Here is an 84,507-nt window from a genome sequence, read left to right as displayed (position 1 = left end):
GGTATTAGACCCCGTTTCCAGGGCTTGTCCCAGAGTGAAGGGCAGATTGCCCACGTGTTACTCACCCGTTCGCCACTAATCCACCCCGAAAGGCTTCATCGTTCGACTTGCATGTGTTAAGCACGCCGCCAGCGTTCGTCCTGAGCCAGGATCAAACTCTCCGTGAATGTTTACCCGTAATCGGGTGCACACATCACGAGAGCGGAACAACCGGTCGGAATAAGACCCGTTGTTCTCAGCGTCCTCGCTGTGTAATTGCCTGCCGCCACCCACAAGGAGCGGAACGACAGGACTTTCAAAGGAACCACCAACCTGCCGAAGCAGGCCGGGGTATCAACATATCTGGCGTTGACTTTTGGCACGCTGTTGAGTTCTCAAGGAACGGACGCTTCCTTCGGTCCCGTTTCACCGGGGCCCTCCGGGCGCTTCCCTTCGTTTACTTCTTTGTCTTGCTGTCTTGCGTTTCCGACTCTATCAGACTCTTTCGTGTCCGATTCCCGGTCGAAGCGGGTCTCGCATCTCGCTTTCCAGGTCCTTCGCTCTCGCGCTTTCCCTTTCCGGCGAGTCCGACTTTACCAGACTCTTTTTCGTTCCGTTTCCGGTCCGAATTCGATTTCTGGTGGCCTGCGGAGTGGCCTTGCCTTTCGGCGTGTTCACTACGTTAGCCGATCCTCTTGGCAACTCATAATCGAGTCGATAGAGCGAATACGGGCATGCCGAATTCGCACCCGCCAGGGTGAGTCGTAGGTAGTGGTTTGGCCGCTTCGAGTGGCTCGGTCCGGTCCGATGGACTGTGCCAAGAGCTGTACCCGTGTCAAGCGGCTCGGACTACATTAGGCGTCTTCCGAGGAGACGTCAAGTGCCTTGCTGCTCGGTCGGCGGCGCGGTGCGTGGGCGCGGTACGGGCTCACCGTGGGGTCTCCCTCGATCCAGAAGCGCCACGGCTGGTGGGCGCCGTCGCCGCCCACCCCTGTGCGGGGGCCGCTGCGTACGAGGGCGCGCGGCGGCGGGGTGCCGTGCAGTACGGACAGGGCCGGGGCGGGGCCGCCGAAGAGATCGCTGCCGTCCAGGGCTCGGTCGACATCGAGGGCGGTGGCGAGCCTGGCCGGGCCTTTGGCCAGTTCCTTGTCATTGCGGGCCGAGACACGTCGGTCGCGGGCCAGGGCGGCGCCGACGTTGATCTCGCCCGCCCGGAGGAGAACCCCGCTCGCCCGGCCTTCCGGGCCGCAGACCAGGTTGAGGCAGTGCCACATCCCGTACGTGAAGTAGACGTATGTGTGACCGGGCGGACCGAACATCACGCTGTTGCGCGCGGTGCGGCCCCGGAAGGCGTGCGATCCGGGGTCGACCTCGCCCGCGTATGCCTCCACCTCGGTCAGGCGCAGCTCGATCGTCCCCGCCGCGCTGCGGCGGACGAGCGTGCGGCCCAGCAGGTCGGGGGCCACTTCCAGTACGGAGCGGTCGAAGAACTCTCGTGTCAGTGGGGCGCGGTCCGGGGTCTTGGTCATGGCGACCGAGGGTACTGGGATCGCGCGGAAGGGAACCGGCTACCGTCGTGGCGCGTATGTAGGGGTCAGAACCTAGAAGGAGTGACTATGGGCTTCAAGCGGCTGCTCGCGAGCATGGGTGCCGGCGGTGCCTCGGTGGAGACCGAGCTCACCGAGGTGAACGTCGTCCCCGGTGGGGTCGTCCAGGGCGAGGTGCGCATCCAGGGCGGTTCGGTCGCCCAGCAGATCGAGGGGCTCTCCGTCGGCCTCCAGGCGCGGGTCGAGGTCGAGGGCGGGGACCAGGAGACCAAGCAGGACATCGAGTTCACCAAGCAGAGCCTCGGGGGCGCCTTCGAGGTGCAGGCGGGTGCGGTGCACGTGGTGCCGTTCGGCCTGGAGATCCCGTGGGAGACGCCGATCACCATGTTCGGCGGCCAGCAGCTGCGCGGGATGAACATCGGGGTGACCACCGAGCTGGAGATCGCCCGCGCGCTGGACTCCGGTGACCTGGACCCGATCAACGTTCACCCGCTGCCGGCGCAGGAGGCCATCCTGGACGCCTTCCGGCAGCTGGGCTTCGGCTTCCGCAGCGCGGACATGGAGCGCGGTCACATCCGCGGTACGCGTCAGCGGCTGCCGTTCTACCAGGAGATCGAGTTCGTCCCGCCGACGCAGTACCGCGGTCTGAACCAGGTGGAGCTGACGTTCGTCGCCGACGACCGCGAGATGGACGTCATCCTGGAGATGGACAAGAAGCCGGGGCTGTTCAGCGAGGGCAGCGACTCCTACCGCGCGTTCAAGGTGGGGCTGCAGGACTACCGGCAGACCGACTGGGCCGCCTACCTCAACCAGTGGCTCGCCCAGGTCGGCGGACAGCGCAACTGGAGCTAGAGGACGGCACCGCCCCCTAAGGTCGGGTGGGAAGGCAGACGAACCGATCAGGAGAGGTGCGAGACGTGACCGAGCCGAAGAGGGCCCCGCTGCCGCACGACTTCCATCCGGAGGTCGTGGCGTTCACCGTGGTGAGCGACGATCTGGCGCCGGGGGCCGTGTTGGGCGATGCCCAGGTGCTTGCGGGTGGGAACACTTCGCCGCAGCTGCGGTGGGAGGGTTTCCCCGAGGGGACCAAGAGTTTCGCCGTGACGTGCTTCGACCCGGACGCCCCGACGGGCAGCGGGTTCTGGCACTGGGTGCTCTTCGATGTCCCGGCCTCGGTGACGGAGCTTCCGGCCGGTGCGGGCAGCGGAAAGTTCGAGGGGCTGCCCGAAGGGGCCGTCCAGGTCCGTAACGACTACGGCAGCAAGGAGTTCGGGGGCGCCGCGCCGCCGCCCGGGGAGAACCACCGCTATGTGTTCACCGTGTACGCGGTGGACACCGAGAAGCTCGGGATCGACAGCGACGCGTCTCCCGCGGTGGCCGGATTCAATCTTCGGTTCCACACACTGGGGCGTGCTCAGCTGATCGGTGAGTACGAGGCTCCTTCCGGCGATTAGTTCGTCTGCTGTTTGCCCTGCTCTGGTCTTGGAGAGATCAGAGCAGGGCATTTTTTATTGCGTTGTCCATCGCGGCCTGCCCAGCCAGAGTTGATCCGGGCCTGCCAGGGGGCGGGCGGCACACGGGAGGTGGGCAGGATGCGTGACACGCTGGTTCTCAACGCGAGCTTCGAGCCGCTGTCGACAGTGACGCTGAACCGTGCGGTGGTCCTGATCCTGACGGACAAGGCCGTCGTCGAGCAGTCGCATCCCGAGCTCCGTATGCGTGGTGCCGCCGTGGACATTCCGGTGCCCCGGGTGATCCGGCTCTGCCGGTACGTACGGGTGCCGTTCCGAAGACAGGCCCCGTGGTCCAGAAGGGGTGTGCTGATACGGGACCAGCACCGGTGCGCGTACTGCGGGCGGCGGGCGTCCACCGTCGACCATGTGGTGCCGCGTGCCCAGGGCGGGCAGGACACCTGGCTGAACACGGTGGCCTCCTGTGCCGAGGACAATCACCGCAAGGCCGCCCGGACGCCCGACCAGGCGGGGATGCCGCTGCTGAAGCAACCGTTCGTCCCCTCCCCCGCCGAGGCGATGCTGCTGGCGATGGGGGCCGGCGACCGCTCGGCGCTGCCGGAGTGGCTGGACCGGGCAGCGGCGGCGTAGGGCGCCGGAACGATCGTCCGACGCGGCTGCGGGGAGCCGTGACGTAGTCGGCGTACGTCGGGTGGTGTATCCCCGTGGGCCCGCCCCTGTGGGCGGGCCCACGTACGTCAGCGGAGCAGCAGTTGGACGATGGCCATCGTGCCGACGGCCACGATGAGGGCGCGCAGGACGGTGGGGCTCAGGCGGCGGCCGACCTTGGCCCCTATCTGGCCGCCGATGGCCGAGCCGACCGCGATGAGGACGACGGCCGTCCAGTCGAAGTGGGCCACGAAGAGGAAGAACAGCGCGGCGATGGTGTTGACCACGGCCGCCAGGACGTTCTTGACGGCGTTGAGGCGCTGCATGGTGTCGTCGAGCAGCATGCCCATCAACGACAGGTAGATGATCCCCTGGGCGGCGGTGAAGTAGCCGCCGTAGACGCTGGCGAGCATCAGGCCGGTGAACAGGAGCGGGCCGCCGTCGGTGCGGGGCGTGGCCCCGGTGTGTTCGCGGCGGCGCTGGACGGCTTTGCTGATGCGTGGTTGCAGGATCACCAGGACGAGGGCCAGGGCGACCAGGACCGGGACGATCGTCTCGAAGGCCGTGGAGGGCAGGGCGAGGAGCAGGGTCGCCCCGCAGAGGCCGCCGATCGCCGCGCCGACGCTCAGTTTGAGGATGCGTCGGCGCTGGCCGGCGAGTTCCTTGCGGTAGCCGATGGCCCCGCTGATGGAGCCGGGGATGAGGCCCAGCGCGTTGGACACGGTCGCGGTGACCGGGGGGAGGCCCGTGGCGAGCAGGACGGGGAAGGTGATCAGGGTGCCCGAGCCGACGATCGTGTTGATCGTGCCCGCTCCGACGCCGGCCGCGAAGACGGCGAGTATTTCCCAGATGGACAAGGCCATCTCCTTCGTTGGTCAGTGACGCCTCCCCGCCATGAAGGTCGAGGGGCCTCACTGATCATGCACGAAAGGGCCTTCGGGTCAGGAGACCGGGGGTTCCTCGCGTCGTTCCACCGCCGGGGCGGGGATGGAGCCGTGGCCGTTGCCGCCGTTGCCGTTCCCGCCATTGCCGTTGCCGTTGCCGCCATTGCCGCCGGTGTTGAAGCCGGGCGTGCCACCACCGAGGTTCCCGAAGGCTCCGCTGAGTCCCTTGAGCGCGTCGCCGATCTCGCTGGGCACGATCCAGAGCTTGTTGGCGTCGCCCTCGGCGATCTTCGGGAGCATCTGGAGGTACTGGTACGAGAGGAGCTTCTGGTCCGGGTCTCCGGCGTGGATGGCCTCGAAGACCGTGCGGACGGCCTGGGCTTCGCCTTCGGCGCGCAGGGCCGCCGCCTTCGACTCGCCTTCGGCCCGCAGGATCGCGGACTGCTTCTCGCCCTCGGCGGTGAGGATCTGGGACTGCCTGATGCCCTCGGCGGTGAGGATCGCGGCGCGCTTGTCGCGGTCCGCGCGCATCTGCTTCTCCATCGAGTCCTGGATGGAGGTCGGCGGCTCGATGGCCTTGAGCTCGACGCGGTTGACGCGGATGCCCCATTTGCCGGTCGCCTCGTCGAGGACTCCGCGCAGGGCGGCGTTGATCTCCTCACGGGAGGTGAGGGTCCGCTCCAGGTCCATGCCGCCGATGATGTTGCGGAGGGTGGTGACGGTGAGCTGCTCGATCGCCTGGATGTAGCTGGCGACTTCGTAGGTCGCGGCGCGGGCGTCGGTGACCTGGTAGTAGATGACGGTGTCGATGTTGACGACCAGGTTGTCCTGGGTGATCACCGGTTGCGGCGGGAAGGGCACCACCTGTTCACGGAGGTCGATCCGGTTGCGGATCGAGTCGATGAACGGGACGACGATGTTCAGGCCCGCGTTGAGGGTGCGGGTGTAGCGGCCGAACCGCTCCACGATGGCGGCGCTGGCCTGCGGGATGACCTGAATCGTCTTGATCAGGGCGATGAAGACGAGCACCACCAGAATGATCAGAACGATGACGATCGAGTTCATGGTGTCTCTCGTGTCCTTCGGTTGGCCGGTGGATCGCGGTGGTCGGGGTCGGTGCACAGGCGGGGCCGGTGGTCCTGCGTTGCGGGCCGGTCCGAGTTCTCATGATGGTCGACATGATCGACTTCGAGTCTGGCAGACCGGGGCCCGCCACGTGCACGCTTCGGTCACATGACGACGGCCGTCGCTCCGTCGATGTCCACGACATCGACCTGGCTGCCGGGTTCGAAGACCTGGTCGGCGTCGAGCGTGCGGGCCGACCAGACCTCACCGGCGAGCTTGATGCGCCCCCCGGAGGCCGATACCCGTTTCAGCACGACCGCCTGACGCCCCTTCAGGGCGTCGATGCCGCTGGCGTGCCCGGCCTGGCCCGCCCGGTGTCTGGCGGCGATCGGGCGCACGACGGCGATCAGCGCGACCGAGACCAGGACGAAAACCAGAACCTGGGCGACGATTCCGCCGCCGAGGGCGGCGACGGCCGATGCGGCCACCGCCCCGACGGCGAACATCCCGAATTCGGGCATCGCGGTCAGGACGAGGGGGATGCCCAGCCCCACCGCGCCGATCAGCCACCACACCCATGCGTCGATGTCCACCTGGTCATCGTAGGACTGTCGGTGCGTCACCGACAGGGCGCACGGGTGGCCAACTGCGGTGCACGGCCTGCCGATCGTGGCGCGGGGGCCTGCTGACGCCCGGCGGGGAGGGCCGTAAGCGGCGGAGTCGGGGTCAGGAGAGCGGAAGGCCGTGCGCGGTGTAGCGGTCGCCGGTGTGCTCGACGATGAGCGGCAGGCCGAAGCAGAGGGAGAGATTGCGGGAGCTGAGCTCCGTCTCCATGGGGCCGGCCGCGAGGATCTTGCCCTGGCGGATCATCAGAACGTGGGTGAACCCCGGCGCGATCTCCTCGACATGGTGGGTGACCATGATCATGGAGGGGGCGAGCGGGTCGCGGGCGAGGCGGCCGAGGCGGCGTACGAGGTCCTCGCGCCCACCGAGGTCGAGCCCGGCGGCGGGCTCGTCCAGGAGCAGCAGTTCGGGGTCGGTCATCATGGCGCGGGCGATCAGGGTGCGCTTGCGCTCTCCTTCGGAGAGCGTGCCGAACCTGCGGTCCAGGTACTCGGTCATGCCGAGGCGGTCGAGGAAGGCGCGGGCGCGCTCCTCGTCGACGGCTTCGTAGTTCTCGTGCCAGGTGGCGGTCATGCCGTACGCGGCGGTGAGGACCGTCTGCAGCACCGTCTGGCGCTTGGGCAGCTTGTCGGCCATCGCCACGCCCGCCATGCCGATCCGGGGGCGGAGCTCGAAGACGTCGGTGCCGACGCCGCCGAGCTGTTCGCCGAGGATCGTGGCCGTTCCCGTGCTCGGGAAGAGGTAGCTGGAGGCGAGGTTGAGGAGGGTCGTCTTGCCGGCGCCGTTGGGGCCCAGGATGACCCAGCGCTCCCCCTCCTTGACCGACCAGGAGACATCGTCCACCAGAGCGCGTCCGTCGCGGACCACGGATACGTCCACCAGCTCCAATACATCGCTCATGGCGCGTTGTCTCCCCATGCAGTCTCGTCGATCGTCGCGTGCCGGTGGGCACGGCTCCCAGGGAAAACCTACGCCACCGCGCGAGTGCTTCAGGCGTGAGGGCCGTTCCCAGGCGTTGCCTAGGCTGTCGGCATGCTTGTCGAACCACGTTCAGGGTTGTTGGCCGCTTGGGGAAACGCGCTTCTGGCGGGACTCGTCTCGCCGGACGAGGCGGCCCTCGCGATTGTCGGGGAGGACGCGGTGCACCGCGTCGATGGACTGCCGGGCGAGGCGGGGCCGGTCGGGCTCACGCTGGCGCTCGGCCGGCTGAGGGGGTTGGGGGCGACCGGCTTCCGGGTGGCGCTGCCGGTGCCGGGGCATCCGCTGGGGCTGAGCGGTCCGCCCGATTTCAACGCGCGGGCGCTGGAGGCCCAGGAGGCGGTGGTCGCGTACGGAGTGCCGTACGGGCTGGTGCCGGAGATCACCGAGGCGGGGCCGGCCGGGGATCTGCACGTCGAGGTGGTGTGGCGGGTGCTGCCGGTACGGGAGGCGCCGCCCGCCGACGTGCCGTCGCTGGGCGAGGCGGAGCGGGAGCTGGCGGAGGCGTTGCGGGATGCGACGGCGGTGCTGTCGCGGCTGGACGTGGCCGGTTCCGGGCCGGTGGCGGAGGCCGCGGTGGACGCGTACCGGGCGCGGGCGGAGCTGGGGCGCGAGGTGCTGGCGCCCGGGTATCCGCCGCGGGCGGTGCGGGTGCTGGAGATGGCGCAGCGGGTGGGGCTGCTGGTCTCGGTGGCGTACGAGAACGGGCACGGCGGTGCGGTGAGCGCGTCGGAGATCGCGGCGCGGGGGGAGGCGTTGCGGCCGGTGGAGCGGGTGGCTCGACGGGCTCAGGTGGCGGCGTACAACGCGTATGTGGAGGGCGGGGAGGTGCGGCGGTAGGGCCGCGGGCCTTCTGTCCTCAAGCGCCGGACGGGCTGGGGTGCCCCCGGGAGCGGGGCCCTGGCCTCGGGGTCCCCGGCTCGGGGGGGTCCGTCTTCAAGCGCCGGACGCGCTGGAGAGGTGCGGGGCGGCGAAAGCCGGACGGGCCCTTGGGGGATGTAGGGGCGTCCGGCTTTCGGAGTGGCCTTCGGGGGGTGGGTCAGTGGTTGAGGCCGAGGTTGCCGAAGGCCGGGTTGAGCAGGCCCACCACGTTGACCGTGTTGCCGACCACGTTCACCGGGACGGCGACGGGAACCTGCGCGAGGTTGCCGCTGGCGACGCCCGGGGAGTGGGTGGCCACGCCGTGGGCGTCGGCGCCGCTGTGGCCGGTGGCCGAGGCGGCTCCGGCGCCGGCGGCGATGAGCCCGCCCGCGATCATGGTGACGGCGGCGGCCTTCTTCAGGTTCTTCACTTCAGGATCCTCCTAGAAAGGCTGCGACAAGCCGTCGCAGCACGCCCTGGAGAACGCCGTGCGGCCCGGAAGGATGCGCCGTACGGGTGACATACACCCGACAGTATGAATCTCAGCCCGGACGGGACCCGGCGGTGCCGGCGTCAGCCCGCCGCTCCGTTGCGTACCGCCCACAGCGCCGCCTGGGTCCGGTCGGCCACGTCGAGCTTCATCAGGATGTTCGACACATGCGTCTTGACCGTCTTCTCCGAGAGGACGAACGCACGGGCGATCTCGCGGTTCGAACGCCCGTCCGCGATGAGGCCGAGGACTTCGCGTTCCCGCTCCGTGAGCGTGCTCCCCCGGCCCGTGCCGGTGCCCGCGTCGTCCTGGGCGAGCAGCGCTCCCGCGACCTCCGGCTGGAGCAGGACGTGACCGGCGTGGACCGAGCGGATCGCCCCGGCCAGGGCGTCCGGGTCGACGTCCTTGTACACGTAACCGGAGGCTCCGGCGCGCAGGGCGGGGACCACTGTGCGCTGCTCGGTGAAGCTGGTGACGATGAGTACCTTTGCGGGGTTGTCGAGCTCCCGGAGGCGGCGCAGGGCCTCGATGCCGTCGGTGCCGGGCATCTTGATGTCCATCAGCACGATGTCGGGGCGGAGCTCCTCGGTCCGGGCCACGCCCTCCGCGCCGTCTGACGCCTCGCCGACGACCTCTATGTCCTCCTGGATCTCCAGGAACGTACGCAGTCCGCGGCGGACCACCTGATGGTCGTCGACCAGCAGCACCCTGATGGTCTTGTCAGCCACCGGGGACCTCCATCTCGATCGTGGCGCCCTTGCCGGGCTCCGAGGCAACGGTGAGTCGGCCGCCGACGCTGTTCGCCCGGTGGCGCATGGAGACGAGGCCGAGGTGGCGGCCCGCCCGCCGCACGGCGGTGGGGTCAAAGCCTGCCCCGTCGTCGGTGACACGGAGGACGGTGTCGGTGCCACGCCGGACCAGGGTGACGCTCACGCGCTCCGCACCGGAATGGCGCAGGGCGTTGTGGAGGGCTTCCTGAGCGACCCGGAGCAGCGCTTCCTCCTGGGCGGCGGGCAGCGCGCGCACTCCGCGGCTCTCGAAGGCGACCTCGGCGGCGTGCGCCCGGTCCAGGACCTGGATCTGGGTGCGGAGGGTGGCGATGAGCCCGTCCTCGTCGAGGGCGGCGGGGCGCAGTTCCACGACGGCGGCCCGTAGCTCGTCGACCGCCTCGGCGGCGAGGGCGGCGACCTGCTGGAGTTCGCCCTTGGCGCGGACCGGGTCGCGGTCGACGAGGGCGGTGGCGGCCTGGGCGGTGAGGCGGAGCGAGAACAGCTTCTGGCTGACCGCGTCGTGCAGTTCGTGGGCCAGCCGGGAGCGTTCCTCGGCGATGGTCAGTTCGCGGCTGCGCTCGTAGAGGCGGGCGTTGGTGAGCGCGATGGCGGCGTGCTGGGCGAGCATCTGGAGCAGTTCCTCGTCCTCGGCGGTGAAGCCGCAGCCGCCCTCGGGCTTGGGGCACAGCTTGTTGGCGAGGAACAGTGCTCCGATGATCTCGTCGCCGTCCGTGATGGGCAGGCCGAGGAAGTCGGACATGTCGGGGTGGGCGTCGGGCCAGCCCTCGAAGCGGGGGTCCTCGCGGACGTCGGCGAGGCGTTCGGGCTTCGCCTGGTGGAGCATCGAGGCGAGGATGCCGTGCTGGCGGGGCAGCGGGCCGATGGCCTTCCACTGTTCGTCGCTGACGCCGTCGACCACGAACTGGGCGAAGCCGCCGTGGTCGTCCGGGACGCCGAGGGCCGCGTACTGGGCGTCGAGCAGTTCACGGGCGGAGGCGACGATCGTCTTGAGGACGTCGCCCACTTCGAGGTGCCGGCTCATGGCGAGGAGCGCGGCACTCACCGCGGCGAGGCCCGACGGTGGGCGATGACTCATGGGATCACCGTACCGGCGGGGGCCGCGCGGCCGTATCGGGCCGGGGTCGGTGGTGGCTTTGCGGGTGGCCTAGGTCCGGGCGGCGGGCCTCTAGGCCGAAGGTCCTAGGACTGCTCGGGACCTACGCCGAAGTACCGGGTACGGGTGCGGCTCCGGGGCGAGGCGCGGTGCGGCCGGGGCTTCCTACGGTGGGTTCGCCGGGGCTTCCCGGCGGAAACCGAGGGTACTGAGGGGACGGTCACCATGCCGGTCGCTGTGATCACGGGTGGTTCGAAGGGGCTGGGGCGCGCGCTGGCGACGGCGCTGGCCGGGCAGGGGTGGGACCTGGTGCTGGACGCCCGGACCGCCGGGGTGCTGGAGGACACGGCGCGGGAGTTGCGCGGGCGGTCCGGGACGCGGGTGGTGGCGGTGCCGGGGGACGTCACGGACGCGGCGCACCGGGCGGATCTGGTGGCGGCCGCCCGGTCGCTGGGCGGTCTCGATCTGTTGGTGAGCAACGCGAGCGTGCTGGGCGCGGAACCGCTGGTCCGGCTGGACGCGCTGCCGCTGGAGGGGTTGCGGCGGGCGCTGGAGACCAATGTGGTGGCGGCGCTCGGCCTCGTCCAGGAGGCGTTGCCGTCGCTGCGGGCCGCGGAGGCGGGGGCGGTGGTGGTGATCAGCTCGGACGCGGCGGCGGAGCCGTACCCGACGTGGGGCGGTTACGGGGCGTCGAAGGCGGCGCTGGACCAGTTGGCGGCGGTCCTGGGCGAGGAGGAGCCGGGGCTGCGGGTGTGGGCGGTCGACCCGGGTGACATGGCGACGGACCTGTACGCCGCGGCGGTCCCCGAGGAGGCGGACGAGGTGCGGCCGACGCCGGAGAGCGTGGCGCCCGCGTTCCTGCGGCTGGTGCGGGAGCGGCCGGCCAGCGGGCGGTTCGCCGCTCCGGCCCTGCTGGAGGGGGCGGCAGGTCCGGGCGGGGGCCCGCGGTGAGCGCGCGGGAGCGGTGCCCGGACCGGAGGGGGCCGGCGGCGGCGAGCCCGGGCGGGGTGAAGCCCGACCACCCGAGCCGCCCGGACGGGGTGGACACCGCCACGCCCTGCCAGGGCCGGGCGGACACCGCCACGCCCAGCCGGGGCAGGGTGGACACCGCCACGGGCCACCCGCGCCGGGTGGACACCGACACGGGCCGCCTGGACCAGGTGAAGCCCGCCCCGAGCCGCCCGCAGGGGGTCGAGACGGCCGCGTACGGCCCGGACGGGATAGGCACCGACGGGCCCCACCCGGGTGGGGTCGAGACGGCCGCGCCCGGCCCGGGCCGATGGGGCACCGGCTCGCCCCGCCCGGGCCGGGCGGACACCGCCGCCCCCGGCCCGGGCGGGATGACGACGGACGGGTCAGGCGCCGAGGTGCCGGGCCTCGGCTCGGCGGGAGGTGACGTGGGCCTGGTCGACGGGGCCGCGCGGCTGTGGGCCGGGGGCGGTGGGCCGAAGGGCCCGGTGGCGTGGCGAGTGCCGGACGCCCTGTCGGCCCGGGTGCCGGCCGAGCAGCGGGGTTCGGGGCGTGACGACGTACGGCTCCTCGTGTCGCGGGGGTGTTCGGTCTCGCACCATGCGTTCCGGGAGCTGCCCGGGCAGTTGCGGGCCGGCGACGTGCTGGTGGTGAACACGTCCATGACGCTGCCCGCCGCCGTGAACGGGCGGGTGGGCGGGGAGCGGGTCGTCGTGCACTTCTCGACGCTGGGTGCCGACGGGCGGTGGGCGGTGGAGCTGCGGGCCCCCGGCGGGGCAGGGGTCACCGGGCCGCGCCCGGGCGGGCCCGCGGGGGCGGTGGTGCGGCTGCCGGGCGGGCGGGCCCTGGTCCTGGAGGAGCCGCAGGGCCCCCCGGCGGGGGCCCGGCTGTGGTGGGCGCGGGCGCCGGAGTCGGTGCCGGAGCTGTTGCGGCGGTACGGGCGGCCCATCCGGTACGGGTACACGGAGCGGGATCAGCCGCTGTCGGCGTACCGGACGGTGTTCGCGGTGCCGTCGCCGGACGGGAGCGGTTCGGCGGAGATGCCGAGTGCCGGGCGCCCGTTCACGGCCGCGCTGGTGGCGAGGCTGGCGCGCCGGGGGGTGCTGTTCGCTCCGCTGTCCCTGCATACGGGGGTGGCTTCGGCGGAGGCGCACGAGCCGCCGTACCCGGAGCGGTTCGCGGTGCCGGCGGCGACGGCGTGGCTGGTGAACGCGGTGCGGGCGGCGCGCGGTGAGGACCGCGCGGCGGGCGGGCGGGTGATCGCGGTGGGGACGACGGCCGTGCGGGCACTGGAGTCGGCGGCGGGGGCGGACGGGGTGGTCCGGCCGACCGAGGGGTGGACGGATCTGGTGGTGACGCCGCGGCGGGGCGTGCGGGTGGTGGACGGGCTGCTGACCGGGCTGCACGAGCCGGAGGCCTCGCACCTGCTGATGCTGGAGGCGGTGGCGGGGCGCGAGGCGCTGCGCCTCGGGTACGAGGCGGCGCTCCAGGAGCGCTATCTCTGGCACGAGTTCGGGGACGTCCACCTCATCCTGCCGGATGAGGAACGTGACGCTACGAATTGCTCAAGCAACGAATAGTGAGACCGTCGCGTCGCCGATGTGAGCCCAGGCATAGGGCCTACGTCACTTACGAACGTACCTAGTGGGCACATAAGGGCGATTTGAGCGGGCGTACGAGGGGGTCAATTCGGACGAACAGGACCCTGCTCCACTACCCACCTTCGTACGTCACACCTTTGCCACACGATTTTGCTGCCGCTAAGAATTGCTCTCGTCCCCGACGGAGGTACGCATCACCGCCTCCCGTCTCGTCCTCCGTGAGGACACCCTGAGCATTCGAAGAGGTAGCCCTACATGTCTGCGACTCGCATACCCAGCCGTGTCCGTCGTCTGAACAAGGTCCAGAAGATCTCCGTGGCCGGTGTGTCGGCCCTTGGCGTCGCCGCCCTGACCTTCTCGCTCGTCCCGTCGAACGCCGAGGCCGAGATCGCCCCGCAGGCAGCGGCTGCCGCCGCGCCCGTGGCCTTCACCAACGCCGCAGGCTCCGCCCAGGCCAAGACCGTGCAGAACAGCATGCTCGAGCAGCACGCCACCGCCGAGCAGCTGGTGAAGGCCGCCGACGCCGCCAAGGCCAAGGCCGCCGCCGAGACGAAGGCCGCCGCCGCGAAGGCGAAGGCCGCGTCGGAGGCGAAGGCCAAGGCCGCCGCGGACGCCAAGGCGAAGGCCGAGGCCAAGGCGGACGCAAAGAAGCGCGGCACCGAGGCAGCGAACCGCTCCACCCCGCGCAAGCCCGTCTACGCGAACAACCTGGACGGCTGGATCCGCGAGGCCATGTCGATCATGAAGAAGGAAGGCATCCCCGGCTCCTACGAGGGGATCCACCGCAACATCATCCGGGAGTCCAGCGGTAACCGCTGGGCCATCAACAACTGGGACATCAACGCCCGGAACGGCATCCCGTCCAAGGGCCTGCTCCAGGTGATCCAGCCGACCTTCGACCGCTACCACGTGGCGGGCACCAAGAAGGACCTGTACGACCCGGTCGCCAACATCGTCGCCGCCTGCAACTACGCGGCCGACCGCTACGGCACCATGGACAACGTCGACAGCGCGTACTGAGCCCAGCCCTACTGAGCCCAGCCACATACGGAGTCCAGCACGTACGGAGTCCAGCCGTGCACACGCCGGAGGCCGGCACCCCTCGGGGTGCCGGCCTCCGGCGTCGCTCCGTCCCGGCGGGACTCTACTTGCGCATGACCTCGGGCTCGTGGCGCCGCAGCAGGCGCGCGACCGCGATGCCGCAGATCACGCCGAGCGCGAGCAGCACGGCGATGTTGATGCCCCACTGGCTCGCGGTGTGCTCCCACAGCGGGTCGAGGTCGGTGGGGTTCTTCGGGTCCCACGGCGGCATCAGGTGCGCCAGGTCCAGCGTGGTGCCGGCCGCGGCCATCGCCCAGCGGGACGGCATCAGCCAGGCGAACTGCTCCAGGCCGGGCGACCCGTACACCTGGAAGAGCACGCCGGTGAAGACGACCTGGATGATCGCGAACATGACCAGCAGCGGCATGGTCTTCTCGGAGGTCTTCACCAGCGAGGAGATGACCAGGCCGAACATCATCGAGGTGAAGCCCAGCGCGATGATCGAGAGGCAGATCTCGACGGCCGGCGGCATGATCAGGCCTTCCGACGGCAGATCGCGGGTGGCGAAGCCGATGCCGCAGATGATCACGCCCTGGAAGGCGGTGATCACGCCGAGGACGATCACCTTGGACATCAGGTACGCGGAGCGGGACAGGCCGGTGGCCCGCTCCCGTTCGTAGATGACCCGTTCCTTGATCAGCTCTCGTACGGAGTTGGCGGCGCCGGAGAAGCACATGCCGACCGCGAGGATCAGCATGATCGTTCCGGCCTTGCCGTTGAACCGGGACGGCGGTTCGGGCTCGGCGAGACCGAACTCCGCCGGGATGACCACGCTGACCACGCCCAGCACGGCGGGCAGGATCAGCATCAGGCCCATGAAGCCCTTGTCGGACGCGATGACGGAGGAGTATCTCCGGATCAGCGTCCACAGCTGCGCCATCCAGCCCTGCGGCTTCGGCGGGCGCATCCGCTGCGGGGGCGGCATGTTGACCGGCGCGGCCGCGACCGCGTCGAGGTCGGCGGCGTACATCTGGTAGTGCTGCGAACCGCGCCAGCGGCCCGCCCAGTCGTAGTCGCGGTAGTTCTCGAAGGCGGAGAAGACGTCGGCCCAGCTGGTGTAGCCGAAGAAGTTCAGCGCTTCCTCCGGCGGACCGAAGTAGGCGACGGAACCGCCGGGGGCCATCACGAGGAGCTTGTCGCAGATCGCCAGCTCGGCGACCGAGTGCGTGACCACGAGCACCGTGCGGCCGTCGTCGGCGAGGCCGCGCAGCAGCTGCATGACATCGCGGTCCATGCCCGGGTCGAGGCCGGAGGTCGGCTCGTCCAGGAAGATCAGCGAGGGCTTGGTGAGCAGCTCCAGGGCGACCGAGACGCGCTTGCGCTGGCCGCCGGAGAGCGACGTGATCTTCTTGTCCTTGTGGATGTCGAGCTTGAGCTCGGCGAGGACCTCGGTGATCCGGGACTGGCGCTCGGCCTCGGTGGTGTCCGCGGGGAAGCGGAGCTTGGCCGCGTACTTGAGGGCCTTGGTGACGGTCAGTTCCTTGTGCAGGATGTCGTCCTGCGGGACCAGACCGATGCGCTGGCGCAGCTCGGCGAACTGCTTGTACAGGTTTCGGTTGTCGTAGAGGACGTCACCCTGGTTGGCGGGCCGGTAGCCGGTGAGCGCCTTGAGCAGGGTGGACTTTCCCGAACCGGACGGGCCGATGACCGCGATCAGCGACTTCTCGGGGACGCCGAAGGAGACGTCCTTGAGGATCTGCTTCCCGCCGTCGACCGTCACCGTGAGGTGGCGGGCGGAGAAGGAGACCTCACCGGTGTCGACGAACTCTTCCAGCCGGTCCCCGACCAGCCGGAACGTCGAGTGACCGACGCCGACGATGTCGTTCGCGCCGATGAGCGCGGAGCCCGACTTGTGGAGCGGCAGACCGTTGACGTACGTGCCGTTGTGCGAACCGAGGTCGCGGATCTCGAAGCGGCCGTCGGGCGTCGCGTGGAACTCGGCGTGGTGGCGGGAGACCTGGAGGTCGGAGACGACCAGCTCGTTCTCCAGCGCACGGCCGATGCGCATGACCCGGCCGAGGGCCAGCTGGTGGAACGTGGTCGGGCTGCGGTCGCCGTAGACCGGCGGCGCCCCCGCGGCGCCGCCCTGTCCCGGTCCGGCCGGATGCCCGGGGCTCTGCTGGTGCGGCACCTTCTGGTGCGAAGGCTGCTGCGGCGGGGCCTGCTGTGGCGCCTGCGGCTGCTGCTGCCAGGCCTGCTGCGGAGCAGGAGCCTGGTGCGGGGCAGGAGCTTGGTGGTGGGCCGGGGGCTGGTGCTGGGCAGCGGCCTGCTGTCCGTGCCAGCCCGCGCCGCCCCCCTGGGGCTGGTGGTGCGGCTGCTGCGCGGGGGCCTGCTGAGCACCGGCCGCGTGCCCGCCGCCGACACCGGCGCCGGCGGCGGGGCCGAGGCTCACCCGGGGCCCGTCGGTGGCGTTGCCCAGGTGCAGCACCGAGCCGGGGCCGAGCTCCACCTGTTGGATCCGCTGACCCTGCACATAGGTGCCGTTGGTGCTGCCGTGGTCTTCGATGAACCAACTACGGCCGCTCCAGCTGATCGTGGCATGCCGCCACGACACCCTGGCATCGTCGATCGCCAGGTCGCCCTGAGGATCGCGTCCAAGGGTGTACGACCTGGATGGATCGAGCGTCCAGGTGTTGCCATTCAATTCCAGTACGAGTTCCGGCACTCCGCGCCCCACTAGTTGTCCCCCGTGTTACCCCCGTCGCAGGGAGTCTAGGGATGCTGAACATCGTGGGGAACTATTCCAGGACCAGTCCCCTATCCGAAAGTCGGGCGGGTGAAGAGCGCGCGGAGACGTGCGCGAACGCCCTGATACCGGGGAGCGAAACAGCCACGGAACGGGTGAAGTGCGGATGAAGGTCCGGTTACCGCCCAGAGAAGATTTATCGACCGTATACCGGCGGATACAAGACGGCTGGTGTGTCCGAGCGCAAGCCCCGTACCGGCCAGATCCGCGACGTCCCATGTCCCCGGGCCGAGGCCGCGGAGACCGCCGCTCGGCGCAGCGGACAGCGCCGGGGCGAATTCCGTCCGGCACTCGGGACGGGCGGCCGGAGGAGCCGGTGGGACCGATACGGTGGGAGCACCATGAGCGCATCTCAGCCACCTCAGCCCCTCTCGTCCTCTGAGCCCTCGGAGCCCTCTGAGCCCCGCCGGGTCGACGGCCCCGGCGGCGGGATCCCTCCGGGCGGCGACGCACCCACGCTTCTCGTCAAGATCTTCGGCAAGGACCGCCCCGGCATCACCGCCGGGCTCTTCGACACCCTCGCCGCGTACGCGGTCGACGTCGTGGACATCGAACAGGTCGTCACCCGGGGCCGCATCGTGCTGTGCGCTCTGGTCACCTCGCCCACCGCGGGCGGGACCACCGAGGGCGATCTGCGGGCGACCGTGCACAGCTGGGCCGACTCCCTGACGCTGCAGGCCGAGATCATCTCCGGTATCGGCGACAACCGCCCCCGCGGTGACGGCCGTTCCCATGTGACGGTGCTGGGGCACCCCCTGACCGCGGAGTCGACCGCCGCCATAGCGGCCACCATCACCGCGACCGGCGGGAACATCGACCGTATCTTCCGGCTGGCGAAGTACCCGGTCACCGCCGTCGAGTTCGCGGTCTCGGGGACCGGGACCGCGAAGCTGCGGACCGCGCTGGCGACCGAGGCCGCGCAGATCGGCGTGGACGTCGCGGTGGTCTCGGCCGGGCTGAGCCGCCGGGCCCAGCGGCTGGTGGTCATGGACGTCGACTCCACGCTGATCCAGGACGAGGTCATCGAGCTCTTCGCGGCGCACGCGGGCTGCGAGGAGCAGGTCGCCCGGGTGACCGAGCAGGCGATGCGCGGCGAGCTGGACTTCGAGCAGTCGCTGCACGCCCGGGTCGCGCTGCTGGCCGGTCTGGACGCCTCGGTGGTGGACAAGGTCCGCGCCGAGGTACGGCTCACCCCCGGCGCCCGCACCCTGATCCGTACGCTGAAGCGGCTCGGCTACCAGGTCGGCGTCGTCTCGGGCGGCTTCACCCAGGTCACGGACGACCTGAAGGAACGGCTCGGCCTCGACTTCGCCTCCGCCAACACCCTGGAGGTGGTGGACGGCAGGTTCACCGGCCGGGTCGTCGGCGAGGTGGTGGACCGGGCGGGCAAGGCCCGTCTGCTGCGGAGCTTCGCCGAGCAGGCGGGGGTGCCGCTGGCCCAGACGGTGGCGATCGGGGACGGGGCGAACGATCTCGACATGCTGAACACCGCCGGGCTCGGCGTCGCTTTCAACGCCAAGCCGATGGTCCGTGAGGCGGCGCACACCGCGGTGAACGTGCCGTTCCTGGACACCGTGCTCTATCTGCTCGGCATCACCCGTGAAGAGGTCGAGGCGGCGGACGGCCTCGTCGACTGACGGCCCCGGGCCGCCGGTCTCGGAGCCGTACACCGTCTCACGTAGTCGTACGCGGCCTTACGCGGCAGGGCCCCGGCACGCCATATCCGTGCCAGGGCCCTGATCGTTCTCGTGGGCAGCGCTCAGTCGTTCGGCGTCCAGTACTCGGTGAGCTTGCCGGCCCCGTGTTCCACGCTCTTCCAGGAGCCGGGGAACTCGACCACGGCGTAGGCGGCGGTGGGGAAGCCGTCCCGGGTCATCCGGGCCAGGGTGTCGCCCTCGGCCGATCCCGAGAGGGCGTCGGCGGCCCCCTGCATCCCGGGGTTGTGGCCGATGACCAGGAGGTTGCGCACCTCGTCCGGGGTCTCGTTGAACAGGGCGATCAGTTCGCCGAGGGAGGCCTCGTACAGCCTCTCCTCGTAGACGGTCCGGGGTCGCTGGGAGAATTCATGGACCGCCAGCTTCCAGGTCTCCCGCGTCCTGGCGGCACTGGAGCAGAGGGCCAGATCGAAATCGATGCCGGAATCGGCGAGCCTGCGGCCGGCCACGGGCGCGTCCTTGCGGCCGCGCTCGGCCAGCGGACGCTCATGATCGGAAGCCTGTGACCATTCCGCCTTGGCATGCCGGAGAAGGACAATCCTGCGAGGTGTCTCGACGCTCATACACCTCAGCTTCGCATGAAACGCGGCCTCCGGCGCAGGGTGTTGACGTGCTCGTGCAGGGAGTTGGTGTGCTGGTCCGGGGCTGGTTCGCCTCAACGGGACAGCAGCTGGAGGGTCCGCTCGATCAGCTGTCCGAGCGCGGGGTCTCCGGTGGTGGCGGCCTGGGCCTGTCCGGGGCTGAGGATCATCAGCAGCAGAGCGGCGAACGCGATGGCGGGCAGGGCGACGGCCCACCAGGGCAGCCGGATCTCGACACCGTCCGCGGCCGGTCGGTGGGACCTGGTGTGCGTCGGTGTCGGCATGTCCGCCTCCGTCAAGTCATCGGGTCGTCACCGAAGAACTTACGGACCGGAGGCGGCCGGCCCCATCCGGTGACCTACCCACTTCACCCTGACCCTGGCCCCCTAGGGGAAGGTGGTGCTAGCCCCACCCCTCGGGGTTTCAGGGTTCTCGGGCGACCATCAGGCCGTCGGGCGTCAGGGCGAGGCGATCGTGGCGATCACACCGATGACGACGGTGATGAGGAGCATCGCCCCGAACACGAGGAGAAGCTTCTTCTGGCCGTTCTGGGGATTCGGATCGAGCACTGGCATGAGGTCAGTGTCGCATCTCAGCATTCGTCCTCGATCGTCCGGTCCCGGCCGGCGAGGATCCCGGCCACCATCTGCGGAATCAGGAGGCCCGCCATCAGCGCGATCGGCAGCCCCCAGCCGCCGCTGTGCTGGTAGAGCACGCCGACGAGCAGCGGACCGGGGATCGAGAGCAGGTAGCCGGTGGACTGGGCGAAGGCGGAGAGCCGGACGACGCCCGCGCCGGACCGGGCCCGCAGGCCGATCATGGTGAGGGCGAGGGGGAAGGCGCAGTTGGCCACGCCGAGGAGCAGGGCCCAGGCCCAGGCGCCGGCGGCGGGGGCGAGGTAGAGGCCGCCGTAGCCGATCAGGCCGCACAGGCCGAGGACGACGACGATGGGGCCCTGCTGCTTGAGCCGGGAGGCGACCCGGGGGATGACGAAGGCGAGCGGGACGCCCATGGCCATGGTGACCGCGAGCAGGAGTCCGGCCGTGCCGGCGGAGACCCCGGCGTCGCGGAAGATCTGCGGCATCCAGCCCATGGTGATGTACGCGGCGGTGGCCTGGAGCCCGAAGAAGCAGGCGAGGCCCCACGCGGTGCGGCTGCGGGTGATCCGGAGGGCCGGCGCCTCGGTGTGCGCGGCGGCCCGCCCCGGAGCGGGGGCCGGCTGTCCGGGGGCCGGGGTCCGGTCGCGTACGAGGATGATCCAGGGCAGCACCGCGACGGCGGCGAGCACGGCCCAGACGACGAGTCCCGCCTGCCAGTCGCCGCCCAGCGCCCCGGTGACGGGGACGGTGACGGCGGCTGCCAGGGCGGTGCCGAGCGCCAGGGCCATGGAGTAGAGGCCCGTCATGGTGCCGACCCGGTCGGGGAACCAGCGCTTGACGATCACCGGCATCAGGATGTTGCTGACGGCGATGCCCATCAGGGCCAGCGCGCTGGCGGCCAGGAACCCGGCGGTGGAGCCGATGTACGGGCGGATCAGCAGGCCGGCCGCGATGGCGGCCATGCCCGCGCAGACCACGGCGCCCGTGCCGAAGCGGCGGGCCAGGCGCGGCGCCATGATCCCGAAGACCGCGAAGCAGAGCGGCGGCACGGAGGTGAGGACGCCGGCCACGCTCCCGCTCATGTGCAGCCCCTCGCGGACCTCTTCGAGGAGGGCGCCGAGGCTGGTGATGGCGGGGCGGAGGTTCAGGGCGGCCAGGACGAGTCCCACGGCGATGAGGCGCAGCAGCCAGGGTGCGGGGGCCTCGCCCGCACCGGGGAGCCGCTGGGCGCGGAGCTCGCGGGAGGTGCGCGCGGCGGCGCCGCGGTTCAGGGTCGGGGTCTGCGTCTCGTCGTCCGGCATGAGGCCATCATAGAATCATGGGATGATTACTTGTCCAATCCGTCCCACCCCGTGATCTCCCGGGTTTCCTGGGAGAATCCGGCCCCGACATCTTCTTCGGCCCGGCGGCTCCGGGCCGGCCCACGAGCAAGGAGCATCATGGCGCTGACGTCTCCACGGCGTTCGGCACTCGCCGACCAGGTGATCGCCCAGCTGAGGAACCAGATCACCTCGGGCGAGTGGCCGGTCGGCTCGCGGATTCCGACCGAGCCCGAGCTGGTCGAGCAGCTGGGCGTGGCCCGTAACACCGTCCGCGAGGCCGTGCGGGCCCTCGCGCACAACGGGCTGCTGGACATCCGGCAGGGCTCCGGCACCTATGTGATCGCCACGAGCGAGCTGGCCGGGGTGATGCACCGCAGGTTCGCGGCCGCCGATCCGCGCCATATCGCGGAGCTGCGCTCGACGCTGGAATCCTCGGCGGCCCGGCTGGCGGCGGCCCGGCGCACCGAGCGGGATCTGCGGCAGCTGGACACGTTGATGGCGCGCCGCGAGGAGGCCTGGGCGTCGGGGAACGCGGAGGCGTTCGTGGCGGCGGACGCGACGCTGCACCTGGCGGTGGTCGCGGCCTCGCACAACGACGTCCTGACCGAGCTCTACGCCGACCTCGGCGATCTGCTGCGCGACTACCTGCGCGGCGACGTGGGCCCCGAGCTGCGGCCGGAGAACCATATGGACCACGGTCGGCTGGTCGAGGCAATCCGGGCGGGGGACGCGGAGACGGCGGCGGCCGAGGCGGCGAGCCACGCGCTGACCTGCCTGACGGACCGGGTGTAGCGGCGCCCCGGGCCACGTACGGCAAAGGCACCGCGTACGGCAAGGGCACCGCTCGGATCAGACGGGGGCGGGACGGTGGCTGACCCACGCCGTGGCGATCTCTTTCCAGCAGCGGTCCTCGAGGCGTACGGTCCGGCCGGGCTCCACCGCGACCGCCGCCCCGTCCGCGTCGACGTCCCACCAGCGGTCGCATTCGGTGTGCAGCCGGACCAGGTCGGTGGAGGGGTAGGGGTTGTGGCAGTAGGCGACGACGCGGGAGCCCTCGACGGACGTACGGCACTCCGAGCCGGCCGGTTCGGGCTTCGGGGGCTTCGCTTCCGTACCGGAGTCGGCTCCTCTGGCGGCGTGGATTCCCAGAGGGACGGCAAGCGCGGCGGCGACCACCGGGGCGGCCAGGAGGAGACGGGTTCGGCGGCGCTGGGGACGCACGGCGATCTCCCTCCCGCAGCCTGACAAGAAGTCCGGTTCCTCCTCATTCTGCGGTGGATCGGCCGACTTTTCGACCGGAGGGGCACCGGGAGGCCACGGACCGTGAACGGCCCCCGGCCGCGTACCGCCTCCGGAGAACCAGGAGGGGGTACGCGGCCGGGGGCCGTCAGGCGGGGTGGTTCGCGGGTCAGGCGCCCATCATGTGCACGCCGCTGTCGACGTGGATGATCTCGCCCGTGGTGCGCGGGAAGAAGTCGGAGAGCAGGGCGACGATGCCGCGGCCGGCCGGCTCCGGGTCGTTCATGTCCCAGGCCAGCGGGGCGCGGGTGTTCCAGACGTCGGCCAGCTCCTCGAAGCCCGGGATGGACTTGGCGGCCATGGAGCGCAGCGGTCCGGCGGAGACCAGGTTGCAGCGCAGCCCGTCCTTGCCCAGGTCGCGGGCGAGGTAGCGGGAGGTGGCCTCCAGCGCGGCCTTGGCCGGGCCCATCCAGTCGTACTGCGGCCAGGCGTACTGGGCGTCGAAGGTGAGGCCGACGATCGAGCCGCCCTCGCTCATCAGCGGCTTGCAGGCCATGGCCAGCGACTTCAGGGAGAACGCCGAGACGTGCATCGCGGTGGCGACGGACTCGAACGGCGTGTTGAGGAAGTTGCCGCCGAGCGCGTCCTGCGGCGCGAAGCCGATGGAGTGGACGACGCCGTCCAGGGAGCCGAGCTCCTCGCGCACCAGACCGGCGAGCCGGTCTAGGTGCTCCTGGTTGGTCACGTCCAGCTCGATGACCTTGGCCGGCTTCGGCAGCTTCCTGGCGATGCGCTCGGTCAGGGTGGGGCGGGGGAAGGCCGTCAGGATGACCTCGGCCCCCTGCTCCTGGGCCACCTTCGCGGCGTGGAACGCGATGGACGACTCCATCAGCACCCCGGTGATCAGGATGCGCTTGCCGTCGAGAATTCCGCTCATGGTGATCAGTGACCCATGCCCAATCCGCCGTCAACGGGAATGACGGCTCCAGTGATGTACGACGCGTCGTCGGAGGCGAGGAAGCGCACCGCGGCGGCGATCTCCTCGGGCCGCGCGTAGCGGCCGAGCGGCACCTGGGACACGATGCCCTTGCGCTGCTCCTCGGTGAGCGCCTGGGTCATGTCGGTGTCGACAAAACCGGGGGCGACGACGTTGAAGGTGATGTTCCGCGATCCGAGTTCACGGGCCAGCGACCGGGCGAAGCCGACGAGCCCGGCCTTGGAGGCGGCGTAGTTGGCCTGGCCGGCCGAGCCGAGGAGCCCGACGACGGAGGAGATCAGGACGACACGGCCCTTCTTGGCGCGCAGCATGCCGCGATTGGCGCGCTTGACGACCCGGAAGGTCCCCGTGAGGTTGGTGTCGAGGACGGAGGTGAAGTCCTCCTCCGACATCCGCATCAGCAACTGGTCCTTGGTGATGCCCGCGTTGGCGACCAGCACCTCCACGGGACCGTGCTTCTCCTCGATCTCCTTGTAGGCCTGCTCCACCTGCTCGGCGTCGGTGATGTCGCAGCGGACCGCGAGGACACCGGCGTCGGTGAGCGCCTGGGGCGGCTCTCCGGAACGGTAGGTGATCGCGACCTGGTCGCCGTTGTCGGCGAAGGCGCGGGCGATGGCGAGGCCGATGCCCCGGTTTCCTCCGGTGACGAGAACCGAGCGGCTCAACGGATCACCCTTTCCTTGGCGGTCTGGTACGTCGAAAACCTATCGGTACCGTGCGCCGATCGAGGAATCGGGCCCTGACAGTGGCTTGTCCGGGGTGCTGTCGGGTTCCTACAGTCCGCGCGGGTAGGTGGTCGGCCCACGCGTCCTCGATATCCCCCGGTGCGGTCACCCTCCGGCATGGTTCACTGCCGTGGTGTATCGAGAAGGGAACTCCCCGTGCCCCACGAGGTAGATCAGTCATTCCTGGCCCTGCCGTCGCGCGCGCTGGCCGACGCGGCGCTCGCCAGAGCGCGGGCGCTGGGCGCGACCCACGCCGATTTCCGGCTGGAGCGGGTACGCAGCGCCTCCTGGCGGCTGCGGGACGCCCGGCCGGCCGGCGCGTCGGACAGCACGGACCTCGGGTACGCGGTGCGGGTGGTGCACGGCGGGGCGTGGGGGTTCGCCTCGGGTGTCGACCTGACGATGGACGCCGCCGCGAAGGTGGCCTCGCAGGCCGTCGCGATGGCGAAGCTGTCGGCGAAGGTGATCGCGGCGGCGGGTTCCGACGAGCGCGTGGAGCTGGCGGACGAGCCGGTGCACGGTGAACGGACCTGGGTATCGGCGTACGACGTCGACCCCTTCTCCGTACCGGACGAGGAGAAGGCGGCGCTGCTCGCCGAGTGGAGCGGGCGGCTGCTGGGCGCGGAGGGGGTGGCGCATGTGGACGCGTCCCTGACGGCCGTGCACGAGAACAAGTTCTACGCGGACACGGCGGGCACCGTCACCACGCAGCAACGGGTGCGGATCCACCCGCAGTTCACCGCCGTCGCGGTGGACGGCACGAGCGGTGAGTTCGACTCGATGCGGACCATCGCGCCGCCGGCGGGCCGGGGCTGGGAGTACCTGACCGGGACCGGCTGGGACTGGGACGGCGAGCTGGAGCGGATCCCCGGGCTGCTCGCGGAGAAGATGCGCGCGCCGAGCGTCGAGGCGGGGAGCTACGACCTGGTGGTCGATCCGTCGAACCTGTGGCTGACGATCCACGAGTCGATCGGCCACGCCACCGAGCTGGACCGGGCGCTGGGGTACGAGGCGGCGTACGCCGGTACCTCGTTCGCCACCTTCGACCAGCTGGGCAAGCTGGCGTACGGCTCCCCCGTGATGAATGTGACCGGTGACCGCACGGCCGAGCACGGGCTCGCGACGATCGGGTACGACGACGAGGGCGTCGAGGCGCAGTCGTGGGACCTGGTGAAGGACGGCACGCTGGTCGGCTACCAGCTGGACCGCCGCATCGCGAAGCTGACGGGCCTCGGCCGCTCCAACGGCTGCGCGTACGCGGACTCGCCGGGCCACGTCCCCGTACAGCGCATGGCGAACGTGTCCCTGAAGCCGGACCCGGGCGGGTTGTCGACGGAGGACCTGATCGGCGGGGTGGAGCGCGGGATCTACGTGGTCGGCGACCGGTCCTGGTCGATCGACATGCAGCGCTACAACTTCCAGTTCACCGGGCAGCGGTTCTTCCGCATCGAGAACGGGCGGCTGGCCGGGCAGCTGCGCGATGTGGCGTACCAGGCGACGACCACGGACTTCTGGGGCTCGATGGAGAAGGTCGGCGGCCCCCAGACGTACGTGCTGGGCGGCGCGTTCAACTGCGGCAAGGCCCAGCCGGGCCAGGTCGCCGCGGTCTCGCACGGCTGCCCCTCCGCCCTCTTCCGGGGCGTCAACATCCTCAATACGACGCAGGAGGCCGGACGATGAGCCGCGTCAGCAAGCCGTACGAGATCGTCGAGCGGGCTCTGGAGCTGTCCGCCACGGACGGCCTGGTGGTCATCGCCGACGAGCAGTCCTCCGCCAATCTTCGCTGGGCGGGCAACGCGCTCACCACGAACGGGGTGACCCGGGGGCGGACCCTGACCGTCATCGCGACCGTGGACGGGGCGAAGGGGACGGCGTCCGGCGTCGTCTCCCGGTCCGCGGTGACCCGGGGCGACCTGGAGCCGCTGGTGCGGGCCGCCGAGGCCGCCGCGCGGGGCGCGGATCCGGCGGAGGACGCTCAGCCGCTGGTGAGCGGGGCGCCCTCCTCCCCCGGCTTCACGGACGCGCCCGCCGAGACCGGCTCGGAGGTCTTCGCCGACTTCGCCCCGGCGCTCGGCGACGCCTTCGCGCGCGCCCGGGCCGGGGGCCGCGAGCTGTACGGGTTCGCGAACCACGAGCTGACCTCCACCTACCTGGGGACGTCGACGGGGCTGCGGCTGCGCCACGACCAGCCGAACGGCACGCTGGAGCTGAACGCGAAGTCGCCGGACCGTACGCGCTCCGCGTGGGCGGGCCGGGCGACCCGGGACTTCCGGGACGTCGACCCGGCGGCGATGGACGCGGAGCTGGCGCAGCGGCTGCGCTGGGCGGAGCGGCGCGTCGAGCTGCCCGCCGGCCGGTACGAGACGCTGCTGCCGCCGGCCGCGGTCGCGGACCTGCTGATCTACCAGCTGTGGTCGTCGACCGCGCGGGACGCCGTGGAGGGCCGGACGGTGTTCTCCACGCCGGGCGGCGGTACGCGGCTGGGCGAGACACTCGCCCCGCTTCCGCTCACCCTGCGCAGCGACCCGCACGCGCCGGGGCTGGAGTCGGCGCCGTTCGTGATCGCCCACTCCTCCGGCGACAGCGGTTCCGTCTTCGACAACGGGCTGCCGCTGGCCCCGACGGACTGGGTCCGGGAGGGGAGGCTGGAGCGGCTGACGACGACCCGGCACACGGCGGACCTGACCGGGCTGCCGGTCGCCCCGGCCATCGACAACCTGCTGCTGGAGGGCGGCGGCGAGCGGTCGCTGGAGGAGATGGTCGCCGCGACGTCCGGGCGGGCGCTGCTGCTGACCTGCCTCTGGTACATCCGCGAGGTGGATCCGGCGACGCTGCTGCTGACGGGGCTGACCCGGGACGGCGTCTATCTGGTCGAGGACGGCGAGGTGGTCGGCGGGGTGAACAACTTCCGCTTCAACGAGTCGCCGGTGGACCTGCTGTCGCGGGCCTCGGAGGCCGGGCGTACGGAGAAGACGCTGCCGCGCGAGTGGGGCGACTGGTTCACCCGGGCCGCGATGCCCGCGCTGCGCATCCCGGACTTCAACATGAGCTCGGTCAGCCCGGGGGTGTGACCCGCCTAGACTGACACCTGGATTATTTCTACCTTCGTTAGGAGCACCGGAACCGTGACGGACATCGTCGACGAGCTGAAGTGGCGCGGGCTGTTCGCCCAGTCCACTGACGAGGACGCACTGCGCAAGGCTCTCGCGGACGGTCCCGTCACCTTCTATTGCGGCTTCGACCCGACCGCGGCCAGCCTGCATGTGGGGCACCTGGTGCAGGTGCTCACCATGCGGCGGCTCCAGCAGGCCGGGCTGAGGCCGCTCGCCCTGGTGGGCGGCGCGACGGGCCAGATCGGTGACCCGCGGCCCACCGCCGAGCGCACGCTGAACGACCCGGAGACGATCGCCGCCTGGGTGGCCCGGCTGCGTTCGCAGATCGAGCCGTTCCTGTCCTTCGAGGGCGAGAACGCGGCGACGATGGTCAACAACCTGGACTGGACCGCGGGCATGTCCGCGATCGAGTTCCTGCGGGACATCGGCAAGCACTTCCGGGTCAACAAGATGCTCACCAAGGACTCGGTCGCCCGGCGGCTGGAGTCGCAAGAGGGCATCAGCTACACGGAGTTCAGCTACCAGCTGCTCCAGGGCATGGACTTCCTGGAGTTGTACCGCCGGCACGGCTGCACCCTTCAGCAGGGCGGCAGCGACCAGTGGGGCAATCTCACCGCGGGCATCGACCTGATCCACCGGCTGGAGCCGGGCGCGGTCGTGCACGCGCTGGCGACGCCGCTGATGACGAAGGCGGACGGGACGAAGTTCGGCAAGTCCGAGAGCGGTGCCGTCTGGCTCGACCCGGAGATGACGACGCCGTACGCGTTCTACCAGTTCTGGCTGAACGTGGACGACCGGGACGTCTCGCGCTACCTGCGCATCCTCAGCTTCAAGAGCCGTGCGGAGCTGGAGGAGCTGGAGAAGCTGACCGAGGAGCGGCCGCAGGCCCGCTCCGCGCAGCGCGCGCTGGCCGAGGAGCTGACCACGCTGGTGCACGGCGGCGCGCAGTGCGCCGCGGTCATCGCGGCGTCGAAGGCGCTGTTCGGGCAGGGCGACCTGGCCGAGCTGGACGGGGCGACGCTGAGCGCGGCCCTGTCCGAGGTGCCGGGCGCCACCGTCGCCGAGCTGGGACCGCTGGTGGACCTCCTGGTGGAGGTCGGTCTGGCGCCCAGCAAGTCGGGTGCGCGCCGCACGGTCAAGGAGGGCGGCGCGTACGTGAACAACGTGAAGGTCGTCGACGGCGAAGTCGCGCCGGACGCCGGGGAGCTTCTGCACGGGCGCTGGCTGGTGCTGCGCCGGGGCAAGAAGAACCTGGCGGCCGTGGAGGTCGGCCCGGTCGGCTGACCCTCCCCCGCGTCACAGTGCCGCGGCCGGACACGCGTTCTTCGCGTGTCCGGCCGCGGCTGTGTGTGACCCCGCTGGGTCAGGTTCGCTGTTTACGGTTGCCTCGGAAGGCCTGCCAGGCCATGTCGCCGACGGCGACGACCGCCACGGCGCCCGCCAGTTGCAGCAGATGACGGATCCAGTCGATGCCCTTGGTGTTCTCGACACCGATCCAGCCGGCCACGGCGTTGCCGAGGATGCTGCCGAGGATGCCGAACACGGCCGTCAGCCAGAGCGGGATGTCCTGCTTACCCGGCAGGATCGCTCTGGCGAGGACACCGAGCACCAGTCCCACGATGATTGCCCACAACCAGCTCATTTCGCCTCCTCGTGCGGCGCGGAGTGCGCGTCTGTCCAGAGTCGGCCCGTTGTCCGGGCGGCGCATGTCCGGTTGGGCCGTCCGGGTGACCCCGGCCCGCCACCCGCCCCGCCCCCGTCCTCTCGTACAGCGTGCCCCGGTCGCCTGCCGGGCCGGTGCCGGGCGTACCGTGGAAGCGGCCCGGTCCGGGAGCGTCCGGCGACGAGATCTGGTGGTGGAGCATGCTGCGGAAGAGCGCGGGTACGGAGGTCATCCGGATCACGGGCGCCCGTCAGGGGCTGACGGACGACGTCCGCGGCCGACAGCGACGCTATGTGATCTCGATGTCGGTGCGCACGGTGTCGGTGGTACTGGCCGCGGTGCTGTGGAACGTGGAGCGGCATGTGGCGATCGTGGCGCTCGTGCTGGGCGTGCTGCTGCCGTACGTTGCGGTGGTCATCGCCAACGCGGGCCGGGAGAACGTGACTTCGCTGCCGACGACCTTCGTGCAGATGCCGCTGCGACCTGCTGTGGAGGCCGCCCCGGTGCCCGGTCCGGCGGAGCCCGGGGACGCCGAGGGGGCGTCCGGCGGGGCCCGGCCGCCGCACGAGCACACCTGAGCCCGCACGCCCCTCGAAGCTCAATAAAAGCTCAGATCAATCATGACGTTCCGGTGCACCGCACCCCGGTCCCCGTGACATACTTCGAAAGCGCTCCGCATCCCCCGTCGGAGCGATGGACCGACGCCGGGCAGCTCCCCCCGTGGCTGCCCGGCGTCGCCCTTTCTCCGACCGGGGATGCGTCAGAAAGCTCTGAGCTCTGGAGCACCTGACGTAGCTCGCGAACACCTGACTTAGGCTGGGCCTCGTGCTTTTTCCCGAGACGTCCGCCGAGAGTTCCACCGGTGCCCCGCTCTGTTCCGCCAAGGGCTGCCGGGCCGCCGCAGTGTGGGTGCTCGCCTGGAACAACCCCAAACTGCACACGCCCGAGCGGCGCAAGACCTGGCTGGCCTGCGACGAGCACCGGGAGCACCTGTCCTCGTTCCTCGGCGTACGGGGTTTCCTCAAGGACGTGGTGGCGCTGGAGGACTGGGCAGCCGGGGACGGGAAAGAGACCGAGGCCTGAGCCCTGGGGCCTTGGTTCTCAAGGCCTTGAGGAGGCCTCCAGGCTCGGCCGCTCAGGACTCAGCCGCCGATCGCCGACATCGGGCGGTCGGGCTGCAGGAAGGACGGGTCGTCCAGTCCGGAGCCCGCCTTCTTGCCCCACATGGCCGTCTTCCAGAGCTGGGCGATCTCCTCGTCCGGCGCGTCCCCGCGCAGTGCCCCACGCAGGTCCGTCTCCTCACGGGCGAAGAGGCAGGTGCGGACCTGGCCGTCGGCGGTGAGCCGGGTGCGGTCGCAGGCGCGGCAGAACGGGCGGGTGACGGAGGCGATCACTCCGACGCGGTGCGGCCCGCCGTCGACGGTCCATCGCTCGGCGGGGGCGGAGCCGCGGGACTCGTCGCTCTCCGCGGTGAGGGCGAAGCGGGTGCGCAGCGAGGCGAGGATGTCCCCGGCGGTGATCATGCCGTCACGCTTCCAGCCGTGCTGGGCGTCGAGCGGCATCTGCTCGATGAAGCGGAGCTCGTAACCGTGCGCGACGGCCCAGGCGAGCAGCTCGGGGGCCTCGTCGTCGTTGAGTCCCGGCATCAGGACGGAGTTGACCTTCACCGGGGTGAGCCCGGCCTCGTGGGCGGCCTCCAGGCCGTCCAGCACGTCCCTGTGGCGGTCGCGGCGGGTGAGGGTCTTGAAGACGTCGGGGCGCAGGGTGTCCAGCGAGACGTTGACCCGGTCGAGCCCCGCGGCCTTGAGGGCGGTGGCGGTCCGCTTGAGTCCGATGCCGTTGGTCGTGAGCGACATGCGGGGGCGCGGGGTGAGCGCGGCGCACTGCTCGACGATGGAGACGAGGCCGGGACGGAGCAGTGGCTCGCCGCCGGTGAAGCGGACCTCGGTGATGCCGAGCGAGGTGACGGCGATACGGATCAGGCGGACGATCTCGTCGTCGGAGAGCAGCTCGCTCTTGCCGAGCCACTGAAGGCCCTCTTCGGGCATGCAGTAGGTGCAGCGCAGGTTGCACTTGTCGGTGAGTGACACGCGCAGGTCGGTGGCGACCCGGTCGTAGGTGTCGATGAGCACAGTGGGTCCCTCCCCCGGGGTGTCCGCGGTGGTCGCGGTCGCTCTGGTGGCCTCTTGTCCTACCGAGCCTACGTGAGACGTGTGACATCGAGGTGGCTCGTTTGCCACGAGGTGCGGCCGGGCCGCGTCGTAGGACTCTACGACGCGGCCCGGCCGCGGGTGTGGGAGAGGAGCCGAAGGGCCCGTCGGCGATGGGCCGAGGAAGGGTCCTTCCGGTGTGCTCAGTGGGCTCCGATGCCGGTGAGGGACTTGACCTCCAGTTCGGCGTACTTGTCCGTGTTCGGCTTCTCCTTGGAAAGCAGCGAGCCGACCCAGCCGAGCAGGAAACCGAGCGGGATCGAGATCAGGCCGGGGTTCTCCAGCGGGAACCAGGCGAAGTCGACGTCCGGGAACATCGAGCTCGGCTTGGAGGAGACGACCGGCGAGAACAGCACCAGCAGGACGGAGGAGGCGAGGCCTCCGTAGATGGACCAGAGGGCCCCCTGGGTGGTGAAGCGCTTCCAGAAGAGGCTGTAGAGGATCGTCGGCAGGTTGGCGGAGGCGGCGACCGCGAAGGCCAGGGCGACGAGCCCGGCGACGTTCAGGTCGCGGGCGAGTGCGCCGAGGCCGATGGAGACGATGCCGATCGCGACGGTGGCCCAGCGTGCGGCGCGGACCTCTTCCTTCTCGGTGGCCTTCCCCCTGCGGATCACGTTGGCGTAGATGTCGTGCGCGAAGGACGAGGAGGAGGCGAGGGTGAGTCCGGCGACGACGGCGAGGATGGTGGCGAAGGCGACGGCGGAGATGACCGCGAGGAGGATGGCGCCGCCGGTGGATCCGGAGCCGCCGCCGATCTCCAGTGCGGCGAGCGGCGCCGCGGTGTTGCCCGCCTTGTTGGAGGCGATGATGTCGTCCGGCTTGAGGATCGCCGCCGCGCCGAAGCCGAGCACGATCGTCATCAGGTAGAAGGCGCCGATGATGCCGATCGCCCAGTTCACGGACTTACGGGCGGCCTTGGCGGTGGGCACGGTGTAGAAGCGGATAAGGATGTGCGGCAGCCCCGCGGTGCCGAGGACCAGGGCGATGCCGAGCGAGATGAAGTCCAGCTTCGAGATGTTGTCGACGCCGTACTTCAGGCCGGGCTCCAGGAAGGCCGCGCCCTTGCCGCTGTTGCTGGCGGCGGTGCCGAGCAGGTCGGAGATGTTGAAGTTGAACTTCAGCAGGATCAGGAAGGTGATGAGCAGGGTGCCCGCGATGAGCAGGACGGCCTTGACCATCTGCACCCAGGTGGTGCCCTTCATGCCGCCGATGGTGACGTAGAGGATCATGAGCACGCCGACCAGGGCGACGATGAGGATCTTCCCGGCGTCGCTGGTGATGCCGAGCAGCAGCGAGACGAGGACGCCCGCGCCGGCCATCTGCGCCAGCAGGTAGAAGATCGAGACGACGATCGTGGACGTGCCGGCGGCGGTACGGACGGGGCGCTGGCGCATCCGGTAGGCGAGGACGTCGCCCATGGTGTAGCGGCCCGAGTTGCGCAGCGGTTCGGCGACCAGGAGCAGGGCGACGAGCCAGGCGACGAGGAAGCCGATGGAGTACAGGAAGCCGTCGTACCCGAAGAGGGCGATGGCTCCGGCGATGCCGAGGAAGGACGCGGCGGACATGTAGTCGCCGGAGACCGCGAGTCCGTTCTGGAATCCGGTGAACTGCCGGCCGCCCGCGTAGAAGTCGGAGGCGCTCTTGGTCTGGCGGCCGGCCCACACGGTGATGAAGAGGGTCGCCACGACGAAGGCGGCGAACAACGTGATGATCAGCGGCCGGTGCTCGCTCGCCCCCTCGGTGGCGGCGAGCTGGACGGTGGGGTAAAGGGCGTGGGCGGCGCTCACAGGTCGGCCTCCATACGGGACTTGATCGCGTCGGCCTTGGGGTCGAGCTTGGTGGCGGCGTGCCGGGAGTAGAGCCAGGCGATGAGGAAGGTGGTGGCGAACTGGGCGAGTCCGAGGACGAGCGCCATGTTGATGTTGCCGACGACCTCCGTGCCCATGAAGCCGCCCGCGTAGTTGCAGAGCAGGACGTAGAGCAGGTACCAGGTCACGAAGGCGACGGTCAGGGGGAAGGCGAAGGAGCGGTGGGAGCGGCGCAGGTCGGCGAAGTCCGGGCTCGCCTGCATCGTGACGAACGCCTCGGTGGTGGGCTGGGCGGGGCCGGCGGGCGATGTGCCCTCGGGCGGCGGTGCATCGGTAGCCACGGAATCTCCTCGCGACGCGGGTGCGGTGGTCTGGGGGGCGGTGGGTGTCAAGGGAAGCCTCGTTACCGACGGGGACGGTGATGTGCCTCCTGGACAACGGCACGGAGGGCGCGACGAAGCGGTTCACCGCGTCTTTCGCCTTCCCGGAGGGGTCGCGGTGCGGCCGGTTGCCGGGAGTCACCCGTTCGCATGCGGCCGTGAAGGTCACTCTTCGAACTAAGTTGCCCGTAAGCGTTGATGCGCCGGGATGATCAGCGATAGCTTCACTCGTCATGTACGCGACCGAACACGCCAGGTGTCCGGTCGTTCGGCACGGATGATGTGGAGAACCCATGGCTCATCTGTCATCGAGACGGACCCGCGCACTCGCGGTGCCCGTCGGACTCGCGCTGACCGCCTCGCTCGGCTTCCTGCCGACGGCGACGGCCACGGCGGCGCCCACCGGCGAGCAGGCCGCCGCGAGCGTCCGGACCGACGGGCCGAAGCTGTCCTACGTGGTCAACACCCGCGGCGGACACGGCACCGTCAAGAACGTCAGGAAAGCGATCGCCAAGGCCGGCGGCACCGTCGTCATCGCCTATGAGCAGATCGGCGTCATCGTCGTCCACTCGCAGAACCCCTCCTTCGGCGAAACGATTCGCCGGGTACGCGGCGTGGAGTCGGCGGGCGCCACCCGCACGAACCCGATCGTGCCGCAGGCCACCAAGGACGTCGGCGCGATAGCGCAGCCGCTCACCGCCGAGCAGGCGGCGGCCGCCGCCGCGGACGCGAAGGCCGGCGAGGACCCGCTGGAGCCCCTCCAGTGGTCGCTGCCCGCGATCAAGGCGGACCAGGCGCACGAGAAGTCGCTGGGCTCGAAGCGGGTGACCGTCGCCGTCATCGACACGGGCGTCGACGACACCCACCCGGACCTGGCCCCGAACTTCGACAGCCGCGCCTCGGCCAACTGCGTCTCCGGCGCTCCGGACACCACCGCCGGCTCCTGGCGTCCGGCGGCGGGCGAGAGCGACCACGGCACGCATGTGGCGGGCACCATCGCCGCCGCGAAGAACGGCGCCGGTGTCACCGGCGTCGCCCCGGGCGTGAAGGTGTCGGGCATCAAGGTGTCGAACCCGGACGGGTTCTTCTACACCGAGGCCGTCGTCTGCGGGTTCCTCTGGGCCGCCGAGCACGGTGTCGAGGTGACCAACAACAGCTACTACACCGACCCGTGGCTGTTCAACTGCAAGAACGACCCGGATCAGGGCGCCCTGGTCGACGCCCTCACCCGCGCCGTGAAGTACGCGGAGCGCAAGGGCACGGTCAACGTCGCGGCGGCGGGGAACTCCCGCCACGACCTGGCGCTCGACGCGATCGAGGACAAGACCAGCCCGAACGACACCGAGCCGGTCACGCGGACCATCGACCCGAGCGCCTGCCCGGACATCCCGACCATGCTGCCGGGTGTCGTGACGGTCTCCGCGACGGGTGCGAAGGGTCTGAAGTCCTCGTACTCGAACTACGGCAAGGGCATCATCGACGTGGCCGCCCCGGGCGGGGACTCGACGATCTACCAGACCCCCGAGGCGCCGGCCGTCAACGGGCTGATCCTGTCGACGCTGCCGGGCGGCAAGTTCGGCTACAAGGCCGGTACGTCGATGGCCTCCCCGCACGTCGCGGGCGTCGTGGCGCTGATCAAGTCCAGGCACCCCTACGCCTCCCCGGCCGCGGTGAAGGCGCTGCTGACGCTCCAGGCGGACGCGAAGGCGTGCGGTGAGCCGTACGACATCAACGGTGACGGTGTCATCGACGCGGTGTGCGAGGGCGGCAAGAACTACAACGGCTTCTACGGGGCCGGAGTGGTCGACGCGCTGGACGCGGTGCGCTGGTAGGCACGTGACCGAGCAAGGGGCGAGGGCCCGGGGAGGACGTTCTCCCCGGGCCCTCGCCCCGCGTCGGGCCCTACGGCGTGATGAGCACCTTCAACGCGGTCCGCTCGTCCATCTCCTTGTAGCCGAGCGGCACTTCGTCCAGGCCGATGGACCGGTCGAAGACGGGCGACGGGTCGATCGTGCCGTCCAGCACATCGGGGAGCAGCTCCGGTATGTACCGGCGTACGGGGGCGACGCCGCCGCGCAGGGCGATGTTCCGGCCGAACATGACGCCGAGGTCCACGCCGGTGGCGCTGCCGTGCGGGACGCCCACGTAGCCGATGGAGCCGCCGTCGCGGACGATGCCGAGGGCGGTGCGCATCGACTGCTCGGTGCCGACGGCCTCGATGACGCTGTGCACGCCCTCGCCGCGGGTCAGTTCGCGGACGGCGGCGAGGGCGGCCTCGCCGCGTTCGGCGACCACGTCGGTCGCGCCGAAGCGGCGGGCGATGTCGGTGCGCGCGGGGTGGCGGCCGAGCGCGATGACGCGCTCCGCGCCGAGCCGCTCGGCGGCGAGCACCCCGCACAGACCGACCGCGCCGTCACCGACGACCGCGACGGTGCTGCCCGGCCCGACGCCCGCTCCGACGGCGGCGTGGTGGCCGGTGCCCAGGACGTCGGAGAGCGCCAGCAGGGCGGTGAGCAGGCGGTCGTCGGACGCGGCGGCGGCCGGGAGCTTGACCAGGGTGCCGTCGGCGTGGGGGACGCGGACGGCTTCGCCCTGGCCGCCGTCCGACTGCGCGCCGTCCGGGCCGACCGATCCCCAGAAGCCGCCCTCGGGGCAGGAGGTGGTGAGGCCCTCGGCACAGTAGGTGCAGGTGCCGTCGGACCAGACGAACGGGGCGACGGCCAGATCCCCCACGGCGAACCCGTTGACGCCGGACCCCGCCTCCTCGACGACGCCGAGGAATTCGTGGCCGATGCGCTGACCGGACCGCCGGGCCGACTCGCCCCGGTAGGCCCACAGATCGCTGCCGCAGATGCAGGCCCGCAGGACCCGGAGCACCACGTCGGTGGGCTGCTGGATCGCCGGGTCGGGCACCTCCCGCACCCGGATGTCGTGGGGGGCGTGGATGACGGTGGCGCGCATACGTTCGGGGTCCTTGCCGGTCTCAGACGCTGGTACCCCGTTCACGGTACGCCCCGGTTCGCCCGGTTCCGCCGGCCGGGGGAGCCGTGAGCGCCCCGAGGGTCAGCAGCGCCTGGGCGGCGATGTAGGTGATCATGACCCAGAAGTCGGGGGCGGGCGCCTGCGGCCAGGTGGCGATGCCGGTGGCGATGAGGGCGTCGGAGAGCAGGAAGAGCGCCCCGCCGGCCGCCGCGTACGGGCCGAGCACGCCGGCCCGCCAGGCCGTGGCGGTGAGCAGCAGGCTGTAGCCGGTCAGCGGGATACGCAGGTCCGCCGGGAGGTCCGGCCAGATCAGCACGAGGAAGACGACCAGGACGAGGGCGTATCCGGCCCCCGTGGCCAGCGGCGCACGGGCCCGGTCGCGGCCGAACAGCGTCAGGTAGCAGACATGGCCGACGGCGAAGGAGCCCATGCCGACGAGGAAGGCCAGGTCGTTGTCGGCGAGCAGGAAGACGTCACCGCCCCATCCGAACAGCAGGGCCGCGACGAGTGGCCGGGGTCCGCCGCGGAGTGCCGCGTATCCGGCGAGCAGCGGCATCAGCAGCGGCTTGGCGACCAGGTGGAGCGTCTCGGCCCCGGCGAGGAGCCCGGCCAGGTCCACCGCGGCGGCGAGGAGGAAGGCGAGGAGCACGGGGCGGGCGAAGCGCTCGGCTCCGCGGGTGCGCGCGGGGCGGGAGTCGGTGGCGCTCACAGGGCGCGTTCCGGGGCGGAGGTCTCCAGGGACACGGGCGCCGGCTCTCCGGTCCCGGCCACGGCCCCCGCCTTCGGCGCCGGCTGCCAGCCGGGCCCGCGGAAGACCCGTCCGGCCCGCTCGCTCCAGGTGCCGGCGGCCCGGACGTCCCGGGCGATGGCGGCGTACTCGTGGGTCGCGACGCGCAGCGGGTTGTGGGTGGAGATGTTCTTGGTGAGCCCGTAGACGGGCCGCTCGGTCTCGGCCGCGAAGGATCCGAACATCCGGTCCCAGACGATCAGGATCCCGCCGTAGTTGCGGTCCAGGTAGCCGCCTTGGGAGGCGTGGTGGACGCGGTGGTGGGAGGGCGTGTTGAGGACGTACTCGAAGGGGCGCGGGAGCTTGGCGACGCGTTCGGTGTGCACCCAGAACTGGTAGACGAGGTTGGCCGACTGGCAGAACGCGAGCGCCGCCGGGTGCACACCGCAGGCGATCAGCGGCAGGTAGAAGGGCCAGACTGTCGCGGAGGTCCAGGGCTGGCGCAGCGCGGTGGTGAGGTTGAACTTCTCGCTGGAGTGGTGGACCACGTGGCAGGCCCACAGGATCCGGATCACGTGGTGGCCGCGGTGGGACCAGTAGTAGAAGAAGTCCTGGGCGAGGAGCATCAGCAGGACGGTCCACCAGAGCACGGGCACCCGTAGCGGCGTCAGTTCGTAGACGGCCATATAGATCGCCAGGATGGGGATCTTCCACAGCAGGTCGAAGCCCAGGCTGCCGATGCCCATGGTGAGGCTCGTGGCGGTGTCCCTGGTCTCGTACCCGGCGGCGTCCTCGTCCGGGTGGAGGCGGTAGCTGACCATCTCGATCACGGTGAGCAGCACGAAGGCCGGTATCGACCACAGCACGACATCGGGCAGGTTCGGCTCCATGCGAGCACCGTAGGGCCGCGGGTCGGCGAGGGCTAGACGTTGTTACCGACAAGTATGCGAGACCTGGTGTCAGCAGTCTTTGGCACTTTCCGCCAGTCGCCCGCGCCGTAGGATTCCGCTACAGGCCTCTTGGGAGGAAACACACGTGTCCGGTACGGAAGTTGCCCTGTTACGGCTGGCCACGACGGTGGTGGGCGCGGCAGCCAAGGCGCTGCTGACCCCCAGGCCGGGCGCGGGCCTGGTCCCGGAACCGGTGCGTCCCCTCCCCCGCCCCGCGAAGCCGGACCGGCTGGCCAAGGTGCTCGCGGGCCGCCTGGCCGACGCCTTCCCCGACCTCCCCGAGCACGAGCGGCTGGCCGCGCTCACCTCCGTACAGGACACGTTCGCGGCTGCGGGCGAGCCGGACGCCAAGCGGCTGTTCGCCCTGGAACTGGACCCCGAGCGGCTGCGCGCCGAGCTGTCGGCCCCCGCCGCCGGGCTCTCCGCGCGGGCCGTCGACCTGTACGAGGACCTGCTCGGCCGCTGCTGCGCGCAGCTGGTGGAGCAGTTGACCGCGCACCCGTCGTTCGCGGCCCGGGCGGCGGTGGAGCAGGTCCGCGCGACGGGCCGGACACGGGAGCTGGTGGAGGAGGTACGGGACCGGGTCGGGCCGCGCCCGGACGCGGCGGACCTGGAGTTCGAGGGGCGGTACGCGCAGTTCGTGGCGAACGCCAACAGCCGGATGGGGCTGTTCGGGCTGACGCTCGGCAGGTCGGCGAGCGAATGGCCGCTGGAGACGGCCTACCTCAGCCTCTCGGTCAGCGGCTACGAGGTTGACGGCAGGGACGGTCTGGGACAGCCGGTCCGGACCGCGATCGGCATCGAGCAGGCCCTCGGCGAGTGGGACCGGCTGCTGCTGCGCGGCCCGGCCGGTTCCGGCAAGAGCACGCTGGTGCAGTGGCTGGCGCTGAACGCCGCGCGGCAGACGTTCGGCGGCGAGCTGGCGGACTGGAACCGGTGCGTCCCCTTCGTCCTGCGCCTGCGCGCCTTCACGGCCCTCGACGCGCTGCCCGCCCCGGCGGAATTCCTGCGCGCGGCCGGCGTTCCGCTGCACGGCGCGGCCCCGGCCGGCTGGGCGGACCGGCTGCTCCTGCAGGGCCGGGCGCTGGTCCTGGTGGACGGGGTCGACGAGATTCCGGACCGGCTGCGCAAGCGCACGGAACGCTGGCTGAAGGACCTGATCGCCGCCTACCCCCGGGCCAGGTACGTGGTGACGACCCGCCCCTCGGCGGTGCCCGAGACCTGGCTGTCCGGCTCCGGTTTCGCACCGCACACCCTGCTGGCGATGGGCCAGGAGGACGTCCGCGCCTTCATCGAGCACTGGCACCGGGCGGCCCGCTCGGAGTGCCGGTCGGATGAGGAACGCGACGAGCTGGACCCGTACGAGAAGGCCCTGCGCCGCGCGGTCGGGACACGCAGGGACCTGGGGCTGCTCGCGACGAACCCGCTGATGTGCGCCCTGCTCTGCGCGCTGAACCGGGACCGCCGGATGCAGCTGCCCCGGGCACGCAAGGAGTTGTACGACGCGGCGCTGGACATGCTGCTGGTCCGGCGCGACACCGAGCGCGAGATCATCGGGGTGGAGGGCGTCGACCTGACCCGCGAGGAGCAGACGGCTCTGCTGCAACGGCTCGCGTACTGGCTGATCCGCAACGGCCTGGTCGAGGCCCGGCAGGACGAGGCGGTCTCTCTGGTCGCCGACTGGATGCGGGCCATGTCCCAGGTCCGGGGCACACCCGGCCAGGTCTTCGCGCACCTTCTCAACCGCAGCGGCCTGCTGCGTGAACCCGCGGCGGGCGCGGTGGGGTTCGTGCACCGCACGTTCCAGGACTACCTGGGCGCGAAGGCCGCGGTGGAGGCCCGTGACTTCGGCGTCCTGGTCCACCACGCCCACGAGGACCAGTGGGACGACGTGGTCCAGATGGCGGTGGGGCACGCGCGGCCGGACGAGCGGGCGTCGCTGCTGTGGTCCCTGCTGGAGCGGGCGGACGCGGAGCCGGTCCACGGTCACCGGTTGGTCCTGCTCGCCGCGGGGAGTCTGGCCCACTCGCCGGAGCTGGACCCGGAGATCCGGATGGAGGTGGAGGCCCGGACCGGGCAGCTGCTGCCGCCGGACGGCCAGAAGAGCATCGACGAGCTGGCCAAGGTGGGCGATCTGGCGTTGGAGCTGCTGTCGTCGATGATCGACGACCTGACCGGGGCGGAAGCGGCTGCGGTGGTACGCACGGCCGCGGCGGTGGGCAGCGAGACGGCGTACGAGCTGGTGAAGCAGTTCCGGGACGACGAGCGGAGCCGGGTCGCGAACGCCCTGTCCTTGGCCTGGGAGCAGTTCGACGCGGAGACCTACGCCCGCGAGGTGATGGCCGTCCGGGACTGGACCGACGAATACGCGGCGGTCAGGACCGCCGCCCAGCTCTCCGCGCTGCGCCTCGTCCCGCGGCTGCGCAACGTGCACCTGACGGGTGATCACCAGGATCTGTCGCTCGTGACCTCCTCGCCGGAGGTGGAACGGGTCTTCGTCTACGGCAACAGCCGGATCGCGGACGTGACGGCGCTGGCCGCCATGCCGGCGCTGCGGGAGGTCGGGCTGAGCCGCTGTCCGCAGATCCGGACCATCGAGCCGCTCGTCGGACCGCGGCTGGAGTGGCTCTCGCTCGTCGAACTCCATCCGTCGCTCGACCCCCGGCCCCTGGCGGACCTGCCGGGCCTGCGCTATCTGGCTCTCGGCCATCCCTTTCTCCTCGAGAGCATCGGCGAACTCCCGGTCTGCGAACAGGTGACCGAGCTCGACCTGATGAGGGAGACCCGTTATCTGAACCTGGAGGGCCTGGAGCTCTGGACGAGCCTGCGGGTGCTGGCCCTGTACGGCACCAGCCATCTCCGCCAGCTCAGCCTCATGCCGGCCCTGCACGGTCTGCGGAGTCTGCGCCTCGTGCAGATTCCCGGGCCGGACCTGCGCCTGACGGCCCCGCTCGTCGAGCTGCGGGAGCTCATGCTCCTCCCCAGCGACCCGCCCTGTGACCTCAGCCCCCTGGCCGATCTGCCCTCCCTGGAGTCGCTGGGGCTCTACGGCGACGTGCCCTTCGATCTCGCCCCCCTCGCTCCCCGCGAGGACCTGACGATCCGACTGGGCCACAACACCCACGTCACCGGCGCCGAACTCTTCCCGCCCGAACGGATTCTCCGCCTCACCTGACCGCCCGCCCACCTCACCGGCGACAGCCGAATAGGGAACTGTCAGTCGCGGCCCGTATTCTCTGTGACCATGCTCGACGACCGCCAGACAGCCGCACCATGGCCGACCGCCTACCCCCAGGGGTACGCGGTCGTCGACGTGGAGACCACCGGACTCGCCCGCGACGACCGGATAATCTCCGCCGCCGTCTACCGGCTGGACGCCCTGGGCAATGTCGAGGACCACTGGTACACGCTGGTCAACCCGGAGCGGGACCCCGGGCCCGTCTGGATCCACGGGCTGACGAGCGACGTACTCGAAGGCGCGCCGCTCTTCCCCGACGTGGCCGCCGAGCTGTCGGAGCGGCTCAAGGACCGGGTGCTCGTCGCGCACAACGCGGCGTTCGACTGGTCGATGATCGCCCGCGAGTACGCGCGTGCGGCGGTGATCGCCCCCGTCGAGCACCGGCTGTGCACGATCGCGCTGGCCAAGGAGTTGCGGCTGCCGCTGCCCAACCACAAGCTGGCCTCCCTCGCCGCGCACTTCGGCGTCGTACAGCAGCAGGCCCACCACGCCCTGGACGACGCCCGGGTGCTGGCCGAGGCGTTCCGGCCGAGCCTGCACGCCGCCGCCCGGGGCGGGGTGCGGCTGCCGTTGCTGGAGTGCCGTCCGCTGACCGAGTGGTCCGACTCACCCGTCACCCCGCGTGTCGGCTATCAGCCCTCCCGGCAGCAGAACAGCTGGCGGCCCTCGCGTAAGCGGCCGGCCTGCCCGTATCCCAATCCGGGGCGGTACGAGAAGGAGAAGCCGCTCCAGCAGGGGATGCGGGTGGCCTTCTCCGGGGACACCTCGATCGACCGGGAGCTACTGGAGGACCGGGCGGTGGAGGCCGGCCTGCACGTGGCGACCAGTGTGTCGCGGCTGACCAGTCTGCTGGTGACCAACGACCCCGACGCCGCCACCTCCAAGACGCAGAAGGCGAAGACCTTCGGGACGCCGATCCTGGAGGAGAGCGCCTTCACCCATCTGCTGCGCGACGTCGCCCCCGCCGAACCGTCTCCGGGGGCGACCCTGCCGCACCAGGCCCCCGCACCGTCATCGGAGTGAACCGGGCGCGACTCGCCCGGCAGCCGCTCGCCCCGTGACCGCCGGGCGTCCCACCCTGTGGCGCATGGCACGTTGTGAGGTTTGCGGAAACGACTACGGCATGTCCTTCGAGGTGCACGCGCAGGGCGCGGTGCACGTCTTCGACTGCTTCTCCTGCGCCATCCACCGCATGGCGCCGATCTGCGAGCACTGCCGGGTCCAGGTGATCGGACAGGGCGTCGAGGTCGACGGGCACTGGTACTGCGGCGCCCACTGCGCCCGCGCCGAAGGAAAGGCGGGCATCGTGGACAAAGTGTGACGGCACGGACCGCCGCCGGATCGCTCCGGCTCCACCCCTGAGTGCCGCACCCCATGCCCCCGGTTGTACGGTCATGGGGTGTACCGCTTCCTGTTGACCCGGCAGTGGGTGATCCTCACCCTGCTCGGCCTCGCGCTGATTCCGACGATGATCGAGCTCGGTTTCTGGCAGTTCCACAAGCACGAACACCGGGTCGAGCAGAACGCGCTGATCTCGCGGAACCTCGACGCGGAGCCGGTCCCGGTCTCCGAGCTCACCTCTCCCGGGCACACCGTCCCGCGCTCGGACTACTGGCGTGCGGTCACCGCGACGGGGACCTTCGACACCGAGCACGAGGTGGTCGTCCGCCGCCGGACCTCGGACGACGACCGCATCGGCGTCCATGTCCTGACTCCGCTGGACCTCAAGGGCGGCGGCACCGTCCTGGTCAACCGCGGCTGGGTACCGGCCGCGCCCGACCAGACCGCCTTCCCCGACGTGCCGCCCGCGCCCCGGGGCGAAGTGACCGTCGCCGGCCGCCTCAAGGCGGACGAGACGACCGGCAGCAGCGGCATCAAGGACCTGGCGGGGCTGCCGGACCGGCAGGTGATGCTGATCAACAGCGACCAGCAGTCCCAGCTGCTGTCCCGGACGGTCCTCGGCGGATACATCGAGCAGACCGCCCCCCTGCCGACGGGTGATCTGCCCGAGCAGATCGCCTCCCCCGACGACAGCTCGATCGGCCCGCACATGGCCTACGCCGTCCAGTGGTGGCTGTTCGTCGCCGCCGTCCCGGTCGGCTGGATCGTTCTCGTACGCCGTGAGAAGCGCGACCGCGAGCAGGCCGCGGCGGAGAACGCGACGGCCGACGCCCCCGAACAGCCCGAACCGGCGAGCGCCTGAGGTCTCCTGCGAACCCTCGGGCCTGATGGCTGATTACCAAAGGGCCGGTTCGGGAAAACGCCAGGCGTGACCCCACTCATCGAGGACTACGCACTGATCGGCGATCTTCAGACCGCCGCGCTCGTCGGCAGGAACGGTTCCGTCGACTGGCTCTGCCTGCCACGCTTCGACTCCGGCGCCTGCTTCGCCGCCCTGCTCGGCACCGAGGAGAACGGCCACTGGCGCATCGCGCCCCAGGGGGCCAACACCTCGGACACCTGCACCCGGCGCGGGTACGCAGGTGACTCCCTGGTCCTGGAGACGTACTGGGAGACGCGGACCGGCACGGTGAAGGTCATCGACTTCATGCCGCAGCGCGACAAGTCGCCGGACCTGATGCGGATCGTCGAGGGCGTCAGCGGCACCGTCGACATGAGTTCGGTGCTGCGGCTGCGCTTCGACTTCGGTTCGGTGGTGCCCTGGGTGCGGCGTTCGCACGGCCACCGGGTGGCGGTCGCCGGCCCCGACTCCGTATGGCTGCGCAGCGAACCGCCGGTCAAGACGTGGGGCCAGCAGTTCAGCACCTGCTCCTCGTTCACCGTCGCCGAGGGCGAGAGCGTGGCGTTCGTGCTGACCTGGCACCCCTCGCACGCGCCGCGCCCGAAACTGATCGACCCGCGCAAGGCGCTGAAGCACACCCTCCACGACTGGGCGAAGTGGACCGACGCCTGCACCTACGAAGGCCCCTACCGCGAGGCCGTGCTGCGCTCCCTGATCACCCTGAAGGCACTGACGTACGGCCCGACGGGCGGCATCGTGGCGGCCCCGACCACCTCCCTGCCGGAGGAGATCGGCGGCGTACGGAACTGGGACTACCGCTACTGCTGGCTGCGGGACGCCACGCTGACCCTCGGGGCGCTGGTCTCGGCCGGCTATCTGGAGGAGGCGGAGGCCTGGCGGGACTGGCTGCTGCGGGCCGTCGCCGGGGACCCGGCCGACCTCCAGATCATGTACGGGCTGGCGGGCGAGCGGCGGCTGCCCGAGATGGAGCTGCCCTGGCTCGCCGGCTACGAGCACTCCCGGCCTGTGCGCATCGGTAACGCGGCCGTCCGTCAGCGTCAGCTCGATGTGTACGGCGAGGTCATCGACGCGCTCCGGCTCGCCCGCGTCGCCGGGCTCGACGACAAGCCGCACGCCTGGAACCTCCAGCTCAGCCTGCTCGGCTTCCTGGAGTCGACCTGGCGCGAGCCGGACGAGGGGCTGTGGGAGATCCGCGGCCCCCGGCGGCACTTCGTGCACTCCAAGGTGATGGCCTGGGTCGCCGCCGACCGGGCGGTGCGCTCGCTGGAGGAGAATCCCGAACTGCCCGGCGACGCCGACCGCTGGCGGGCGATGCGGGACGCCGTGCACGCCGAGGTCTGCGAGAAGGGGTACGACCCCGAGCGGAACACCTTCACCCAGTCCTACGGTTCTCGGGAGCTGGACGCCTCGACGCTGCTCATCGTGCGGACCGGGTTCCTGCCGCCGGACGACCCGCGGGTGGTCGGCACGGTGGACGCGGTCCGCGCCGAGCTGGGCAGCGACGGGCTGGTCCGTCGCTACGGCACCCAGGGCGCCTCCGTGGACGGACTGCCGGGCGACGAGGGGGCGTTCCTCGCCTGCTCGTTCTGGCTGGTGGACGCGTTGCAGCGGATCGGCAGGCCGGACGAGGCGCGGGAGCTGTTCGAGCATCTGCTGGAGCTGCGCAACGACGTGGGCCTGCTGGCCGAGGAGTACGACGTGGCGGCGGGGCGGCAGCTGGGGAACTTCCCGCAGGCCTTCAGCCATATCGGACTGGTGAACTCCGCTGTCGACCTGGCCGGGGAGGACCCGGCAGGATAGGGCCATGGATCTTGGACTGAAGGACCGCGTCTACATCGTCACCGGAGCGACCCGGGGCCTCGGCAACGCCACGGCCCGCTCCCTGGCCGCCGACGGCGCGAAACTGATCATCACCGGCCGGGACGAGAAGTCCGTCGCGGAGGCCGCCGCCGAGCTGGGCCCGGAGGCGGTGGGGCTCGCCGCCGACAACGCCGACCCGAGCGCCGCTCAGCGCCTGGTGGACACGGCGCGGGAACGCTTCGGACGGCTCGACGGCATCCTCGTCAGCGTCGGCGGGCCCGCCCCCGGCTTCCTCGCGGACAACACGGACGACCAGTGGCAGACGGCGTTCGAGACGGTGTTCCTGGGAGCGGTACGTCTCGCCCGGACGGCCGCGGCCGCGCTCGGCGAGGGCGGCGTGATCGGCTTCGTGCTCTCCGGATCGGTCCATGAGCCGATCGCGGGGCTGACCATCTCCAACGGGCTGCGTCCCGGTCTCGCCGGTTTCGCCAAGTCGCTGGCCGACGAGCTGGGCCCGCGCGGCATCCGGGTGGTGGGCGTGCTGCCGTCCCGGATCGACACCGACCGGGTCCGCGAACTGGACGCCCTGTCCGGCGACGCGGAGGCCGCCCGCGCCGCCAACGAGGCGCGGATCCCGCTGCGGCGCTACGGGACGCCCGAGGAGTTCGGGAAGACCGCGGCCTTCCTGCTCTCCCCCGCCGCCTCGTACCTGACGGGAATCATGGTCCCGGTCGACGGCGGAGCACGGCACGGCTTCTGACCCGCCCCACCGCGCTCCCCCCGTGCCGTAAGGGCCGTCAGGACACCCGCTCCGCGCGGTGCTTGCCGGCCCTGAGGCGCACCTCGGCGGGCAGTCCGTCCAGACCGGCCGAGTCGCGTGCGTGGGCCAGCGCCCCGTCGGCGAACGCGTTCAGCGTCCCCAGGGGCGCGGCGTGCGGTTCCATCAGCAGGCGGACCCGGGCCCGGGGCGCGGTGCGGCGGCCGGTCAGCATCGCCTGGGCGCGGCCCACCCCGTCCAGTGCTTCCGCCTCCCCGGCGAGGACGCCCTCCAGGGCGCGGCCCCGCAGCTGGGCCCCTTCGCCGTCGCCGCTGTCCACCAGTACGTCGGCGAGCCGGCCGCGGCGGAGCTGGGCGAGGAACCACCACAGAGCTAGGACCACGAGGACGGCGAGGACGGCGATCACCGTCGGCCACCACCAGCCGTCGTCGCGCCAGCGCTGCCGGTCGGCCGCGCTCAGCAGCACGTCGGTCTTGCCGTCCCAGGGCCACCAGGACGGCACGGAGGCGCCGAGGCCGGCGGCGAGCACCGCCCCGCCGACGACGACCAGCACCAGCCCGGCCAGGGCCAGCAGGACCCGGTTGACGGTGGAGCGCATGCGGCTCATCCCTTCTTCTCCGGTCGGTGCACCTGGACGGAGAGAGCCGGCGGACGCGCGAGGCCCAGTTCCCGGACGGCCTTCTCCAGCACGGCGTCCAGGTCGGTCCGCACGTCGTCGAGTTCCCTGAAGTGGGAGTGGGCGCGCACCTTCGCCTTCCGCCGTCCCACCCTGACCCGCACGGACTGCACTCCGGGCACCTCCACGGACCGGTCCCGCACGACCAGTGCGGCGGCGGTGCGGTCGAGTCCGGCCCGGACGTCGGCGCGGTCGCGACGCATCGGCAGCAGGTCGCGCAGTCCGGGGGTGAGGGCGAGCAGGATCAGCCAGAGTCCGATCAACGCCGCCGCCCCGGCCCCGATGAGGACCGCGACGTCGTCCAGCCGCTGTTCGGCCAGTCCGTCGGCGAGAAAGCGACGCCACCGCATGGCCGGGCGGCCGGCCCGTACGGCGGCGATGTCGTAGAGCAGCAGCCCGGCCCCGCCGAGGAGTACGAGGGCCAGCAGGGCGGCCGGGACGCGGCGGGCGGACCAGAAGCGGCCGGCGGCGCTGTCGCCCTGTTCCAGGGTGGGGACCGGTTCGCGGGCGTCGGCCGACGTGTCGGGGGCAGGCGTGCGCGCGGCGGCGTCGTCCTGTCCGATGGTGGGCATCCGCCGGGTGGAGCCGGTCGGTTCACCGGGTTCGGTCATCGGATCCTCCCCTGTGCGGCGGCGCTCGCTCCGGCGGGGTGCAGCCGTTCGACCTGCACGGCCACCTCGGGCACCTCCATGCCTGCCAGTGCCTCGACCCGCTGGGCGACCCGGCGGCGTACGGCGCCGCACTGGCGGCCGATGTCGCTGGGGTAGCCGAGCTCCAGGCTGACGCGGACCCGGGCGGCGTCGCGGTGCACGGTGACCGTGGCACGCGGCGACGCCCCGTCGGCGGGCGGTTCGTCGATCGCCTCCTTCGCCGCCTGGGCGGCGATCTTGGCGATGACGCGGTCGGCGATCCGGGTCTCGCCCCGCTCCGCGGCGGCGACCCGGCCGGTCACCGCCGTCACCGTCGCCGGTCGCCGCGCTCGCGACTCCGGAAGAAGTCGCCGGGCTCCAGGTCGCCGTCCAGGAAGCGGCCGGCGATGAAGCCGACGGCGCCCAGTGCGGCCACCAGTACGAAGGCTCCGAACCCGCCGAAATACCCGGCGAACCCGAGCGCCATGCCGGCCAACAGACCGGCGACAGCCATGCTCATCGTGTTTCTCTCCTCAACAGGCGTGCGACGGAGTTGCGGAAGGACTGCTTGCGGAAGGGCTACTGGACCCGCTGTTCGGACTCGTCCTCGTCGTCCTCGTCGTCGGGCAGCTTGACGTCGCTGACCGCGATGTTGACCTCGACGACTTCGAGCCCGGTCATGCGCTCCACGGCGGCGACGACGTTCTCGCGCACGTCGCGGGCCACATCGGAGATGGAGACGCCGTACTCGACGACGATCTCCAGGTCGAGGGCCGCCTGGGACTCGCCGACCTCCGCCTTCACCCCGCGGGTGACGGACTTGCCGCCGCCGGGGACCCGGTCGCGGACGGCGCCGAACGTCCTCGACAGGCCGCTGCCCATCGCGTGGACACCGGCCACGTCGCGTGCCGCCATTCCGGCGATCTTCTCGACGACGCCGTCGGCGATCGTGGTACGGCCCCGGGTGCCGGGGTCACCGCCGCCGCGCTTGCCGAGGTTCTTGCCGCCCGAGCCGCTGTCGGGGTTGTTGCGCTGGGAGCTCTCAGTCATCGCCGATCTTCCCTTCGGGACAGGGTTGGACTTCCTTGCCCACGTTAAGTGCGCTTTCCCCATCCCGCGCCGTGGATACGGCAGGCTGGGGCGATGACAACAGCGCGGGACCAGCAGAGGGACGACGGATGGGCCGCCGCGGTACGGCAACGGCTGGGCCTGGGCAGACTGCTGCCGCTGGGCGGCCCGGCGGACGGCGCGTGGATCGCCGAGACGGCTGCCGCCGCGGTGCTGCGCGGGGCGACGGCCCGCCCCGGGACGGTCGTGGGGAAGCTGCGGATCGGTCCGACGGAGGCCGCGGTGGAGGCGGCGGTGGCCGGGGGCGGCCGCGACGCGTCGGGGGGCCCGGCGGACCCGGCGCCGCCCCCGGCTCCGCCGAACGCGCTGCCGTCGGTACCGCTGCGGATCGAGGCGGAGTTCTCCACCACCCCGGACAGGCCGCTGCCCGACACCGCGGCGGCCCTGCGCACGGCGCTGCTCACGGCCGCCGCCGCCCGGCTGGGTCTGGAGATCGCCGAGGTGGACCTGACGGTCACGGCATTGCTGGAGGCCGGTGCGACCGATCAGGTGACGGCCGTGGGGACGGCGCCGCCGGCCCCGGGCGCGAAGCCCGAGGGACCGGTGGCGACGGCTGCCGCCGGGGTGCCGGGAGTCGTCTCGCTGACCCGGGTCCTGGGCGGTCCGGTGCACACCGCCCAGGACCATGTGCGGGTCGAGGTGGCGACCTCCGGGGACCACCGGGCGCTGGATGTCGCCCGCTCCGTGCGCACGGCGGTGGCGGCGGCCGCGGAGGAGCGGCTGCCGGTGTCGGTGCTGGTCACGGACGTGGTCAGTCGGTGATGCCCGCCAGGTCGCGGAGCCGGCGGCCCTGGGCGGCCCGCTCGGCGACGCGCTGCTCCTCGTAGTCGCGCGAGAGCGCCCCGGCCAGGAGGGCCTTCGTCTCGACGACGGCGTCGCGGGGTGCCGCGACCAGTGCCCCGGCCAGGTCGCGGGCGGCGGCGTCGAGCTGGTCGGCGGGGACCACGAGGTTGGCGAGGCCGGTGCGCTCGGCCTCCTCGGCGTGCACGAAGCGGCCGGTGGCGCAGATTTCGAGCGCGCGTGCATACCCCACGAGGTGCACCAGGGGGTGGGTGCCCGTGAGGTCGGGGACGAGACCGAGGCTGGTCTCGCGCATGGCGAACTGCACGTCCTCGGCGACGATCCGCAGATCACAGGCGAGGGCGAGCTGGAAGCCGGCGCCGATGGCGTGGCCCTGGACGGCCGCGATCGACACCAGGTCGTTGCGGCGCCACCAGGTGAACGCCTCCTGGTACTCGGCGATGATCGCGTCGAGCTCGGCCTCCGGGCCGCGTGCCATGTCGAGGAACGACGGCTCTCCGTCGAAGCCCTCGGGAGTGAAGGCCTGCCGGTCGAGGCCCGCGGAGAAGGACATGCCTTCGCCGCGGAGCACGACGACCCGGACCGTGCCGGGCAGCGCCCTTCCGGCCTCGGTCAACGCCCGCCACAGAGCGGGAGACTGAGCGTTGCGCTTGGCCGGATGGGTGAGCGTCACCGTGGCGACGGCGTCGTCGACGGTGAGCCGTACGCCGTCCTTGTCGAGCACAGTGTCGAGCGAGGTCATGGGGCGCCTCCGGGTGGGGTGCAGTCAGCACTCGAAATTAAGTGACTGAACAGTAACCACCCGGACGACCTTGCGGTCGGCCGGGTGGTCACCCCGAATTCCGTTGGGCCCGAATGACGCCGAAGACACCGGAAACGCAGAGGCCTCAGGCCGAAGCGGCCTTCTTGCCCCGTGTCGCGCCGCCGCGTCCTCGCAGCGTCACTCCGGACTCACTGAGCATCCGGTGGACGAACCCGTAGGAGCGGCCGGTTTCCTCGGCCAGCGCCCGGATGCTCGCACCGGAGTCGTACTTCTTCTTCAGGTCTGCCGCGAGCTTGTCACGCGCGGCGCCGGTTACCCGGCTGCCCTTCTTCAGAGTCTCGGCCACCCGTGCCTCCTCATGGGAAGTGCGCTCTGGACTCTCATGATCACCCCTAGCGCGCTTCCTGGCCACCCATTCGGCAAGGTCGGTGCGAGCGGTTTCCCGGATGCGGAGCGCGTCGGCACGAGCGGAATCCCCGATTCCACAAGGCGCGCGAGGGCGCCCGGCCCGGAGCGGCCGGAGAACAGCCAGGTCAGGGCCGTACGGGGAAGAGCGGCCGGAAAGGGGGCGCACGACGGGTGAGCGCCGGGCGCACCACCGGAGTACGAGACGTCCTCACGCAGATGACGGATCACGCGTAGGCCGAATGATCTATCCCCGGTGGATCAGGCGAGGGCGACGAGGTCGCGGTAGTCCGCTCCCCAGAGGTCCTCGACGCCGTCCGGGAGCAGGATGATCCGCTCCGGCTGGAGCGCCTCGACGGCGCCCTCGTCGTGGGTGACGAGAACGACCGCGCCCTTGTAGGTGCGCAGCGCGCCGAGGATCTCCTCACGGCTGGCGGGGTCGAGGTTGTTCGTCGGCTCGTCGAGCAGGAGCACGTTGGCGGAGGAGACGACCAGGGTCGCGAGGGCGAGTCGGGTCTTCTCGCCACCGGAGAGCACGCCCGCGGGCTTGTCGACGTCGTCGCCGGAGAAGAGGAAGGAGCCGAGCGTCTTGCGGACGGCCACGAGGTCGAGGTCAGGTGCGGCGGAGCGCATGTTCTCCAGGACCGTGCGCTCCGGGTCGAGGGTCTCGTGCTCCTGGGCGTAGTACCCGAGCTTGAGTCCGTGTCCCTCGATGATCTCGCCGGTGTCGGGCTTCTCGGCGCCGCCGAGCAGCCGGAGCAGCGTGGTCTTTCCGGCGCCGTTGAGGCCCAGGATGACGACGCGGGAGCCCTTGTCGATGGCGAGGTCGACGTCGGTGAAGATCTCCAGCGAGCCGTACGACTTGGAGAGGCCCTCCGCCATCAGCGGGGTCTTGCCGCAGGGGGAGGGGTCGGGGAAGCGCAGCTTGGCGACCTTGTCGGAGACCCGGACGGCCTCCAGGCCGGAGAGCAGCCGGTCGGCGCGCTTGGCCATGTTCTGGGCGGCGACCGTCTTGGTGGCCTTGGCGCGCATCTTGTCGGCCTGCGCGTTGAGGGTCGCGGCCTTCTTCTCGGCGTTCTGGCGCTCGCGCTTGCGGCGCTTCTCGTCGGCCTCGCGCTGCTGCTGGTAGAGCTTCCAGCCCATGTTGTAGACGTCGATCTGGGAGCGGTTGGCGTCGAGGTAGAACACCTTGTTGACGACCGTCTCGACCAGGTCGACATCGTGGGAGATCACGATGAAGCCGCCGCGGTAGGACTTGAGGTAGTCGCGCAGCCAGACGACGGAGTCGGCGTCGAGGTGGTTGGTCGGTTCGTCCAGGAGCAGGGTGTCCGCGTCCGAGAAGAGGATCCGGGCCAGTTCGACGCGGCGGCGCTGACCACCGGAGAGCGTGTGCAGCGGCTGGCCGAGGACCCGGTCGGGCAGGCTGAGCGCGGCGGCGATGGTGGCGGCCTCGGCCTCGGCGGCGTACCCGCCCTTGGTGAGGAACTCCGTCTCCAGCCGCTCGTACTTCTTCATCGCCTTCTCGCGGGTGGCGCCCTGCCCGTTCGCCATCCGTTCCTCGTTCTCGCGCATCTTGCGCAGGATCGTGTCGAGGCCGCGGGCGGAGAGGATGCGGTCGCGGGCGAGGATGTCGAGGTCGCCGGTGCGCGGGTCCTGCGGGAGGTAGCCCACCTCACCGGACCTGGTGATGGTGCCCCCGGCGGGGGTGCCCTCGCCCGCGAGGCACTTGGTGAGGGTGGTCTTGCCCGCTCCGTTGCGGCCGACGAGGCCGATGCGGTCGCCCTTGGCGATACGGAAGGAAGCGGATTCGATGAGGATGCGGGCGCCGGCGCGCAGCTCGATGCCGGAAGCGGTGATCACGGAAAAACTCCAGGGCAGTTTGGACGGCGGAGGGACGAGGGCGGAGGTCTCTCGACGCCGCTAATGCACAAGGAGGAAAGCCATACAGCCCATTCTACTGGCGGTGCGCAACTTCTTTTCCGCGTGCTCGCCGGGACGAACCGGCCGATATCCGGCTCGGGGCTCCACCCGCCTGGACGCGGCGAGGGCCGGACCCAGAAGGGCATTGTCAGGGCCCGGCGGAAGACTGAGACGCACATCACACCTATAGGGTCCGGCCGGGCTTCGGGACGTACGCCCCGGGGTCCGGCTGAGCGGACCGGGCGGGCCGGGCTGCCCTCCGGCGCGGCGGCGGTCGGGCTTTCCCGGGCGCCCCCGGGGCCGCCCGGGGCCCCGGGTCAGGCTCCTCCGGTGTGCACCTGGAAGGCGGCCCGGCGGACCGCCTTGGCCAGGGCCGGGTCCGGGTGGGCCGCGGCCAGGGCGACCAGGACCTGGACGGTGCGCGGATGGCCGACGGCCCTGACCTCGTCGAGCAGGGCCGGGACGGTGCCCTGGACGGCGGAGTCGAGGTGGCGCACCAGCAGCCCGGTCTCGCCGTGGTCGGCGACGGCCGCCGCGGTGTCGACCCAGAGCCAGGTGGCCTCCTCGCGGCTGAGGACGTCCTGGGCGTCGTCCGGGTCGTTGCCCTCGTACTCGGCGAGCCAGAGCAGCGCGTAGGGCCGCAGCGAGGGTTCGGCGAGCACGGCCCGGACCTCGGGTTCGGCGGGGGCGCCGACGACCCTCAGCGCCTCGAAGGCCAGTCCGCGCAGCAGCGCGTCCTCGCCCCGGGCGACGGCCAGCAGTTCGGCGACGGCGCTGCCGACGGTGCGGGCGGCGAGCCAGGCGCGGTATTCGGCGCGGGCCGGGCCGGGGGTGAGCCGGGCGCAGCCGAGGAGCATGTCGGCGGCGGACTGCTCGATGTTCCCGGCCGGGCTCTGGGCGGCGACGCAGATCTGTTCCAGCTTGACCCAGACCGCCCAGTTGCCGAGCGGGGTGAGGGTGGCGTGCCCTCTGCCGAGCGTCAGCGCCCCGACGGCGGCGAGGCCCTCCAGGGCCCAGTCGAGCAGCAGGGCGTTGAGGTCGGCGCTCCGGGCGGGTCCGGCGCCGTTCCCGGCCGCCGCTGCCCGGGCGGGGGTCTCCGCCGGGGTGGCGGGCGCGGTTCTGCGGGGTCCGAGGGGCACTTCGCAGCGCTCCTCCCGGAGTTCGGCGACGCGCTGGCCGAGGAGGTCCAGCAGGGCGGGGACGGTGACGGGACCCGCGGAGAGCTGGAGGAGGGAGAGCACCTGCGGCACGGCCTCGACGGCTTCGGCGACCGCCCCCGCCTCGATGTCCGCGGGTGCGGCGTGGACGAGCGACCAGGCGTCGAAGAGCGCCACCCAGCCGCGCAGGACGGCGGAGTCGTCCCGGTCCCAGGCGCGCAGCCGCCAGCCGGGGCGGGCGGTGTCGCCGTGCAGTTCGATCAGTCCGGCCAGCCGGGCCCGGTCCCAGCCGGCGCGGACCTGCGCCGGGGAGAGTTCCAGAGCGGTGGCCGCCCGTTCGAGGGCGTGGGCCGCGAGCGGGGCGGCGGTGCCCGGCCCCGGCGTGCCCGCCGCCCAGTGGGCGATGCGTACGGCGTCGGCGAGTACCGCCCTGGCCTGGCGCGCCAGTTCCGTCCGGGGCGGGGTGCCCTCGGGGGGCCGGGGAGCCGGCCTGGTACGCCGGGTCGTCACGGCCTTGCGGGCGGTGGCGAGGGGTCGCGGGCGGACAAGTCGCAGCCTGGAGTCGCGCGGAGTACGGGACGTCACGGGAGCAGTCTTGCCCCTGACGGCCCGAAAGCCCAAACGGAAGGCGTTTCACCGGTACGGGAAAGGTTCCCCCGGTGCGACGGCAAGCGGGAGAGTTCACTCCATCGGCTCACATCAGGGGCGTGAGGAAGCGTCGCAGGGTCTCTTCGTAGCGGGCCGGGCCGGCGTTCCACATCGACGCATGCGGAGCCTGCGGTACGGCGTGGAGGCTGACCACGTCCGGGCGCCTGGCGGCGAGCTCGCGGGAGGAGCTCCAGGGGGCGATGGTGTCGTCCGGGCCGTGCAGGATCAGGGTCGGGGTGCGCAGGGAGGCGGGCGCCGAGGTCTCCAGCAGCGGGGCGGCGTTCAGTCCGGTCCTGCCCTGGGCGGCGCGGACGGCGAGCGGCAGCAGGGCGCCCGGGACGCCGCGGGCCGCGGCCAGGGCGCGCAGGGTGACCGCCCAGTCCAGCACCGGGGAGTCGAGGACGAGGCCGCTGATCCGGTCGCGGAGCGGGGACTCGACCGCGGCGTACAGGGCCATGGTGGCGCCGGTGGACCAGCCGTGGACGATCACGTTGCGGGCCCCGTAGCGCAGGGCCCAGCGGAGGGCGGCGTCGAGGTCGCGCCACTCGGAGGCGCCGAAGTGGCCGAGGCCGTCCGCGGGGCGGGGGGCTCCGGGGTCGCCCCGGTGGGCGAGGTCGAGCACGGGGAAGCCCTGTCCGCGCAGGAACGGCATCAGGTTCATGGGGTGGGCCCGGGTGGTGCCGAGGCCGTGCACGGTGATGACCCACGTGTCGCGGGCGCCGGGGACGTACCAGGCGGGCAGGGTTCCCAGCTCGCCGGGGATCTCGACCTCCTGGTGGTCCAGGCCCAGGTCGGCGCTCGGGTCACCGTCGTACAGCGCGGGGGTGAGCCGCACTTTCACGCCCGGTTCGAGGAGCCCCCGGCCGACGCTCTCCAGCCTGCGGACGACGGTGTCGGCGGCCTGGGAGGCCCCTTCGACGACGGGCCCGACGACCGCGTGGACGCTGGGTCCGGACAGGCCGTAGGTGCCGGGCCTGAGCGCCGAGAAGGACCGGGTCAGGGTGACCTGTCCGGCCGCCGTGGCGTGCACGGTGAGTCTGCGGTCGGCGGGGAGGGGACGTCCGGGCGCCGCCTTGAGGGCGACGTCGCTGGCGTACCGGCCGGCCGCGACCGCTGTCGCACCGACGCCGAGGATCGTGGTGACGGCCGTTGCCGTCGCGGTTACCGGGCGCACCGCTCCAGTGTCGTGCGGCGGGAGGCGGGCTGCCAGTGGGCGGGGCCGTCCGGGGCGGACGCGGGCCGGACCATGGCTCCGGTGGTCCGCGAGGCGCCGGGGGCGGGCTCGGTGCGCGGATCAGCCGGGCTGGCCGTATCCCTTGAGCGCTTCCGTCACCTCGTCCAGCTGGGCCGTGTCGAGCAGGGCCGGGGTGCGGCCGGGCACGGAGCTCGCGGTGAGCCAGAGGCGGCAGAGCCACTCCAGTTGGGCGGTGCGCTCGTAGGCCTGGTCGAGCGTGTCGCCGTAGGTGACGGTGCCGTGGTTGGCCAGCAGACAGCCGGTGCGGTCCTCCAGGGCCCCGAGCATGGCCTCGGCCAGTTCCGGGGTGCCGTAGCGGGCGTAGGCGGCGGTGCGGACGGGGCCGCCGAGGACGGCCGCGGCGTAGTGGACGAGCGGCACCTCGGTGACGAGGGTGGAGACGGCGGTGGCGTGCACGGCGTGGGTGTGGACCACGGCGGCGGCGTCGGTGGAGCGGTAGACGGCCAGGTGGAGGGGGAGTTCGCTGGTCGGCCCGAGGTCGCCGAGGATCTGGCGGCCCTCCAGATCGACTCCGACCGCGTCCCGGGGGCCGAGCCGGTCGTAGGGCACCCCGCTGGGCGTGACCAGGACCAGGTCGCCGACGCGTGCCGACACATTGCCCGAGGTGCCGACGACCAGGCCGTCCGCCGCGCTGCGGCGGGCGGTCTCGACGACGTCCAGCCAGGTCCGGCCGATGGATTCCGGGTACTGCTCGCTCATGGGGCGAGCGTAGGGGTCAAGAGGCGCAACCGGAACGTCACATGACAGGTGACGGAGGTCTCTTCCGGGTGCCGAACAACCGTTCAAAATGTTCGCCAACTAGTGGCAGAGGGCAGCCCACGCCCCGCCCCTCAGACATCACGCAGCCCCCTCCACGGACAAGCGGAGGCAACACACTCCGTTTGGGGTCACCGCAATGCCCTGCTCAGTTCATCTTCCGTTCATCCAGGTTGCCTACGGTCCACGTGCCACTGACGTCGAACGATTGCCTGGGTAAATGGAACACATCACGCTGCTGCTTGCGATTGTGGTCGTGACAGCTCTCGTGTTCGATTTCACGAACGGTTTCCACGACACCGCCAACGCGATGGCGACCACCATCTCGACCGGCGCCCTGAAACCCAAGACAGCGGTGGCGATGTCCGCCGTTCTCAACCTGATCGGCGCGTTCCTGTCGGTGGAGGTCGCCAAGACGATCTCCGGCGGGATCGTCAACGAGGACGGCATCAGAACCGAGGTCATCTTCGCGGCGCTCGTCGGCGCCATCCTGTGGAATCTCCTGACCTGGCTGGTCGGCCTGCCCTCCAGCTCGTCCCACGCCCTGTTCGGCGGTCTGATCGGCGCCGCGGTCATGTCGGCCGGCTGGTCCTCGATCAACGGCGGCACCGTCGTCACCAAGGTGCTGCTCCCGGCGATCGCCGCCCCGCTGGTCGCCGGCCTCGCCGCGATGCTGGCCACGCGACTGACGTACCGGATCAACCGGAACGTCACCGACGAGGGCCAGCTGAAGTCGACGGCCAAGGGCTACCGGACCGGACAGATCGCCTCCGCCGGTCTCGTCTCGCTCGCCCACGGCACCAACGACGCACAGAAGACGATGGGCATCATCACGCTGGCCCTGGTCACCAGCGGCGTCCTCGCCCCTGGCTCCAACCCGCCGCTGTGGGTCATCGTCTCCGCCGGTGTGGCCATCGCGCTCGGCACCTACCTCGGCGGCTGGCGCATCATCCGCACGATGGGCAAGGGGCTGACCGACCTCCAGCCGCCGCAGGGCTTCGCCGCTCAGACCAGTGCTGCGACGGTCATCCTGGCCTCCTCGCACCTCGGCTTCTCCCTCTCCACCACCCAGTCCTGCTCCGGCGCCGTCATGGGCGCGGGCCTCGGCCGCAAGGGGGGCGTGGTCCGCTGGTCCACCGCCACCCGGATGTTCGTCGCCTGGGGGCTGACGCTCCCGGCGGCCGGTCTGATCGGCGCGGGCGCCGAGTTCCTGACCAAGCAGGGTCCCTGGGGCATCGCCGTCACGGCGGTCATCCTGGTGGGCGGTTCGTTCGCCATCTGGGTGGCCTCACGCCGTCAGCCGGTGGACCACACCAACGTCAACGACACGGACGGGGAGGGCGAGCCCCAGGGCGTCGTCACCACCGCCATGGCGGCGGTCCAGCCGCCGCCCATCGGCGGCCCTGCCGCCGACCTCGCAACCGCCGTCCCGGCCCCGGCCCCGTCGCCCGACGACCCGGCCCGGCCGCCGGCCAAGGTGTAAGGACAGATCCGCATGAAAATCGACTGGGCAGCTCTCGCCTCCGTGTTCGGTGTCAGCCTCGTGGTCACCGTCGCGCTGGTCGGCCTCTTCACCCTGGGCATCGTCGCCCTCTCCAAGCAGTCCGCCACGGCCGGAAGCAGCGCCTCCGGAGGGTCGGTCGCGCTGGCGCGCACCGGCGCGTACGCCTGCTTCGCGGCGTGCGTGGCGGCGGTCGCGTACGGGATCTACCTGATCGTCGCCTGACCCCGTACCCCGCACTCTCTCGGGCCGGACACACCCTCGTGTGTCCGGCCCGATGTGCGTCTGCGCACAGTGGAGCCTCGCAGGTCAACAGCGAGTTGACGGTTGTTCGCGGGGCGTGGTGGACTGCCGGAGCCATTTACGGCGACAGCAGAGGAAGCCGGTGCGAATCCGGCGCGGTCCCGCCACTGTCACCGGGGAGCGCTCCCCCACACCGGAACGTCACGGCCCGCTCACGTGGGCTGGAAGGCCGGGGGAACCGCGGATCCGGAAGCCAGGAGACTCTCGTCGCCGGTCACGTCGAACCAGGGCGCGGACCCTGAGTGAGGACAACGCCATGCCCGGCCGCCGTGCGCCGCTTCCCATGCCCCCCACGTCAGGCCCTCGCGCCGGAACATCTCTCCCCGCGACCGGCTGAGCCGTGCGTGCCGACCGCGTTTTCGCGTACGGCGCCACGGCCGGGATGATCGCCGACGCCTTGCTCGGCGACCCCCGCCGGGGCCACCCCGTCGCCGGATTCGGCCGCGCCGCCGCGCGGGTGGAGTCCCTGCTGTGGCGAGACGACCGGGGCCGGGGCACGCTGCACACCCTCGTCTGCGCCGGAGGCGCCGTGGGGGCCGCCGCGCTGACCGCGCGCGCCGTGCGGGGGCGCCCCGCGCTCGCCGTCGCGCTCACCGCCGCCACCGCCTGGTCCGTCGTCGGGGGAACGTCGCTGGGGCGGGAGGCCCGCGCGATCGGCGGCGCCCTGGCCGCCGGTGACCTGGAGGTGGCGCGGGAGCGGCTGCCGCACCTGTGCGGCCGCGATCCGCACTCCCTGGACGGTCCGGGCATCGCCCGCGCGGTCGTCGAGTCGGTCGCCGAGAACACCTCGGACGCCGTCGTCGGCGCGCTGGTGTGGGGGGCGATCGGCGGGGTGCCGGGGCTCGTCGGCTTCCGGGCGGTGAACACGCTCGACGCGATGGTCGGCCACAAGTCGCCCCGCTACCGCCGTTACGGCTGGGCCTCGGCCCGCCTGGACGACCTCGCGGGATGGCCCGGCGCCCGGCTGACGGCCGCCCTGGCCGTGGCGGGCGGCGGGCGGCCCCGGGAGGCCGTACGCGCCTGGAGGGCGGACGCGGGGCGTCACCCGAGCCCGAACGCGGGGCCGGTGGAGGCCGCGTTCGCGGGGGCGCTCGGCGTACGGCTGGGCGGGACCTTGGCGTACGCGGGGCGCGTCGAGCACCGGCCGGTGCTGAACGGGGCGTCCGGGCGGGACGTGCGGGGCGCGGACATCGAACGCGCGGTACGGCTGTCGCGCCGGGTGAGCACGCTGGCCCTCGGCGTGTGCGTGGCGGGGCGGATGGTCGTGGGACGCGTGGTCGCGGGGCGGTCGTCGACAGGACGGAAGCGGTGACGGTCATGAACGGTCCGGCACGGAACGCGGTACGGGAACGGGAGCGGGCATGAGCGGCGGGCTGCTGGTCGCGGGGACCACATCGGACGCGGGCAAGAGCGTCGTCACGGCGGGCATCTGCCGGTGGCTGGTGCGCCGGGGCGTGAAGGTCGCGCCCTTCAAGGCCCAGAACATGTCCCTGAACTCCTTCGTGACCCGCCAGGGCGCGGAGATCGGGCGGGCCCAGGCGATGCAGGCGCAGGCCGCCCGGGTGGAGCCGACGGCGCTGATGAACCCGGTGCTGCTGAAACCCGGCAGCGACCGGTCCAGCCAGGTCGTGCTGATGGGCAAGCCGGTGGGAGAGATGAGCGCCCGGGGCTACCACGGAGGGCGGCAGGAAACGCTGCTCGGGACGGTGACGGGCTGTCTGGAGGAGCTGAGGTCGGCCTACGACGCCGTGATCTGTGAAGGCGCCGGGTCCCCGGCCGAGATCAATCTGCGGCGCACGGACATCGTGAACATGGGAATCGCACGGGCCGCGCAGTTCCCCGTCCTGGTGGTGGGGGACATCGACCGGGGCGGCGTCTTCGCGTCGTTCTTCGGGACGACGGCGCTGCTGGGACCCGAGGACCAGGCGCTGGTCGCGGGGTATCTGGTGAACAAGTTCCGGGGCGACGTCTCACTCCTGGAGCCGGGCCTGGACATGCTGTACGGGCTGACCGGGCGGCGGACGTACGGGGTGCTGCCCTACGCCCACGGGCTCGGTATCGACGAGGAGGACGGCCTGCGGGTGTCCCTGCGGGGTGCGGTCCGGGAGTCGGTCGTGGCTCCCCCGCACGGCGAGGACGTGCTGCGGGTGGCGGTCTGCGCCGTGCCGCTGATGTCGAACTTCACGGACGTGGACGCGCTGGCCGCCGAACCGGGCGTCGTCGTGCGGTTCGTGGACCGGGCGGAGGAGCTGGCCGACGCGGACCTGGTGATCGTGCCCGGGACGCGCGGCACGGTGAAGGCGCTGGCCTGGCTGCGCGAGCGGGGCCTCGCGGACGCGCTGGTGCGGAGGGCCGCGGAGGGCCGGCCGGTGCTGGGGATCTGCGGCGGGTTCCAGGTGCTCGGCGAGCGGATCGAGGACGAGGTGGAGTCGCGGGCCGGCGTCGTGGACGGGCTCGGGCTGCTGCCGGTGCGCGTCCGCTTCGACCGGGACAAGACGCTGGCCCGGCCGGTCGGTACGGCGCTGGGCGAGCCGGTGGAGGGGTACGAGATCCACCACGGGGTGGCCGACGTGCGGGGCGGGGAGCCGTTCCTCGACGGGTGCCGGGTGGGGGCGGTGTGGGGGACGCACTGGCACGGGTCGCTGGAGAGCGACGCGTTCCGGCGGCGGTTCCTGGTGGAGGTGGCCAGGGCCGCCGGGCGGCGGTTCGTGCCGGCGCCGGACACGAGTTTCGGGGTGTTGCGGGAGGAGCAGCTGGATCGGCTGGGGGATCTGGTGGAGGAGCACGCGGACACGGACGCGTTGTGGCGGTTGATCGAGAAGGGTGCGCCTGCGGGGTTGCCGTTCGTGCCGCCGGGGGCGCCGGCCCTGCCGGGGGCCGACGCGGGTGCGGGTGCGGGTGGTTCGGCGAGCCGGGGCGCTGCCCCGGACCCCGCTCCTCAATCGCCGGAGGGGCTTGAGATGGCCGGGTCCGCTGAAGCAAGGCCCGCCCAGGGTCTTGAAATTGCCCGGTCCGCTGACGCAAAGCCCCAAGGGCTCGGGGAAGCAGCTGTTGTCCATGTCGACCAGGAGGCCAAGTGAGTACGCCGTATCCCTTCACCGCGATCGTCGGGCAGGACGACCTGCGGCTCGGGCTGTTGCTGAACGCGGTCAGTCCGGCTGTCGGCGGGGTGCTCGTGCGGGGCGAGAAGGGGACCGCCAAGTCCACCGCCGTGCGCGCGCTCGCCGCCCTCATGCCGGAGGTCTCCGTCGTACCGGGGTGCCGGTTCTCCTGTGACCCCGGCTCCCCCGATCCGGCGTGTCCCGACGGGCCGCACGCGGAGGCCGCCGGTGTGTCGCGGGCCGCGCGGACCGTGGAGCTGCCCGTCGGCGCGTCCGAGGACCGGCTCGTGGGGGCGCTGGACATCGAGCGGGCGCTGTCGGAGGGCGTGAAGGCGTTCGAGCCGGGGCTGCTGGCCGACGCGCACCGCGGGATCCTGTACGTCGACGAGGTCAACCTGCTCCACGACCACCTGGTGGACCTGCTGCTGGACGCGGCGGCCATGGGTGCCTCGTACGTCGAGCGCGAGGGCGTCTCCGTACGGCATGCGGCACGGTTCCTGCTGGTCGGCACGATGAACCCGGAAGAGGGCGAGCTGCGGCCGCAGTTGCTGGACCGGTTCGGACTGACCGTCGAGGTGGCCGCGTCGCGGGACACCGACGAACGGGTCGAGGTCGTGCGGCGCAGGCTCGCGTACGACGACGACCCCGAGGGGTTCGCCGCGCGCTGGGCCGGGGAGGAGAGCGCCCTGCGGGAGCGCATCGCCGCCGCGCGCGCCCTGCTGCCCCGCGTCGTGCTCGGTGACGGCGTGTTGCGGCAGACCGCCGCGACCTGTGCCGCGTTCGAGGTCGACGGGATGCGGGCCGACATCGTGATGGCCCGTACCGCGACCGCGCTGGCCGCCTGGGCGGGCCGGGAGGAGGTCACCGCCGACGATGTGCGGCAGGCCGCTCTCCTCGCGCTCCCCCACCGGCGTCGCCGCAACCCGTTCGACGCACCCGGGCTGGACGAGGACAAGCTCGACCAGACCCTGGACGAGGCCGCTCCGCAGGAGAGCGACGACGGTGGCGACCAGCCCGATCCCGATCCCGATCCCGACGGCGGCGGGGACGATGACGGCGGTGGTGGCGGTGGTGTGCCGCCGCAGGCCGACGGAGACCGTACGCCGCCGCAGGGCGAGGGCGGCAGCGACAGCGGCACGCCGCCCGGGGCTCCCGAAGGCGGCCCCGACGCGCCCGGCCGCTCCACCGGGGCCGAGCAGCAGCCGGTGGCGTCCGCCGAGCCCTTCCGGACGAAGATGCTCAGCGTGCCGGGGCTCGGCGAGGGCGCTGCGGGACGGCGCTCCCGGGCCCGTACCGAGCACGGGCGTACGACCGGCGCCCGCCGCCCGCAGGGGTCGCTGACCAAGCTGCATCTGGCCGCGACCGTGCAGGCCGCCGCCCCGCACCAGCGGGCGCGCGGGCGCTCGGGGCGGGGGCTCGTGGTGCGCCGGGACGATCTGCGGCAGGCGACCCGGGAGGGGCGTGAGGGCAACCTCGTGCTGTTCGTCGTGGACGCGTCGGGCTCGATGGCGGCGCGGCAGCGGATGAGCGCGGTCAAGGGGGCCGTGCTGTCGCTGCTGCTGGACGCCTACCAGCGGCGGGACAAGGTCGGTCTGGTCACCTTCCGCGGCAAGGAGGCGGAGGTGGCACTGCCGCCGACCTCGTCCGTGGACGCGGCCGCCTCTCGTCTGGAGTCGCTGCCGACCGGGGGGCGTACACCGCTGGCCGCGGGGCTGCTCAAGGCTCATCACGTGCTGCGGGTGGAGCGGCTGCGCGATCCGTCGCGGCGGCCGTTGCTCGTCGTGGTGACGGACGGCCGGGCGACCGGCGGGCCGGAGCCGGTGGCGCTCGCGGGGCGGGCCGGGCGGCTGCACCGCTCGGAGGGGACGGCATCCGTCGTCGTGGACTGCGAGTCGGGGTACGTACGCCTCGGTCTCGCCGGGGAACTCGCCCGGGAACTGGGAGGCACCGCCGTCACGCTCGACGAGCTGCGGGCCGACTCGATCGCCGGGCTCGTCAAGGACGTCACCGCAGCCGGGAGGGCCGCTTAATGCCACAGGGACAGCCGACATCGGTGCCGGACGACGGACTCACCACCCGTCAGCGGCGCAACCGCCCGCTCCTGTTCGTCCACACGGGCATCGGCAAGGGCAAGTCGACGGCCGCCTTCGGGCTCGCGTTGCGGGCCTGGAACCAGGGCTGGCCGATCGGGGTGTTCCAGTTCGTGAAGTCCGCGAAGTGGAAGGTCGGCGAGGAGAACGCGCTGAAGGTCCTCGGAGCGAGCGGCGAGGGCGGCACCGTCGACTGGCACAAGATGGGCGAGGGCTGGTCCTGGGTCCAGCGCGACGGTCAGCTGGACAACGAGGAGAAGGCCCGCGAGGGCTGGGAGCAGGTGAAGCGCGACCTGGCGGCCGAGACGTACAAGCTCTACGTGCTCGACGAGTTCGCCTACCCGATGCACTGGGGCTGGATCGACACCGACGAGGTCGTCGAGGTGATGCGGAACCGGCCCGGCACCCAGCATGTGGTGATCACCGGCCGCAACGCGCCGGACAAGCTGATCGACGCCGCCGACCTGGTGACCGACATGTCGAAGGTCAAGCACCCGATGGACGCGGGGCAGAAGGGCCAGAGGGGCATCGAGTGGTAAATGTGCCCCGTCTGGTCATCGCCGCCCCGGCCTCCGGCAGCGGCAAGACCACCGTCGCCACCGGTCTGATGGCCGCCTTCGCCGCGCGCGGGCTCGCCGTCTCCCCGCACAAGGTGGGGCCGGACTACATCGATCCGGGTTATCACTCGCTGGCGACGGGACGCCCCGGCCGCAATCTCGACGCGTACATGTGCGGGACGGATCTGATCGCCCCGCTGTTCGCGCACGGGTCGGCGGGGTGCGACCTCGCCGTGGTCGAGGGCGTGATGGGGCTGTACGACGGCGCATCGGGGCAGGGGGAGCTGGCGTCCACCGCGCAGGTGGCGAAGCTGCTGCGCGCGCCCGTGGTGCTGGTGGTGGACGCCTCCTCGCAGTCCCGTTCGGTGGCGGCCCTGGTGCACGGGTTCGCCTCCTGGGACCCCGAGGTCCGGATCGGCGGGGTGATCCTGAACAAGGTGGCATCGGACCGGCACGAGGCGCTGCTGCGGGACGCGTTGGACGAGTCGGGGCTGCCGGTCCTGGGCGTGCTGCGGCGGGCGCCTCAGGTCGCCACGCCCTCGCGCCATCTGGGGCTGGTCCCGGTGGCCGAGCGGGGCTCCGAAGCGGTGGACGCCGTGGCGGCGATGGGCGAGCGGGTGCGCGCCGGGTGCGACCTGGACGCGCTGATGGCGCTGGCGCGGACCGCGCCGGCGCTGCCGGACGAGACGTGGGAGCCGGAGTACGCCCGGAGGGCCGGCGCTGAGAGGCCCGTCGTGGCCGTGGCCGGCGGTGCGGCGTTCACCTTCGCGTACGCGGAGCACGCCGAGCTGCTGACGGCGGCCGGCGCGGAGGTCGTGGTCTTCGACCCGCTGCGGGACGAGAAGCTGCCGGGGGGCACGGCGGGGCTCGTCATCGGCGGCGGGTTCCCGGAGATGTACGCCCCCGAGCTGTCGGCCAACGAGCCGTTGCGGCGGGCGGTCACGGAACTGGCCCTGAGCGGCGCCCCGGTGGCGGCCGAGTGCGCGGGGCTGCTGTATCTGGCGCGGGAGCTGGACGGGAAGCCCATGTGCGGGGTGCTGGACGCCGAGGCCCGGATGTCCGAGCGGCTCACGCTCGGGTACCGGCAGGCGGTGGCCGTGTCGGACAGTGCGCTGGCGGTGGCGGGGACCCGGATGCGCGGCCATGAGTTCCACCGCACGGTGCTGGAGCCGGGGGCGGGGACCACGCCCGCCTGGGGCATGCACCAGCCGGAGCGGCGGGTCGAGGGGTACGTCCAGCGGGGCGTTCACGCGAGCTATCTGCACACCCACTGGGCCGCGTCGCCCGGGGTGGCCCGGCGGTTCGTCGAGCACTGCCGGGCGCGGTGAACCCACCGTCCGGGGGGCGCGCCCGTCGTGACGGGGCGCTCGGGCGTACGCGTGGCTCACTCCGCGATGCCGACGACCAGCCAGATGAAGCCCACGCCCCCGATGGTGCAGAGAAGGGTGGAGCGGGCGGGATGGGTGTGGTGCGCCTCGGGAAGGATCTCCGCAGCGGCCAGGTAGAGCAGCGCTCCGCCGAAGAAGCCGAGATAGCCGCCGAGCAGTTCCTCCGGAAGGGTGAACAGCAGCGTCGTCGCGGCGCCCACGACCGGTGCCGCGGCGGCCGCGAACAGCATCAGGAGCGCCTTGCGACGGGCGTTCCCGTAAAGACTGGTGAGGGTGTACGTGTTGAATCCGTCGGCGAAGTCATGACTGATCACCGCCAGCGCGACGGCCACGCCCATGGAGCCGCTGACCTGGAAGGCGGCGCCCAGCGCGATGCCGTCCATCAGACTGTGGACGACCATCGCGGCGGCCGCCGTCAGCCCCACCTGCGGCACGCGGTCGCCGTGGTGGCCGCTCGCCCCGTGTGCCACCTGGCGTCCGGCGAGCAGCCGCTCCACCAGATGGGCCGCCAGGAAGCCGCCGACGAACAGCAGCAGGGCGGCGGGGACCCCGAACACCGGTGTGCCCGCCGCCTCGATCGCCTCCGGCAGGAGGTCGAGTCCGACCACGCCGAGCATCAGCCCGCCCGCGAGGCCGAGCACCAGGTGACGGCGGTCGGTGACGCGTTGCGCGACCCAGCCGCCGGCCAGAGTCATCAGGAACGCGCCGAGCGCGACGAACACCGCCATGGGGCCTTGCTAGCCGATCGGGGCCTCTCTCCGCATCTCAGGGTGTCCTTACCGGCGGCGTCCGCCGTACCCCTCCCACCGCCTGTTTCCGTATACGGAACGGCTCCGCCGCCTCCTCCCCCGCACCACCGGGACGTATGACCTGAAAGGCAGGACTCCGCCGATGACCGGAGCATCCGTCGGCACCGGACCGGAGTCCGGGGCCCGCAGTCTGGTGGTGGGGGTCGGCGCACGCCGGGGCGCCCCCGGCGATGTGGTGTTCGCCCTGATCGAGGCGGTGTTGAGCGGGGCGGGGCTGGACGCGGCGGACGTGCTGGAGGTGGCGACGGTTGACGCCAGGGCGGACGAGCCGGGGATCGTGGGGGCGGCGGCCCGGCTGGGGGTGCCGCTGCGGACCCATCCGGCCGGGGCGCTGGCCGCCGTCCGGGTGCCGCACCCCTCGGGCACGGTGGACGCCGCGGTGGGGACCCCGTCGGTCGCGGAGGCGGCGGCGCTGATCGACGCGGACGAACTGGTGGTGCCGAAGACCCGCGCCCCGGGCGGGAAGGCCACCGGCAGGGGAATGGCGACCTGCGCGGTGGCCCGCCGGTTTCCGGCGGTCGCCGGGACTTTCGAGGTTTCCGGGAGGAAAACTTCCACCTCACCGGTGACGTCGGGCTCCCACCCGTTCACCATGGCTGCCATGAATCCCCCCACGCGGAACATCGAGAGCGCAGGGCCTGACCTGCGCCACCACGGCGACGCGGAGGTGCGCGGCTTGAATCTGACCGATCTCGCCGTGAACGTCCGCACCCACACCCCCCCGGAGTGGCTGCGCGAGCGGATAGCCGCATCGCTCACCTCGCTGGCCTCCTACCCGGACGGGTCATCCGCCCGTGCCGCGGTCGCCGGCCGGCACGGGGTGCCGGTGGAACGGGTGCTGCTGACGGCGGGCGCGGCCGAGGCGTTCGTCCTGATCGCCCGTGCCCTTCCGGCCCGTTCTCCGGTCGTGGTGCATCCTCAGTTCACCGAGCCGGAGGCGGCTCTGCGGGCGGCCGGGCACGGGGTGGGCCGGGTGCTGCTGCGCGCCGAGGACGGATTCCTGCTCGACCCGGAGGCGGTGCCCGCGGAGGCCGACCTCGTGGTGATCGGCAACCCGACGAACCCGACGTCCGTGCTGCACCCGGCGGCGCTGCTGGAGCGGTTGGCGCGGCCGGGGCGGACGTTGGTGGTCGACGAGGCGTTCATGGACGTCGTGCCGGGCGAGGCAGAGGCGCTGTGCGACCGGACGGACATCCCGGGGCTCGTGGTGCTGCGCAGCCTCACCAAGACGTGGGGGCTCGCCGGGCTGCGGATCGGTTATGTCCTGGCCGCTCCGGAGACCGTGGCGCTGCTCGCCGAGGCGCAGCCGCTGTGGCCGGTGTCGTCCCCGGCGCTGGCGGCGGCGGAGGCCTGCATGGAGCCGAGGGCGCTGGTGGAGGCGGCCGAGGCGGCGGACCGGATCGAGGTGGACCGGGCCCATCTGCTCGCCGGGCTGGCCGAATTCAGCGAGGTGGAGGTGGTGGACGCGGCCCGGGGGCCGTTCGTCCTGGTGCGTCTCGAGCGGGCGGCGGAGGTCCGGGAGCGGTTGCGGCTGCTGGGCTTCGCGGCGCGGCGCGGGGACACGTTCCCGGGGCTGGGGCCGCAGTGGCTGCGGCTCGCGGTCCGCGACCGGGCCACGACCAATCGTTTCCTCCAGGCTCTGGACCAGGCCGTGCAGGCGCTGCCCGCGAGATCGGGGCGCTGAGGGGCGCGGCGGGGCGGGGGCGGCGTCCGCCGTGCGAACGCCGCCCCCTTACCCGTATCAGCTCTGGCTGCTGCCACGCCTGCGGGCCAGCACCGTCGCGCCCGCGCCGACGGCCAGGAGCAGGGCCGCTCCGCCCGCGATGTACGGGGTGGTGGAGCTGCCGCCGGTCTCGGCGAGGTTGGCCTCGGTGGGGGCGGTGCCGGTGTCGGAGCCGGTCTGCGTCTTCACGTCGCCGCCGCTCGTGCCACCGTCGCCGCCGGTGGAACCGCCGTCCGTGGAGCCGGGCTCCTCAGGGGTCTTGGGCTCCTCGGGGGTCTTCGGCGCCTTCGGGGTCTCGCAGGTCGCCTCGGCGAGGGTGACCTCGCCCTCCACCTCGGCGACGTTGAGATTCAGCGGGTTGACCGAGACCTTGAGCTGGAGCGCCGTCGCGGCCGCCGTGCGCTCGGTGGTGACCGTCTTGGAGAGGTCGAGGGAGACCTCGCCGACGCCCGGCACCGTCACCCGGGTCGGTCCGCCCGCGGAGAGCGTGACCTTCTTGCCGAGCACCGCGACGTGGCCGAGCACGTTCGACTCGGCGACGGGCTTCTCGCCGGTCTCGCAGACCGCCTTGGAGGTGACCTTCTCGACCTCGATGAGCGAGAGCACCGGCAGTCCGGGCACATGGATTTTGGCCTTCGCCAGGTTGGTGTAGCCCTCGGCCCTGTGCTCGTCGACGGTGGCGTTCGCGGTGGCCACGTCGGCGCGCAGGACGCTGACCGGGGCTCCGCCTTCCACCCCGTCCACGTTCACGCTGAGCGCGGTCTTCCGGGCGCTGGCCGGGGCCGTCACCTCGTTGAGCGTGACCTTGAGGGGCACCTGGACGGACTTGTTGAGGAGCGAGACGTCGAGCCCGGTACGGAGCACGACCGCGCTCGCCCTGCCCTCGCCGCCGGTGGTGGGCGTCGCCGGGGCTGCGTGCGCGGGGACGACGGCAAGCAGGGCGACGGGGCCGGCGGCGACCGCCAGGGCGGCGAGACGGAAGGTGTTGCTGTTCAAGATGGTGGAACCCCCACAAGAGACATGGAGCCACCGGCACAGTCCAATGGGGGACATCGCCTGCGCCGGTGGCCTCGACTCCGTGAATCTTTACGCACTGAGGGTGAACTGGCGGACACCTGGCGTGAGTTCACCCCAAAGGGGGGTTTCCGCGTGCATATTCGAATCTTTCGGCACGTGCGTTCGCCGGTGTCACCCGTTCCACCCGTTTCACCCGGCGCGAGCCGTACGGAGTGCGCTCGCGCCGGAGCCTGCGCAGAGGTGCATCAACGAGTCCGGGACCGCGTCCGTCACTGCTCGTCAACGCAGCACGTCACTGCTCGTCAACGCAGCACGTCACTGCTCGTCAACACAGCACCGCGCCGCTCTCAGCCGATCACCCGCCCGTTCAGCACGATGTGCCGGGGGGCCGCCAGCACCCGGACGTCCGCGCGCGGGTCCTCGTCGTACACGACCAGGTCCGCCGGAGCGCCCTCCTCCAGCGCCGGGCGCCCCAGCCAGCGCCTGGCCCCCCACGTCGTGGCGGAGAGGGCCTCCAGGGGCGGGATGCCCGCCTTGACCAGCTCGGCGACCTCGCCCGCGACCAGGCCGTGTGCCAGGGAGCCGCCCGCGTCGGTGCCGACGTAGACGGGGATCCCCGCGTCGTACGCGGCGCGCACGGTGTCGTAGCGGCGGTCGTACAGCTGCCGCATATGGGCCGACCAGCGGGGGAATTTGGCCTCGCCGCCCGCCGCGAGGTCGGGGAAGGTGGCGATGTTCACCAGCGTCGGGACGATCGCGACCCCCCGCTCGGCGAAGAGCGGGATGGTGTCCTCGGTGAGGCCGGTGGCGTGCTCGACGCAGTCGATGCCCGCCTCCACCAGGTCGGTGAGCGACTCCTCGGCGAAGCAGTGCGCGGTGACGCGGGCGCCCAGCCGGTGCGCCTCGGCGATGGCCGCCTCGACCTCGCCGCGCGGCCAGCAGGCGGTCAGATCGCCGGCGTCGCGGTCGATCCAGTCCCCCACCAGCTTGACCCAGCCGTCCCCCCGCCGGGCCTCCCGGGCCACGTACGCGACGAGGTCGCCGGGCTCGATCTCATGGGCGTAGTCGCGGATGTAGCGGCGGGTCCTGGCGATGTGACGGCCGGCCCTGATGATCTTCGGCAGGTCCTCGCGGTCGTCGATCCACCGGGTGTCGGAGGGCGATCCGGCGTCCCGGATCAGCAGGGTTCCGGCCTCCCGGTCGGTGAGCGCCTGCTTCTCGGCGGTCGCCGCGTCGACCGGGCCGTGCCGGTCCAGGCCCACGTGGCAGTGCGCGTCGACCAGGCCGGGCAGCGCCCACCCCCTGACCGTCACCGCGCCGTCGGCGCCGGGCGGCCGCTCGTAGGTGATCCGCCCGTCCACGGCCCACAGCTCGTCCCGCACCTCGTCCGGGCCGACGAGCACCCGGCCCTTCACCCGCAGCACCCGCTGCTCCTCCTGATCACTCATACGCGGCACTGTACGAGGCCGTCGGTAGGCTGCCTGTGCGATTCCGACCGTCGAACGATCCCGAAGAGAGCCCCACCGTGACGCACCCCTTCCTCGACCTTCCCCCGCTCACCGCCGACCGCTTCGCGGCGATCGAGCGACGCGTGGCCCGGCTCCTCGCAACGGAGCAGGACGTCGTCATCACCCAGGGCGAGGCGCTGCTGCCGCTGGAGGGCTGCATCCGCGGCGGCGCGCGGCCCGGCTCGACCGCGCTCAACGTCGTCACCGGACCGTACGGGCAGACCTTCGGCAACTGGCTTCGGGACTGCGGCGCGGAGGTCGTCGACCTCACGGTGCCCTTCCACGCCGCGGTCACCGCCGACCAGGTCGCCGAGGCGTTCGCCGAGCACCCGGGGATCGACTTCGTCTCGCTGGTGCACGCGGAGGCGGCGACCGGCAACACCAATCCGGTCGCGGAGATCGGCGAGGTGGTCCGGGCGCACGGCGCGCTGTTCATGCTGGACGCGGTCGCCTCGGTGGGCGCCGAGCCGCTGCTGCCGGACGCCTGGGGCGTCGACCTGTGCGTCATCGGCGCGCAGAAGGCCATGGGCGGGCCCGCCGGGGTGTCGGCGGTGTCGGTGAGCGAGCGGGCGTGGGAGCGGATCGCCGCCAACCCGGCCGCCCCGCGCCGCTCCTACCTCTCGCTCCTGGACTGGAAGGAGCGCTGGATCGACGGTGGCCGGACGGCGCTGCCGCACGCCCCGGCGCAGCTGGAGATGCTGGGCCTGGAGGCCTGCGTGGCGCGGATCGAGGACGAGGGCCTGGACACGGTGACGGCCCGCCACGCCTCGGCCGCCGCGGCGACCCGGGCCGGGGCGGTGGCCCTGGGCGGCGGGCTGGAGCCGTACGTCCACGAGGCCCGGGACGCGGCCCCGGTGGCGACGACGCTGCGCGCGCCGGCGGGGACGGACGCGGCCGTGCTGGTCGCGGAGGCGCTGGCGGCGGACCCCGCGCTGCCGCTCGTCGCGGGTGGCGGGGCGCTGTCCAAGGAGATGATCCGGGTCAACCATTACGGGGCGGAGGCGACGCGGGGCGCGGTGCTGTCCTCGCTCGCGGCTCTGGGTGCGGTGCTGGCCGACGCGGGCCTGCCGGTCGATATCGAGGCTGCCCGGCGGGCTGTTTCGGAAACCTGGCCGAGCCTCTGATATTCATCATGCGGAAAGCTGCTTTATTAAAAGCAGCTTCCCACATTCTTCTGCCCGCTTTTCCGTCACCTAAACGGGCCAGTTTTTTCCGGCCTCGAACTTCATAATTCGGACACATCTCACGAGAGTTACAACCCTGTGACCGACCGCACAAGAGCGGCGTTATGCCCGATTAATTCGGGACAAAGTGTAGAAATTTGTACCCAGATCGAGGGCGCCCTCACGCACGCCTGATAACACATGAGGGCTCTTCACCCAACCCTCTACGTCGATGCAATTTCGAAATTTGCTGGGTAAATTCAATGCGCATGACCGCCGCACCAGCAGATTTTGCCCGTGCCCGAAGCGAATTCCTCAGTATCGATGCGCCACGAGTGGAGGACGGAGCCGCGATCTGGCGCATAGCCCGCGACTCCGAGGTCCTGGACCTGAACTCCTCGTACAGCTACCTGCTGTGGTGCCGTGACTTCGCCGCGACCTCAGCCGTCGCCCGTGGCGAGAACGGCGAGCCCATCGCCTTCGTGACGGGCTACATCAGGCCCGACCGCCCCCAGACCCTCGTCGTCTGGCAGGTGGCCGTCGACCAGGCCCACCGCGGCAAGGGACTGGCCGCCGCTCTGCTGGACGCACTGACCGCCCGGGTCGCCGCCGACCAGGGCCTGGCGTCCGTGGAGACGACGGTCACGCCGGACAACACCGCCTCCGACCGGCTGTTCACGTCCTACGCCCAGCGCCACGACGTCGCGCTGGAGAAGGAAGTGCTCTTCGACGGCGCGCTGTTCCCCGAAGAGACGCACCTGCCCGAGGTGCTCTACCGGATAGGCCCGTTCGCCACCTGAGCCGCCCCGGCCACCGCACTCCGGCGTACTCGACCCGTACGCCCGGACCCACCGACTTTTCGCGCCGTCCGACCACTCGGCGCGGTCCCGGCCGCATCCGTGCGGCGGGGAGCACTCGACCACTGTCCGTCACACCCCCCTCACGCAGGAGATCAGCTGTGACCATCACCCCGCCCGCCCTGAGCGTCTTCGAGACTCTGGAGTCCGAGGTACGGAGCTACTGCCGCGGCTGGCCCGCCGTGTTCGACCGCGCGCAGGGCGCCCGGCTGACCGACGAGGACGGCCACTCCTACCTGGACTTCTTCGCCGGGGCCGGCTCCCTCAACTACGGCCACAACAACCCGGTGCTGAAACGAGCACTGATCGACTACATCGAGCGCGACGGCATCACCCACGGCCTGGACATGGCGACCACCGCCAAGCGCGCGTTCCTCGAGACCTTCCAGAACGTGATCCTCCGCCCCCGCGACCTCCCCTACAAGGTGATGTTCCCCGGCCCGACCGGCACCAACGCCGTCGAATCGGCACTGAAACTGGCCCGCAAGGTCAAGGGCCGCGAGTCCGTCGTCTCCTTCACCAACGCCTTCCACGGAATGTCGCTCGGCTCGCTCGCCGTGACCGGCAACGCCTTCAAGCGGGCCGGAGCCGGCATCCCGCTGGTGCACGGCACCCCGATGCCGTTCGACAACTACTTCGACGGCACGGTCCCCGACTTCCTCTGGTTCGAGCGACTGCTGGAGGACCAGGGCTCCGGCCTCAACAAACCCGCCGCCGTGATCGTGGAAACGGTCCAGGGCGAGGGCGGCATCAACGTCGCCCGCGCCGAATGGCTGCGAGCACTGCAGGAACTGTGCCACCGCCAGGACATGCTGCTGATCGTCGACGACATCCAGATGGGCTGCGGCCGTACCGGCGGCTTCTTCTCCTTCGAGGAAGCCGGCATCGTCCCCGACATCGTCACGCTGTCGAAGTCCATCAGCGGCTACGGCATGCCCATGTCCCTCTGCCTGTTCAAGCCCGAACTGGACATCTGGGAGCCGGGCGAACACAACGGCACCTTCCGCGGCAACAACCCGGCCTTCGTCACCGCCGCCGCCGCACTGGACGCCTACTGGGCCGACGGCCAGATGGAGAAGCAGACCCTCGCCCGCGGCGAACAGGTCGAACAGACGCTGCTGGCCATCTGCGCCGAGGAGCCGACCGCGCAGTTCCGCGGCCGGGGCCTGGTGTGGGGCATGGAGTTCGAGGACCCGGCGCGCGCCTCCGCGGTCTGCGCCCGCGCCTTCCAGCTGGGGCTCCTGCTGGAGACCTCGGGCCCGCAGAGCGAGGTCGTCAAGCTGCTGCCGCCGCTGACCATCACCCCCGAAGAACTGGACGAGGGCCTGCGCACGCTGGCCCGCTGCGTCCGCGAAACGGCCTGACCCGGCACCGTCGGGGCAGGTGGAGAAGAAGAGGTCCCGGGCCGCGAGGCCCGGGACACTGTGGAGAGAAGAGAAAGGCAACCGTTCACCGTGATCGTCCGATCGTTCAGTGACATCGAGAACACCGACCGGCATGTGAAGTCCGCGTCCGGCACCTGGGAGAGCAAGCGCATCGTGCTCGCCAAGGAGAAGGTGGGCTTCTCGCTCCACGAGACCGTGCTGTACGCGGGCACGGAGACCTCGATGTGGTACGCGAACCACATCGAGGCGGTGCTGTGCACCGAGGGCGAGGCCGAGCTCACCAACGACGAGACCGGCGAGACGCACTGGATCACGCCCGGCACCATGTATCTGCTGGACGGCCACGAGCGGCACACCATGCGGCCCAAGACCGACTTCCGCTGCGTGTGTGTCTTCAACCCCCCCGTCACCGGACGGGAGGACCATGACGAGAACGGTGTCTACCCACTGCTGACCGAGGAGGCCTGAACCACCATGACCACCGAAGTACGCGCCGATCTGTACCCCTCGCGCGGCGCCGCCGAGATGACCACTCCCCGCCAGGACCCGGTCATCTGGTCCGCGCCGGGCGCACCGGGCCCGGTCGCCGCCAAGGACCTCCAGGGATACGAGCACGACGGCTTCCTCACCGTCGACCAGCTCATCACCCCGGACGAGGTCGCCGTCTACCAGGCGGAGCTGAACCGGCTGATCTCCGATCCGGCGGTCCGCGCCGACGAGCGCTCGATCGTCGAGAAGCAGTCGCAGAACGTACGGTCCGTCTTCGAGGTCCACAAGATCAGCGAGGTCTTCGCCGGTCTGGTCCGCGACGAGCGGGTGGTGGGCCGGGCCCGCCAGATCCTCGGCTCGGACGTGTACGTCCACCAGTCCCGGATCAACGTCAAGCCGGGCTTCGGGGCCACGGGCTTCTACTGGCACTCGGACTTCGAGACCTGGCACGCGGAGGACGGTCTGCCGAACATGCGGACGGTGTCCGTGTCGATCGCGCTGACCGAGAACTTCGACACCAACGGCGGGCTGATGATCATGCCCGGTTCGCACAAGACGTTCCTCGGCTGCGCGGGCGAGACGCCGAAGGACAACTACAAGAAGTCGCTCCAGATGCAGGACGCGGGCACCCCGTCCGACGAGGCGCTGACGAAGATGGCCGACCGCCACGGCATCAGGCTCTTCACCGGCAAGGCCGGTTCGGCGACCTGGTTCGACTGCAACGCCATGCACGGCTCGGGCGACAACATCACCCCGTACGCGCGCAGCAACGTCTTCATCGTCTTCAACAGCGTGGAGAACACGGCGCAGGAGCCCTTCGCGGCTCCGATCCGCCGCCCCGAGTTCATCGGGGCACGGGACTTCACCCCGGTGAAGTAGCGGTCCGCACGGGCGAGCCAGGGCCGGGACGGGTACGCCGTCCCGGCCCTCTCCGCCTAACTCGTTGGACCGGGGCCGGGTCAGCGGAGAGAGTGTCCGCCATGACTTCCCATGTACGCCACATCACGATCGACTGCGCCGACGCCTACGCCCTCGGCGGTTTCTGGGCCCAGGTGCTCGGCGCGCCGCTCTCCGACGAGGACGCCCCCGGCGACCCGGAGGCGCTGGTCGAGGCCCCTGGCGCGGCGATCCTCTTCGTTCAGGTGGACGAGAGGAAACAGACCAAGAACCGCGTCCACCTGGACATCCAGCCGCAGGACCGCTCCCGGGACGAGGAGGTCGAACGGCTGCTCGCGCTCGGCGCGACTCTGGTCGGCGACCACCGCAAACCGAACGGGCGTGGCTGGGCGACGCTCGCCGACCCCGAGGGCAACGAGTTCTGCGTGGAGTGCTCCGCCGCCGAGCGTGCGGCGCTGTCCGGGACCCGGCTGCCGGTGACCGCCGACGATGTGACCTCGGCGGTGCGGCTCGCGGTGGACCTGCTGGCCGAGGCCCCGGCGGACCGCTGGGACGCGCCCGCGGGGAGCCTTGACTGGAGCTGCTGGGAGACGGTGGAGCACCTGAGCGACGATCTGTTCGCGTACGCCGTGCAGTTGGGCCCCCGTACGCCTCCGCTGGACCGCGACGTGCCCTACCGGTGGGCGCCCGAACGGCAGGGCGGACCCCACAACGCGGTCTTCGCCGACCGTGAGGCCGGCCCCGCCGGGCTGCTGGCCACGCTGGAGGCCAGCGGGGCGCTGCTGGCCTCGATGGCGCGGACGACGCCGCCCGAGGTGCGCTCGTACCACGGGTACGGGATCTCCGATCCGGAGGGCTTCGCCGCAATGGGCGTGGTGGAGACCCTGGTGCACACGTATGACCTCGCCGAGGGCCTGGGGCTGGCCTGGTCGCCGTCCCCGGCGCTCTGCGACCGGGTGCTGGCCCGGCTCTTCCCGGACGCCCCGGCGGGCGGCGACCGGTGGGCCGTACTGCTGTGGGCCACCGGTCGCGCCGAACTGCCGGACCACCCGCGCCGCACCTCGTGGCGGTGGGACGGGCGGCCGCGCTAGGTGTATTGAGCCGCAGCGTTGTTCACACGGCTGATGGGTGGCTGGCCGCCGAGTGCGGTGTGGCAGCCGTGGTGGTGTACGAACGCGTCGCCCATGGCGGCGCTCAGCGGACCCGTCAGCCACGCCGTGTCCCGGGTGGCCCGGCTGCACCGGTCCGCCGCGGGCAAGGCGCTCAAGGGGGTGGACCTCTCCCCGGGGCAGGAGTTGCTGATGATGCACCTGTGGGACCGGGGCGCGGTCCGCCAGACGGAGCTGATCAGGACCCTCGATCTGGCCCCGTCCACGGTCACGAAGATGCTCCAGCGGCTGGAGCAGACCGGGCATGTGCGCCGCCGCCCCGATCCGGCCGACCGGCGGGCCGTGCTGGTCGAGGCGACGGACGAGAGCTGCGCGCTGCACACCGCGGTCCGGGACGCCTGGGGCAGCCTGGAGGAGCAGACACTCGCGGGCCTCGAACCGGCCGAGCGCGCGGAGCTGATCCGGCTGCTGGCGAAGGTCGAGGAGAACCTCTGCCGGAAGACCGCGGACTGCCCGGACCGGTGCTGAGCCGCCCCCCTGCGGATCAGGCCAGGACCTCCAGCACCCGGTCCACGTCGGCCTCGGTGTTGTAGAGGTGGCAGGAGATCCGCAGATTTCCGGCCGGAGCGGAGACGGCGACACCCGCCTCCACCAGGTCGGGCTGCCGGCTCTCGAGACCCGGCACGGAGACGATCGCCGACTCCCCGGGAACGGTCTCGTGCCCGAGCTCCGCAAGACCCGCCCGCAGCCGGGCCGCGAGCCCGGTGGCGTGCGCGTACAGGGCGTCTGCCCCTACTTCACCGAGCAGCTCCAGGGAGTGCTCCGCCCCGTGGTACGAGAGGAAGGCGGGCGGCTCGTCGAAGCCGCGGGCGGTGGGGGCGAGCCGCTCCAGCGGTCCGTAGTTGCTCGTCCAGGGAGCACCGGCGGAGACCCAGCCGGCGAAGAGGGGCGGCAGGGTGTCCTGCGCCTCCTCGGTGACGGTCAGGAACGACGTACCGCGCGGGCAGAGCAGGAACTTGAAGCCGCCGGTCACGGTGTAGTCGTACGCCCCCGCCTCCAGCGGGAACCAGCCCGCCGCCTGGGTTCCGTCCAGCAGGGTCCGGGCGCCGTGCGCCGCGGCGGCCGTGCGGACGGCGGCGAGGTCGGCCACCCGGCCGTCGGCCGACTGCACGGCGGAGAAGGCGACGAGGGCGGTCGAGGGGCGTACGGCCCCGGCGAGCCCGTCGAGCGGCGCGTACCGCACGCGCAGATCACCGCGGAGTGCGAACGGGCTGACCACGGAGGAGAACTCGCCCTCGGGGCAGAGGACTTCGGCTCCCGGCGGCAGGGAAGCGGCGATCAGGCCGACGTGGACGGTGACGGAACTCCCGGTGGCGACCCGGTCCGGGTGGACCCCGGCGAGCCGGGCGAAGCCGGCCCGGGCGGCCTCCACCGCGTCGAAGCTGCCCGCCCCCACCCGGCGCCCCGCGGCGTTCTCGTCGGCCAGGGCCTTGACGGCGGCGATCGTCCGGCGGGGCAGCAGGCCCCAGCTGGAGGTGTTGAGGTAGGCGACTTCGGGGGCGAATTCGACGGCTGCCGCTTGGATGGGCGCGAGGATCGTCATGCGTCCACCCTGAAGCCCCCTTGACCCAAAGTCAATCACGTAGATCCAAGGGGGCACCAAAGGAATGCTTATAGACGGCTTCCGGGTGGCTCAGCCGCGCGGAACCTCGCAGGCCCCGTCCGCGTCGCAGGCCGCCGCCTCCCCGCCGACGGCGGTGAGGGCGGTGACGGCGCGGTCCTTCCAAGCCTGCTCCAGCGCCTGGACGAAGACCTCCGACGGCTGACCGCCGGAGATCCCGTACCGACGGTCGAGGACGAAGAACGGCACGGCGTTGGCGCCCAGTTCGGCCGCCTCGCGCTCGTCGGTGCGGACGTCGTCCGCGTACGCCTCCGGGTCGGCGAGCACCGCGCGGGCCTCGTCGGCGTCGAGTCCGGCCTCCACGGCGAGAGCCAGCAGCACCTCGTTGTCGAAGACGGACCGCTCCTCGGCGAAGTTCGCCCGGTAGGCGAGGGTCAGCAGCTCGTCCTGGCGGCCGCGGGCCTTGGCCAGGTGCAGCAGCCGGTGGAGGTCGAAGGTGGAGCCGTGGTCACGGCCCTCGGTGCGGTAGCCGAGCCCCTCGGCCTGCGCGTTGGCCGCGACGTTGGCCTCCATCGAGGCCGCCTCCTCGCGGCTGCGGCCGTACTTCTCGGCCAGCATGTCGATCACGAGCGCGGTGTCGCCCTTGGCCCGCGAGGGGTCGAGCTCGAAGGAGCGGTGCACCACCTCGACCTCGTCCCGGTGGGCGAACTCCGCGAGGCCCTTCTCGAAGCGGGCCTTGCCGATGTAGCACCACGGACAAGCGATGTCGCTCCAGATCTCGACGCGCATGACTCTTCTACTCTCCAGGGGTCGCGGGGGGCGCGGAGGGGCCTCCGCACAGGGTCAGTGGGTCGAACGCGAATCCGTACCGGGTGATTCCCGGATCTTCCCGCCCGCCCCTCCTCCCCACGACCACCGCGACCACCGCGACACCTTCATATCGCCCCCGTCACCGTCATGCCGCACCCCTCACCGCCCGTCGCGCAGGTCCTCCACTCCCCCGGCCAGGAACGCGATCCGGTCGAAGACCGCGCCGCAGCCCTCACCGGTGGGCGACTGCACCAGGAAGCCGGCGCGGGTGGCTGCCCGTTCCTTCTCCGTGCCGAGGGTGAAGAAGCGGACGAAGGTCCACCTCTCGCCGTCGGTGGAGGCGTGGAAGGCGTAGGCGCCGCCGGTGCGGCTGAGGCGGAGCCAGCAGACGCCCTCGTCCACGACGAAGGCGTTGGCGTCGTCGGAGTGGCCCCGGGTGACGACGGTGCAGACGGTCGGGAGGCCCGCGGAGTGCTCCAGGCAGAGCTTGGCCCACGCGCGGTCCCCGACGTGGAGGTACAGGGCGCCCGCGTCACCGAACGACAGCAGCCCCGGGCGCACCCGGGCCACCAGCCGGAAGTCGCCCTCCCCCACCGGTCCGAGCAGGCGCGGGGCGTCGGAGCCCGGCTCCAGGGAGTCGCCGGACGGGGGGACGAAGAGGTCCTGGCCGGGTCCGGCCCGGCCCGTCAGCACGCCGTCGGCGTGGGTCCAGCGTCCGTCGGGGCCCTCCGCGTCCAGGGCGAAGGGGAGGGCGTCCAGGTTCAGGCTCATGCGCGGCGTCCGTCCACCCGGCGGGGCAGGCCCAGCGGGTTGTCCTCGCGCAGCTCCGGCGGGAGGAGCGCCTCGGGGGTGGACTGGTACGTGACGGGGCGCAGCCAGCGTTCGATCGCCGTCGCGCCGACGGAGGTGGAGGTGGACGTGGAGGCCGGGTAGGGGCCGCCGTGGTGCTGGGCGGGGGCGACGGCGACGCCGGTCGGCCAGCCGTTGACGAGGATGCGCCCGGCGAGCGGGGTGAGCGCGGCCAGCAGACGCGCCGCGTCGGGGTCGTCGTCCTCGGTGGCGGTCCGGAGGGTGGCGGTGAGGTTCCCGGGCAGCCGGGCGAGGACGGCGGCGATCTCGTCGACGGACGCGTACCGGGCGATCACGGTGACCGGCCCGAAGCACTCCTCCAGCAACGCGTCGTGCGGGCCCTCGGCGGTCAGCCGGGCGGCCGGGACGGTGAGGAATCCGGCGGAGACGGTGTGCTCGCCGCCCGCGCCGGGGGTGACGGGCGCTCCGACGTCAGGCAGCGCGGCCCGCTCCCGTACGCCGGCGACGAAAGCGTCCCGCATGCGGTGGTCCAGCAGGACGCCTGATCCGGTGGAGCTGACCGTCTCGGTGAGCGTCTTGAGGAGCTGGTCGCCCGTCGCGCCCTCGGGGACCAGGACGAAGCCGGGCTTGGTGCAGAACTGGCCCGCGCCCAGGGTCATCGAGCCGCCGAGCCCGGCGCCGATCTCCCCGGCGCGCTCGGCGGCGGCCGCCGGGGTGACGACGACCGGGTTGAGGGAGCCGAGCTCGCCGTGGAAGGGGATGGGGGTGGGGCGGGCCGCGGCCGCGTCGAACAGGGCGCGTCCGCCGCGTACCGAGCCGGTGAAGCCGGCCGCGCTCACCAGCGGGTGGCGGACCAGCTCGACGCCCGCGTCGAAGCCGTGCACCAGGGTCACGATGTCCTCGGGCAGTCCGGTGCGGGCGGCGGCGCGGCGGAGGACCGAGGCGCAGAGTTCGGAGGTGGCCGGGTGGTCGGGGTGCGCCTTGACCACGACCGGGCAGCCGGCGGCGAGCGCGCTGGCCGTGTCGCCGCCGGGGACGGAGAAGGCGAGCGGGAAGTTGCTGGCCGCGTAGACGGCGACGACCCCGAGCGGGATCTTGTAGCGGCGCAGGTCGGGCCAGGGCGGGGTCCGGGAGTCGTCCTGGTGGTCGATGTGGACGTCGAGGTAGGCGCCTTCGTCCACGACCTCCGCGAACGCCCTCAACTGGGCTGCGGTACGGGCCAGTTCACCGGTGAGCCGGGCCGGGCCGAGGGCGGTCTCCGCGTCGGCCGCCTCGACGATGTGCTCACCGGACTCCTCCAGCAGTTCCGCCGCCGCCCGCAGGAACCCGGCGCGCGCCGCGCGGTCGGCGAGGGCGTCGCGGACGGCGTGGGCCGCCCGGACCGCCCGGTCGACCTCCGCGGCGGTGGCCTCCACCGCGACCTGCTCGCGCGGGTTCCCGGTTCGGGGGTCGACACTCCAGACTGGTGCTGCGCTCACCGTGATTCCTCCCGTGGTGCGACCGTCCTCCGGCCGAGTCCGGACGGCTTCGGCCGCACATCGGCAAGTGTTCGGTATTCTGAACGGAGTTCCTGAACGTGAATGTCCTCGGACTCTATTTCGGGGCGTTCCGTGTTGGCAATCGTGTGGCGGCTTTTCGGACGCCGACGCGGACGAGAAGTCGATGAGCTGGAGAAGGGGGCGTGGGCGATGTCGGTCGCCGAGTCCGGTGGGGCACAGGTCAAGTCCGCGGTACGGACCGTGGAGCTTCTCGAATACTTCGCGGGGCGGCCCGGCATGCACTCGCTGGCCGCCGTCCAGGAGGCCGTCGGCTATCCCAAGTCGAGCCTCTACATGCTGCTGCGCACCCTGGTGGAGCTGGGCTGGGTGGAGACGGACGCGACGGGCACCCGGTACGGGATCGGCGTCCGCGCCCTGCTGGTCGGCACGTCGTACATCGACGGCGACGAGGTCGTGGCCGCCGCCAGGCCCACCCTGGACAGGCTGTCCGACGACACCACGGAGACCATCCACCTGGCCCGCCTCGACGGGACGAACGTGGTCTACCTCGCCACCCGGCAGTCCCAGCACTATCTGCGCCCCTTCACCCGGGTCGGCCGCCGGCTGCCCGCGCACTCCACCTCGCTCGGCAAGGCGCTGCTGGCGACCCACAGCGACGAGCAGGTCCGCAAGATGCTGCCCGAGTCGCTGCCCGCGCTGACCGAGCACACCATCACGGACCGCGAGAAGCTCATCGACGAGCTGCGGCTGGTCCGCGAGCAGGGCTACGCGGTGGACCGCGAGGAGAACACCATCGGCCTGCGCTGCTTCGGCGTGGCGATCCCCTACCGGACGCCCGCGCGCGACGCGATCAGCTGCTCGGTGCCGGTCGCCCGGCTCACCCCCGGCCACGAACAGCTGGTGAAGGACGCCCTGTTCGACGCCCGGGACCGGCTCTCCCTGGCGACCCGGAGGCTCTGATGGCCGGGACAGCGCTGCGTCCGGTCGAGGACGGGGACCTGCCGCTGTTCTTCGCCTGGATGAGCGACCCGGAGCTTTCGCCCCCGGCCCGGGGCGAGGAGATCGGCGAGGTCCTGGTCACGCCGCACTGCTGAGACGGGCCCCCTCCCCCACGTGGCGGAGACGGATCGTCGCCGGGCAGGACGTGCGGGGCCGGCCGGCGCGGAAGCCTGGGTGCCATGACCGTGAACCGGCCCCCCGAGGCACTCGCTCCCGCCCCGCCGCACCGTCCCGGGACGCCCGGGCGCCCTGGGACGCCACCGCACCGCGCCGAGGCGGCCTCGTACCGCGTCGCACCGCCCTCGTACCGCGTCGCACCGCCCTCGTACCGCGTCGGCCGGGCGCGGTCCGTGCTCCGGGTGGTCGCCATGGCGGCCTGTCTGCCCTACATCGGGCTCAAGACGGCCTGGATGGCGGGCAGTCGGCTCGGCATCCCGGACGGCAGCGCACTGCTGGACGGCGGCACCCTGCTGCGCGTCGCCAACGGGGCCACGGTGCTGATGGACGGCGCCGTCATCGTCCTCGCCCTGCTGCTCACCCGGCCCTGGGGCCGGCGGGTGCCCGCCTGGCTGCTGGTGCTGCCGATGTGGGTGGCGAGCGGTCTGCTGCTGCCGATCATGACGGCCTTCCCGGTCCAGCTGGCCGTCGGGCTCCTCGGCGGTGGCGGCGGCCGGCCGGTCGGCGAGGGGAACTCCGAACCGTTCCTCGACCCCTGGGTCTTCGGCGTCGTCTACGGCGGCTTCATCGTCCAGGGCCTCGCCCTCGGCGCCCTCTTCGCGCTGTACGCCAAGGAGCGCTGGGGCAGGCTGTGGCAAGGGCGGCTGCGGGATCTGCCGGCGGGTCCGACCACGCCCGCCCTCCGCGCGACCGCCGTCGCCGCCGCTTCGGCGGCTCTCTTCCCCGGCGTCACGCACCTGCTGTGGGTCAGCGGTTCGACCGCCGGGCTCGACGCCGGCCGGGCGGCGGACCGCACCAGCGACTTCTACGTCCTGGAAGCCGTCAACCTGCTCTTCGTGGTGGTCGCCGCCGTCGGGGTGCTCCTGCTCGCCTTCCGCCGCACCGGCCGTCTCTCCCTGCGTCTGCCGCTGGTCCTGGCCTGGGCCGGTTCGGCGGAGATGGCCTGCTGGGGCGGGTGGCTGAACCTCGCGGGGCTGATCGGCGCGGGCGAAGCGGCGGACCGGCCGACGACGGCGACGGTGTTGACCTACGCTGTCCAGATGCTGGCAGGGGCGCTCGTCGTGACGCTGGGCGCCTACTTCTTCGCGGAGCGCGCGGCGGCTTCGGCGCTGCCCGCGACCACCGGTGCCACGCCCACCGCCGCCACGCCCACCGCCACCCCGGCCGCCGCCGACCGGGTGTCATGAAGCCGCTCGCCGCGCTGTTCGGACGGCGGGCCCGGCTGCGCTGGCTGCATCTGGTCATCGGGGGCGCGCTGCTGATGCCCTACTTCCTGGTCGGCACGGTCCTGAACGGCCTGGCGGGCGGCGGGGAACCGCTGCTCTCCTCCGTGTCCGCCCTGTTCGCCGCGTTCGCCGTCGCCCTGCCGATCGCGGCGGCCACCGGCTTCTTCCCGCTCGTCCGGCCGCTGTCCGTGGCCGCCGTCCGCGCCCTGTGCGGGGTGACGCCCACCCTGCTGGCCGACGGTCCCGCCCGGACCCGGCAGGCCCGGGTGCGTACCGCCGGCTGGTACACCCTGCATCTGGCGCTCGGCGGGATCGTCAGCGGGACCACCCTGGCACTGCCGCCGTTCGCGGTGGCGGTCGCCGCGCTGCCGTTCTCCGACGGGCTGCGCTCCACCTGGCTGCTCAACGGCCCCCGCGTGCTGCGGGAACCGTGGGCCCTGGCCCTCGCCCCGTTGGCCGGGCTCGCGATGCTGCTGGCGCTGGCGCTGGCCGCGACCGCGACCGGGGAGTTGCTGGCCCGGCGGGCCCCGGTGCTCCTGGGACCGACGCCCGAGGACCGGCTGGCCACCGCCGAACGCCGGGCGGCGGATCTGGCGGTGCGCAACCGGCTCGCCCGGGAGCTGCACGACTCGGTGGGGCACGCGTTGAGTGCGGTGACCCTTCAGGCCGGGGCGGCGCGCCGGGTCCTGGACCGCGATCCGGAGTTCGTCCGCGAGGCGCTGACCGCCATCGAGGAGACGACGCGGCGGACGGTCGGGGAGCTGGACTCGGTGCTGGGGCTGCTGCGGCAGGACGGGGAGCCGGACGACGAGGGCACGGTGTACGGACCGGGGCTCGACGCGCTCGACGGGCTCCTGGCGCGCTGCGGGGCGCCGGTGGCGTACGAGCGGCAGGGCGATCCGGACCGTCTGGACCCGGCGGTCTCGCGGGAGGCGTACCGGATCGTCCAGGAGGGGCTGAGCAACGCGTCGCGGCACGGCGGGGGCGCTTCCCCGGTGCGGCTGCTGATCGCGGTACGGGAGAGGGAGCTGGAGATCGTGATGGAGAATCCACTGGGCGAGCGGCCCGCCGTGGCGCGCCCCGGGGGCGGTCGCGGACTGCGCGGCATCGCGGAGCGGGCCGTCCTGCTGGGCGGCCGGACCGAGGCGGGGGCGGACGACGGTGTCTGGCGGCTGACCGCTCTGCTGCCGCTGACGGTGCCGGGGACGGCCGGGCGGAAGGGGGGACGGCGATGAGCGGGGCTCCGGTGCGGGTGGTTCTGGCGGACGACGAGCGGATGGTGCGTACGGCGCTGCGCGTGATCCTGGACGCCGAGGAGGGCATCGAGGTCGTCGGGGAGGCCGCCACCGGCGCGGAGGCCGTCTCCGTGGTGCGGGCGCTGCGGCCCGACG

General features: G+C 71.9%; 83 protein-coding genes, 1 rRNA gene and 1 riboswitch (2 of these 85 running past the window's edge). Of the genes, 42 read left to right on the top strand and 42 right to left on the bottom strand.

Features of this window, described 5'->3' with window-relative positions; all coding sequences use genetic code 11:
- Positions 1 to 167 (bottom strand): 16S ribosomal RNA (locus N7925_RS29260) (it extends 1,359 nt beyond the left edge of the window).
- Positions 168 to 833: 666 nt separating this feature from the next.
- A complete protein-coding gene (locus N7925_RS29255) occupies positions 834 to 1,508 on the bottom strand; it encodes a DNA-3-methyladenine glycosylase (protein WP_274345647.1) in 675 nt (224 codons plus the stop codon).
- A gap of 87 nt (positions 1,509 to 1,595) precedes the next feature.
- Between N7925_RS29255 and N7925_RS29250 the strand changes: the two genes are divergently transcribed.
- The 3 genes from N7925_RS29250 to N7925_RS29240 all read left to right on the top strand — a co-directional run bounded on the left by N7925_RS29250 (position 1,596) and on the right by N7925_RS29240 (position 3,628).
- Positions 1,596 to 2,378: a sporulation protein gene (locus N7925_RS29250; protein ID WP_265602393.1), complete on the top strand. Its 783-nt coding sequence runs from the start codon at positions 1,596 to 1,598 to the stop codon at positions 2,376 to 2,378.
- A gap of 65 nt (positions 2,379 to 2,443) precedes the next feature.
- Positions 2,444 to 2,980 carry a YbhB/YbcL family Raf kinase inhibitor-like protein gene (locus N7925_RS29245; RefSeq protein ID WP_265602392.1) on the top strand — a complete coding sequence of 179 codons (537 nt, stop codon included), beginning with the start codon at positions 2,444 to 2,446 and terminating at the stop codon, positions 2,978 to 2,980.
- A gap of 138 nt (positions 2,981 to 3,118) precedes the next feature.
- On the top strand, positions 3,119 to 3,628 hold the full coding sequence (locus N7925_RS29240; protein ID WP_265602391.1) for an HNH endonuclease: 510 nt from the start codon (positions 3,119 to 3,121) through the stop codon (positions 3,626 to 3,628).
- Positions 3,629 to 3,735: 107 nt separating this feature from the next.
- Here the strand turns inward: N7925_RS29240 and N7925_RS29235 are convergent, their stop codons facing one another.
- From N7925_RS29235 to N7925_RS29220, 4 genes are all read right to left on the bottom strand, one after another.
- Complete coding sequence (locus N7925_RS29235; protein ID WP_274345646.1) at positions 3,736 to 4,509, bottom strand: sulfite exporter TauE/SafE family protein; 774 nt, start codon at positions 4,507 to 4,509, stop codon at positions 3,736 to 3,738.
- A gap of 78 nt (positions 4,510 to 4,587) precedes the next feature.
- The gene (locus tag N7925_RS29230; protein WP_274345645.1) at positions 4,588 to 5,595 is read right to left on the bottom strand and encodes an SPFH domain-containing protein; all 1,008 of its coding nucleotides are present in this window, start codon (positions 5,593 to 5,595) and stop codon (positions 4,588 to 4,590) included.
- A 164-nt stretch (positions 5,596 to 5,759) separates the two neighbouring features.
- The gene (locus tag N7925_RS29225) at positions 5,760 to 6,188 is read right to left on the bottom strand and encodes an NfeD family protein (RefSeq protein ID WP_274345644.1); all 429 of its coding nucleotides are present in this window, start codon (positions 6,186 to 6,188) and stop codon (positions 5,760 to 5,762) included.
- Positions 6,189 to 6,321: 133 nt separating this feature from the next.
- Positions 6,322 to 7,119, bottom strand: a complete 798-nt coding sequence (locus N7925_RS29220; protein WP_097870277.1) for an ABC transporter ATP-binding protein — start codon at positions 7,117 to 7,119, stop codon at positions 6,322 to 6,324.
- 132 nt (positions 7,120 to 7,251) lie between these two features.
- Here N7925_RS29220 and N7925_RS29215 point away from each other — a divergent pair, with 132 nt between their 5' ends.
- Complete coding sequence (locus tag N7925_RS29215; protein WP_265602387.1) at positions 7,252 to 8,037, top strand: hypothetical protein; 786 nt, start codon at positions 7,252 to 7,254, stop codon at positions 8,035 to 8,037.
- A 199-nt stretch (positions 8,038 to 8,236) separates the two neighbouring features.
- On the opposite strand, the gene N7925_RS29210 is transcribed toward N7925_RS29215, so the two are convergent.
- The 3 genes from N7925_RS29210 to N7925_RS29200 all read right to left on the bottom strand — a co-directional run bounded on the left by N7925_RS29210 (position 8,237) and on the right by N7925_RS29200 (position 10,414).
- Positions 8,237 to 8,488, bottom strand: coding sequence for a chaplin (locus tag N7925_RS29210; protein ID WP_012381470.1), 252 nt, complete (start codon positions 8,486 to 8,488; stop codon positions 8,237 to 8,239).
- A 143-nt stretch (positions 8,489 to 8,631) separates the two neighbouring features.
- Positions 8,632 to 9,276 (bottom strand): response regulator, encoded by a 645-nt coding sequence (locus tag N7925_RS29205; RefSeq protein WP_265602385.1) that lies wholly within the window; start codon positions 9,274 to 9,276, stop codon positions 8,632 to 8,634.
- Positions 9,269 to 10,414 carry a GAF domain-containing sensor histidine kinase gene (locus tag N7925_RS29200; RefSeq protein WP_274345643.1) on the bottom strand — a complete coding sequence of 382 codons (1,146 nt, stop codon included), beginning with the start codon at positions 10,412 to 10,414 and terminating at the stop codon, positions 9,269 to 9,271. Before N7925_RS29200 ends, N7925_RS29205 begins: the two co-directional genes overlap by 8 nt.
- Before the next feature lie 243 nt (positions 10,415 to 10,657).
- Between N7925_RS29200 and N7925_RS29195 the strand changes: the two genes are divergently transcribed.
- From N7925_RS29195 to N7925_RS29185, 3 genes are all read left to right on the top strand, one after another.
- A complete protein-coding gene (locus N7925_RS29195) occupies positions 10,658 to 11,383 on the top strand; it encodes an SDR family NAD(P)-dependent oxidoreductase (RefSeq protein WP_265602383.1) in 726 nt (241 codons plus the stop codon).
- A gap of 389 nt (positions 11,384 to 11,772) precedes the next feature.
- Positions 11,773 to 12,981, top strand: a complete 1,209-nt coding sequence (locus tag N7925_RS29190) for an S-adenosylmethionine:tRNA ribosyltransferase-isomerase (protein ID WP_443032361.1) — start codon at positions 11,773 to 11,775, stop codon at positions 12,979 to 12,981.
- 276 nt (positions 12,982 to 13,257) lie between these two features.
- Positions 13,258 to 14,022 (top strand): transglycosylase SLT domain-containing protein, encoded by a 765-nt coding sequence (locus N7925_RS29185; protein WP_265602382.1) that lies wholly within the window; start codon positions 13,258 to 13,260, stop codon positions 14,020 to 14,022.
- Between the two features lie 124 nt (positions 14,023 to 14,146).
- On the opposite strand, the gene N7925_RS29180 is transcribed toward N7925_RS29185, so the two are convergent.
- Positions 14,147 to 16,780 carry an ABC transporter ATP-binding protein/permease gene (locus N7925_RS29180; protein ID WP_274345642.1) on the bottom strand — a complete coding sequence of 878 codons (2,634 nt, stop codon included), beginning with the start codon at positions 16,778 to 16,780 and terminating at the stop codon, positions 14,147 to 14,149.
- A gap of 410 nt (positions 16,781 to 17,190) precedes the next feature.
- Here N7925_RS29180 and serB point away from each other — a divergent pair, with 410 nt between their 5' ends.
- A complete protein-coding gene (serB, locus tag N7925_RS29175) occupies positions 17,191 to 18,486 on the top strand; it encodes a phosphoserine phosphatase SerB (protein ID WP_274345641.1) in 1,296 nt (431 codons plus the stop codon).
- 122 nt (positions 18,487 to 18,608) lie between these two features.
- Here serB and N7925_RS29170 read toward each other — a convergent pair whose 3' ends face one another.
- The 4 genes from N7925_RS29170 to N7925_RS29155 all read right to left on the bottom strand — a co-directional run bounded on the left by N7925_RS29170 (position 18,609) and on the right by N7925_RS29155 (position 21,045).
- Positions 18,609 to 19,127: a SixA phosphatase family protein gene (locus N7925_RS29170; protein WP_265602379.1), complete on the bottom strand. Its 519-nt coding sequence runs from the start codon at positions 19,125 to 19,127 to the stop codon at positions 18,609 to 18,611.
- Between the two features lie 92 nt (positions 19,128 to 19,219).
- Positions 19,220 to 19,429 carry a hypothetical protein gene (locus tag N7925_RS29165; RefSeq protein ID WP_018957741.1) on the bottom strand — a complete coding sequence of 70 codons (210 nt, stop codon included), beginning with the start codon at positions 19,427 to 19,429 and terminating at the stop codon, positions 19,220 to 19,222.
- 174 nt (positions 19,430 to 19,603) lie between these two features.
- Positions 19,604 to 19,720: an SGM_5486 family transporter-associated protein gene (locus N7925_RS29160; protein WP_007446146.1), complete on the bottom strand. Its 117-nt coding sequence runs from the start codon at positions 19,718 to 19,720 to the stop codon at positions 19,604 to 19,606.
- A gap of 17 nt (positions 19,721 to 19,737) precedes the next feature.
- Positions 19,738 to 21,045 (bottom strand): CynX/NimT family MFS transporter, encoded by a 1,308-nt coding sequence (locus N7925_RS29155; RefSeq protein WP_274345640.1) that lies wholly within the window; start codon positions 21,043 to 21,045, stop codon positions 19,738 to 19,740.
- A gap of 138 nt (positions 21,046 to 21,183) precedes the next feature.
- Between N7925_RS29155 and N7925_RS29150 the strand changes: the two genes are divergently transcribed.
- Positions 21,184 to 21,858, top strand: a complete 675-nt coding sequence (locus N7925_RS29150; protein WP_265602377.1) for a FadR/GntR family transcriptional regulator — start codon at positions 21,184 to 21,186, stop codon at positions 21,856 to 21,858.
- A 57-nt stretch (positions 21,859 to 21,915) separates the two neighbouring features.
- Here N7925_RS29150 and N7925_RS29145 read toward each other — a convergent pair whose 3' ends face one another.
- The 3 genes from N7925_RS29145 to fabG all read right to left on the bottom strand — a co-directional run bounded on the left by N7925_RS29145 (position 21,916) and on the right by fabG (position 23,967).
- On the bottom strand, positions 21,916 to 22,287 hold the full coding sequence (locus N7925_RS29145; protein ID WP_274345639.1) for a hypothetical protein: 372 nt from the start codon (positions 22,285 to 22,287) through the stop codon (positions 21,916 to 21,918).
- A 187-nt stretch (positions 22,288 to 22,474) separates the two neighbouring features.
- Positions 22,475 to 23,242: an enoyl-ACP reductase FabI gene (gene fabI / locus N7925_RS29140; protein WP_265602375.1), complete on the bottom strand. Its 768-nt coding sequence runs from the start codon at positions 23,240 to 23,242 to the stop codon at positions 22,475 to 22,477.
- Between the two features lie 5 nt (positions 23,243 to 23,247).
- Positions 23,248 to 23,967, bottom strand: a complete 720-nt coding sequence (gene fabG, locus N7925_RS29135; RefSeq protein ID WP_265602374.1) for a 3-oxoacyl-[acyl-carrier-protein] reductase — start codon at positions 23,965 to 23,967, stop codon at positions 23,248 to 23,250.
- Positions 23,968 to 24,183: 216 nt separating this feature from the next.
- Between fabG and N7925_RS29130 the strand changes: the two genes are divergently transcribed.
- Genes N7925_RS29130 through tyrS form a run of 3 tightly spaced genes read left to right on the top strand, consistent with a single transcriptional unit; the run spans position 24,184 to position 28,424 of the window.
- The gene (locus N7925_RS29130; protein ID WP_274345638.1) at positions 24,184 to 25,707 is read left to right on the top strand and encodes a TldD/PmbA family protein; all 1,524 of its coding nucleotides are present in this window, start codon (positions 24,184 to 24,186) and stop codon (positions 25,705 to 25,707) included.
- The gene (locus tag N7925_RS29125; RefSeq protein ID WP_274345637.1) at positions 25,704 to 27,098 is read left to right on the top strand and encodes a metallopeptidase TldD-related protein; all 1,395 of its coding nucleotides are present in this window, start codon (positions 25,704 to 25,706) and stop codon (positions 27,096 to 27,098) included. The genes N7925_RS29130 and N7925_RS29125 overlap by 4 nt, the downstream gene beginning before the upstream one ends.
- A 54-nt stretch (positions 27,099 to 27,152) precedes the next feature.
- A complete protein-coding gene (tyrS, locus tag N7925_RS29120; protein WP_274345636.1) occupies positions 27,153 to 28,424 on the top strand; it encodes a tyrosine--tRNA ligase in 1,272 nt (423 codons plus the stop codon).
- 79 nt (positions 28,425 to 28,503) lie between these two features.
- Here tyrS and N7925_RS29115 read toward each other — a convergent pair whose 3' ends face one another.
- Positions 28,504 to 28,782 carry a GlsB/YeaQ/YmgE family stress response membrane protein gene (locus N7925_RS29115; protein WP_265602370.1) on the bottom strand — a complete coding sequence of 93 codons (279 nt, stop codon included), beginning with the start codon at positions 28,780 to 28,782 and terminating at the stop codon, positions 28,504 to 28,506.
- Between the two features lie 221 nt (positions 28,783 to 29,003).
- On the opposite strand from N7925_RS29115, the gene N7925_RS29110 reads away from it, so the two are divergent.
- On the top strand, positions 29,004 to 29,381 hold the full coding sequence (locus N7925_RS29110) for a DUF3099 domain-containing protein (RefSeq protein ID WP_265604039.1): 378 nt from the start codon (positions 29,004 to 29,006) through the stop codon (positions 29,379 to 29,381).
- 247 nt (positions 29,382 to 29,628) lie between these two features.
- Entirely contained in the window at positions 29,629 to 29,886 is a 258-nt protein-coding gene (locus N7925_RS29105) for a hypothetical protein (protein WP_274345635.1), read from the top strand.
- Positions 29,887 to 29,945: 59 nt separating this feature from the next.
- Here the strand turns inward: N7925_RS29105 and moaA are convergent, their stop codons facing one another.
- The 3 genes from moaA to N7925_RS29090 all read right to left on the bottom strand — a co-directional run bounded on the left by moaA (position 29,946) and on the right by N7925_RS29090 (position 33,162).
- Entirely contained in the window at positions 29,946 to 30,935 is a 990-nt protein-coding gene (gene moaA, locus N7925_RS29100; RefSeq protein ID WP_265602368.1) for a GTP 3',8-cyclase MoaA, read from the bottom strand.
- A gap of 221 nt (positions 30,936 to 31,156) precedes the next feature.
- Entirely contained in the window at positions 31,157 to 32,800 is a 1,644-nt protein-coding gene (locus N7925_RS29095; RefSeq protein WP_265602367.1) for a solute symporter family protein, read from the bottom strand.
- Positions 32,797 to 33,162, bottom strand: a complete 366-nt coding sequence (locus tag N7925_RS29090) for a DUF485 domain-containing protein (RefSeq protein WP_265602366.1) — start codon at positions 33,160 to 33,162, stop codon at positions 32,797 to 32,799. The genes N7925_RS29095 and N7925_RS29090 overlap by 4 nt, the downstream gene beginning before the upstream one ends.
- Positions 33,163 to 33,494: 332 nt before the next feature.
- On the opposite strand from N7925_RS29090, the gene N7925_RS29085 reads away from it, so the two are divergent.
- Positions 33,495 to 35,033: a S8 family peptidase gene (locus N7925_RS29085; RefSeq protein WP_274345634.1), complete on the top strand. Its 1,539-nt coding sequence runs from the start codon at positions 33,495 to 33,497 to the stop codon at positions 35,031 to 35,033.
- Between the two features lie 70 nt (positions 35,034 to 35,103).
- Here N7925_RS29085 and N7925_RS29080 read toward each other — a convergent pair whose 3' ends face one another.
- Genes N7925_RS29080 through N7925_RS29070 form a run of 3 tightly spaced genes read right to left on the bottom strand, consistent with a single transcriptional unit; the run spans position 35,104 to position 37,800 of the window.
- A complete protein-coding gene (locus N7925_RS29080) occupies positions 35,104 to 36,162 on the bottom strand; it encodes a zinc-dependent alcohol dehydrogenase family protein (protein ID WP_265602364.1) in 1,059 nt (352 codons plus the stop codon).
- A 22-nt stretch (positions 36,163 to 36,184) separates the two neighbouring features.
- Positions 36,185 to 36,892, bottom strand: coding sequence for a lysoplasmalogenase (locus N7925_RS29075; RefSeq protein WP_274345633.1), 708 nt, complete (start codon positions 36,890 to 36,892; stop codon positions 36,185 to 36,187).
- A complete protein-coding gene (locus N7925_RS29070) occupies positions 36,889 to 37,800 on the bottom strand; it encodes a sterol desaturase family protein (protein WP_274345632.1) in 912 nt (303 codons plus the stop codon). The genes N7925_RS29075 and N7925_RS29070 overlap by 4 nt, the downstream gene beginning before the upstream one ends.
- Before the next feature lie 145 nt (positions 37,801 to 37,945).
- Between N7925_RS29070 and N7925_RS29065 the strand changes: the two genes are divergently transcribed.
- The 6 genes from N7925_RS29065 (at position 37,946) to N7925_RS29040 (ending at position 45,921) form a co-directional block, all read left to right on the top strand.
- Positions 37,946 to 41,035, top strand: coding sequence for an NACHT domain-containing protein (locus tag N7925_RS29065; RefSeq protein ID WP_265602361.1), 3,090 nt, complete (start codon positions 37,946 to 37,948; stop codon positions 41,033 to 41,035).
- A 63-nt stretch (positions 41,036 to 41,098) separates the two neighbouring features.
- The gene (locus N7925_RS29060) at positions 41,099 to 42,121 is read left to right on the top strand and encodes a DEDDh family exonuclease (RefSeq protein ID WP_265602360.1); all 1,023 of its coding nucleotides are present in this window, start codon (positions 41,099 to 41,101) and stop codon (positions 42,119 to 42,121) included.
- Positions 42,122 to 42,185: 64 nt separating this feature from the next.
- A complete protein-coding gene (locus N7925_RS29055) occupies positions 42,186 to 42,419 on the top strand; it encodes a hypothetical protein (RefSeq protein ID WP_007459448.1) in 234 nt (77 codons plus the stop codon).
- Positions 42,420 to 42,497: 78 nt separating this feature from the next.
- Positions 42,498 to 43,301, top strand: coding sequence for an SURF1 family cytochrome oxidase biogenesis protein (locus N7925_RS29050; protein ID WP_265602359.1), 804 nt, complete (start codon positions 42,498 to 42,500; stop codon positions 43,299 to 43,301).
- A 66-nt stretch (positions 43,302 to 43,367) separates the two neighbouring features.
- On the top strand, positions 43,368 to 45,161 hold the full coding sequence (locus N7925_RS29045; RefSeq protein WP_265602358.1) for a glycoside hydrolase family 15 protein: 1,794 nt from the start codon (positions 43,368 to 43,370) through the stop codon (positions 45,159 to 45,161).
- A 4-nt stretch (positions 45,162 to 45,165) separates the two neighbouring features.
- The gene (locus tag N7925_RS29040; RefSeq protein ID WP_274345631.1) at positions 45,166 to 45,921 is read left to right on the top strand and encodes an SDR family oxidoreductase; all 756 of its coding nucleotides are present in this window, start codon (positions 45,166 to 45,168) and stop codon (positions 45,919 to 45,921) included.
- A 37-nt stretch (positions 45,922 to 45,958) separates the two neighbouring features.
- Here N7925_RS29040 and amaP read toward each other — a convergent pair whose 3' ends face one another.
- The 5 genes from amaP to N7925_RS29015 are packed head-to-tail and all read right to left on the bottom strand — an operon-like array spanning position 45,959 to position 48,294.
- Positions 45,959 to 46,537, bottom strand: coding sequence for an alkaline shock response membrane anchor protein AmaP (gene amaP / locus N7925_RS29035; RefSeq protein WP_265604038.1), 579 nt, complete (start codon positions 46,535 to 46,537; stop codon positions 45,959 to 45,961).
- Positions 46,538 to 46,542: 5 nt separating this feature from the next.
- Positions 46,543 to 47,226, bottom strand: a complete 684-nt coding sequence (locus N7925_RS29030; protein ID WP_274345630.1) for a DUF6286 domain-containing protein — start codon at positions 47,224 to 47,226, stop codon at positions 46,543 to 46,545.
- Positions 47,223 to 47,576: a hypothetical protein gene (locus N7925_RS29025; RefSeq protein WP_265602355.1), complete on the bottom strand. Its 354-nt coding sequence runs from the start codon at positions 47,574 to 47,576 to the stop codon at positions 47,223 to 47,225. Before N7925_RS29025 ends, N7925_RS29030 begins: the two co-directional genes overlap by 4 nt.
- Entirely contained in the window at positions 47,573 to 47,764 is a 192-nt protein-coding gene (locus N7925_RS29020) for a hypothetical protein (RefSeq protein ID WP_012381448.1), read from the bottom strand. Before N7925_RS29020 ends, N7925_RS29025 begins: the two co-directional genes overlap by 4 nt.
- Positions 47,765 to 47,823: 59 nt before the next feature.
- Positions 47,824 to 48,294 carry an Asp23/Gls24 family envelope stress response protein gene (locus N7925_RS29015; protein WP_265602354.1) on the bottom strand — a complete coding sequence of 157 codons (471 nt, stop codon included), beginning with the start codon at positions 48,292 to 48,294 and terminating at the stop codon, positions 47,824 to 47,826.
- A 93-nt stretch (positions 48,295 to 48,387) separates the two neighbouring features.
- Here N7925_RS29015 and N7925_RS29010 point away from each other — a divergent pair, with 93 nt between their 5' ends.
- The gene (locus tag N7925_RS29010) at positions 48,388 to 49,134 is read left to right on the top strand and encodes a hypothetical protein (RefSeq protein WP_265602353.1); all 747 of its coding nucleotides are present in this window, start codon (positions 48,388 to 48,390) and stop codon (positions 49,132 to 49,134) included.
- Here N7925_RS29010 and N7925_RS29005 read toward each other — a convergent pair.
- The 6 genes from N7925_RS29005 to N7925_RS28980 all read right to left on the bottom strand — a co-directional run bounded on the left by N7925_RS29005 (position 49,124) and on the right by N7925_RS28980 (position 56,020).
- Positions 49,124 to 49,915, bottom strand: coding sequence for an enoyl-CoA hydratase/isomerase family protein (locus N7925_RS29005; protein ID WP_265602352.1), 792 nt, complete (start codon positions 49,913 to 49,915; stop codon positions 49,124 to 49,126). The two genes, N7925_RS29010 and N7925_RS29005, sit on opposite strands and share 11 nt — an antisense overlap.
- A gap of 145 nt (positions 49,916 to 50,060) precedes the next feature.
- Entirely contained in the window at positions 50,061 to 50,282 is a 222-nt protein-coding gene (locus N7925_RS29000) for a helix-turn-helix domain-containing protein (RefSeq protein WP_006123601.1), read from the bottom strand.
- A 320-nt stretch (positions 50,283 to 50,602) separates the two neighbouring features.
- The gene (locus tag N7925_RS28995; RefSeq protein ID WP_265602351.1) at positions 50,603 to 52,201 is read right to left on the bottom strand and encodes an ABC-F family ATP-binding cassette domain-containing protein; all 1,599 of its coding nucleotides are present in this window, start codon (positions 52,199 to 52,201) and stop codon (positions 50,603 to 50,605) included.
- Between the two features lie 377 nt (positions 52,202 to 52,578).
- Positions 52,579 to 53,928 carry a hypothetical protein gene (locus N7925_RS28990; RefSeq protein WP_265604037.1) on the bottom strand — a complete coding sequence of 450 codons (1,350 nt, stop codon included), beginning with the start codon at positions 53,926 to 53,928 and terminating at the stop codon, positions 52,579 to 52,581.
- Between the two features lie 184 nt (positions 53,929 to 54,112).
- Positions 54,113 to 55,240: an alpha/beta hydrolase gene (locus N7925_RS28985; RefSeq protein ID WP_265602350.1), complete on the bottom strand. Its 1,128-nt coding sequence runs from the start codon at positions 55,238 to 55,240 to the stop codon at positions 54,113 to 54,115.
- Between the two features lie 120 nt (positions 55,241 to 55,360).
- A complete protein-coding gene (locus N7925_RS28980; protein WP_265602349.1) occupies positions 55,361 to 56,020 on the bottom strand; it encodes a class II aldolase/adducin family protein in 660 nt (219 codons plus the stop codon).
- Between the two features lie 277 nt (positions 56,021 to 56,297).
- Here N7925_RS28980 and N7925_RS28975 point away from each other — a divergent pair, with 277 nt between their 5' ends.
- From N7925_RS28975 to N7925_RS28945, 7 genes are all read left to right on the top strand, one after another.
- Entirely contained in the window at positions 56,298 to 57,560 is a 1,263-nt protein-coding gene (locus N7925_RS28975) for an inorganic phosphate transporter (protein WP_265602348.1), read from the top strand.
- A 12-nt stretch (positions 57,561 to 57,572) separates the two neighbouring features.
- Positions 57,573 to 57,803 (top strand): hypothetical protein, encoded by a 231-nt coding sequence (locus tag N7925_RS28970; protein ID WP_265602347.1) that lies wholly within the window; start codon positions 57,573 to 57,575, stop codon positions 57,801 to 57,803.
- 151 nt (positions 57,804 to 57,954) lie between these two features.
- Positions 57,955 to 58,084: riboswitch (cobalamin riboswitch) on the top strand.
- 137 nt (positions 58,085 to 58,221) lie between these two features.
- Positions 58,222 to 59,193, top strand: a complete 972-nt coding sequence (locus N7925_RS28965) for a cobalamin biosynthesis protein (protein ID WP_274345629.1) — start codon at positions 58,222 to 58,224, stop codon at positions 59,191 to 59,193.
- A gap of 49 nt (positions 59,194 to 59,242) precedes the next feature.
- Entirely contained in the window at positions 59,243 to 60,961 is a 1,719-nt protein-coding gene (locus N7925_RS28960; protein WP_274345628.1) for a cobyric acid synthase, read from the top strand.
- Positions 60,958 to 63,012, top strand: a complete 2,055-nt coding sequence (locus tag N7925_RS28955; protein WP_274345627.1) for a putative cobaltochelatase — start codon at positions 60,958 to 60,960, stop codon at positions 63,010 to 63,012. Before N7925_RS28960 ends, N7925_RS28955 begins: the two co-directional genes overlap by 4 nt.
- Positions 63,012 to 63,611, top strand: a complete 600-nt coding sequence (gene cobO, locus N7925_RS28950) for a cob(I)yrinic acid a,c-diamide adenosyltransferase (RefSeq protein ID WP_255385297.1) — start codon at positions 63,012 to 63,014, stop codon at positions 63,609 to 63,611. Before N7925_RS28955 ends, cobO begins: the two co-directional genes overlap by 1 nt.
- On the top strand, positions 63,605 to 64,957 hold the full coding sequence (locus N7925_RS28945) for a cobyrinate a,c-diamide synthase (protein ID WP_274345626.1): 1,353 nt from the start codon (positions 63,605 to 63,607) through the stop codon (positions 64,955 to 64,957). Before cobO ends, N7925_RS28945 begins: the two co-directional genes overlap by 7 nt.
- Positions 64,958 to 65,013: 56 nt before the next feature.
- Here the strand turns inward: N7925_RS28945 and N7925_RS28940 are convergent, their stop codons facing one another.
- On the bottom strand, positions 65,014 to 65,745 hold the full coding sequence (locus N7925_RS28940; RefSeq protein WP_018957698.1) for a ZIP family metal transporter: 732 nt from the start codon (positions 65,743 to 65,745) through the stop codon (positions 65,014 to 65,016).
- A 163-nt stretch (positions 65,746 to 65,908) separates the two neighbouring features.
- Here N7925_RS28940 and cobC point away from each other — a divergent pair, with 163 nt between their 5' ends.
- Entirely contained in the window at positions 65,909 to 67,510 is a 1,602-nt protein-coding gene (cobC, locus tag N7925_RS28935; protein WP_274345625.1) for an Rv2231c family pyridoxal phosphate-dependent protein CobC, read from the top strand.
- Positions 67,511 to 67,567: 57 nt separating this feature from the next.
- Here cobC and N7925_RS28930 read toward each other — a convergent pair whose 3' ends face one another.
- Positions 67,568 to 68,545, bottom strand: a complete 978-nt coding sequence (locus N7925_RS28930) for an SCO1860 family LAETG-anchored protein (protein ID WP_274345624.1) — start codon at positions 68,543 to 68,545, stop codon at positions 67,568 to 67,570.
- Positions 68,546 to 68,913: 368 nt separating this feature from the next.
- On the bottom strand, positions 68,914 to 70,014 hold the full coding sequence (locus tag N7925_RS28925; RefSeq protein WP_274345623.1) for an amidohydrolase family protein: 1,101 nt from the start codon (positions 70,012 to 70,014) through the stop codon (positions 68,914 to 68,916).
- A gap of 77 nt (positions 70,015 to 70,091) precedes the next feature.
- On the opposite strand from N7925_RS28925, the gene N7925_RS28920 reads away from it, so the two are divergent.
- The 7 genes from N7925_RS28920 (at position 70,092) to N7925_RS28890 (ending at position 76,502) form a co-directional block, all read left to right on the top strand.
- On the top strand, positions 70,092 to 71,198 hold the full coding sequence (locus tag N7925_RS28920; RefSeq protein WP_265602339.1) for a pyridoxal-phosphate-dependent aminotransferase family protein: 1,107 nt from the start codon (positions 70,092 to 70,094) through the stop codon (positions 71,196 to 71,198).
- Between the two features lie 308 nt (positions 71,199 to 71,506).
- Positions 71,507 to 72,037 (top strand): diaminobutyrate acetyltransferase, encoded by a 531-nt coding sequence (gene ectA, locus N7925_RS28915; RefSeq protein ID WP_274345622.1) that lies wholly within the window; start codon positions 71,507 to 71,509, stop codon positions 72,035 to 72,037.
- Positions 72,038 to 72,195: 158 nt separating this feature from the next.
- Positions 72,196 to 73,458: a diaminobutyrate--2-oxoglutarate transaminase gene (ectB, locus tag N7925_RS28910; protein WP_265602337.1), complete on the top strand. Its 1,263-nt coding sequence runs from the start codon at positions 72,196 to 72,198 to the stop codon at positions 73,456 to 73,458.
- A 90-nt stretch (positions 73,459 to 73,548) separates the two neighbouring features.
- Positions 73,549 to 73,947 carry an ectoine synthase gene (locus N7925_RS28905; protein WP_003969937.1) on the top strand — a complete coding sequence of 133 codons (399 nt, stop codon included), beginning with the start codon at positions 73,549 to 73,551 and terminating at the stop codon, positions 73,945 to 73,947.
- Between the two features lie 6 nt (positions 73,948 to 73,953).
- The gene (gene thpD, locus N7925_RS28900; protein ID WP_265602336.1) at positions 73,954 to 74,847 is read left to right on the top strand and encodes an ectoine hydroxylase; all 894 of its coding nucleotides are present in this window, start codon (positions 73,954 to 73,956) and stop codon (positions 74,845 to 74,847) included.
- A gap of 101 nt (positions 74,848 to 74,948) precedes the next feature.
- Positions 74,949 to 75,956: a VOC family protein gene (locus N7925_RS28895; RefSeq protein ID WP_265602335.1), complete on the top strand. Its 1,008-nt coding sequence runs from the start codon at positions 74,949 to 74,951 to the stop codon at positions 75,954 to 75,956.
- Between the two features lie 93 nt (positions 75,957 to 76,049).
- Positions 76,050 to 76,502: a MarR family winged helix-turn-helix transcriptional regulator gene (locus N7925_RS28890; RefSeq protein ID WP_265602334.1), complete on the top strand. Its 453-nt coding sequence runs from the start codon at positions 76,050 to 76,052 to the stop codon at positions 76,500 to 76,502.
- A 16-nt stretch (positions 76,503 to 76,518) separates the two neighbouring features.
- Here N7925_RS28890 and N7925_RS28885 read toward each other — a convergent pair whose 3' ends face one another.
- The 4 genes from N7925_RS28885 to N7925_RS28870 form a co-directional block, all read right to left on the bottom strand.
- Complete coding sequence (locus N7925_RS28885) at positions 76,519 to 77,577, bottom strand: aminotransferase class V-fold PLP-dependent enzyme (protein ID WP_265602333.1); 1,059 nt, start codon at positions 77,575 to 77,577, stop codon at positions 76,519 to 76,521.
- Positions 77,578 to 77,667: 90 nt separating this feature from the next.
- Positions 77,668 to 78,384, bottom strand: coding sequence for a DsbA family oxidoreductase (locus N7925_RS28880; protein WP_274345621.1), 717 nt, complete (start codon positions 78,382 to 78,384; stop codon positions 77,668 to 77,670).
- A 180-nt stretch (positions 78,385 to 78,564) separates the two neighbouring features.
- On the bottom strand, positions 78,565 to 79,176 hold the full coding sequence (locus N7925_RS28875; RefSeq protein WP_274345620.1) for a DUF1349 domain-containing protein: 612 nt from the start codon (positions 79,174 to 79,176) through the stop codon (positions 78,565 to 78,567).
- Positions 79,173 to 80,693 carry an aldehyde dehydrogenase (NADP(+)) gene (locus tag N7925_RS28870; RefSeq protein ID WP_274345619.1) on the bottom strand — a complete coding sequence of 507 codons (1,521 nt, stop codon included), beginning with the start codon at positions 80,691 to 80,693 and terminating at the stop codon, positions 79,173 to 79,175. Before N7925_RS28870 ends, N7925_RS28875 begins: the two co-directional genes overlap by 4 nt.
- 210 nt (positions 80,694 to 80,903) lie before the next feature.
- Here N7925_RS28870 and N7925_RS28865 point away from each other — a divergent pair, with 210 nt between their 5' ends.
- From N7925_RS28865 to N7925_RS28845, 5 genes are all read left to right on the top strand, one after another.
- Positions 80,904 to 81,674 carry an IclR family transcriptional regulator gene (locus N7925_RS28865; RefSeq protein WP_265602329.1) on the top strand — a complete coding sequence of 257 codons (771 nt, stop codon included), beginning with the start codon at positions 80,904 to 80,906 and terminating at the stop codon, positions 81,672 to 81,674.
- Entirely contained in the window at positions 81,674 to 81,808 is a 135-nt protein-coding gene (locus N7925_RS28860; RefSeq protein ID WP_274345618.1) for a hypothetical protein, read from the top strand. The genes N7925_RS28865 and N7925_RS28860 overlap by 1 nt, the downstream gene beginning before the upstream one ends.
- Positions 81,809 to 82,081: 273 nt before the next feature.
- The gene (locus tag N7925_RS28855; RefSeq protein WP_274346569.1) at positions 82,082 to 83,077 is read left to right on the top strand and encodes a hypothetical protein; all 996 of its coding nucleotides are present in this window, start codon (positions 82,082 to 82,084) and stop codon (positions 83,075 to 83,077) included.
- Positions 83,074 to 84,351: a sensor histidine kinase gene (locus tag N7925_RS28850; RefSeq protein ID WP_274345617.1), complete on the top strand. Its 1,278-nt coding sequence runs from the start codon at positions 83,074 to 83,076 to the stop codon at positions 84,349 to 84,351. Before N7925_RS28855 ends, N7925_RS28850 begins: the two co-directional genes overlap by 4 nt.
- On the top strand, positions 84,348 to 84,507 hold the 5' portion of the coding sequence (locus tag N7925_RS28845) for a response regulator transcription factor (RefSeq protein WP_274345616.1). The gene runs 503 nt beyond the window's last position; the window shows 160 of its 663 coding nt (coding positions 1-160); the start codon lies at positions 84,348 to 84,350; its stop codon lies off the right edge, out of view. Before N7925_RS28850 ends, N7925_RS28845 begins: the two co-directional genes overlap by 4 nt.

Source organism: Streptomyces sp. CA-278952 (assembly GCF_028747205.1).
Classification (GTDB): Bacteria; Actinomycetota; Actinomycetes; order Streptomycetales; family Streptomycetaceae; genus Streptomyces.
Note: the sequence above shows the minus strand (reverse complement) of the source record. Positions and strands in the feature narration are given on the sequence as shown.

Excerpts from the sequence above, each read along its gene's own strand:
- N7925_RS29155 (WP_274345640.1), bottom strand. The coding sequence starts at position 21,045 with ATGCCGGACGACGAGACGCAGACCCCGACCCTGAACCGCGGCGCCGCC.
- N7925_RS29160 (WP_007446146.1), bottom strand. The coding sequence starts at position 19,720 with ATGCCAGTGCTCGATCCGAATCCCCAGAACGGCCAGAAGAAGCTTCTC.
- N7925_RS29215 (WP_265602387.1), top strand. The coding sequence starts at position 7,252 with ATGCTTGTCGAACCACGTTCAGGGTTGTTGGCCGCTTGGGGAAACGCG.
- N7925_RS29010 (WP_265602353.1), top strand. The coding sequence starts at position 48,388 with ATGACAACAGCGCGGGACCAGCAGAGGGACGACGGATGGGCCGCCGCG.
- N7925_RS28875 (WP_274345620.1), bottom strand. The coding sequence starts at position 79,176 with ATGAGCCTGAACCTGGACGCCCTCCCCTTCGCCCTGGACGCGGAGGGC.
- fabI (WP_265602375.1), bottom strand. The coding sequence starts at position 23,242 with ATGAGCGGAATTCTCGACGGCAAGCGCATCCTGATCACCGGGGTGCTG.
- N7925_RS29030 (WP_274345630.1), bottom strand. The coding sequence starts at position 47,226 with ATGACCGAACCCGGTGAACCGACCGGCTCCACCCGGCGGATGCCCACC.
- N7925_RS29020 (WP_012381448.1), bottom strand. The coding sequence starts at position 47,764 with ATGAGCATGGCTGTCGCCGGTCTGTTGGCCGGCATGGCGCTCGGGTTC.
- N7925_RS29115 (WP_265602370.1), bottom strand. The coding sequence starts at position 28,782 with ATGAGCTGGTTGTGGGCAATCATCGTGGGACTGGTGCTCGGTGTCCTC.
- N7925_RS29125 (WP_274345637.1), top strand. The coding sequence starts at position 25,704 with ATGAGCCGCGTCAGCAAGCCGTACGAGATCGTCGAGCGGGCTCTGGAG.
- N7925_RS29150 (WP_265602377.1), top strand. The coding sequence starts at position 21,184 with ATGGCGCTGACGTCTCCACGGCGTTCGGCACTCGCCGACCAGGTGATC.
- N7925_RS28850 (WP_274345617.1), top strand. The coding sequence starts at position 83,074 with ATGAAGCCGCTCGCCGCGCTGTTCGGACGGCGGGCCCGGCTGCGCTGG.
- N7925_RS28880 (WP_274345621.1), bottom strand. The coding sequence starts at position 78,384 with ATGCGCGTCGAGATCTGGAGCGACATCGCTTGTCCGTGGTGCTACATC.
- N7925_RS28980 (WP_265602349.1), bottom strand. The coding sequence starts at position 56,020 with ATGAGCGAGCAGTACCCGGAATCCATCGGCCGGACCTGGCTGGACGTC.
- cobC (WP_274345625.1), top strand. The coding sequence starts at position 65,909 with ATGACCGGAGCATCCGTCGGCACCGGACCGGAGTCCGGGGCCCGCAGT.
- N7925_RS29250 (WP_265602393.1), top strand. The coding sequence starts at position 1,596 with ATGGGCTTCAAGCGGCTGCTCGCGAGCATGGGTGCCGGCGGTGCCTCG.
- N7925_RS29255 (WP_274345647.1), bottom strand. The coding sequence starts at position 1,508 with ATGACCAAGACCCCGGACCGCGCCCCACTGACACGAGAGTTCTTCGAC.
- N7925_RS29005 (WP_265602352.1), bottom strand. The coding sequence starts at position 49,915 with ATGACCTCGCTCGACACTGTGCTCGACAAGGACGGCGTACGGCTCACC.
- N7925_RS28860 (WP_274345618.1), top strand. The coding sequence starts at position 81,674 with ATGGCCGGGACAGCGCTGCGTCCGGTCGAGGACGGGGACCTGCCGCTG.
- N7925_RS29185 (WP_265602382.1), top strand. The coding sequence starts at position 13,258 with ATGTCTGCGACTCGCATACCCAGCCGTGTCCGTCGTCTGAACAAGGTC.
- N7925_RS29170 (WP_265602379.1), bottom strand. The coding sequence starts at position 19,127 with ATGAGCGTCGAGACACCTCGCAGGATTGTCCTTCTCCGGCATGCCAAG.
- N7925_RS28855 (WP_274346569.1), top strand. The coding sequence starts at position 82,082 with ATGGCGGCCTGTCTGCCCTACATCGGGCTCAAGACGGCCTGGATGGCG.
- N7925_RS28895 (WP_265602335.1), top strand. The coding sequence starts at position 74,949 with ATGACTTCCCATGTACGCCACATCACGATCGACTGCGCCGACGCCTAC.
- N7925_RS28960 (WP_274345628.1), top strand. The coding sequence starts at position 59,243 with ATGAGCGGCGGGCTGCTGGTCGCGGGGACCACATCGGACGCGGGCAAG.
- cobO (WP_255385297.1), top strand. The coding sequence starts at position 63,012 with ATGCCACAGGGACAGCCGACATCGGTGCCGGACGACGGACTCACCACC.
- N7925_RS29200 (WP_274345643.1), bottom strand. The coding sequence starts at position 10,414 with ATGAGTCATCGCCCACCGTCGGGCCTCGCCGCGGTGAGTGCCGCGCTC.
- ectA (WP_274345622.1), top strand. The coding sequence starts at position 71,507 with ATGACCGCCGCACCAGCAGATTTTGCCCGTGCCCGAAGCGAATTCCTC.
- N7925_RS29080 (WP_265602364.1), bottom strand. The coding sequence starts at position 36,162 with ATGCGCGCCACCGTCATCCACGCCCCCCACGACATCCGGGTGCGGGAG.
- N7925_RS28890 (WP_265602334.1), top strand. The coding sequence starts at position 76,050 with ATGGCGGCGCTCAGCGGACCCGTCAGCCACGCCGTGTCCCGGGTGGCC.
- N7925_RS28925 (WP_274345623.1), bottom strand. The coding sequence starts at position 70,014 with ATGAGTGATCAGGAGGAGCAGCGGGTGCTGCGGGTGAAGGGCCGGGTG.
- N7925_RS28885 (WP_265602333.1), bottom strand. The coding sequence starts at position 77,577 with ATGACGATCCTCGCGCCCATCCAAGCGGCAGCCGTCGAATTCGCCCCC.
- N7925_RS29190 (WP_443032361.1), top strand. The coding sequence starts at position 11,773 with ATGACGACGGACGGGTCAGGCGCCGAGGTGCCGGGCCTCGGCTCGGCG.
- N7925_RS29235 (WP_274345646.1), bottom strand. The coding sequence starts at position 4,509 with ATGGCCTTGTCCATCTGGGAAATACTCGCCGTCTTCGCGGCCGGCGTC.
- N7925_RS29055 (WP_007459448.1), top strand. The coding sequence starts at position 42,186 with ATGGCACGTTGTGAGGTTTGCGGAAACGACTACGGCATGTCCTTCGAG.
- N7925_RS28970 (WP_265602347.1), top strand. The coding sequence starts at position 57,573 with ATGAAAATCGACTGGGCAGCTCTCGCCTCCGTGTTCGGTGTCAGCCTC.
- N7925_RS29220 (WP_097870277.1), bottom strand. The coding sequence starts at position 7,119 with ATGAGCGATGTATTGGAGCTGGTGGACGTATCCGTGGTCCGCGACGGA.
- N7925_RS29195 (WP_265602383.1), top strand. The coding sequence starts at position 10,658 with ATGCCGGTCGCTGTGATCACGGGTGGTTCGAAGGGGCTGGGGCGCGCG.
- N7925_RS29165 (WP_018957741.1), bottom strand. The coding sequence starts at position 19,429 with ATGCCGACACCGACGCACACCAGGTCCCACCGACCGGCCGCGGACGGT.
- N7925_RS28865 (WP_265602329.1), top strand. The coding sequence starts at position 80,904 with ATGTCGGTCGCCGAGTCCGGTGGGGCACAGGTCAAGTCCGCGGTACGG.
- amaP (WP_265604038.1), bottom strand. The coding sequence starts at position 46,537 with ATGCGCTCCACCGTCAACCGGGTCCTGCTGGCCCTGGCCGGGCTGGTG.
- N7925_RS29230 (WP_274345645.1), bottom strand. The coding sequence starts at position 5,595 with ATGAACTCGATCGTCATCGTTCTGATCATTCTGGTGGTGCTCGTCTTC.
- N7925_RS29110 (WP_265604039.1), top strand. The coding sequence starts at position 29,004 with ATGCTGCGGAAGAGCGCGGGTACGGAGGTCATCCGGATCACGGGCGCC.
- thpD (WP_265602336.1), top strand. The coding sequence starts at position 73,954 with ATGACCACCGAAGTACGCGCCGATCTGTACCCCTCGCGCGGCGCCGCC.
- N7925_RS28975 (WP_265602348.1), top strand. The coding sequence starts at position 56,298 with ATGGAACACATCACGCTGCTGCTTGCGATTGTGGTCGTGACAGCTCTC.
- serB (WP_274345641.1), top strand. The coding sequence starts at position 17,191 with ATGAGCGCATCTCAGCCACCTCAGCCCCTCTCGTCCTCTGAGCCCTCG.
- N7925_RS29240 (WP_265602391.1), top strand. The coding sequence starts at position 3,119 with ATGCGTGACACGCTGGTTCTCAACGCGAGCTTCGAGCCGCTGTCGACA.
- N7925_RS29085 (WP_274345634.1), top strand. The coding sequence starts at position 33,495 with ATGGCTCATCTGTCATCGAGACGGACCCGCGCACTCGCGGTGCCCGTC.
- N7925_RS28940 (WP_018957698.1), bottom strand. The coding sequence starts at position 65,745 with ATGGCGGTGTTCGTCGCGCTCGGCGCGTTCCTGATGACTCTGGCCGGC.
- N7925_RS29040 (WP_274345631.1), top strand. The coding sequence starts at position 45,166 with ATGGATCTTGGACTGAAGGACCGCGTCTACATCGTCACCGGAGCGACC.
- N7925_RS29070 (WP_274345632.1), bottom strand. The coding sequence starts at position 37,800 with ATGGAGCCGAACCTGCCCGATGTCGTGCTGTGGTCGATACCGGCCTTC.
- N7925_RS29015 (WP_265602354.1), bottom strand. The coding sequence starts at position 48,294 with ATGACTGAGAGCTCCCAGCGCAACAACCCCGACAGCGGCTCGGGCGGC.